General features: G+C 73.1%; 81 protein-coding genes, 1 pseudogene and 1 riboswitch. Of the genes and pseudogenes, 31 read left to right on the forward strand and 51 right to left on the reverse strand.

Going from position 1 to position 98,894, the window contains the following annotated elements:
• The first annotated feature begins 356 nt into the window (after nucleotides 1-356).
• From DEH69_RS18440 to DEH69_RS18455, 4 genes are all read left to right on the forward strand, one after another.
• Nucleotides 357-689: a hypothetical protein gene (locus tag DEH69_RS18440; RefSeq protein WP_147255681.1), complete on the forward strand. Its 333-nt coding sequence runs from the start codon at nucleotides 357-359 to the stop codon at nucleotides 687-689.
• The gene (locus DEH69_RS18445) at nucleotides 686-958 is read left to right on the forward strand and encodes a hypothetical protein (protein WP_147255683.1); all 273 of its coding nucleotides are present in this window, start codon (nucleotides 686-688) and stop codon (nucleotides 956-958) included. The genes DEH69_RS18440 and DEH69_RS18445 overlap by 4 nt, the downstream gene beginning before the upstream one ends.
• 476 nt (nucleotides 959-1,434) lie before the next feature.
• The gene (locus DEH69_RS18450; protein ID WP_113688089.1) at nucleotides 1,435-2,178 is read left to right on the forward strand and encodes a helix-turn-helix transcriptional regulator; all 744 of its coding nucleotides are present in this window, start codon (nucleotides 1,435-1,437) and stop codon (nucleotides 2,176-2,178) included.
• The gene (locus tag DEH69_RS18455) at nucleotides 2,165-2,374 is read left to right on the forward strand and encodes a DUF397 domain-containing protein (protein WP_113688090.1); all 210 of its coding nucleotides are present in this window, start codon (nucleotides 2,165-2,167) and stop codon (nucleotides 2,372-2,374) included. The genes DEH69_RS18450 and DEH69_RS18455 overlap by 14 nt, the downstream gene beginning before the upstream one ends.
• Nucleotides 2,375-2,501: 127 nt before the next feature.
• Here DEH69_RS18455 and DEH69_RS18460 read toward each other — a convergent pair whose 3' ends face one another.
• Nucleotides 2,502-3,149 carry an NAD(P)-dependent oxidoreductase gene (locus tag DEH69_RS18460; RefSeq protein WP_113688091.1) on the reverse strand — a complete coding sequence of 216 codons (648 nt, stop codon included), beginning with the start codon at nucleotides 3,147-3,149 and terminating at the stop codon, nucleotides 2,502-2,504.
• 87 nt (nucleotides 3,150-3,236) lie between these two features.
• Between DEH69_RS18460 and DEH69_RS18465 the strand changes: the two genes are divergently transcribed.
• Nucleotides 3,237-3,620 (forward strand): helix-turn-helix domain-containing protein, encoded by a 384-nt coding sequence (locus DEH69_RS18465; RefSeq protein WP_113688092.1) that lies wholly within the window; start codon nucleotides 3,237-3,239, stop codon nucleotides 3,618-3,620.
• A 133-nt stretch (nucleotides 3,621-3,753) separates the two neighbouring features.
• On the opposite strand, the gene DEH69_RS18470 is transcribed toward DEH69_RS18465, so the two are convergent.
• The gene (locus DEH69_RS18470) at nucleotides 3,754-4,098 is read right to left on the reverse strand and encodes a hypothetical protein (protein ID WP_113688093.1); all 345 of its coding nucleotides are present in this window, start codon (nucleotides 4,096-4,098) and stop codon (nucleotides 3,754-3,756) included.
• A gap of 140 nt (nucleotides 4,099-4,238) precedes the next feature.
• On the opposite strand from DEH69_RS18470, the pseudogene DEH69_RS32850 reads away from it, so the two are divergent.
• The 4 genes and pseudogenes from DEH69_RS32850 to rocD all read left to right on the forward strand — a co-directional run.
• Nucleotides 4,239-4,555: pseudogene (locus tag DEH69_RS32850) on the forward strand (ABC transporter permease subunit); the annotation flags it as partial.
• A gap of 167 nt (nucleotides 4,556-4,722) precedes the next feature.
• On the forward strand, nucleotides 4,723-5,244 hold the full coding sequence (locus tag DEH69_RS18480) for an Lrp/AsnC family transcriptional regulator (RefSeq protein WP_113688094.1): 522 nt from the start codon (nucleotides 4,723-4,725) through the stop codon (nucleotides 5,242-5,244).
• Nucleotides 5,245-5,329: 85 nt separating this feature from the next.
• Nucleotides 5,330-6,160 carry a dimethylargininase gene (ddaH, locus tag DEH69_RS18485; RefSeq protein WP_113688095.1) on the forward strand — a complete coding sequence of 277 codons (831 nt, stop codon included), beginning with the start codon at nucleotides 5,330-5,332 and terminating at the stop codon, nucleotides 6,158-6,160.
• Nucleotides 6,157-7,428: an ornithine--oxo-acid transaminase gene (gene rocD, locus DEH69_RS18490; protein ID WP_113688096.1), complete on the forward strand. Its 1,272-nt coding sequence runs from the start codon at nucleotides 6,157-6,159 to the stop codon at nucleotides 7,426-7,428. The genes ddaH and rocD overlap by 4 nt, the downstream gene beginning before the upstream one ends.
• Nucleotides 7,429-7,528: 100 nt before the next feature.
• Here the strand turns inward: rocD and DEH69_RS18495 are convergent, their stop codons facing one another.
• Nucleotides 7,529-8,458: a LysR family transcriptional regulator gene (locus tag DEH69_RS18495; protein WP_113688097.1), complete on the reverse strand. Its 930-nt coding sequence runs from the start codon at nucleotides 8,456-8,458 to the stop codon at nucleotides 7,529-7,531.
• Between the two features lie 81 nt (nucleotides 8,459-8,539).
• On the opposite strand from DEH69_RS18495, the gene DEH69_RS18500 reads away from it, so the two are divergent.
• Nucleotides 8,540-9,850: an aspartate aminotransferase family protein gene (locus DEH69_RS18500; RefSeq protein WP_113688098.1), complete on the forward strand. Its 1,311-nt coding sequence runs from the start codon at nucleotides 8,540-8,542 to the stop codon at nucleotides 9,848-9,850.
• A 58-nt stretch (nucleotides 9,851-9,908) separates the two neighbouring features.
• On the opposite strand, the gene DEH69_RS18505 is transcribed toward DEH69_RS18500, so the two are convergent.
• Both DEH69_RS18505 and DEH69_RS18510 read right to left on the reverse strand, forming a co-directional pair.
• Nucleotides 9,909-10,322 (reverse strand): MarR family winged helix-turn-helix transcriptional regulator, encoded by a 414-nt coding sequence (locus DEH69_RS18505; RefSeq protein WP_113688151.1) that lies wholly within the window; start codon nucleotides 10,320-10,322, stop codon nucleotides 9,909-9,911.
• A gap of 97 nt (nucleotides 10,323-10,419) precedes the next feature.
• Nucleotides 10,420-11,742 carry an aminotransferase class V-fold PLP-dependent enzyme gene (locus DEH69_RS18510; protein WP_113688099.1) on the reverse strand — a complete coding sequence of 441 codons (1,323 nt, stop codon included), beginning with the start codon at nucleotides 11,740-11,742 and terminating at the stop codon, nucleotides 10,420-10,422.
• Between the two features lie 16 nt (nucleotides 11,743-11,758).
• A riboswitch (SAM riboswitch) is annotated at nucleotides 11,759-11,875 on the reverse strand.
• 145 nt (nucleotides 11,876-12,020) lie between these two features.
• Between DEH69_RS18510 and DEH69_RS18515 the strand changes: the two genes are divergently transcribed.
• Nucleotides 12,021-12,410, forward strand: coding sequence for a hypothetical protein (locus DEH69_RS18515; RefSeq protein WP_113688100.1), 390 nt, complete (start codon nucleotides 12,021-12,023; stop codon nucleotides 12,408-12,410).
• 74 nt (nucleotides 12,411-12,484) lie between these two features.
• On the opposite strand, the gene DEH69_RS18520 is transcribed toward DEH69_RS18515, so the two are convergent.
• From DEH69_RS18520 to DEH69_RS18580, 13 genes are all read right to left on the reverse strand, one after another.
• On the reverse strand, nucleotides 12,485-15,259 hold the full coding sequence (locus tag DEH69_RS18520) for a BTAD domain-containing putative transcriptional regulator (RefSeq protein ID WP_113688101.1): 2,775 nt from the start codon (nucleotides 15,257-15,259) through the stop codon (nucleotides 12,485-12,487).
• 296 nt (nucleotides 15,260-15,555) lie between these two features.
• Complete coding sequence (locus tag DEH69_RS18525) at nucleotides 15,556-16,767, reverse strand: TerD family protein (protein WP_113688152.1); 1,212 nt, start codon at nucleotides 16,765-16,767, stop codon at nucleotides 15,556-15,558.
• Nucleotides 16,768-16,830: 63 nt separating this feature from the next.
• Entirely contained in the window at nucleotides 16,831-17,055 is a 225-nt protein-coding gene (locus tag DEH69_RS18530) for a hypothetical protein (protein ID WP_113688102.1), read from the reverse strand.
• Between the two features lie 64 nt (nucleotides 17,056-17,119).
• Complete coding sequence (locus tag DEH69_RS18535; protein ID WP_113688103.1) at nucleotides 17,120-19,249, reverse strand: PQQ-dependent sugar dehydrogenase; 2,130 nt, start codon at nucleotides 19,247-19,249, stop codon at nucleotides 17,120-17,122.
• A 98-nt stretch (nucleotides 19,250-19,347) separates the two neighbouring features.
• On the reverse strand, nucleotides 19,348-20,313 hold the full coding sequence (locus tag DEH69_RS18540) for a sugar phosphate isomerase/epimerase (RefSeq protein ID WP_113688104.1): 966 nt from the start codon (nucleotides 20,311-20,313) through the stop codon (nucleotides 19,348-19,350).
• 338 nt (nucleotides 20,314-20,651) lie between these two features.
• Entirely contained in the window at nucleotides 20,652-21,239 is a 588-nt protein-coding gene (locus tag DEH69_RS18545) for a TMEM165/GDT1 family protein (protein ID WP_113688105.1), read from the reverse strand.
• A 405-nt stretch (nucleotides 21,240-21,644) separates the two neighbouring features.
• Nucleotides 21,645-22,556 carry an MIP/aquaporin family protein gene (locus tag DEH69_RS18550; protein ID WP_258534760.1) on the reverse strand — a complete coding sequence of 304 codons (912 nt, stop codon included), beginning with the start codon at nucleotides 22,554-22,556 and terminating at the stop codon, nucleotides 21,645-21,647.
• 249 nt (nucleotides 22,557-22,805) lie between these two features.
• Nucleotides 22,806-24,308 (reverse strand): FAD-dependent oxidoreductase, encoded by a 1,503-nt coding sequence (locus DEH69_RS18555; protein WP_113688106.1) that lies wholly within the window; start codon nucleotides 24,306-24,308, stop codon nucleotides 22,806-22,808.
• Nucleotides 24,305-24,610 carry a (2Fe-2S)-binding protein gene (locus DEH69_RS18560; RefSeq protein WP_113688107.1) on the reverse strand — a complete coding sequence of 102 codons (306 nt, stop codon included), beginning with the start codon at nucleotides 24,608-24,610 and terminating at the stop codon, nucleotides 24,305-24,307. The genes DEH69_RS18555 and DEH69_RS18560 overlap by 4 nt, the downstream gene beginning before the upstream one ends.
• Complete coding sequence (locus DEH69_RS18565) at nucleotides 24,607-25,767, reverse strand: FAD-binding oxidoreductase (protein ID WP_113688108.1); 1,161 nt, start codon at nucleotides 25,765-25,767, stop codon at nucleotides 24,607-24,609. Before DEH69_RS18565 ends, DEH69_RS18560 begins: the two co-directional genes overlap by 4 nt.
• Nucleotides 25,764-26,474: a GntR family transcriptional regulator gene (locus DEH69_RS18570; protein WP_113688109.1), complete on the reverse strand. Its 711-nt coding sequence runs from the start codon at nucleotides 26,472-26,474 to the stop codon at nucleotides 25,764-25,766. The genes DEH69_RS18565 and DEH69_RS18570 overlap by 4 nt, the downstream gene beginning before the upstream one ends.
• 45 nt (nucleotides 26,475-26,519) lie before the next feature.
• Nucleotides 26,520-27,521 (reverse strand): proline racemase family protein, encoded by a 1,002-nt coding sequence (locus DEH69_RS18575; protein WP_113688154.1) that lies wholly within the window; start codon nucleotides 27,519-27,521, stop codon nucleotides 26,520-26,522.
• Nucleotides 27,521-28,429 carry a dihydrodipicolinate synthase family protein gene (locus DEH69_RS18580; RefSeq protein WP_113688110.1) on the reverse strand — a complete coding sequence of 303 codons (909 nt, stop codon included), beginning with the start codon at nucleotides 28,427-28,429 and terminating at the stop codon, nucleotides 27,521-27,523. Before DEH69_RS18580 ends, DEH69_RS18575 begins: the two co-directional genes overlap by 1 nt.
• A gap of 169 nt (nucleotides 28,430-28,598) precedes the next feature.
• Between DEH69_RS18580 and DEH69_RS18585 the strand changes: the two genes are divergently transcribed.
• The 6 genes from DEH69_RS18585 to DEH69_RS18610 are packed head-to-tail and all read left to right on the forward strand — an operon-like array spanning nucleotide 28,599 to nucleotide 37,274.
• Complete coding sequence (locus DEH69_RS18585; RefSeq protein WP_181727487.1) at nucleotides 28,599-29,630, forward strand: sugar ABC transporter substrate-binding protein; 1,032 nt, start codon at nucleotides 28,599-28,601, stop codon at nucleotides 29,628-29,630.
• A complete protein-coding gene (locus tag DEH69_RS18590) occupies nucleotides 29,630-31,180 on the forward strand; it encodes a sugar ABC transporter ATP-binding protein (RefSeq protein WP_147255685.1) in 1,551 nt (516 codons plus the stop codon). The genes DEH69_RS18585 and DEH69_RS18590 overlap by 1 nt, the downstream gene beginning before the upstream one ends.
• Nucleotides 31,177-32,178, forward strand: a complete 1,002-nt coding sequence (locus tag DEH69_RS18595; protein ID WP_220131291.1) for an ABC transporter permease — start codon at nucleotides 31,177-31,179, stop codon at nucleotides 32,176-32,178. Before DEH69_RS18590 ends, DEH69_RS18595 begins: the two co-directional genes overlap by 4 nt.
• 40 nt (nucleotides 32,179-32,218) lie before the next feature.
• Nucleotides 32,219-34,315: a hydantoinase/oxoprolinase family protein gene (locus DEH69_RS18600; RefSeq protein WP_113688113.1), complete on the forward strand. Its 2,097-nt coding sequence runs from the start codon at nucleotides 32,219-32,221 to the stop codon at nucleotides 34,313-34,315.
• Complete coding sequence (locus tag DEH69_RS18605) at nucleotides 34,312-36,045, forward strand: hydantoinase B/oxoprolinase family protein (RefSeq protein WP_113688114.1); 1,734 nt, start codon at nucleotides 34,312-34,314, stop codon at nucleotides 36,043-36,045. Before DEH69_RS18600 ends, DEH69_RS18605 begins: the two co-directional genes overlap by 4 nt.
• The gene (locus DEH69_RS18610) at nucleotides 36,042-37,274 is read left to right on the forward strand and encodes an amidohydrolase family protein (protein ID WP_113688115.1); all 1,233 of its coding nucleotides are present in this window, start codon (nucleotides 36,042-36,044) and stop codon (nucleotides 37,272-37,274) included. The genes DEH69_RS18605 and DEH69_RS18610 overlap by 4 nt, the downstream gene beginning before the upstream one ends.
• Nucleotides 37,275-37,395: 121 nt before the next feature.
• Here the strand turns inward: DEH69_RS18610 and DEH69_RS18615 are convergent, their stop codons facing one another.
• Nucleotides 37,396-38,610, reverse strand: coding sequence for a macrolide family glycosyltransferase (locus tag DEH69_RS18615; protein WP_113688116.1), 1,215 nt, complete (start codon nucleotides 38,608-38,610; stop codon nucleotides 37,396-37,398).
• Nucleotides 38,611-38,897: 287 nt separating this feature from the next.
• Between DEH69_RS18615 and DEH69_RS18620 the strand changes: the two genes are divergently transcribed.
• Entirely contained in the window at nucleotides 38,898-39,890 is a 993-nt protein-coding gene (locus DEH69_RS18620) for a helix-turn-helix transcriptional regulator (protein WP_258534761.1), read from the forward strand.
• A gap of 84 nt (nucleotides 39,891-39,974) precedes the next feature.
• Here DEH69_RS18620 and DEH69_RS18625 read toward each other — a convergent pair whose 3' ends face one another.
• Both DEH69_RS18625 and DEH69_RS18630 read right to left on the reverse strand, forming a co-directional pair.
• A complete protein-coding gene (locus DEH69_RS18625; RefSeq protein ID WP_113688118.1) occupies nucleotides 39,975-40,565 on the reverse strand; it encodes a hypothetical protein in 591 nt (196 codons plus the stop codon).
• A gap of 28 nt (nucleotides 40,566-40,593) precedes the next feature.
• Entirely contained in the window at nucleotides 40,594-41,868 is a 1,275-nt protein-coding gene (locus tag DEH69_RS18630; protein ID WP_113688156.1) for an amidohydrolase, read from the reverse strand.
• A gap of 172 nt (nucleotides 41,869-42,040) precedes the next feature.
• Between DEH69_RS18630 and DEH69_RS18635 the strand changes: the two genes are divergently transcribed.
• Complete coding sequence (locus DEH69_RS18635) at nucleotides 42,041-42,217, forward strand: thiazolylpeptide-type bacteriocin (protein ID WP_113688119.1); 177 nt, start codon at nucleotides 42,041-42,043, stop codon at nucleotides 42,215-42,217.
• A 125-nt stretch (nucleotides 42,218-42,342) separates the two neighbouring features.
• Here the strand turns inward: DEH69_RS18635 and DEH69_RS18640 are convergent, their stop codons facing one another.
• Complete coding sequence (locus DEH69_RS18640) at nucleotides 42,343-43,338, reverse strand: aldo/keto reductase (RefSeq protein ID WP_113688120.1); 996 nt, start codon at nucleotides 43,336-43,338, stop codon at nucleotides 42,343-42,345.
• A gap of 145 nt (nucleotides 43,339-43,483) precedes the next feature.
• Here DEH69_RS18640 and DEH69_RS18645 point away from each other — a divergent pair, with 145 nt between their 5' ends.
• Nucleotides 43,484-44,341 (forward strand): helix-turn-helix transcriptional regulator, encoded by an 858-nt coding sequence (locus DEH69_RS18645; protein ID WP_113688121.1) that lies wholly within the window; start codon nucleotides 43,484-43,486, stop codon nucleotides 44,339-44,341.
• 15 nt (nucleotides 44,342-44,356) lie between these two features.
• Here the strand turns inward: DEH69_RS18645 and DEH69_RS18650 are convergent, their stop codons facing one another.
• Entirely contained in the window at nucleotides 44,357-44,638 is a 282-nt protein-coding gene (locus DEH69_RS18650) for a hypothetical protein (RefSeq protein ID WP_113688122.1), read from the reverse strand.
• A gap of 327 nt (nucleotides 44,639-44,965) precedes the next feature.
• On the opposite strand from DEH69_RS18650, the gene DEH69_RS18655 reads away from it, so the two are divergent.
• Entirely contained in the window at nucleotides 44,966-45,559 is a 594-nt protein-coding gene (locus tag DEH69_RS18655; protein ID WP_181727489.1) for an AAA family ATPase, read from the forward strand.
• 79 nt (nucleotides 45,560-45,638) lie between these two features.
• On the opposite strand, the gene DEH69_RS18665 is transcribed toward DEH69_RS18655, so the two are convergent.
• From DEH69_RS18665 to DEH69_RS18705, 10 genes are all read right to left on the reverse strand, one after another.
• The gene (locus DEH69_RS18665) at nucleotides 45,639-47,537 is read right to left on the reverse strand and encodes a TOMM precursor leader peptide-binding protein (protein WP_113688123.1); all 1,899 of its coding nucleotides are present in this window, start codon (nucleotides 47,535-47,537) and stop codon (nucleotides 45,639-45,641) included.
• On the reverse strand, nucleotides 47,534-48,289 hold the full coding sequence (locus DEH69_RS18670) for an ABC transporter permease (protein WP_113688124.1): 756 nt from the start codon (nucleotides 48,287-48,289) through the stop codon (nucleotides 47,534-47,536). The genes DEH69_RS18665 and DEH69_RS18670 overlap by 4 nt, the downstream gene beginning before the upstream one ends.
• Complete coding sequence (locus tag DEH69_RS18675; RefSeq protein WP_113688125.1) at nucleotides 48,286-49,236, reverse strand: ABC transporter ATP-binding protein; 951 nt, start codon at nucleotides 49,234-49,236, stop codon at nucleotides 48,286-48,288. The genes DEH69_RS18670 and DEH69_RS18675 overlap by 4 nt, the downstream gene beginning before the upstream one ends.
• A gap of 83 nt (nucleotides 49,237-49,319) precedes the next feature.
• Nucleotides 49,320-50,423 (reverse strand): M50 family metallopeptidase, encoded by a 1,104-nt coding sequence (locus DEH69_RS18680; protein WP_113688126.1) that lies wholly within the window; start codon nucleotides 50,421-50,423, stop codon nucleotides 49,320-49,322.
• A 5-nt stretch (nucleotides 50,424-50,428) separates the two neighbouring features.
• Nucleotides 50,429-51,475 carry a lantibiotic dehydratase C-terminal domain-containing protein gene (locus DEH69_RS18685; RefSeq protein ID WP_113688127.1) on the reverse strand — a complete coding sequence of 349 codons (1,047 nt, stop codon included), beginning with the start codon at nucleotides 51,473-51,475 and terminating at the stop codon, nucleotides 50,429-50,431.
• On the reverse strand, nucleotides 51,472-54,228 hold the full coding sequence (locus tag DEH69_RS18690; protein ID WP_113688128.1) for a lantibiotic dehydratase: 2,757 nt from the start codon (nucleotides 54,226-54,228) through the stop codon (nucleotides 51,472-51,474). Before DEH69_RS18690 ends, DEH69_RS18685 begins: the two co-directional genes overlap by 4 nt.
• Nucleotides 54,225-55,823 (reverse strand): nitroreductase family protein, encoded by a 1,599-nt coding sequence (locus tag DEH69_RS18695; RefSeq protein WP_113688129.1) that lies wholly within the window; start codon nucleotides 55,821-55,823, stop codon nucleotides 54,225-54,227. Before DEH69_RS18695 ends, DEH69_RS18690 begins: the two co-directional genes overlap by 4 nt.
• Before the next feature lie 45 nt (nucleotides 55,824-55,868).
• Complete coding sequence (locus DEH69_RS18700; protein ID WP_113688130.1) at nucleotides 55,869-57,800, reverse strand: TOMM precursor leader peptide-binding protein; 1,932 nt, start codon at nucleotides 57,798-57,800, stop codon at nucleotides 55,869-55,871.
• Nucleotides 57,787-59,994, reverse strand: a complete 2,208-nt coding sequence (locus tag DEH69_RS31610; protein ID WP_181727490.1) for a TOMM precursor leader peptide-binding protein — start codon at nucleotides 59,992-59,994, stop codon at nucleotides 57,787-57,789. Before DEH69_RS31610 ends, DEH69_RS18700 begins: the two co-directional genes overlap by 14 nt.
• A 5-nt stretch (nucleotides 59,995-59,999) precedes the next feature.
• On the reverse strand, nucleotides 60,000-61,784 hold the full coding sequence (locus DEH69_RS18705) for a BTAD domain-containing putative transcriptional regulator (RefSeq protein ID WP_181727491.1): 1,785 nt from the start codon (nucleotides 61,782-61,784) through the stop codon (nucleotides 60,000-60,002).
• Between the two features lie 549 nt (nucleotides 61,785-62,333).
• On the opposite strand from DEH69_RS18705, the gene DEH69_RS18710 reads away from it, so the two are divergent.
• A complete protein-coding gene (locus DEH69_RS18710; RefSeq protein WP_113688131.1) occupies nucleotides 62,334-63,671 on the forward strand; it encodes a DUF2252 domain-containing protein in 1,338 nt (445 codons plus the stop codon).
• Between the two features lie 47 nt (nucleotides 63,672-63,718).
• Here DEH69_RS18710 and DEH69_RS18715 read toward each other — a convergent pair whose 3' ends face one another.
• The 4 genes from DEH69_RS18715 to DEH69_RS18730 all read right to left on the reverse strand — a co-directional run bounded on the left by DEH69_RS18715 (nucleotide 63,719) and on the right by DEH69_RS18730 (nucleotide 68,963).
• The gene (locus DEH69_RS18715) at nucleotides 63,719-64,162 is read right to left on the reverse strand and encodes a PIN domain-containing protein (RefSeq protein ID WP_113688132.1); all 444 of its coding nucleotides are present in this window, start codon (nucleotides 64,160-64,162) and stop codon (nucleotides 63,719-63,721) included.
• The gene (locus tag DEH69_RS18720; protein WP_113688157.1) at nucleotides 64,159-64,419 is read right to left on the reverse strand and encodes a CopG family transcriptional regulator; all 261 of its coding nucleotides are present in this window, start codon (nucleotides 64,417-64,419) and stop codon (nucleotides 64,159-64,161) included. The genes DEH69_RS18715 and DEH69_RS18720 overlap by 4 nt, the downstream gene beginning before the upstream one ends.
• A 163-nt stretch (nucleotides 64,420-64,582) precedes the next feature.
• The gene (locus DEH69_RS18725; protein WP_113688158.1) at nucleotides 64,583-66,484 is read right to left on the reverse strand and encodes a family 16 glycoside hydrolase; all 1,902 of its coding nucleotides are present in this window, start codon (nucleotides 66,482-66,484) and stop codon (nucleotides 64,583-64,585) included.
• A 97-nt stretch (nucleotides 66,485-66,581) separates the two neighbouring features.
• Nucleotides 66,582-68,963: a ThuA domain-containing protein gene (locus DEH69_RS18730; RefSeq protein WP_113688159.1), complete on the reverse strand. Its 2,382-nt coding sequence runs from the start codon at nucleotides 68,961-68,963 to the stop codon at nucleotides 66,582-66,584.
• Nucleotides 68,964-69,198: 235 nt separating this feature from the next.
• On the opposite strand from DEH69_RS18730, the gene DEH69_RS18735 reads away from it, so the two are divergent.
• Nucleotides 69,199-70,149, forward strand: coding sequence for a multicopper oxidase domain-containing protein (locus DEH69_RS18735; RefSeq protein WP_113688133.1), 951 nt, complete (start codon nucleotides 69,199-69,201; stop codon nucleotides 70,147-70,149).
• 116 nt (nucleotides 70,150-70,265) lie between these two features.
• Here the strand turns inward: DEH69_RS18735 and gatA are convergent, their stop codons facing one another.
• Nucleotides 70,266-71,774 (reverse strand): Asp-tRNA(Asn)/Glu-tRNA(Gln) amidotransferase subunit GatA, encoded by a 1,509-nt coding sequence (gene gatA, locus DEH69_RS18740; RefSeq protein ID WP_113688160.1) that lies wholly within the window; start codon nucleotides 71,772-71,774, stop codon nucleotides 70,266-70,268.
• A 283-nt stretch (nucleotides 71,775-72,057) separates the two neighbouring features.
• On the opposite strand from gatA, the gene DEH69_RS18745 reads away from it, so the two are divergent.
• Both DEH69_RS18745 and DEH69_RS18750 read left to right on the forward strand, forming a co-directional pair.
• Nucleotides 72,058-72,660 (forward strand): hypothetical protein, encoded by a 603-nt coding sequence (locus tag DEH69_RS18745; protein ID WP_220131292.1) that lies wholly within the window; start codon nucleotides 72,058-72,060, stop codon nucleotides 72,658-72,660.
• Nucleotides 72,657-73,388 carry a fibronectin type III domain-containing protein gene (locus tag DEH69_RS18750; protein WP_258534762.1) on the forward strand — a complete coding sequence of 244 codons (732 nt, stop codon included), beginning with the start codon at nucleotides 72,657-72,659 and terminating at the stop codon, nucleotides 73,386-73,388. Before DEH69_RS18745 ends, DEH69_RS18750 begins: the two co-directional genes overlap by 4 nt.
• 140 nt (nucleotides 73,389-73,528) lie before the next feature.
• On the opposite strand, the gene DEH69_RS18755 is transcribed toward DEH69_RS18750, so the two are convergent.
• From DEH69_RS18755 to DEH69_RS18775, 5 genes are all read right to left on the reverse strand, one after another.
• On the reverse strand, nucleotides 73,529-74,866 hold the full coding sequence (locus tag DEH69_RS18755) for an FAD-dependent oxidoreductase (RefSeq protein ID WP_113688134.1): 1,338 nt from the start codon (nucleotides 74,864-74,866) through the stop codon (nucleotides 73,529-73,531).
• A 46-nt stretch (nucleotides 74,867-74,912) separates the two neighbouring features.
• Entirely contained in the window at nucleotides 74,913-75,728 is an 816-nt protein-coding gene (locus DEH69_RS18760) for a carbohydrate ABC transporter permease (protein WP_113688135.1), read from the reverse strand.
• An 11-nt stretch (nucleotides 75,729-75,739) separates the two neighbouring features.
• On the reverse strand, nucleotides 75,740-76,690 hold the full coding sequence (locus DEH69_RS18765) for a carbohydrate ABC transporter permease (RefSeq protein ID WP_113688136.1): 951 nt from the start codon (nucleotides 76,688-76,690) through the stop codon (nucleotides 75,740-75,742).
• Nucleotides 76,687-77,838 carry an ABC transporter substrate-binding protein gene (locus DEH69_RS18770; protein ID WP_220131293.1) on the reverse strand — a complete coding sequence of 384 codons (1,152 nt, stop codon included), beginning with the start codon at nucleotides 77,836-77,838 and terminating at the stop codon, nucleotides 76,687-76,689. Before DEH69_RS18770 ends, DEH69_RS18765 begins: the two co-directional genes overlap by 4 nt.
• A 182-nt stretch (nucleotides 77,839-78,020) precedes the next feature.
• The gene (locus tag DEH69_RS18775) at nucleotides 78,021-79,613 is read right to left on the reverse strand and encodes an FAD-dependent oxidoreductase (RefSeq protein ID WP_181727493.1); all 1,593 of its coding nucleotides are present in this window, start codon (nucleotides 79,611-79,613) and stop codon (nucleotides 78,021-78,023) included.
• Nucleotides 79,614-79,648: 35 nt separating this feature from the next.
• Between DEH69_RS18775 and DEH69_RS18780 the strand changes: the two genes are divergently transcribed.
• Nucleotides 79,649-80,497: an AraC family transcriptional regulator gene (locus DEH69_RS18780; RefSeq protein WP_113688138.1), complete on the forward strand. Its 849-nt coding sequence runs from the start codon at nucleotides 79,649-79,651 to the stop codon at nucleotides 80,495-80,497.
• Nucleotides 80,498-80,715: 218 nt separating this feature from the next.
• Here DEH69_RS18780 and DEH69_RS18785 read toward each other — a convergent pair whose 3' ends face one another.
• Nucleotides 80,716-83,268 (reverse strand): polysaccharide lyase family 8 super-sandwich domain-containing protein, encoded by a 2,553-nt coding sequence (locus DEH69_RS18785; protein ID WP_113688139.1) that lies wholly within the window; start codon nucleotides 83,266-83,268, stop codon nucleotides 80,716-80,718.
• Nucleotides 83,269-83,388: 120 nt separating this feature from the next.
• On the opposite strand from DEH69_RS18785, the gene DEH69_RS18790 reads away from it, so the two are divergent.
• The 4 genes from DEH69_RS18790 (at nucleotide 83,389) to DEH69_RS18805 (ending at nucleotide 86,757) form a co-directional block, all read left to right on the forward strand.
• The gene (locus DEH69_RS18790; protein WP_113688140.1) at nucleotides 83,389-84,396 is read left to right on the forward strand and encodes a branched-chain amino acid ABC transporter permease; all 1,008 of its coding nucleotides are present in this window, start codon (nucleotides 83,389-83,391) and stop codon (nucleotides 84,394-84,396) included.
• A complete protein-coding gene (locus tag DEH69_RS18795) occupies nucleotides 84,393-85,283 on the forward strand; it encodes an alpha/beta fold hydrolase (RefSeq protein ID WP_113688141.1) in 891 nt (296 codons plus the stop codon). Before DEH69_RS18790 ends, DEH69_RS18795 begins: the two co-directional genes overlap by 4 nt.
• Before the next feature lie 127 nt (nucleotides 85,284-85,410).
• A complete protein-coding gene (locus DEH69_RS18800) occupies nucleotides 85,411-85,932 on the forward strand; it encodes a hypothetical protein (protein WP_113688142.1) in 522 nt (173 codons plus the stop codon).
• Between the two features lie 108 nt (nucleotides 85,933-86,040).
• On the forward strand, nucleotides 86,041-86,757 hold the full coding sequence (locus DEH69_RS18805; RefSeq protein ID WP_113688143.1) for an alpha/beta fold hydrolase: 717 nt from the start codon (nucleotides 86,041-86,043) through the stop codon (nucleotides 86,755-86,757).
• Between the two features lie 81 nt (nucleotides 86,758-86,838).
• On the opposite strand, the gene DEH69_RS18810 is transcribed toward DEH69_RS18805, so the two are convergent.
• From DEH69_RS18810 to DEH69_RS18820, 3 genes are read right to left on the reverse strand one after another with little or no spacing between them, the layout of a single operon-like run.
• Nucleotides 86,839-87,513, reverse strand: coding sequence for a hypothetical protein (locus DEH69_RS18810; RefSeq protein ID WP_113688144.1), 675 nt, complete (start codon nucleotides 87,511-87,513; stop codon nucleotides 86,839-86,841).
• Nucleotides 87,514-87,526: 13 nt separating this feature from the next.
• Nucleotides 87,527-88,462, reverse strand: coding sequence for a UbiA family prenyltransferase (locus tag DEH69_RS18815; RefSeq protein ID WP_113688145.1), 936 nt, complete (start codon nucleotides 88,460-88,462; stop codon nucleotides 87,527-87,529).
• 9 nt (nucleotides 88,463-88,471) lie between these two features.
• Nucleotides 88,472-89,251 carry a bifunctional 2-polyprenyl-6-hydroxyphenol methylase/3-demethylubiquinol 3-O-methyltransferase UbiG gene (locus DEH69_RS18820; RefSeq protein ID WP_113688146.1) on the reverse strand — a complete coding sequence of 260 codons (780 nt, stop codon included), beginning with the start codon at nucleotides 89,249-89,251 and terminating at the stop codon, nucleotides 88,472-88,474.
• A 389-nt stretch (nucleotides 89,252-89,640) separates the two neighbouring features.
• Between DEH69_RS18820 and fusA the strand changes: the two genes are divergently transcribed.
• Complete coding sequence (fusA, locus tag DEH69_RS18825; protein WP_113688147.1) at nucleotides 89,641-91,692, forward strand: elongation factor G; 2,052 nt, start codon at nucleotides 89,641-89,643, stop codon at nucleotides 91,690-91,692.
• A gap of 72 nt (nucleotides 91,693-91,764) precedes the next feature.
• On the opposite strand, the gene DEH69_RS18830 is transcribed toward fusA, so the two are convergent.
• The 4 genes from DEH69_RS18830 to DEH69_RS18845 all read right to left on the reverse strand — a co-directional run.
• Complete coding sequence (locus tag DEH69_RS18830) at nucleotides 91,765-94,779, reverse strand: carbohydrate binding domain-containing protein (protein ID WP_113688148.1); 3,015 nt, start codon at nucleotides 94,777-94,779, stop codon at nucleotides 91,765-91,767.
• Nucleotides 94,780-95,864: 1,085 nt separating this feature from the next.
• A complete protein-coding gene (locus DEH69_RS18835; protein ID WP_258534763.1) occupies nucleotides 95,865-97,268 on the reverse strand; it encodes an alpha-amylase family protein in 1,404 nt (467 codons plus the stop codon).
• Between the two features lie 252 nt (nucleotides 97,269-97,520).
• A complete protein-coding gene (locus DEH69_RS18840; RefSeq protein WP_258534764.1) occupies nucleotides 97,521-98,510 on the reverse strand; it encodes a LacI family DNA-binding transcriptional regulator in 990 nt (329 codons plus the stop codon).
• Nucleotides 98,511-98,545: 35 nt separating this feature from the next.
• On the reverse strand, nucleotides 98,546-98,894 hold a 349-nt coding region (locus tag DEH69_RS18845), incomplete at its 5' end, for a DUF3459 domain-containing protein (RefSeq protein ID WP_113688150.1).

Below are 98,894 nucleotides of genomic sequence, written 5' to 3' on the forward strand. Positions count from 1 at the left end.
CCATGGCGCGGGCGGATGAGATCGAACGCGACCGCCCGGCGCATCTGGCCGAGCATCCGCACCACCGCCCCTGCCCCTTGCTGTCACCCGTGATGCCGCCCCGCCGGGGAAGGTGCGCGGCCCGGGTGGCAGCGGGCCCAGGCCCGCCCGGCCCAGGACCGGGCGGACATTCCCGGAGTCGCTTCCTCCTCTGCGCGCCCCGGGGCACCCGCCCGCCCCGTCCTGGTCACGACCGGGGCGTGCGGTCAGTCCTTGTCCATCACGATGACCTTCCGGAGTCCGCCATCTTCTGGCCATTCCTCTTCTGGCCCCCGTCCCACCGGCACGACGAGCGCCCGCGGAAGCGACACGCGGCGATGCCCGCGACCGATGTGCGCCGCGTCGAGGTGACCCCGGCGTCGGTCCTCACCGGGGACGTGCTGACCATCGGCGAGTGCCACTTCAAGGTCTTGACGCGCACTCGCGTCCACGGCGGGGTCAGGCTGGGGCTCACCTCGGGTGCCCTGTTCGTCATGTCCCACCGCACCACCCTCACCGTCTGGCGCGCCGACCCGCCCGGCTTACGGCCCCGCTCCTTCTGGGAGACAGCCCTCCGCCCACCCCCACCCACCCAGGCGGAGATCGTCGCCCAGGTCGTCGTGGGATGCGCCCTCGTCATCGTCATCGCCCTGGCGGTGATGACGCGATGAACCCCACCGGAATGGTCGCGATCGAGATCACCGCCGCCACGGTCAGGGTCGGCGACCAACTGGTCGTCGGAGGACGGCCCTACACCGTGTGCGACATGAGCGCACTCGCCAGCGGTGGCAAACTCCTGCGCTTCCACGGAGGCGAGACGTTCCACATGGGCTGCTTCACCGTCCTATGGGCCAGCCGCCACATCTCCCAGCTCCCCGGCTTCCTCCCACCCCGCCCCAGACGCTACGCGGCAACACGCCACCAGCGCACCGCGCGGTAGCGGAGGCAGACGACTCCGAGCCCGTTGAACACCGGGGCGAGCGGCCCCCGAGGCTTGACGCTGGCTTGACGCAGCCACGTTGCGGCGAGCCTCCAACAGCCGGGGCCCCCACCGGGCTCAACCGCGGGCAGGCCAGCAACCCGTCCACCGCACCTGGCCGACCGCGAGCGGCCACCTCTGATCCCCCCTGCCGCCGTGTGCGTGAGGCCGCGTCCCGCTGGGGACGGGTGCGGCCTGGACGGTGGCAGGGGCTCCGCCCCGCCCGGGCGGTCCTGGGCGGTCCGCCCCCTTGCGGCGCTCGATTCCCCTCGCGGGCGCCCCAGGGGGCGTCCGGCCCGGCACCTACTGCCTGGGGTGCCGGGCCACGCCGCCCGCCCTCGGGTGCACGCCAGGAAGTGGGGGCGGGCGGCCAGACGACCATCCACGTCTGGTGTTCAACGAGACGAGTACGACATTGAATGAGGGAAGGACTTTTCATGGGGGAAGTGACGCCGGGGTCGACCGTTCCGAGGCGCCAGCTCGGGCGGCACCTGCGGGAGTCGCGTACCGACGCGCGGCTCACCCTCAAGCTGGCGGCTCGGAAGCTGGAATGGTCGGAGGCGAAGACGTGGCGGATCGAGTCGGCGCTCACCTCGATGCGCGGCCATGACGTCCAGTCCATGTGCGGGATCTACGGCGCCTCGAAGGAGACCACCGAGGCGCTGATGGGTCTGGCGAGGGAGAGCAAGGCCCGGGGCTGGTGGCACAGCTTCGGCGACGTGATCCCGGAGGGGTTCGATGTCTTCGGCAGCCTGGAGGGCGCCGCCTCCCGGATCTCCCTCTACCAAGGGCACGTGGTGCCCGGGCTGTTCCAGATGGAGGAGTATGCGCGGATCATCATCCGGGCGGCTCACCGGGACGCGGGCGAGGAGGAGATTGAGCGCCGGGTGCGGCTGAGGATGGCGCGGCAGAGCCTGGTCACCCGGGTGACTGCCCGGCCCTGGCTGCGGGTGGTGCTGGATGAGGCGCTGTTGCGGCGGCCGGTCGGCGCGGGCACCGTGATGGCGGGTCAGCTGCGCCACCTGGCCGAGGTCTCCACGCGGGACAACGTGGCCATCCGGGTGATCCCGACGGACGCCGGGGCTCACCGGGGCCCGCTCTCCGGGTCGTTCTGCATCCTGCGGTTCCCGCTCAACGGCCACGGCATCGCTGAACAGGCAGGGAACTATGAGCACAGTTGAGCTTCCGCACGACGCCACCCAGTGGTTCAAGTTGAGCTACAGCAACGGGAACATCGACTGCGTCGAGGTCGCGCACCTCGGTGGCGCGGTCGGCACGCGGGACAGCAAGCGGCGGAGCAGCCCCGTCCTCGTGAGCTCGCGCGAGGGCTGGCGGGCGTTTGTCGCGGCCGTGGCCGACGGCGAGTTCGGCGTGTAGACGAGCAACCCCCGCCCGCCGCCCTGGGGTTGCGCGGGCGGGGGTGGCTGCGGGGCGACCCGGGTGCGGCGCCGCTGGACGGGCCGGGCGAGGACGTGGGACCGTCTCGCGCCGCGCTTGCGGGGCGTCAGTGGCCGACGTTGACGTGTGCCCTGTGGTGGTCGCCCTTCTCGATCAGGTCGACGAACCCGAGGGCGTAGTCAGCGGCGGAGATCGCGCCGCCGTCCTCGGGCTGAACCGCGACGTCGTCGCCGAGCCGATACCGGCCGAGTCGTTCGCCGGGCATGTGTGCGCCGAACCTGAGCGCCGGGCTCACAAAGACCCAGTCGAGCGTCGCGGGCGTGGCCGGGAAATCATCGATGATGAGCGCCGCCCCGGCGCGGATCTCGTCGTGCAGTTCCGCGGGGATGTGGCTGAGGTCGGTGACGAAGCGATCCGCCCCTGGCGCGGGGCGCAGCGACGAGTAGCCGCCGACGACGTACAGGGGCACGCCCGCGGCATCGGCCAGACGCGCGATGGCGCGGTAGACGTCGCGGTAGGTGCTGGCCAGTGGGCCGCGCGGGGCGAGCGCGCCCACGACGACGTCCGCGCCCTCGATGGGTGCCGCGAGCGTTGCTTCGTCGGTGGCGTCGCCTGGGACATAGGTCACGTTCGGGAGGGGCGCGTCGGGGAGCGAGCGGCTGAGCGCGGTGACCTGATGGCCGCGACCAGCGGCCTCCGCGACGATGGCCGAACCGGCATAGCCGGTGCCGCCGATGACGGTGATGCGGGACACGAGGTGCCTTTCTGCGGACGGATGGCGTCGTACGACGCGCTGCGATTACCGTAAGAGCGCAGCTCTCCATCAGGAAGAAGGCACTTTGTGGTAACCACTCAGGCCGCGTCGGTGCTCCGCGGCAGCCCCTACCGCGCGGACTGCCCGACCCGCCGCATCTTGGACCGCATCGGCGACCGTTGGACGGTGCTCATCGTGGGTGCCCTCTCGGACGGCAGCGCCCGCTTCTCGGAGCTGCGCCGACGCGTCGAGGGCATCTCGCAGAAGATGCTCACCCAGACCCTCCGCGGGCTCGAACGGGACGGGATCGTGAGCCGCACCGTCCACCCCGAGGTCCCGGTCCGCGTCGAGTACGCGCTCACCGAGGCGGGCCGCACCCTGCGTGAGCCGCTGCGCGCGCTGGAGGAGTGGTCGATCGCGCACCTCGGCGACGTGTCGGCGTCGCAGAAAGCCTATGACCGCGAGGATTGAGCCCTTCCGGGCGAGGCGGGGGATACCCGCCGCGGTGGGCGCTCCGGATTCCCTTGCCTGGAAGTCCAGCCGCGCCAGGGGACGCGCGTCGCCTCGCCAGGAAAGGCTCCCCTGGCACTGCGCACGCCCGGCCTCAGCCCTCCGTGTCGGAGAACTTCCGCGCGAGGTCGCGGTGCCGGTCGGCGGCGAGCTTCCCGTCGGCGGGGCTGATCGTCGATCCCGGCATGAGGCTCAGGCGTTCCACCTGCTCGGCGAAGCGCAGGTGCTCGCGCTGCGCGTGCTCGCGGCAGGCGAGGCCTGTGACGCGGTCGGGGCGCGGCGAGGTCATCGCATATGGCACCCGCAGCCCGCACCCGGAGGTAACGACGCTCGGCAGGTCGCCGACGAGGCCGAACGTGGATGCCAGCAGGTCCCGGACAGCGGCCCCGTTGCGGAGCGCCTTCGTCTCGACGTGGATGCGCGGATCGTTCGCGCTCATGGATCCTTACCATCCTCCTCGTCCCGGCCTGCGCCCCGGCCCGTACCGCGGTGGGTGATCTCCTGGAGCAGCGACTCCGTGATGCTGCGGCTGATTTCCTCCACAGGCTGGCGCACGCTGGTGCGGGGCGGGTTCGTGTGGCGGGGCGCGTGGACGGGGCGCGCTCGCCGCGGATCTTCCGGAGCGTCGTCCTGCCGGTCGCGCGCCCGGTGATGGCGGCGCTGTTCATGATCACGTTCGTGCGGGCGTGGAACGGCTTCCTCCGGCCGTTCATCGCCCTCGACATGGAGAACCCCACGGTCCCGTCGCCCTGACGCGGCTCGGCGCGGGCCGCGTCCGCGACGCGTCCCCGATCACGGCGGGCGCCCTCCTGGGCACGCTGCCGCTGCTGGTGATGTTTGTGATCCTCGGCCGCCAGATCGTGGGCGGGATCACGCGGGGGGCCGTCAGGGGCTGAGCGCGGTGAGCGCTGCGCTGGCGGACCCGTTTCTCCGTCGGGGCTGGCGTGCCTGGTGAGCTGGGTGGTCGGCGCACCGGCGCGTCGTCGTCCCTCGCGGGCGGGCATCATCGGTGGTGGGCAGGCCCGCCGATCGGGCCAGCCGATCTCCGTGCGAAGGGCTCACCATGACCAGTCATCCCCCGGCGCTCGACGAGCTGGATCGGAAGATCATCGCCGCGTTGATCGCCAACGCGCGGACCAGCTTCGCCGAGATCGGGGCCGAGATCGGGCTCTCCGCGCCCGCCGTGAAGCGGCGCGTGGACCGGCTGAAGGAGGCGGAGGTGATCACGGGGTTCACCACGATGGTCAGCCCGGAGGCCCTCGGCTGGGGCACCGAGGCGTATGTCGAGGTCTACTGCGACAGCGCTGCCCCGCCCCGGCGCCTGGCCGATGTCGTGCGGGACTACCCCGAGATCACCGCCGCCATGACCGTCACGGGGGGTGCCGACGCGTTGCTCCACATCAGGGCGACCGGGATCCAGCACTTCGAGGAAGTTCTCGAACGGATCCGCGCCGAACCGTTCATTCGGAAGACCATCAGCGTGATCGTTCTGTCACACCTCCTCGCGGGCAGCCCCGAGGCCGCCGCCAGCCCCACCTCGCCCACCGCCCCGAGCCGCCGGGGCGGCGAAACGAATCGCCACTGAGGGCCCGAACGACGCAACATCGCTGCGCGTCCACGCAAGCGAGATTTCTTGTCGGCCGGTTGGGTGGCTTTCTACCGTTGACGGTATGCCTGCCACGCGCGCGAGGCGCCTTCGGCGCTACCTCACCTGTGAGCCTCGGTACTTCGACGTCCGGTACTCCATCAACCCCTGGATGGACGAGCACGCCCCCGTCGATCCCGAGCTGGCCCGCGACCAGTGGGCCACCCTCGTGCGGACCTACCGCGACCACGGCCACACCGTGGAGACGATCACCCCGGTGCCGGGGCTGCCCGACATGGTGTTCGCCGCCAACGCGGCCCTCGTCCTCGGCGGCCGCGTCTTCGGCTCCCGCTTCAGCGCCCCGCAGCGCCAGCCCGAGTCGGCGGCGTACGAGCTGTGGTTCAAGGACGCGGGCTTCGACGTCCACGAGCCCGAGGGCGTGTGCGAGGGGGAGGGCGACCTCGTCCCCGTCGGGCCCCACCTGCTCGCGGGCACCGGGTTCCGCACCCAGGTGGGTGCCCACCACGAGGTGCAGGAGTTCTTCGGCGTGCCGACGGTCACCCTGCACCTGACCGACCCGCTGTTCTACCACCTCGACACCGCGCTGTTCGCGCTCGACGACGGCCTCGACGGGGGCCGGGCCAACATCGCCTACTACCCCGAGGCGTTCTCGCCCGGGAGCCGCGCGGTGCTCGAACGGCTCTTCCCCGATGCGGTCATCGCGACCAGGGCCGACGCGCTGGCGTTCGGCCTCAACTCCGTGTCCGACGGCCGCCATGTCTTCATCGCCGCCCAGGCCGAAGACCTGGCGGGCCAGCTCGCCCGCCACGGCTACGTCCCCGTGCCCGTCGACCTGTCCGAGCTGCGCAAGGCGGGCGGCGGCATCAAGTGCTGCACCCAGGAGATCCGGCCATGACCTCTTCGACCACCGACGCCGAGGCCCGTTCCGCCGCGCCCGCGGGGACCCGTTCCGCCGAGACCCGTTCGTCGGCCGAGCTGATCAAGGCCGAGTCCGGCGTTCTCGCGCACAACTACCACCCGCTGCCCGTCGTCGTCGCGGGCGCGCGGGGCGTGTGGATGGAGGACGTCGAGGGCCGCCGTTACCTGGACATGCTGGCTGGCTACTCCGCGCTCAACTTCGGTCACCGCCACCCCGCGCTCATCGAGGCCGCGCACCGGCAGCTGGATGAGCTGACGCTCACCAGCCGCGCGTTTCACAACGCCCGCCTCGCGAGCTTCGCCGAGGGCCTGGCCGAGCTGACCGGGCTCGACATGACCCTGCCGATGAACACCGGCGCCGAGGCGGTCGAGAGCGGCATCAAGGTCGCGAGGAAGTGGGCCTACGACGTCAAGGGCGTGGCGCCCGACCAGGCGACCATCGTGGTCGCCGCCGACAACTTCCACGGCCGCACCACCACCGTCGTCGGCTTCTCCACCGACCCCGTGGCCCGCGACGGCTTCGGCCCCTACGCGCCGGGCTTCCGCGTCGTGCCGTTCAACGACCTGGCCGCCATCGAGGCCGCGGTGGACGAGACGACGGCGGCCGTGCTGATCGAGCCCATCCAGGGCGAGGCGGGCGTCATCATCCCCGACGACGGCTACCTCACCGGCGTCCGCGAGCTGACCACGCGGGCGAACGCCCTCTTCATCGCCGACGAGATCCAGTCGGGGCTCGGCCGCACCGGAACGACCCTGGCCGTCGACCACGAGGGCGTGCGGCCCGATGTCCTGCTGCTCGGCAAGGCGCTGGGCGGCGGCATCGTCCCCGTCTCCGCCGTGGTCGCCAGGCGCGACGTGCTCGGCGTGCTGCACCCGGGCCAGCACGGCTCGACGTTCGGCGGCAACCCCCTTGCCGCGGCGGTCGGTTCGGCCGTGATCGACCTGTTGCGCACGGGGGAGTTCCAGCGCAGGGCCGCCGAGCTCGGGGCGGTCCTGAGGGAAGGGCTCGCGGCGCTTGCGGGGCGGGGCGTGGTGGCGTTCCGCAGCCGTGGCCTGTGGGCGGGCGTCGACGTGGACCCGGCGATCGGCACGGGGCGCGAGATCAGCGAGCGGCTGATGGAGGAGGGCGTCCTGGTCAAGGACACCCATGGCTCCACCCTCCGCCTGGCCCCGCCGCTGACGATCACGCGCGAGGAGCTTGAGTGGGCGCTCTCCCGCCTCGGTGCGGTGCTGGGCGCGGGCTGAGACGGGGGCCGGGAACGGGGGCAACGGGGGGGCTGAGACGGGGGGCAACGGGGGCGCCGAGGGCGACGGGAGAACGCTCTCCCGTCGCCCTCGCGGCGCCTCACCCGCCCCGTTCGCTCCGCTGTGGCGTTCCCGACCAGCGCTCCGCGGCCGCGCGCACGAGCGCGGCGGCCGCCGTGATCAGGGCGTCGCGGTGGGGGTGCGAGCGTGCGTGCAGGACGACGCGCCTGAGGACCCCGGGGCGCGTCAGGGGCCTGGCGACGACGGTGGCGGGCAGGTCCCGCGCCGCGAGGCGCGGCAGAACGGTGATGCCGATGCCCGCGCCCACCAGGCTGAGCGCCGCGTGGTGGTCGTCGAGCCTGGCGACATGGCGCGGGGCGAACCCCGCGGCGGCGCAGGCGCCCCTGATGATCTGCCCGATGGGGCTGTCGTAGATGTCGTGGTCGATCCACGGTTGCGTGCGCAACTCCCCGAGCGCGATCTCACGCGCGTCCGCGAGGGGATGCGCCGCGGGAACGATCGCAAGCAACTCCTCGGTCAGCAGCTCATGGCGCCGATAGCCGTCGAGGCGGATCTCCGCGCCGTCCGCTGGCTCGGTGCGGATGTCGAGGTCGGGCTGCCGACGGCCCCGCCCGTCGACCGGCTCGTTGAGGCTGACCTCCACCGTGATGTTCGGCCGGATCGCGCGCACGCCGCGCACCACCTCGGGGATCAACTCCTCGGCCGCTGACGCGAAGCAAGCGATCGCAAGCCGTTCGGCCTGGCCCGCGCGCAGGTCGGCGACCGTGCGTTCGAGGCGCGCGAAGTCGGCGAGCAGCGGGCGCGCCTGCTCGGCCAGGTGGAGCGCCGCGTCGGTCGGCGCGATCCCGCGCCCGTCCCGCTCGAACAGCACCAGGCCCGTCTCCTTCGCCAGGGCCGCCATGTGCTGGCTGATCGTCGCGGGGGAGTAGGTCAGATTGCGGGCGGCGGCGTTGATCGAGCCCGCCGCGAGCACGGCCTGAAGGATCGCGAGCCTATGTGAGTTCAGCATGTTCCGCTCAGGCTACAACTATCAGGCGACACCGAACGTTCCAACGCTTTCTTCCGCTTGTCACTGACGATCGTGGGCGCGATGGTGGTGCGTGTGGACACGACGTTCTGGGAAGACGCCGACCGCCTGCTGGTCCGCTACGGCGCGCCCTTCAGCCCGCGCGTCATCGAGCGCGCCGCGGGGTCGTATGTGTACGACGAGGCGGGCGAGCCGATCCTCGACTTCACGTCGGGGCAGATGAGCGCGATCCTCGGCCATGCGCACCCGGACGTCGTCGCGGCGGTCTCGACGGCGGTCGGAACGCTCGACCACCTGTACAGCGGCATGCTCAGCCGCCCCGTCGTCGACCTGGCCGCCGCGCTCGCCGCCACCCTGCCCCCCGAGTTGGGAAAGATGCTGTTGGTGAGCACCGGCGCGGAGTCGAACGAGGCGGCGATCAAGCTCGCCAAGCTCTACACGGGGCGTTACGAGATCGTGTCGTTCGACCGCTCCTGGCACGGCATGAGCCAGGGCGCGGCCTCGGCGACGTTCTCGGCGGGGCGCCGGGGCTACGGCCCGCCCACCCCGGGGAACTTCACGCTGCCGACGCCCAACGCCTACCGCTCGCCGTTCCGCGCGCCCGACGGCTCGCACGACTGGGAGGCCGAGCTGCGATACGGCTTCGAGCTGATCGACCGGCAGTCGGCGGGGAGCCTGGCCGCGTGCCTCGTCGAGCCCATCCTGTCCTCGGGCGGCATCATCGAGCTGCCGCCGGGATATCTGGCCAGGCTGCGCGAACTGTGCGACGAACGCGGCATGTTGCTCATCCTCGACGAGGCGCAGACCGGCCTTGGCCGCACCGGGACGATGTACGCCTTCGAGCGCGACGGCGTCGTTCCCGACCTGCTGACGCTCTCCAAGACGCTCGGCGCGGGGCTGCCCGTGGCGGCGGTGCTCACCGGGGAGCGCATCGAGCGGGTGTGCCACGAGCGGGGCTTCCTGTTCTTCACGACCCATGTGTCCGACCCGCTCGCGGCGACGGTCGGGGCGACGGTGCTGCGGGTGATCAGGCGCGAAGGGCTCGTCGCCCGCGCGGCGTCGCTCGGGCGGCAGCTCAGCGCCCGCCTCCACGAGCTCCGCGACCGCCACGACATCGTCGGCGACGTGCGAGGGCGCGGCCTGCTCCAGGGGATCGAGCTGGTCACCGACCGGCGTAGCAAGGCACCGGCCGACGCGATCGGCCAGGCCGTCACCCGCGCGTGCCTCGAACGCGGCCTGCACGTCAACATCGTCCAGCTCCCCGGCATGGGCGGCGTCTTCCGCATCGCACCACCGCTCACGGTGAGCGAGACGGAGCTGCACGCGGGACTCGACATCCTGGACACGGCGATCGAATCGGTGACGACCGGCTAAGGGCGGCCAAGGTCTTGACGCCCTCCTGCCCGCCGTCCGCCGATAGCCGAAAAGCCCCTCAACCGCCGGAGGCACCCTCGTAGCGTCGCATCGTCGCCACGAACATGGCGCGTTCCGCGGGAGACAGCGTCGCGAACGCCGTGCGCCACGCCTCGGCGCCGTTGGCCAGCCAGCCCTCGATCGCGGCCCTGGTCTCCGGGTCGCCGCTGAGCGTCACGATCGTGCGGCGCCCGTCCCCCGGGTCGGGGTGCCGCTCAAGCACCCCCTGCCTGCTGAGATCGCTCACCATCAGGCTCACCGTGGTCGGCGCGACCTCAAGGCGCGCCGCGAGCTGCCCCACCTGCTGGGGGCCGTCGAAGAGGAGATAGGCCAGCAGCGACAGGTGGCGCGGCGCGAGGTTGAACGACTTCAGCCGCTCGGGCAGCGCGACCCGCTTGATCCGCGCCGCGACCCTCGGCATCAGCAGCAGCATCGCCCGCACCGCGTCGTCGCTGCTCAGCTCGTCCGGCCCACCGCCCAACGCGACCACCCTCCGCACACCCGGAACGCGCCCACGCTACCGCACGCGCTCACGCCGCCAGCTCGCGAACGGCCACGACCAGGCGTTCCGCGTGCGCCAGCGGCGTCCCCGCGCCGAAGCTCACCCGCACCGCCGCCTCGGGGCCCTCGCAGCCCGCCTCCGCCTCGGCGCCGAGCAGCTGCCGCACCAGCGGCTGCGCGCAGAACATCCCCGCCCGCACCCCGATGCCATACCCTTCCGACAACTCCCGTGCCACCTCGGCCGCTTCGCGCCCCGCCACGGTGAACGACACCACCGCGACCCGGTCGGCGCCGGGCCCGAACACCGAAAGCTCCCGCACCCCCGGCGCCGAGGCCAGACCCGCGCGCACCACGCCGAGCAGCCGCCGCTCGTGCGCCTCGATCGCGTCGAAGCCCACCGCGGTCAGCGCCCGGCACGCCGCCGCGACGGCCAGCGCGCCGATGACATTGGGGGAGCCCGCCTCGTGCCGCGCCTCGTCCCTGGCCCACTCGACCGAGAGGCGCCCGTCGGGCGCGCGCGTTACCACGCGGGTCGCGCCGCCGCCCGCCAGATACGGCTCGGCCTCGCTCAGCCAGTCGCCGCGCCCCGCCAGCACGCCCGAGCCGAACGGCGCGTACAGCTTGTGGCCCGAGAACGCCACCCAGTCCACGTCCAACTCGCCCAGATCCACCGCCCGATGGGGCGCCAGCTGCGCCGCGTCGAGCACCACGCGGGCGCCGTGCCGCCGCGCGGCGGCGGCCAGCTCGCGCACCGGCCACAGCTCGCCCGTCACGTTCGAGGCGCCCGTCACGCACAGCAGCGCGGGCGTCCCCGCGGGGCGCGCGGCCAGCGCCTCATCGGCGGCCCGCACCGCCTCATCGGCGGAGCGGGGCACGGGCAGGCATGTCAACGGGTGGCGGCGCCACGGCAGCAGCAGCGCGTGGTGCTCGCTGCCGAACGCGAAGACCCGCGTCCCCTCGGGCAGCGCGCCCGCGAGCAGGTTCAGCGAGTCGGTCGTGGAGCGCGTGAACACCACCTGGTCCCCCGGGCGGCAGCCGAGGAACGCCGCGACCTCGGCCCTGCTGCGTTCGAACAACTCCGTGGCGCGCAGGGACAGATGGCCCGCCCCCCGGTGCACGCCCGCGTAGTGGGGCGCGAACGCGGCGACCTCGTCCCACACCGCCCGCGCCGCCGGGGCGCTGGCGGCGCAGTCGAGCGCCGCGTAGTCGATCTGCCCGCCGCTCGCGAGCGGCACCAGGACATCCGCGCCGAGCACCGGCAGCGGGACGTCGGGAGACGCCGCGAGGGCGGCGGGCGCGTCGGCGGGCACGTCGACGGCGGTGGACACACTGACACAAGGGGCCTGGGCCATGGCGGGGCTACTCCCTGATCCGCGCTTGCCACGGACCCTACGCCCGCGGCCCGGTCATCACCCGGGGCACCCCACCGCGGAGGAGGGTTGCCGGACAGCGGGCCGGGGCCCTCAACTGCTGTCACTCGTGACCTTGGCAGCCATTCTGTCACACCTCGTCCGCCGCGCCACCCCCCGGGAGGAAGACGGTCACGCGATGGAAGTACGGTGCGCATTCGATCAGTTGCGGTGGGTAGTGGAGCGAGCGATCATCAACGCCTCGACCGAGAGGACAACCCATGCGCGTACGACACCTCGCGGGGGCGGCGGCCGCCGCCGCCGCCCTCGTGGCCATCGCGGGACCCGCCGCCACCGCACAGGCGGAGACCGGCATCTTCCGCTACAGCCTGCCAGGGGGCAACGAGGGGTCCATCGAGGACCCCATGACCTACCAGTGCTACGAGCTGGAGAGCCCCGACAAGCCGGTGAGCCTGGGCTTCAACAACACCGTGTTCGTCGCTGAGTTGTACGCCGACGGCGGCTGCTCGCACCCCGTCGGCACCGAGGTGCGGCCCAACTCCGGCTTCAGCAGCGATCCTTCGCTCGGCGTCCAGTTCCGCCCCGCGAACGCCCCGGTCGAGCAGGCCCCCGCCGCCACCCCCGGGGCGTCCACCACCACCCTCCCGTAGCCCCGACCCCGGGACCGCCCTTCCGCGCCCACCACCCCCGGGCGCGGAAGGGCCCCGCGGCCCCACCGCGCGGCTCACCCCGTGCCCAGCAGCGCCCGCACCCGCTCCGCCTCCCGCGCCCTTCGCTGGACCGAGAACAGCTCCAACGCCCGCCGCCTGGCCTCCCTCGCCCGCGCGGCCTGGCCCAACTCCTCGTAGGCTTCCGCGAGATCGACCAGCGTGTCGGCGGCGAGCCGCGGATGGCCGAGCGGGCCGAGGTTCAGCTCCACCGACTCCCTGTAGTGCTCCACGGCCGCCACCGGGTCGCCCGTGTGCTGGGCGACAAGGCCGAGGCTGCTCAACACCGCGGCCAGGCCCGCCACATCGCCCTCGGGCCGCAGCAGCGCCACCGCCTCGTCGCAGTGCGCCCTGGCCCGCTCTGGTCGCCCGAGCCGCGCCTCGTACCAGCCGACCGCGTTGAGCGCGTACGCGAGCCGCCGCGGCTCCGCGCCCTCCTCGCGGGCGAGTTCGAGGGCGCGCGACGCGTGGGCCAGCGCCTCGCGGTCGTCCCCGCGCAGCTCGTGCGCGTGAGCGATCGCCCGGTGCACATCGCCCCTGTGCCTCGGGTCGCCCATCCGGTCGAAGATCGCGAGCGCCCGGTGCTGGAGCCGCAGCGCCTCGTCCACCTCGCCCGCGACCAGCCGCGCCCCGCCAAGACGCCCGCACGCCTGGCCCTGCGCCACCGGGTCGCCAAGGCGTTCGCCGCCCGTGAGCCCCGCCGTCCACGCGGCGATGTGCTCGCGGGTGCTGGCCCGCCGCAGATGGTAGGTGTCAAGCACCCACGCCAGCCGCCACGCCTCCTCGTGCCAGCCCCGGCGCAGCGCCGCGCCCTGCACGGCGAGCAGCGCCTCGTGTTCCGCGTCGAACCACGCGAGCGCCGCCCCCGCGTTCTCCGGCAGCGACGGCACCGGCACGCCATCGGGCGGGTCGACGGCGAACGGCACCCGCGAGGGGAACAGCAGCTGATCCACCCGGTACGCCGCGTACAGATACGCCGCCACCAGCCGCCGCACCGCCGACTCCCGCGACGCGGAAGGGAGTTGTGCGGCGCGCTCGGCCGCGTAGCGCCTTGTCAGGTCGTGCATGCGGTAACGGCCGCCCGCCTGTGGGGAGATGAGGTGCGCGGCCTCCAGGCGCCGCAGGGCCGCCCGCGCCGCCCCCGGCTCATCGTCGGGCAGCGCCGCCGCCGCGGTCGGCCCCACATCAGGGCCTGGGGCCAGGCCGAGCAGCGCGAACGCCCGCGCCGTGCCGGGGTCGAGGGCGCGGTGGGATGTGGCCAGAACCGACCGCAGACCGGCGTTCAACTCCTCGCCGTCCAGCGCGTCGAGATCCGCCCCCGCCTCCCTCAGCTGCTCCGCGAGCGCGGACAGCGGCGCGTCCGGCTGGCCCGCGGCGCGGGCGGCGAGCAGCCCGATCGCCAACGGCAGCCCCGCGCACCGCTCCAGCAGCTCGGCCGCCGTCTCGGGCTCGGCCGCGACGCGCCCCGCGCCGAGGTGCCGACCGAGCAACTGCCGTGCCTCGGGCGGCGGCAGCACATCCAGGGTCACCAGGCGTGCGCCGTGCGCGGTGGCCAGGGCCGTCAGCCGGTGGCGGCCCGTGACCAGGGCGGCGCAGCCGGGGCTGCCTGGCAGCAGCGGCGCGACCTGCTCGCTGTCGCGCGCGTCGTCCAGCACGATCAGCATGCGCCGCCCCGCGGTGAGGCTGCGGAACAGCCCGACGCGCGCCTCCCGTTCGGGCGGCACGGCCGACGCGTCGACGCCCAGCGCGGCGAGGAACCCCCGCACCGCCGTCTCCGGGTCGACCGGCTCGCTCGTGGGGTGGAAGCCGCGCAGGTCGGCGTAGAGCTGGCCGTCGGGGAAACGCGCCTGGTTCGCGTGGGCCCACCGCAGCGCGAGCCAGGTCTTGCCGACGCCGCCCGCCCCGCCGATCGCCGCGACCCCGCCGTGCGCCAGCGCGTCGTCCAGCTGGGCGAGCTCCCGCTCGCGCCCGGTGAACAGGGCAGTCGACGCCGGGAGTTGGCGTGGCACCAGGGGGCGCAGCGGGATGCCGCGCATCCGGACGGTCGGCGTGGCGAGGCCGGGGTCGTCGGCCAGCATCCGCCGGTGCAGCCGCCGCAGCGCGTCGCCCGGGTCCGCGCCCAGCTCGTCGGCCAGGCGCCGCCGCAGCCGCTCGTAGCGCTCCAGCGCCTCCGCGCCACGCCCGACGCGGTGCAGGGCCAGCATCAGCTGCCCGGCAAGCCGCTCGTCCAGCGGGTGCCGCTCGCCGTGCGGGGCCAGCCGCGCCAGCGCCTCCTCGTCCCGGCCAAGGCCCAACAGGGCGTCACCCAGGTCGAGTTCGGCGGCGAGCCGCTCCCGTTCCAGCGTGCCGCGCAGCGCGCCGAACCACGGCGTGTCAGGTAACGCCTGCGCCTCGCCTCGCCACAGCCCCAGCGCCTCCTGAAGCGGCGCGGCCCGCTCCTCCACGCCATCGGCCGCCCGCGCCCGCCCGGTCAGCGCCCTGAAGCGGTGCAGGTCGACCGCCGTCGGCTCAGCGTCGAGCACATAGCCGCCGGGGCCCCGGCCGATCGCCACGTCGCCGCCCGGCGCCAACACCCGCCGCAGCCGCGACAGATAGCTGTACAGCGTGCCCTCGGCGCGCTGCGGCGCGCGGCCGCCCCACAGCCGCGCGACGAGCTCGTCGAGGGGAACGGGCCGCCCCACGTCCACGAGCAGCGCCGCGAGCGTCCAGCGCTGCCTGGCGTGCCCGAGGTCGACGAGCCGCCCGTCGACGGTCGCCTCGACGGCCCCAAGCAGGGCGAACTCGGTCCTCATGGTGGCCCCTCGCGAACAACGACCCGGATCCGGCACCCGGATGACGCCCCTTGATAGCCCTCCCACCCCCTCTCGGACAAGGACTGACCAGCGGATTCAAGACTCTCCCAAGGTTCGCCCACGAGTCGGGGCGCACCGTGGTGGTCAAGCGACGAAGACGCCGGGAAGTGGGGGGTTTCAGATGGTCGACCGCAGCACCGCATGGGAGTTCGCGCCACCGGCGACGCCGGGGCACTGAGAGGGGGCCGGACGGCACCGAGCCGTCCGGCGCACCCGCGCACCCGCGCCCCGAGGGCTCAGAGGATCGCCGCCGAGGGCTTGGCCATCGCCCGCACCGTCTTGCCGTCGGCGAATTCGCCGACCGCCGTCATGTGCCACTCGCCGGAGAACTGCCGGACCAGCTTGCACAGGATGACGCCCGTGCGCGGCTCGGAGTGGGTCAGGTCGTAGCGCACCAGCTCGTTCTCGCCCGAACGGCCTTCCAGCAGGCGGCAGTACGCCTTGGCCACCTCGTTGAACTTCTGGCCCGTGAACGAGTTCACCACGAAGACCAGGCCCGTCACCTCGGCGGGCAGGCGGCCGAGGTCCACGGTGATCACCTCGTCGTCGCCCGCGCCCTCGCCCGTGAGGTTGTCGCCCGAGTGCTCGATCGCGCCTCCGAAGATGCTCTTCTTCATGAACCAGCACGTCGCGAGCTTGCCCCGGCGCGCGTCGAACGCGATCACCGAGGCGTCGAGGTCGATGCCGCGGCCCCGGTACGCGGGCTCCCAGCCCAGGCCCATCCGCACCGAGGTCAACGGCGGGCGGCCCGACTTGACCAGGGACACCGACTGGTTCTTGGCGAGGGTGACGCGCCCCTTGTCCAGGTTGATCACGCCGCCGCCCGGCGGCGGCACGGGAGGAGCGGCGGGGGGCGCGGGCGGGGCCGCCACCGGCGCGGCAACCGGCGCGGCAACCGGAGGGGCCACCGGAGGGGCCAGCGGCGCGGGGGGCGCCACGGGCGGCGGCGCGGGCTCCTCGTCGACCGTCACGCCGAAGTCCGTGGCGATGCCCGCAAGGCCCTCGGCGTAGCCCTGCCCCACGGCGCGCACCTTCCACGCGCCCTGCCGCCGGTAGACCTCGACGACCACGAGCGCCGTCTCGACGCTCAGCGACGGCGGGGTGAACGTCGCGAGCACCGCGCCGCTGTCCGCGTCCCGCACCACGGCGGTCGGCTCGGTCCCGGCGAACGTGGCGCCCGGCTCGCCCAGGCTCGCGGTGACCACGACCTTGTCGATGTCCGGCGGGACGTCCGCGGTCCGCACCGTGACGCTGTCGGGCGTCGTCGGGGAGGCGGGCCCGTGGGTGACGCCGGGGCCCTGGGGCTGGTTGTAGAAGATGAAGTCGTCGTCCGAGCGCACCTTTCCCGCGGCCGTCACCAGCAGCCCCGACACATCGAGCGGCTTGGCGGCGGACACCTCGACGGCGACCCGGGCGGCGGGCAGGGGGAGGTTGGAGCCTGGCGTCATGGTCGTCATGGGCACCACCGTACGTCGGCTCCGGCGTTCCGCCACGGGCCAGGACGGACAGCCTCAGCCGGGCGGCTCCGCTGTCACCTCGGCCGTCACCTCCGCTGTCACCCCAGCTGTCACCTCGGCGGACAGGGCGCGTTCCACGCCGTTCGTCGCGGCGGTCAGGGCCCCCACCCACGCGGGCAGGCGCGCGCCGCGCCGGAACCGGACCGTCGGGATCGCCAGCGCGACGGCCGCCGCCGCGGCCCCGCCCGGGCCGCGCACCGCGCGGCCGAGCGCGCTCACCCCGGCTCCGCGCGGTGCGCGGGGCCGGGGCGGCGGGGGGTACCCGGATTCTCGCCGGGGCCGGTCAGTGCGTCGGGGTCAGGACCACCTCGGCGCTGCCGGTCAGCGGGGGCAGGCCGTCCACACCGGGGTCGGTGTAGGAGGCGTTGAACACGCCCCGCAGGTTGTCCTCGCCGGGGTCGTGCCCGCCCGGCACGGTCGTCCCAATCGTGCCCGTGCAGCCCGAGGCCGAGGTCTGCGGGTGGCCGTGGGTGTCATGGCCCACGATGTAGGTCACCGTCACCCGCGAGCAGTCCACCTCCTGGTCGTCGGTCACCGACACCTCGAACGGGATCGTGTCGCCGAACGCGAACTCGTCGCCGTCCGACGGGGTCACGAACTCCACCACGGGCACCTCATTGCCCACCACGATCTTCACCTCGGCCGAGGCCGAGCGGCCCCGGTCGCGGCCGCCCACGTCGGTCACCCGCAGGCTCGCGGTGTGGGCGCCGTTCTCCTCGTAGGTGAACGTGGGGTTGGGCTCGGTGGAGTCCACCCGGCCGTCGGAGTCGAAGTCCCAGGCGTAGCGCAGCCGGTCGCCCTCGGGGTCGGTCGTGCCCTCGCTGGAGAACGCCACCTGGAGCGGTGCCTGGCCGCCCAGGACGTCGGCCGAGGCCACGGGCACCGGGGACTTGTTGCCCCGGGGGCCCACGTAGTCGATGCGGGCGAGCATCGCGTCGGGGTTCTCCGCGAAGTACCCGGCTCCGTAGTCCAGGATGTAGAGCGCGCCGTTGGGGCCGAACTCCATGTCGATCGTCCCGGAGAGCTCCATCGAGGGCAGCACGTCCCTGATGCCCTCCAGGTTGCCGTGGCGGTCCAGCTCAACTCCCTTGATCCAGTTGCGGGTCCACTCGTAGAACAGCGGGATGCCGTCGTACTCGCGGGGCCAGGCCACCGGGCGGGGGCCGCTGGCCGCGCGCCGGTCGTAGTCGTACGCGGGCCCCGCCATCGGGCCCACGCCGCCCGTGCCCAGCTCGGGGAACTCGGCCGACGCGTCGCCCGGGTACCAGATCTGCGGCTGCTCCACCGGAGGCAGCTCGGTGAGCCCCGTGTTGTGCCGCGACTCGTTGACGGGCGCGGCGCAGTCGAACGCGTCGCCCGACTCCCCCGTGCCGAAGTCGTAGTCGCGATAAGGGAGATCCGGCGTGGCGCAGTAGGGCCAGCCGTAGTTCCCCGGCTCCTCGGCGCTCAGCCACTTGCCGTGGCCGTTGGGCCCGCGCTCGGGGTCGGGGTCACCGGCGTCGGGGGAGTAGTCGGCGACGTACAGCTGCTCGGCCTGCCGGTTGTACTCGATGCGGAACGGGTTGCGCAGCCCCATCAGATAGATCTCGGGCCGCGCGTCCGGGGTGCCGGGGCGGAAGAGGTTGCCGCGCGGGATCGAGTACGAGCCGTCGCGCTCGACGCGGATGCGCAGCACCTTGCCGCGCAGGTCGTTCGTGTTGGCCGAGGTCCGCTGCGCGTCGAAGGCCGGGTTGCTGTCGGCCCGTTCGTCGATGGGCGTGTAGCCGTCCGACTCGAACGGGTTGGTGTCGTCGCCCGTCGCCAGATACAGGTTGCCGTCCCCGTCGAACGCGATGTCGCCGCCCACGTGGCAGCAGATGCCGCGGTCGGCCTCCACATCGAGGATCCGCTGCTCGGTCGACAGGTCGATCTCGTCGCCCCGCAGCTTGAACCTGGACAGCCGCGTGACGCCCTCGAACGGCTCGAAGTCCTCGGGGTCGCCCGTGAACGGCGCGTCACCCTCGTTGACGTCGGGCGTCGCCGGGTCGTCCAACGGGGTGTCCAGGGTGGGCGCGTAGTAGAGGTAGATCCAGCTGTTGGAACGGCCGTTGAAGCCCGGGTCAACGGCGATGCTCTGGAGACCCTCCTCGTCGTGCTGGTAGACATCCAGCTCGGCGGCGAGGGAGTTGAGGCCGGTGTCGGGGTCATTGAGCCAGACCTGGCCGTCGCGGGTGGTGTGCAGCACGCGCTCGTCCGGCAGGACGACGAAGTCGATGGGCTCGCCTGGCGTGTCGTTGAGGATGACCTTCTGGAAGTCCGACTCGGCCGGGGCGTGGTGCTCCGGCCCTTCTTCGTGGGCGACCGCTGGCACGGACGCGGCCAACAGCGCCGTCGCCGCGAGCGCGACGATGGCGAAGGTGGAGGTGGTGCGCATGGCGACTCTTTCCTGGTGGTGCGATGAGGACGCGGGCAGCCGCCGCTGGCGGCCGCGCAGGGTGCGGAACGCCGGGCCCCGGAGGGCCGTCGGCCGCGTCAGTACCTCAGGCCGCGCAGATAGCCGATGCCGACCTCGGCCGACTGGATCGGCGTCACGTCAGGGGTGTCGTTCTCGACGATGTACTCGCGCACCTTGTGTGCCTTGAAGATGCGCGGGAAGTCGATCATCCCGGTGCCGCAGTCGGCCATGTCGCCGGTGACGGGGTCCCGGTCCTTGACGTGGTACTGGAGCACGTCGAGCGGGGAGGAGCGGATCACGTCGATGGTGTACTGCTCGGGGTCGTCCACACCGTCGCCCGACTCGATGCCAGCGGTGACCGCCCAGTAGATGTCGATCTCCAAGTGGACCAGGCGCGGGTCGAGTTCGGCCATGAACACATCCCAAGGAGTGACGCCGTTCCCGAGGTCGGTCGTGAACTCGTGGGCGTGGTTGTGGTAGCCGTAGCGCAGGCCGAACCGGCGCGCGGCCGCCGCCTCGCGGTTCATCTGCTCGGCCCAGATCTTCCACTGGTCCTTGTCGGGCGAGCTGAGGTACGGGACGTTGACATAGGACTGGCGCAGCGTCCTGGCGTTGCGCAGCTTGGTCTTCAGGGCAGCCTCGTCGGCGCTGATCCCGTCGTGGCTCGAGGTGCAGCTGATGTCCAGGTCGTCGTAGAAGTCCTTGAGCTCGGCGGCGCTGCGCCCGAAGTAGCCGAGCGCCTGCTCGACCCTGGGATAGCCAAGGTCGGACAGCTCACGCAGTGTGGCGTCGAACCCGATCTCGCCGTTCAAGTCGGCGCGCAGCGTGTAGAGCTGGACGCTTATGCGCCCCGGCGGCACGAGCACGCGGCCCCAGCCGCCGCGGCCGCGCGGCGTGGCCTGGGCGGAGGCCGCCCCGCCCGCGCCGAGCGCCGCGGCGCCGAACGCCCCGATGACGGCGCCGCGCAGCAGCGACCGTCTTCCCGGGCCGTGATGGGCGCGCGCCTCGGCCAGGGCCCTTTCGTTCGAGATGCCGTAACACATGGGCGGCTCCAGTCAGTTGTGCGGTCGTGAGTGGCACGCCCGCGCCGCGCCGCGCCGTCGCGCGACAGGGAGGGCTCAGGGCGTGGAAGGGGAGAGAGGAGAGGAGGGGGATCTGTGTCGACTCCGGGGACAGGCTTCCAAGACCGCGCCTGTCATGGCGCACAACGTAGAAAGGACTTTGACCGCCGTCAAGAGAAAGTGCGCCACCTTCCGGCGAAACCCCGGCCCGGACGACACAAAGGCACGTGGTGACACCGGAAGGTGACGCTCCGTTTTCGCGGGGCGACGGCTCGGCCCGTGAAGACCCCGGCCCGCGAAGACCTCAGCCCGTGAAGACCTCAGCCCGCGAACACCTCGATGAGCGACCAGACCGCCAGGCCGAGCATGCAGAGCCCGCCGATGCGCTGCACGGTCTTCAGCGGCACCCGCGAGGCGATGAAGCGGCCGACGAGCAGGGCGAGCGCCGAGACGCTCATGAGCGCGGCGGCCGAGCCGATCGCGGTGGACAGGGCGCCGTTGGTGGCCGCGAGGTTGGCCGTGGTGATCTGCGTGAGGTCGCCCCACTCGCTGATGAACACGGCCGTAAACGCCGTGGTGAACACGGGCAGAAAGCCGGTGACCGCCTTCCGCGCGCCCGCCTCGTCGTCCTCGTCGTCGCCCCCGCCGCGCAGCAGCAGGAACGCGCCGAAGCCGAAGAGCGCGGCGGAGACGAGCCGCACGCTCCAGTCGGGCAGCAGCCCGATGAGGCTGCCCGCGCCCACCGCGATCGCGACATGGACGGCAAACGCGGTGGACGTTCCGAACCACACGTAGAGCGGCCGCATCCGCGTGCCCATGGCGAGTGACGCGAACATGGTCTTGTCGGGCAGCTCGGCGAGGAAGATCAGTCCGAAGGCGGTGAGCACCGCAAGCAGGTCGATGGACATGTCCGGGTGGCTTTCTGCGAGGGCCGGACCGCGCCGCCGCTCACCCGCCATGGGTGGGGGGAGGACCACTCGGCCCGGCACGACGGTGCGCCCGCACAAGGGCGCGGGCGCGTCATACCTGGCCGAAGGTCTCGTCCACCGCGGGCCGTACGGGCCACGGCCCGGTGGCCGGGTCCCCCGCCGAGGCGGGGCACCAGCGTGTCGACCAACCGGTATCGCGGGACTACTCCCCTTCGCGCCGCCGAGCATACCCGTCATACCGGGCTCCGACGAATCCGGGCTCCGACGAATCCGGGCCCCGACGAATCCGGGTCTTGACACGCCCTGGCCCGCCGCTCGCCCCGTTGAGAGGGCGGGCGGCGGGCCAGGGGCGCGGGGACGGGGGCGGAAGGCGGGGGGAGAAGGTCAGCGGTTGGCCGTCGGCGGCTCCCCCGGGCCCTCCTCCACGGCTCCCGCGGCGCGCGCCCTGATGATCGGGCTGATCAGCAGGTCGTACACCGCGACCCCCACCAACGCGCCCGCGAGCGGCCCGACGATGGGGATCCACCAGTAGTAGTCGAACCACTCGAACTTGCCGGGGAAGGCGAGATCACCCCAGCCCGCGAGGAACGTGAACAGCCGGGGCCCGAAGTCGCGTGCGGGGTTGATCGCATAGCCCGCGTTGGTGCCGTAGGACAGCGCGATGGCCACGACGACCAGGCCGATCAGATACGGCGCGAGATTGGACAGCGGCGCGGTGTTGCGGTTGTCGAGCAGCGCGCAGATCAGCAGCAGGAGGATCGCGGTGCCGATGATCTGGTCGAACAGCGGCCCCCACTTGGAGTCGCCCATGTACTCGGCGGGGAAGGTGGCGAAGATCGAGAACGTCGGCAGCGACACCTGCTTGCCGGTGTGCTCCTTGTCGTTGAAGTCGTTGATCGCCCAGCGGTAGGACGCGTAGATGAGGGCCGCGGCGGCGAACGCCCCGATGATCTGGGCGAGCCAGTAGGCCGGGATCTTCCGCCAGGGGAACTGGCGCCTGGCCGCGAGGCCCAGGGTCACCGCGGGGTTGAGGTGCGCGCCGCTGATGCCACCGGCCACATAGACGCCGAAGACCACGCCGAGGCCCCAACCCCAGGCGATGATCAGCCAGTTCGCCGCCGTGAAGTCGCCGGGCTGCCGACCTGAGCCCGGCAGGCCGACGACGGCGACCGCCACCGACCCGATGCCGAGCAGCACCAGCACGAACGTTCCCAGGAATTCGGCGATCATCTCGCCGGTGAGCCCCATCGGATAGCCGCGTCGGCGTGACGCGGGCGGTGCACTGCGGTCGGCCATCGGCCCCTCCTTGCTCGGGTTCCTGCGCAAGGTAAGCAAGGGGCCGCCCGCCGCACGGCGCGTGGCGCCGCGTCACGCCGTTTTCCCACCCGATGGCGCAACCCGGATGCGCGACGCCGTCGGTCAGCCGGGGACGCGCCCTTCGACGGGCGGCGCCGGCGCCGTCACCCGCACCGCCTCGGGGCACGTGAGGCCGCTGCCGGTGTCGAGCACCACGGCGTTCGGGGGAACGCGCCGGATCGGCCGCCGTCAAGCGGTGCCCGCGTCCGGCCGCTTCGGCGGATTCGGGGGATCCGGGGGATCCGGTGGCTCGGGCGGCTCGGGGGGATCCGGCAGCGCGGCCAGCTCGCCCAGGGTGACCGGGGCGGCCAACGGGCGCTTCCCCAGCGCCCGCAGATCCTCCGCCGTGACCGCCCGGTCGGCGCCCGCCGCCAGCAGCGCCGCGGTCGCGAACCCGCACACCCGCCCCTGGCACCAGCCCATCCCCGGCCTGGCGAGCAGCTTCGCGGTGCGGGGATCCCCCGCGCCCAGGTCATCGCGCGCCCGCTCGACCGCGCCAACGGTGACCTCTTCGCAGCGGCACAGCACCGTCGCGTCGGTCAGCCACTGTGTCCACCGCTCCGGCACGGGGTGGGCCGTGTGCATCGCCTCCGCGAACCGCTCCGCCCGCGCGATCCCGGCCGCGAGCCGCCTGCCGCGCTTCCTGGGCGCGGGGCGGCCCGCGTCCACCGCCGCGGTGAGCCCGGCCAGCTCGCCCTCGGCCACGGCCTTGGCCGCGCCGCCCACGCCCGTCGCCTCGCCCGCCACATAGACGCCGGGCACCGTGGCCCGCCGCGCGCGGTCGACGGTCGCCACGAGCGAGCCGTCGGCGCCGCGTTCGGTCCCCGCGCCCAGCGCGATGACCAGCTCGAGCGAGGGCGTGAACCCCCAGCCGAACGCCACCAGGTCCACCGCGAGGCGCCGCGCGCGCCCTGGCACCACGCGGCCCGACGCCGCCACGCGCTCGACGGTGACGGCGGTGACCGCCTCGCCGCCGTGCACGCGCGTGACCGCGCTCCGCGTGAGGTAGGGGACGCGGTGCCGCAGCAGCGCCGCTGCATAGCCCGCGCCCTCGACCGCCTTGCCCGGGACGGCCGCGGCGCCCAGCGGGCGGCGCAGCCAGCGGGCCGGATGGGCCGCCTCGACCACGGCCGCCACCTTCGCGCCCGCGGCGGCCAGGCCCGTGGCGACCGGCAGCAGGAACGGGCCCGTCCCGGCCACCACGGCGCGGCGGCCCGCCACCGTGCCCGAGCCCTTGAGCAGCGCCTGGACGCCGCCCGCCGCCATCACCCCTGGCAACGTCCAGCCGGGCACCGGGAGTTGCCGGTCGTAGCCACCCGTGCACAGCGCGATGGCGCGGGCCCGCACCGCGGGTGTCACCTCGCCCGTCGCGCCGTCGAACGCCGGGGTGAGGCGCAGCGTGAACGGCGCCTCACCGCCCCGGTCCACGGCCCACACCTGGTGCAGCGGCAGATACCGCACCCGGGCGCCCGAGGTCAGGCGGCGCAGCCGCGAGCGCAGGCCGGTGAATGTGTCCCAGTCGTGGTGGCCCGCGCCGTCGGCGCCCTCGGCGTGCCGCCAGAACTGCCCGCCGGGCCTGGGCCCGGCGTCCATGAGCGCCACCCTGAGCCCGGCCTCGCCCGCGGCGACGGCCGCGGCGAGCCCCGCGGGCCCGGCCCCGACGACGGCCAGGTCATAAGGCCGCTCGCTCATGAGGCGTTCCCCCCGTCCGCGCCGGAGGGCCGGGGCAGCGGGGGAGGGGCGCTGGTGAGCGCCATCCCCTCGGCGGCCGGGACCAGGCAGGCCCGCTGCGCGGGACGCCCATCCACGGTGATCAGGCAGTCGTAGCAGACGCCGATGCCGCAGAAGAGGCCGCGCGGCGCGCCCTCGCCGCGCGTGGTGCGCCACGCCCTGACGCCCGCGTCGGTGAGCGCGGCCGCGACGCTCTGGCCGGGGCGCGCGGTGAGCGGACGCCCTTCGAACGTCAGGGTGAGCGTGGGGGGTTCGGCGGTCATGGTGCGGGGATCCCCTCGTCGAAGCGTTCCGGGGCGAAGGGCGCGAGGCCCAGCGCGGGGGTGGCGCCGGTGAGCGCCTGGGCGAGCAGCAGGCCCGTTCCCGCCGCGAGCCCGATGCCCGCGCCCTCGTGGCCGCACGCGTGCCACAGCCCGGGGGCGCGCGGGTCGGGCCCGATGACCGGCAGGTGGTCGGGGCAGTAGGGGCGGAACCCGTGGTAGGCGCGCATCGCCTTGACGCCCGCGAGCGCCGGGAACAGCGCGATGGCGTTCGCCGCGAGCCGCTTCAGCGCGGGCAGCGAAAGGGAGCCGTCGAAGCCGACGCGCTCCCTGCTCGACCCGATGAGGATCGTGCCCGACTCGGTGCCCTCCACCACGGGCGAGGTCTGCAACGCCGCGTGGGAGCTCGCCACGTCCCCCACGTACTCGGCGGCGTACACCTTGTGCCGCACCGTCGGCGGCAGCGGCTCGGTGACCAGCACGAAGCCGCGCCTCGGCAGCACGGGAAGGCGCACCCCGGCGAGCTCGGCGACCGAACCCGCCCAGGGGCCCGCGGCGTTGACGACGCCGCCCGCGGGGATGTCGCCCCGGTCGGTGCGCACGCCGGTGACCCGGTCGCCGTCGCGCAGCAGCCCGGTGACCTCGACGCCCGTGCGGACCTCGGCGCCGCCCTCGCGCGCGAGCCGCAGCAGGTGCGCGACCGCGAGCATGGGCTGGACCTGGGCGTCGCCCGGGTAGAACGCGCCGCCGCGCGGGCCGCGGGCCAGCTGCGGCTCGTACGCGGGCAGCTCGTCGGCGCCCACGTCCACCGCGTCGACGCCCGCGGCCCGCTGCCGCCGCGTCAGCTCGGCGAGCCCCGCGGCGCTCGCGTCGGTGGCCGCCACGACGAGGCCGCCCTTGGCGTCGAACTCCCAGAGCCCGGCGTGCTCCCCGAGGTCGTCGCGCCACACGCGCCGCGACAGCAGCGCCAGGTCGAGCTCGGGCCCCGGCTCCTTGTCGGAGAGCAGGACGTTGCCCTCGCCCCGGCCCGAGGTGCCGCCCGCGAGCGGCCCCCGGTCAAGCACGGTCACCCGCAGCCCGGCCCTGGTGGCGAACCAGGCGGAGGCCGCCCCGATGATCCCGGCGCCGATCACCACGACGTCGGGGCGGCGGCCGCTCATGGCGCCCCGGCCCCCTCGGCCCCGCCCCCGGTCAGCGCCTCCTCGTGGGCGCCCGCCCACTTGCCGCGGACATGGCCGATGTGCCGGTTCATCAGGGCGAACGCGCCCTGCTCGTCGCCCGCCCCGATCAGGTCCATCAGCACCAGGTGCTCCTCGGCCGACTCCCGCAGCTCGCCCGTCTCGGCGAGCGCGGCGAGGCCGAGCAGCCTGGTGCCGGAGCGCAGCTGCGAAATGGTCTCCACCAGGCGGGGGTTGCCGCTGTAGCCGAGCAGCTCCAGGTGGAAGAGCCGGTCGGCCTCGGTGTAGCGGACCAGGTCCTTGCGCTCGGCGAAGTCCACGATCTCGTCGGCCATGCGCCGCAGCCTCGGCAGGTCGCCGCGCGGCACCAGGGGCACCACGCGGCGGATGGTGGGCGGCTCGATCAGCAGCCGCAGCTCGGTGATGTGGTCAAGGTCCGCCTCGGAGACCTCGGTGACCCGGAAGCCCTTGTTGGGCACGGAGGTGACCATGCCCTCCCGCACCAGGTCGAGCATGGCCTCGCGGACCGGCGTCGCCGAGACGCCGAAGCGCGCGCTGAGCGCGGGCGCCGAGTACACCACGCCCGCCTCCATCTCCCCCGAGATGATGGCCGCCCGCAGCGCGTGCGCCACGGTCTCGCGCAGGCTCTCCCGCTTGGTCAGCAGCGTGAAGTTGGATGAAGAGGTCATAACGTCCTTCTCGGCGTCCCCGAAGGGCGGCGCGGCGTGCGCCGCCTACAACAGGAATCCTCCCGGGAACGGGTCGGTGGGGTCGAGGTGGTACTGGGCCGTGCCGGTGATCCACGCCCGCCCCGTGATGGTGGGCACCACCGCGGGCAGCCCGGCCACGGTCGTCTCCTCGATCAACCGCCCCGTGAAACGGCTGCCGATGAACGACTCGTTGACGAAGTCCTGGCCGAGACCGAGCTGTCCGCGCGCGTGCAGCTGCGCCATCCTGGCGCTGGTGCCGGTGCCGCACGGGGAGCGGTCGAACCAGCCGGGGTGGATCGCCATCGCGTGCCGGGAGTGGGCCGCGGTCGAGCCCGGCGCCTCCAGGTAGACATGGTGGCAGCCCGTGATGTCGGGGCGCTCGGGATGGACGGGCGGGTCATGGGCGTTGATGGCGCCCATCAGGGAGAGCCCCGCGTCCAGCAGGGCGTTCTTCGCCGCGCGGTCGAAGGGCAGGCCGAGCCGGTCCAGGCGGGTGATGGCGTAGAAGTTCCCGCCGAACGCCAGGTCGTAGGCCACCTCGCCGAACCCCGGCACCGCCACGCGCCGGTCGAGGCCGAAGGAGAACGACGGCACGTTGCGGATCGTCACCGAGCGCGCCGCGCCGTCCTCCACGGCCACATCGGCGACCACGAGCCCCGCGGGCACGTCGAGCCTGATGGTGGTCACCGGCTCGGTCACCTCGACCATGCCCGTCTCCACCAGCACCGTGGCCACGCCGATCGTGCCGTGGCCGCACATCGGCAGCAGCCCGGAGACCTCGATGAACAGCACGCCCACGTCGGCGTCGGGGCGGGTGGGCGGCTGGAGGATCGCCCCGCTCATGGCGGAGTGCCCGCGCGGCTCGTACATCAGGAACGTGCGCAGCGCGTCGTCGTTGTCGATGAACCACTGACGCCGCTCGGCCATCGTGGCGCCGGGTAGCGTGCCCACACCACCGGTCACCACACGGGTGGGCATGCCCTCCGTGTGGCTCTCGACGGTGTGGATGACGCGGCGCGAACGCATCAGCGGTGTCCGGCGGCCAGCGCGGCCTCGGTCGCGGCCCGCACCGCGGCGGCCGACTCGGGCGGCAGCGGCGAGCGCGGCGGGCGGCACACGCCGCCCTTGCGGCCCGCGAGCTCCATCGAGAGCTTGATGGCCTGGACGAACTCCGGCTTGGAGTCCCAGCGCAGCAGCGGGTGCAGGGCGCGGTAGAGGGGGACGGCCGCGGCGATGTCGGCCGGGTCGTCGGATGTGGCGAGCCGGTACAGCTCGACGGAGGTGCGCGGCAGGGCGTTGGGGTAGCCCGCGATCCAGCCGACGGCCCCGGCGAGCGCCACCTCGAGCAGCACGTCGTCGGCGCCGATCAACAGGTCGAGCCCGGGCGCGAGTTCGTGGATCCGGTAGGGCCTGCGGACGTCGCCTGTGAACTCCTTGACCGCCACGACGAGCCCTTCGCCGTGGAGCTCGGCGAGCAGCTCGGGGGTGAGGTCGACGCGGGTGTCGTAGGGGTTGTTGTAGGCGACCACGGGGATGCCGACCTTGGCGGCCTCGCGGTAGTGGGCGACCACCGTGCGGTCGTCCGCGCGATAGGAGTTGGGCGGGAGCAGCAGGACCGATGACGCTCCGGCCTCGGCCGCCTGCTCGATCCAGCGGCGGGCCTGGAGCGCGCCATAGGCGGCGACGCCCGGCATCACGCCGAAGCCGTCGGGCGCGGCGGCGACGGCGGTCTCGACCACGCGGGAGCGCTCCTCGTCGCTGAGGCTCTGGTACTCGCCGAGCGAGCCGTTGGGGCAGACGCCGTCGCACCCTTGCGCGGCCAGCCAGGAAACGTGCTCGGCGAAGCCGTCCCAGTCGACGGCGTATCCCTCGTCCGAGAAGGGGAGCGCGGTGGCCACATGGACGCCGTGCCAGGGCTGCTTAGCTGCGGTCATGAGAGAACTCCTCGTAGCTCGTGCGACCCTGTTCCTATCAGTAAAATGTCACATTGCATAGTCGGCGGCCGAGCGTTTCGGGCCGGAAAAATCCTGCCACGATTCATTGCTCCGGCATGCGACATGTGACATGTTACTGCCTCAACAGCTAACCGCCGGGAGGGCGACGATGGCTCACAAATCGATGAAAGCCCTGGTGGCGGCCGCAGCGGTCGCTCTCGTCGCCACCAGCTGCGCCGCCGATGACGAGGGCGGTGACGGCACCGCCGAGGGCGGCGCCTACAAGGTCGCGGTCCTCGCGGCCTCGGCCCAGAATGGCTACAACCAAGCGGTGTACGAGGGCGTCGTGGCGGGCGCCGAAGACCTCGGCCTCGAGGTCGACGCCAAGATCCTGGACGGCGGCTTCGACGCCACCACCCAGCTGTCCCAGCTTCAGAACGCCGCGACCAGCGGCGAGTACGACGGCGTGATCGTCGTCCCGCACGACGGGCCGAGCCTCACCGCCGCGTTCCCGATGGCGGGAGACCTCCCCGTGGTCTCCGTCCTCAACCCCATAGGCCCCGACATCGACGAGCTCGAGCCGCAGGTCGAGGGCGTCGTCTCCACCGTCGCCGTCTCGCCCACCGCCGCCGCCGAGCGGCAGGCCGAGGACGTCGTCGAGTACTGCGCCGACCTCGACCCCTGCTCGGTGATGCTCGTCGTGGGCAACCTCTCCTCACCGCTCGACGTCGCCCGCCGCGACGCCTACCAGTCGGTGCTCGAGGCCAACGACAACATCGAGATCGTCTCCACCCTCGAGGGCAACTACGACCGCGACCAGTCGCTCTCCAGCGTCGCCAACGCCCTCCAGTCCCACCGCGACGTCAACGCCATCCTCAGCAACGCCGACCAGATGACCCTCGGCGCCGAGGTCGCCCTCACCAACGCGGGCATCGACCCCTCGACCGTCTACCTCACCGGGGGCGGCGGCACCACCGAGGCGCTCCAGGCCGTGCGCGAGGGCCGCTGGGCCGCCGACTACATCAACTTCCCCGTCTCCATGGGCGCGGCGGCGATGGAGCAGCTGGCCAACGCCATCGCGGGCGACCCCGTCGAGACCGTCGTGGACGCCGACGCGGTCGGGCCCGAGGGCGTCGAGCCCTACGCCGACGCCGATTCGCTGGCGACCGTGGAGGACTTCACCGGCGAGTGGAACGGCTGATGGCGGCCCCGGCGGGGACCGGCGCCCCGAACCGCCGGGCCGTGGTCGAGCTGCGCGGCATCACCAAGTGGTTCGGCGGCACCCACGCCCTGGCCGACGTCGGCCTCGACCTGCTGCCCGGCGAGGTGCACGCGCTCGTCGGCGAGAACGGCGCGGGCAAGTCGACCCTTGGCAAGATCATCGCGGGCGTCTACCAGCGCGACGGGGGCGCGCTGGCCGTCGACGGCGCCCAGGTGGGCCGTTGGGACCCGGTCAGGGCGGGCCGCCACGGCATCGCGATGATCGCCCAGGAGCTCGCCCTGGTGCCCGAGCTGACCGTCGCGCAGAACGTGTTCCTCGGCCGCGAGCGCTCCCTCGCCGGGGTCCTGCGCCGCGGCCCCGGCAACGACGCGGCGTTCGACGCCGTGTGCGAGCTCGCGGGGTTCAGGCTCCCCCCGCACCGCAGGGTCGCCGAGCTCGGCATCGCCGACCAGCAGAAGGTCGAGATCATGCGCTCCCTCGCCAGGGACGCCAGGGTCATCGTCATGGACGAGCCCACCTCGTCCCTGACCGCCCACGAGACCGAGCAGCTGCACCGGCTCATCGCGACCCTGCGCGACCAGGGCCGCACCGTCGTCTATGTCTCCCACTTCCTCGACGCCGTCCTCGAGGTGGCCGACCGCGTCTCCGTGATGCGCGACGGCGCCCTGGTCCGCACCGCGAACGCCGCCGACGAGACCAAGACCAGCCTCATCGAGGGCATGCTCGGCCGCTCCCTCGCGGTCACCTTCCCCGAACGCCCGCCGCCCGTCGACCCGGCGGTGCCCCCGATCCTCGAGGTCGCCCACCTGGCCACGGACGACGGCGTGGTGGACGTGTCCCTGAGCGTGCGCCCCGGCGAGATCGTCGGGCTGCTCGGCCTGGTCGGCAGCGGGCGCTCGGAGATCGCCCGCGCCATCTACGGCGCCGACCGGATCACCGGTGGCACCGTCACGTTCGACGGAACGCCGCACGCCAGGCCGAGGCCGCACCGCTCCATCGCGGCGGGCCTCGCCATGGTCCCCGAGGACCGGCACGGGCAGGGCCTGATCCTGGAGCGGCCCATCCGCGAGAACATCGCCCTCGAACACGCCACCCTCTTCGCCACCGCGGGCGTCATCAGCCGCCGCCGCGAGCGCGCCGCGGTCAACGCCCTGGCCGAGCGCCTCGCGCTGCGCCCCGCCAGGACCGAGCTGACCACGAGCGGCTTCTCCGGCGGCAATCAGCAGAAGGCCCTCATCGGCAAGGCCCTGCTCGGCGACCCGGCGTTCGTCATCCTCGACGAGCCCACCCGCGGCGTCGACGTCGGGGCGAAGTACGCCATCCACGAACTCATCGTCGCGCTCGCCCGGCAGGGCGTGGGCATCCTGCTGATCTCCTCCGAGCACGAGGAGGTCATGGGCCTGGCCCACCGCGCCCACCTGGTCCGCGACGGCCGCACATTCGCCGAGGTGGTGCCCGAGCGCACCACCGTCGACCGGATCCTCACCGCCCTGTTCGGCGCGGACCAGCACGAGGGAGCAGCACCGTGACCAGCACCGCGACCAGCACCGCGACCGCGACGTCCACCGAGACCCAGGGGCGGCGCGCCGCCTTCCCCCGGCCCCTGCTGCTGGCCAAGGACTACGCCGTCCTCATCCTGCTCGTGGTCGTCACCGTCTATCTGTCGTTCGCCAGCTCGGCGTTCTTCACGAGCGACAACCTGCTCAACATCCTCAACCAGAACGCCCCGCTCGCGATCATCGCCGCGGCGGGCACGTTCGTCATCGTCTCGGGCAACTTCGACCTCTCCACCGCCAGCGTCTTCGCGGTCGCCAGCGTCTCGGCCGCCTGGCTCGCGAGCGAGACCGGCAACGTCGCCCTCGCCCTGGCCGCCGCGCCCGTCATCGGCCTGGCGCTCGGCGCGGTCAACGGCCTGGTGGTCACCGCGCTGCGCATCCACTCCTTCCTCGCCACCCTCGCCTCGTCCCTGGTCTACTCGGCGCTCGCCGTGCTCATCACCGGGGGCGCGCTCATCACCGTGACCGCCGACGGGTTCACCGAGCTGGGCCGCGGCGAGTTTCTCGGCGTCTTCATCCCCGTGTGGGTGCTCGCCGGGGTGGTCGCGCTGCTGTGGTTCCTGCTCTCCGGCACGGTCTTCGGCCGCCATGTCTTCGCGACGGGCGGCAACGCCGAGGCCGCCGAGCTGTCCGGCGTCCGCGTCAACCGCGTCAAGATCCTGGTGTTCACGCTCAGCGGTCTGGCCGCGGGCGTCGCCGCCGCGATCGCCGTCTCCCGCATCGCGTCGGGGCAGCCGCAGGCGGGTGCGGGGATGGAGCTCCAGGCCATCGCGGCGATCATCCTGGGCGGCACCTCCATCCACGGTGGCGTCGGGGCCGTCTGGCGGTCGGTCGCCGGGGTGTTCCTCATCGCGCTCATCGGGAACGGGTTCGACATCCTGGACTTCAACCCCCAGCTCAAGGACCTGGTCACCGGCGTGATCATCCTCGCCGCCGTCGCCCTCGCCGCCGTCGGCAGGACCAGGCGCTAGCAGTACTGCCCTCTGTACGACCGACATCGAAAGGCCCGCCATGCCCCAGGACATCCGCGTCGCGATCGACGTCGGAGGAACGTTCACCGACGTCGTCACGCTCGACCCGGCCTCGGGCGAGCTGCGCTTCGACAAGGTGGCCACGACCCCGCACGCGCCCACCGAGGGCGTGCTCGACGCGTTCGCCCGCATCGGCGTGGACCTGTCCGAGGTCGCCATGTTCCACCACGGCACCACGCTCGGCCTCAACTCCCTGCTGACCCGCTCGGGCGCGCGCACCGCCGTCGTCGCCACCCGCGGCTTCCGCGACGTCTACCTGCTCGGCCGCACCGACCGGCGCGCCATGTACGACATCCGCCACCGCAAGGCGCCCGCGCTGCTCGAGCGCTACGACACGTTCGAGGTCACCGAGCGCAGCTGGTTCGACGGCACCGCCGCCACCCCGCTCGACGAGGACGACGCCCGCGCCGTCGCCGACGAGATCGCCCGCCGCGGCTACCAGGCCGTCGCGGTCGCCTTCCTCCACTCCTACGCCAACCCCGCCCACGAGCGCCGGATGCGCGACATCCTGCGGGAGGCGTGCCCCGGCGCCGAGGTCACCGTCTCGCACGAGCTGTCGCGCGAGTACCGGGAGTACGAGCGCACCTCGACCGCCGTCCTCGACGCCTACATCAAGCCCGTCGTCCGCCGCTACCTCGAACTCCTGGAGACCGAGCTGGCCGAACGCGGCTTCACGGGCCGCTTCCTCATCTCCCGCTCGGGCGGCGGCGGAATGACCGCGCCTGCCGCGAGGGAGCAGCCGGTCAACCTCATCCTGTCGGGGCCCGCGGGCGGCGTCGTCGGGGCGGCCGCGTTCGCCAGGCTCACCGGGCGCCCCAACCTCATCACCATCGACATGGGCGGCACCAGCCTCGACGCCTCCCTCGTGCTGGACTCCCAGCCGGTGTTGCGCCAGGGCGCGGAGTTCGAGGGGCTGCCCATCACCACCCCGTCCCTCTACATCCACACCATCGGCTCGGGCGGCGGCTCGCTGGCGTTCCTCGACGACGCGGGCGCCCTCCAGGTCGGCCCGCGCAGCGCGGGCGCCGTGCCAGGGCCCGTCGCCTACGGCCGCGGCGGGACGCAGCCCACGTTCACCGACGCCGCCCTGGCCGTCGGCTACCTCGGCAAGGACACCCCGCTCGGCGGCACCCTCACCCTCGACGCGGACGCCTCGCTCGCCTCGCTCGCCCCCGTCGCCGAACGGCTCGGCCTCACTCCCACCGAGCTGGCCCAGGGCGTGCTGCGGATCTCCCACACCAAGATCGTCGGCGCGGTGCGCGCCATCACCGTCGAACTCGGCCACGACCCCAAGGACTTCGCGCTGCTGTCGTTCGGCGGCGCTGGCGGCCTCGTGGCCGTGGACGTGGCCCGCCAGCTGGGCATCCCCACCGTCATCATCCCGCCGGGCCAGGGCGCCTTCTCCGCGCTCGGCATGCTGATGGCCGACGTCCAGCACGACTTCTCCCGCACCTCCGTCACGGCGCTCGCCGACCTCGACCGCTCGGCCGTCGACGCCGCCTACGCCGACATGGAGGACGAGGCCGCCGCCCTGCTCGCCGAGGAGGGCTTCGGGCCCGAGCGCCGCGCGCTCACCCGCACCGTCGACGTGCGCTACGCCGGGCAGGAGCACTCCGTCAGCGTCGCCTACCCCGACGGCGCCGACGACCCGGTGGCCGCGATCGCCGCCGTCTTCGCCGAGCTGCACGAGCGCCAGTACGGCCACGTCATGGACGACCCGGTCGAGATCACCACCCTGAGGCTGCACGCCGTCGGCCGCGTCGACCAGCCCGAGCTGCCCGAGCTGCCCGCCCGCGACGACGGCGGAGCCGTCCCCGGCGGAACGCGCCACGTGCACGGGCCCGACGGCGCCGTCACCGTCTACGGGCTCCATGTCCGCGAGGACCTGCGCCGCGGCGACACCGTCGAAGGGCCAGCCGTCGTCACCGAGCACACCGCCACCACCGTGATCCACGCGGGCGACCGGCTCACCGTGGGCCCCCTCGGCGAGCTGGTCATCGCCGTGGCCCGCGAGGACACGGCCGAGGACACCCGAGCCGCCGAAGGCACCGTAGAGGAGAGGGACGAGAGGCGATGACCGACGCGATCACCATCGAGATCATCCGGCACGCCCTGCTGTCGGCCGCCGAGGAGGTGGCCCGCAACCTGTGCCGCACCGCGTACAACACCGTCGTCTACGAGATCCACGACTACGGCATCGGCATCCACGACGCGGCGGGCGACGTCGTCGCCGACGCCCCCGGGATCGCCATCTTCACCCGAGGCAACGACTACGGCATCAAGAAGTCCCTCGAATTCCTCGGCGCCGACGCCATGGAGCCTGGCGACGTCTTCATCCTCAACTACCCCTACTGGGCGTCCGCCCACACCCTCGACCCGCTGGTCTTCGCGCCCATCCACGACGAGGACGAGCTGATCGGCTTCGCGTCCTGCCGCATCCACATCCTCGACCTCAACCAGAAGGACCCCGGCTACGTCCTCGACTCCACGGACGTCTCCCAGGAGGGCCTGGTCCTGCCCGCGGTCAGGCTCTACCGGCGCGGCGAGCGCAACGACGACGTGTTCCACGTCATCCGCTTCAACTCCCGCCTGCCCGAACGCACCATCGGCGACATCCAGGCCCAGGTCTCCGCGTGCGTCACCGGCGTGCGCCGCACGCGCGAGATCGCCCGCAAGTACGGCCGCGACGCGCTGCTCGGCGCGATGCGTTCGATCAACGAGCACGGCGAGCGGCTGGCCAGGATCGGCCTGGCCAAGCTGCCCAAGGGGACCTGGACGGCCACCGACTTCGTGGACAGCGACGGCGTCGACCGCGAGACGCTGGTCAAGCTGACCGCCACCGTGACCGTCACCGACGACGAGATGATCGTCGACTGGACGGGGAGCGCCAAGGACGTCCGCGGCCCGATCAATCTCCCGCCCGGCCAGACCGAGGCCCTTTCCAGCCTGGTCTTCAAGGCGCTGACCACGCCCGAATCGCCCGTCGTCGCGGGGAACTTCGCGCCGCTGCGCGTCGTCACCGAGCCCGGATCCGTGATGCACGCCGTCCCGCCCATGCCCACGTTCACCCTGTGGACCGGGCTGCTCGCGGGCGAGGTGGTGCTCAAGGCGCTGGCCCAGGGCATGCCCGAGCTGGTCCCGGCCTGTTCGGGGGGCGACGTGTGCTCGATGATGGGCCTGGGCGTCAACCCCCGCACCGGGGAGCCCTGGCTTGAGGCCACCAACGAGGCCGTCGGTTTCGGCGCCACCCTGGACGCGGACGGCGAGGACGGCATCATGCACCTGTCCGAGCCTGGGTGCCGCAACAACCCGGTCGAGGTGCTGGAGACCAAGTCGCCGATGATCATCGAGTCCTATGGCTACCGCCCCGACACCGGGGGCGCCGGGCGGTTCCGCGGCGGCGTGGGGGTGAGCCGCGTCTACCGGTTCACCGCCCCGGCGACCGGCATCTGCCTGGTCTACAAGACCCGCACCCGCCCCTGGTCCATCGCGGGCGGCGGCGAGGGCGAGCCCAACCGCATCGTCATCAACGGCGGCACCGAGCGCGAGGTCGTCCAGGGCGGCAGCTACAACCACCTCGACGCCGGGGAGACCCTTGCCAACGAGACGGGCGGCGGCGGCGGTTACGGTGACCCGTTCACCCGGGACCCCGCCGCGGTCGCCCGCGACGTGCGCAACGGCTTCGTCTCCGCCGCCGCCGCGCGCGAGCGCTACGGCGTGGCCGTGCGCCCCGACGCCTTCACCGTCGACGAGGAGGCGACGGCCGCCCTGCGCGCCGCGGCCCGAGCCCACGAAGGAGCACGATGACCCGCACCACCCCCGGCACCGGCGACCTGACCATCGAGAACGCCCTGGTCTTCGACGGCTGGTCCGCCGAGCTGCGCGAGGCGTCCGTCCGCGTCGCCGACGGCGCCGTCGCCGAGCTCGACACCGCGGTCAGCCGCGCCGAACGCGTCATCGACGCCCGCGGCCGGGTCCTGCTGCCTGGACTGATCGACGCCCACTTCCACGCCTACGGCATATCCCTGCACGGCCTCGAATACCAGACGAGCCCGCTCAGCTACCTCGCCCTCGCCGGGGCCCGCAGGCTGCGCCGCGCGCTGGCCCGCGGCTTCACCACCGTGCGCGATGTCGCGGGCGGCGACCTCGGCCTGGCCCGCGCGATCGACGAGGGGCTGATCGCCGGGCCCCGTTACCTCTACACGGGGCCCGCGCTCAGCCAGACCGGCGGCCACGGCGACGCGCGCCCCGCCGACCGCGACATCTGCCTGCACGGCGGCCACATGGGCGAGGTGGTGGACGGCGCCGACAACCTGCGGGTCGCCGTCCGCGAGCGGTTCAGGAAGGGCGCCCACGCGATCAAGATCATGACGTCGGGCGGCGTGGTCTCGCCCACCGACCCCATCAGGCCCGCCCAGTACTCCGCCGACGAGGTCGCCGCCGTCGCCGAGGAGGCCAGCCGCCGCGGCAGCTATGTCGCCGCCCACGCCTACTCGCCCGAGGCCATCCGCCACTCCGTGGTGAACGGCGTGCGCTCCATCGAGCACGGCAACCTGCTCGACGCCCCCACCGCCGCGCTGATGACCGAGCACGGCGCGTTCCTCGTGCCCACGCTCGCCGCCTACGACGCCATGAACCGCCGCGGCCCCGAGATCGGCCTGCCCGACTTCGCCCGCGCCAAGAACCGCGAGGTCCTGGACGCGGGCGCGCGCGCCGTCGGACTCGCCCACGCCGCGGGCGTTCCCGTGGGCTTCGGCACGGACCTCATGGGCGACCTGGAGAACGACCAGCTCGTCGGCCTGCGCCTCCAGGCCGAGGCCACGGGGATGCTGGACTGCCTCCGCTCCGCCACCGCGGTCAACGCCCGCCTGCTCAAGCGGCCCGACCTCGGCCGGATCGGCGTCGGCGCCCGCGCCGACCTGCTCCTGCTGTCCGCCAGCCCCTTCGACGACCCCGCCGCCCTGTGGGACCCGGCCCGCCCCCGCACGGTGATCACCGGAGGAACGCCCGTGGCGGGCCCCGACGCCGAGGGCTGAGACCCGGGGCCTCCCAGGGCCAGGGCCAGGGGCGGGGCGGCGCTCGCGGCTTTCGTGGCGTCCGTGGCGCTCGGCGCCGGTCGGCGGGTCGCCGCTGACCTGGTCAGACCGGGCCGGCCGGTCACCGGGCCGCGTGATCCGCCGGAAGGGCGCGTGCCTCGATGAGGTCGGCCGCCCGCCGCGTGCCGCCCTCGGCCAGCGTCTCGGCGCGCAACGCGGCGCAACGCGCCGCCACTTCGGGGTCGCCGACCAGCCGCTCCACCGCCTCGCGCAGCGCCGAAGGGGTCGCCTCGTCCATCGGCAGATGGCGGGCGACCCCGAGCGCCTGGAGCGTGTCCGCGTTGCCGAACTGGTCGACCGCCTGCGGCACGCACACCATCGGCGTCGCGGTGGCCAGCCCCTCCTGCGCCCCGCCCGCGCCCGCGTGCGTGATGAACGCGTCGGCCCGCCGCAGGATCGCCAGCTGCGGCACCCACGGGTGCACCTCGGCGTTCCCCGGCAGCGGGCCCAGCTCGTCGGGCCGCACATGCCGCCCGATCCCGAGCACCACGTGCCAGCCGGGCAGGTCGCCGAACGCCTCAAGGCACGCCCGGTAGAACGCGGGCTGCTTGGTGAACGTCGAACCCAGCGACACCAGCAGCACCTTGTGCCCCTCGGCCCCCTCGGGCGGCGCCCAGTCCCCCTGGTGCGAGCGGTCGCCCTGGCAGGCGCCCACGAAGGTGTAACGCGCCGGGTCCACGCGGTCGGCGTGCGGCTGGAGCGCCCGGGGGACCAGCACAAGACCGTGGTCGGGGCGGCCCATGAAGAAGTCGGGGTCCATGTCGGGCAGGCCGTTCTCGTCGAGCCACGCCCGCCACCGCGCGTAGTACGCCCGGCCGCGCTCCGACGCCTTCAGCTCGGCCACCAGCGGCGCGGCCACCTCCTTCTCGTACCCCTCCCAGGCCACATAGGTGGGCGAGAGCTGCACGATCGGCACGCCCCACCGGTGCGCAAGCACGCGCGCCGGATACGCGGCGATGTCCTGGAGCACCAGGTCGGGCTCGTCGCCCTCGTACAACGCCGCCTGCTCGGGCAGCGAGTGCACCGCGTCGTTCAGGAACGGCTCGACGTTGTCGATGACCTCGGTGCCCCACGCCTCCGGGTCGTCGTCGGTCGGCAGCACCGAGCGGTACACCCGAGGCTCGGCGCCCACGCCGCGGACGGTCTCCACGAAGTCGCCCCGGTCAGGGATGGCATAGGTCACCCGGTGCCCCCTGGCCACCAGCTCCCTGATGATCTCCAGGCTCGGATGGACATGGCCGTGGGCGGCGATCGAGAACATGGCGATGTGACTCATACGTCCCGCTCGGATCGAGGATGCGACGCGCCGATCCTAAGGCCCGCGTCCACGCGGTCGGTTGGGGCCCGAAGGAGGCGGGCGCTGGCCCCACGCCGCCCCGGCATAGGGGCGTTCCCGAGTGCTACTGGGGTTCGCATGGCGTTCATCCGGTGACACGGCGGGGCAGTAGACCATCGGTTCTTGGCCACCGGCGGGCCACAACCAGCCCTTACCCTGTGCCTGCCGTCACCCCCACCGTAGGAAGGTCGGCTGTTGTGCAGGCGAACGAGATGGCCGTCCTTGGGATGTCCCGGTCGGAGGAGCGGATCTACCGGCACTTCCTGCGCCATCCCAACAGCGCCGCGGCCGACCTGCACCTGATCCTCGACATCGAGCAGGAGGCGGCAAGCCGCGCGCTCGACCGCCTCCTGCGGCTGCGCCTCCTCAGACCCGGGGATCCGCCGGAGTGCCTGACTCCCGCGGATCCCGAGACGGCCGTGGCCCGCCTGACCGAGCTGCGCCTGCGCCACCTCTACGAGGAGGTGCAGCGCATCACCCGCTCCCACCACATCGTGGCCGCGCTGCGCGCCGAGACCCGCGGCGATCCCCCCGCACCCGGTGAACCCGACGGCGACCCCGCGACCCCCACCGTCGAACAGCTGCGCGGCTGGAGCGAGATCAGCGGGCGCATGGAGGACCTGACGTTCTTCGCCCGCGAGGAGGTCGCCTCCGTCGAGCCGCGCCCCGACCTGGCCTCCCCGCAGGCCGCCCAACTCCGCGCCCTCGACCTGCGCGTGCTGCGCCGTGGCCTGCGCAGGCGCGTGGTCGTGCCCGAGACCGCCCTCGACCACCCGCACGCCCGCGCGCACTACTCCGAGCTGGCCTCGCGCGGCGCGCGGATCCGGGTGGCGGGGCAGCTCACGGAGCATGTCGTCCTCTACGACCGGCGCGCCGCCCTGATGCCGCAGGACCCGCGCGACGCCGGGCGGGGCGCCCTGCTCGTGCACGGCGGGGTGCTGCTGGCGAGCGTGGCCGGGCTGTTCGAGCGGATCTGGGAGCAGGGCGAGGACATCCCCGTGGAGCTGCGCCGCCCCGTCGACGCCGAAGTCCCGCTGTCCGCGGGCGAGATGAGGGTGCTCAGCCTGATGTGCACGGCGGGCAAGGACGAGGCGGGCGCCCGCGACCTCGGCGTCTCGGTGCGCACCTACCGCCGTTACATCGCCGACGTCATGCGCCGCCTCGGCGCCTCCACCCGCGCCCAGGCCGCGCTGCTGGCCCGCGAGCGCGGCTGGCTGTGAATCCCGCTGGCTGGTGAATCCCTCCATTTCACCAGGGGCCCGCCGTTTCACCAGGGGCCCGCCGTTCGACCGGGGGCCCGCCGCCTACCAGGCGGGCCCGCCGCCCGAGGGCTCCACGGGCCGCGGCACGCTCGGCAGGCCGCACCGGGCGGCCAGCTCGGCCAGAGCCCGCCGGTCCGGGTCCGAGCGGCCGATCAGGCGCGCGAAGTCCCCGTCGGGCAGGGGGACATGGAGGGCGACCACGGTGGCGGAGCCCGGCTCGTCAGGAGGATTCCACTCGACGTGGTCGAGCCACCGATGGGCATAGGGCACCGGCCACGCCCGTGACCTGGTCCGCTCCAGGACCAGGCCGTGCCTGAAGAGGTGCGCGAGCGCGCGCCCTCGCCGCCCAAGGGAGACGGCATCGAGGGCGAAGAGGGCACCGCGGCCGCACAGGAACGCGCCCAGCGCGGTCGTCAGAAGGCCAAGCGCCGACGGGGCGCCGCCCCGCGCCATCGCCCAGCCGCCGAAGGCCAGGCCGACCCCGAAGACCAACCCCACGATCGCGTTCACCAGCGGATCGAGATCGACGGCCCTGTTGACGCGCACGGTGCGCTCCCACGGGCCGAGCCCCGCCTCGTCGGCCAGCCGCGCGGCGCGGTCCGTCGGCCCCGGCGTGCCCGTGGACGCGGCCATGCTCGGTCCTCCTCCTTCGGGCGGCCCCTCATCGTAGACGGGCTGGCGGTCCGCCGCTCGACGCGCAGTGGAGCAGGGCCCGTTCAACGGCGACGGCGAGCGCGGTGATCCCCGTGGGCAGCGCCGTGCGCACCAGGGGGGCGAACGCGGGGGAGTGGTTCCCCGGCGCCGCGCCCGGGTCGGCGCCGACCGTGCCGAGCATCCAGTACGCGAGGCGTATCCCGCGCCGCCCGTGCAGCTCCTCGCCCGCGGGCCCGAACCACCCGAAGTCCTCAGCCGCGGTGGCCGGGGCCCAGCGCCCCACCCGGCCCTCGCCCAGCTCCTCGGCGTGGCCGCGCCTGACCGCCTCGGCGAGAGAGGCGTCGGGGACCAACGGCGGCGACGCGGAGACGCGCTCGAACGACGGGGGCGCGGGGCAGCGCGACGCGTCGCTCTCCGCGGTGACCACGCGCCGGGTCGCCTCCTCAAGGCGGTCGAGCGCGGCATCGCTGAACGCCCGCAGGCTGACGCCGAGTTCGGCGCGGTCGGGCACCACGTTCGCCGCCTCGCCCGCCCGCAGCCTGCCCACCGTGAGCACCGCCTGCTCGGCCGGGGACGTCTCGCGCGACACGACCGCCTGGAGCCGCAGCACGGCCGCCGCCGCGGCCACCACCGGGTCCACCGTCAGCTGGGGCGCCCCCGCGTGCCCGCCCGTGCCGCGCAGCACGACGTCGAGCGCCCTGCTGCCCGCGAGCAGCGGGCCCGCGCCATGGGCGACCGTGCCCGCGGGGAGCGGCGCGCTGTGCTGGGCGAGCACCGCGTCGGGCGTTCCGCACCGCTCGTACAGGCCGTCCGCCAGCATCGCCCTGGCGCCGGTCAGGGTCTCCTCGGCGGGCTGCCCGACCACGACGAGCGTGCCCGTTCCGCGTCCCGCGTCGCCCGTTCCGCGTCCCGCGTCGCGCGCCCCGCGTGCGAGGAGGCGCGCGGCGCCCGCGAGCGCCGCCACATGCAGATCGTGCCCACAGGCGTGCGCCACCCCCGGCACGCGGCTGGCATAGCGCAGGCCGGTCTCCTCGTGTACCGGCAGCGCGTCGAGCTCGGCGCGCACCAGCACCGTGGGGCCAGGGCCGCGCCGCAGCACCCCGGCGACGCCATGGCCCCCGAGACCGCGCGTGACGGCGTAGCCGTCCTCGGCGAGCCAGTCCGCGAGCAGCCCGGCGCTGCGCTCCTCACCCCCCGACGGCTCCGGGTGCAGGTGCAGGTCCAGATACAGCTCGAGCGCCGCCTTCAGCACCCCGGGATCCGCTCGCGTCACGCCGTCCATGCCGCCCATGCTGCCGGGTCGCGCGGTCCCCCCACTGTCAGGGGGTGACAGCGGGTTGACGGCGAACTGACAGCGGTCCGCGGCCCGTTCTGGCGGCGCGGGGCGCTGGAATGGCCGCGTGCCACCGGCACGGCCGGTCACCCGGCGTTCGACCCCTACGGAGGGAGCCCTCATGAGCGGCAAGCCCGAGCTGTCCACCCTGGCCGACGAGATCCTGGAGCTCGAGTCCGAGACCTTCGAGATCTCCGACTACTCGGACGAGGCCGAAGTCGTCCTCGCCGGGTCCACGTCCTGCTCCTCCACCTCGACGTGCTCTAGCACCACGAGCACGACCTCCTGCTCCGCCTGACCACAGGCCGCAGGCCCCGCCCCCGCCACGGCCCGTGGCGGGGGTGACCCGGGTCCGCCCAGGCACCGCCGACCGGTAGCCGGAGGACAGCGCCGCCCCGGCCATGCCCCCTCGTGGCGGCGACCTCAGTTGCCCACGCCCAGGTCGGCCATGAACGCCGACGGGTAGCGGTCGCCGCGTGCCGCGCCCCGGGGTACCGCCTTCTCGATCTCGGCGAGGTCGTCCGCGGTGAGCGCGACGTCGAGCGCGGGCAGCGCCTCGGCCAGCCGCTCGCGGGTGCGGGCGCCGACGAGCGGCACGACGTCCTCGCCCCGCGCGGCCACCCACGCGATGGCCAGCTGCGCGACCGTGCACCCCTTCGCCCCGGCGACCCGCCGCAGCGCGTCCACGAGGGCGAGGTTGTGCTCGACGTTCCCGCTCGAGAACCGCGGGCTGAAGCCGCGGCTGTCGCCAGGGCCCGCGCTGCGGCCCGGCGACCAGTGCCCGGAGATCAGGCCGCGGCCGAGGACGCCGTACGCGGTCAGGCCGACGCCGAGCTCCCGCAGCGTGGGCAGGACCTCCGCCTCCACCGCGCGGGAGATCAGCGAGTACTCGATCTGGAGATCGGCGACCGGGTGCACGGCGTGCGCGCGGCGGACCGTTGCCGCGTCGACCTCCGAGAGGCCCAGGTGCCGCACATACCCGGCGTCGATCATCTCCTTGATCGCGCCCACCGTCTCCTCGATCGGCACCGCAGGGTCGAGCCTGGCCGGGCGGTAGATGTCGATGTGGTCGGTGCCGAGCCGGGTCAGCGAGTAGGCGAGGAAGTTCTTCACGGCCTCGGGACGGGCGTCATGCCCCCCGAACGCGGGGCCGGGCCCCCGCAACATGCCGAACTTGACGCTCAGCAGGTAGCTGTCCCGGTCCCGCCCGCGCAGCGCCTCGGCGAGCAGCAGCTCGTTGTGCCCCATCGCGTAGAAGTCGCCCGTGTCGATCAGCGTGACACCGGCGTCGAGCGCGGCGTGCACGGTGGCGACGCTCTCCGCCCGGTCGGCCGCGCCGTACGCGCCCGACATGCCCATCGCGCCCAGGCCGAGCGCGGAAACGGCCGGACCCGTGCTGCCCAGGGTTCGTGTCCGCATCGTCGTTCTCCTTCGTCGTTCTTCGTCGTCCGTCGTCGTTCCGGCACCCAGCCTGCGTCGGCGCCGCGCCGCGCGGGAGCGGAGCGTTCATCGTGGGAGCGCCGCTCCCTGGAACGCCTCGCCCGCCGCGAGGGACCATGGCGCCATGGAACGTGACCAGCTCGCCGACTTCCTGCGCCGCCGACGCGCGGCGATCCGCCCGGCCGAGGTGGGCCTCGCCGACGGGCCCCGCCGCCGCACGGCCGGCCTGCGCCGTGAGGAGGTGGCGATGCTCGCGGGCATGTCCGTGGACTACGTCGTGCGCCTCGAACAGGGCCGCAGCAGCCAGCCCTCCACCCAGCTGCTCGGCGCGCTGGCCCGGGCGCTGCGGCTCTCCGACGACGAGCGCGACCACCTGTTCCACCTGGCCGGGCACCGGCCCCCGCCCGCCGAGGCGGTGGCCCGCGTGGCGCGCGCCGGTCTGATCCGCATGCTCGACCTGCTCGGGGACACCCCTGCCCTGGTGCTGTCGGACCTGGGCGAGATCCTCGCCAAGAACCGCACGGCCGTCCTGCTGACGGGCGACCACACCCGCTTCTCCGGCGACCGGCGCTACACGGCGTTCCGCTGGTTCACCGATCCGGCCGCCCGCGCCATCGGCCCGCCCGACGAGCACGAACGCCACGCGCGCCAGCTCGTGGCCGACCTGCGCGCGGCCGCCGGGCGCCGCTCGGGTGACCCCACGGTCACCGGACTCGTCGAACGCCTGCGGGCCGCGAGCGCCGACTTCCGCCGCCTCTGGGCCGAACACGAGGTGGAGGTCCGCCGCGCCGACCGCAAGACGTTCCTGCACCCACGGGTGGGCCGCGTGCTGGTGGACTGCGAGACCCTGGTCACCCCGGACCAGCGCCAGCACCTGCTGGTCCTCACCCCGGCGAACGCGGAGGCCCGCGAACGCCTTGAGCTGCTACGGGTGCTCGGCACGGAGGAGTTCCCTGCGGGGGACGCCCCCAGGGCGGGGTAGCGACGGGCGTCGCCCTCAGCCGTGTGGGCGGCCCTCGGCGCAGCCGGTGCACCACGCCGCCCGTCCCCTCTGCCTCAAGGCGCGCTCGGCGTTCTGCGTCGGCACGACGCTGAGTTCGCGGTGCCAAGGGCAGGCGATGGCCCACCGGGTCGCGGCGCCCTCGCCCTGTCGTATGACGATGTGCGGATCCCCGCTGTTGCTGTGGTCGTAGGCGATGTCCCATCCTGGGATGCGCGAGGGCCCCTCCGGGACCTTGCGCCGACGGCCATCGCTCTCGACTCGCGTCTCCACGGTCATGCCCGCACTCTAGGCCCTGTTGTGAAAGTCCCGCCTGCCCCGCGACGCCTGGCACGCACACTCGCTGCGTTGCCGAATCACCCAAGTGCGCCCAGCACGAGGGCGATCCGGCGCCTTGCGATCGCACGCACCAGACGCCACAGGGCACGTCCTTCGGGCGACGGCGCTACTTTCACAACAGGACCTAGCCCCCGTCGGCCGAGGACCTTCTGACACGAAGTGCGCCGCCTCGGAGGCGGCGAGGCGACGGGCGTCGCCCAACTCCGCTGCCGCGCGCGCCGCGTGGGATCATCGGTGTGTCGCGTCACCCCGGACACCAGGAAACGCATGGCAACGCTTCATCTCGTGACCGGCGCCCCGGGCTCGGGGAAGTCCACCGTGCTTCCGCACCTCGCGGAACACCCCTTCGCCGCCGCCGACTTCGACGAGCTGCTCGACGCCGACGGCAGTCTCATGGGCACGGTCGTCGCCCGGCCGTCGGCGAGCCCACTCTGGCCCGCCTACAACCGCCTGTGGGTGAGGATCATCGGCATGATGCTGCGGGGCGGCGGGCCCGTGCTGGTCACATGTCCCCTGACCCCGGACGAGTGGGCCGCCGCCGCGGCGGGCGCCGGGGACGCTCCACCGGTCGCCTGGGCGCGCCTCGACTGCGACGACGCGGACCGGCGTGCGCGCCTCGCCGCCCGCGGCTGGGGCCCCGATCGGGTCGTTGACGCGATCGAGGACGCCCACGCGCTCCGCCGCCTTGTCGACCGGGAGTTCACCACGAGCGGCCGCGGCGCGGCGGAGGTCGCGGCCGACCTGGCCGCGTGGGTGGCCACGGCCAAGGAGCCCCGGTCCCGGCACGTCGAGCGGGCGCGCCGATGGGGCGCCGTCGAGGACGCCGAGGCGTCGCACACACAGGAGAAGCGCCACCGCTGAGGTCGCCGTCCGACGCGTCGGGCCCGGTCCGACTGCTCAACGAGCCCACGCAGCGGTCGGCTTCCCCCATCCCCACGCCTCAGGGGAACGGGTGGGGCGCCGGGGTGAACTTTCCTCGTTCCGCCGCCAGTCGGCCGAGGCGGGGCATCCGCAGGGCGCGCTGGCGGCGCCAGCCGAAGTCCAGGGGGAGAAGCCCAGGGGACAGGGTGGCGACCGTGTGGAGGCCGAGCTCCCGCTGCTCGGGAGTCGTCTGGTCCACCACGACCGTGTCATGGCCCGCCGCCGCCAACGCCTCGACCACGCACCGCAGATCGTCCCTCAGGTCGAGCGTGGCGGGCCTGGCGCGGATCCAGTCGGCGAACGCCTCGGCGATCGGCACCGCGGGGCCCGCGTCAAGGAAGGGCGCCGCGTAACGGGCCATGCGGGGCAGCCCGTACAGCTGGGCGTGGTCGGTCAGCTGGCGGACCAGCCCGAAGTCCTCGGCCATCGCGTCGAGTTCGGCGCGCCGGGCCGCCACCTGGAACGGCAGGTGCGGGATGTAGGTGAGCACTTCGCTCAGCGCGTCGGCCACCGCGCGCGCCGGGTCGAAGCCCGCCGCGGCACCGAACGACAGCAGCCCGGGGCCGCCGTCCCGCCGCACCGCGAGCCCCGTGACCACGGGGATGGGCAGGTCGCTCCTGGTGTCGAACGCGTGCACGTCGTAGCCGAGCAGCGCGGCGCGGTCGAGCATGCCGCGCACCCCAGGGTCGGTCGTGGACGCCAGGTCGAGGCGGGTCGGCGGGCGGCGCCCGTACCAGGTGAGCAGGAACGCGTCGCGCTCGATCAGCTCAAGCAGCCCGAACAGCGCGGCCTCCACCGGACTCCCGCCCGTGGCACAGCCGTTGGAGCACTCGAAGACGAAGTTGTCCGCCGCGACGCCCGCGCTGTAGTGCACCAGCCTGGCCGGGACGAGCACGGGCCGCCCCTCGCGCAGCGAGCGCCCCCAGAACCACGGGATCTCCCGGTCCGGGTCGAACGGGTCGACCATCGGGTCGTCGCGGTAGGTCTCGGGGGCGTAGAAGCCGCACGTGGCCGGGTCGAGCACCGCGTCGCGGCCCTCGCGCGCCACCAGCGCGTGGAACGATCCGCTCACCGGGAGCAGCCCGCGCCTGGCGTGGGTGCCCGCGTAGCGCTCAAGGCCCTCGAGGAACGCCAGGGTGCGGCTGGCCGCGTACCGGTCGGCCTGCCCGCTCCAGGTCACATCGGTCAACCCGGCATAGCCCCGTACGAAGTTGCTGCCGGAGACCGGGGCGGTGGTGGTGGACGCGGGGTTGAGGTGGGTGCGGGCGCCCAGCGCGCCGCACACCGGGTTGGCCAGCGCCGCCTCGGGCAGCGGATAGGAGGCGGCGGGCCGTGAACGGTAGCGGCCCGCCGCCGACTTGGGCACCGCGGCCGTGGGCCACGAGGCGCGCTCCGCCGTGTCGGGGCGCGGGGTCACACAGTGCGGGCACAGCGGCTCGGGCAGCACGGGGAAGGTCACCAGCGCGAGCGTGCCCAGGTCCACCCGGGTCACCCTGGCCAACTCGCCCTCGCCGAGCGTCCATTGCCCGATGGCGCGGCAGGCCGCCCACACCGCGTCCACCGCGAACGCGGTCAGCACCGGCCACACCCCCGCCGCCTCGGGGGCGAACCCGCCCTCAAGCGCCTCGCGTTCGGACCTGGTGCGCAGCCGCTGCCAGCGCATGGCCAGGCATCTCCCGCACGCGGAGCGGCCGTTGGAGGGGACGCCCCAGGGGCCGATCAGGGCGGCGCGGGCGGTGAGGTGCACCGTGGCGCGCGCGTCGCCGTCAGGGGCGCCGGGCGCGCCGAGCGCGTCGGCCACGCCGAGCGCCGCCACGCGCGGCGCGGGCCCAGGGCGCCCCGCCGCGCGCCAGCGCCTCTCCAGCTCCGCACCCAGCGCGGCCGCCACCCCGCGCGCCGGTGCCGCGGCCACCGTCATACGCGATCGCTCCAGCGGAAGCAGCGCACCGCCACGACCCCGAACACCACGGCGAACGCGGCGAGTCCACCCGCCGCCACCCCCAGGTCCCCCAGGTCGCCCGAGCCGGTCAACGCGCCGGAGACGCCGTCGTTGAGGTGCCGCAGCGGCAGGATCCACGACAGCGTCCGCATCCACTCGGGCATCGCGTCCAGCGGGTAGAACGACCCCGAGAGGAACGCCATGGGCACCATCAGGCAGTTGGCGACCGCGGCCACCGCCTCGGGCGTCGAGGTGAACGAGCCGACGATCGCGCCGAGCGCCAGGAACGCCGTGACGCCGAGCACGAGCAGCGGCACCGCGAGCGGCCAACGCCCCGACAGGACAAGGCCGAACGCGGGCAGCAGCGCCACCGCCACGAACAGCGCCGCCTGCACGAGACCGATGCCGAGGGCCAGGACGAACCGGGAGCCAAGGACGGCCGACAGCGGCGTCGGCGTCATCCGGATGAGCCGCAGGATGTCGTCGCGGCGCCACTGCATGAGGGTGAACGCGACGCCGAACACCGCCGCGTTGGCCACGCCCCACGACAGCACGCCGGGCGCGATGTAGCTGATGTAGGGGCGGCCGCTCTCCTCCACGTCCTGGCCGCTGAAGATCAGCCCGAAGACCACGAGGAACAGCAGCGGGAAGGCGAAGGTGAAGAACAGCGTGGTGCGGTCGCGGGTGTAGGCGCGGTAACCCGCCCCGCGCAGCGCGGCGTAGGCGCTCATGCGGTGGTGCTCCGTTCCGTGAGCGTGAGGTAGACGTCCTCGAGCGTCGCGGTCCGCGTCTGCACGCCGTGCAGGCCCGCGGCCCTCTCGACGGCCGCGAGCAGCGGCCCGGGGTCCTCGGTCTCGAGCACCACCACGTCCCCTTCGACGCTGGCCCGCGACACGCCCGGCAGGTCCGACGCCTGGGCCAGTGTGAGGCGTTCGGCGGGGACGAGCAGCCGGGTGGCCGAAGTGGCGCCCGCGATCAGGCGGTTGGGGGAGTCAAGGGCGGAGACCCGGCCGTTGGCCATGATGGCGACGCGGTCGCACAGCGCCTCGGCCTCGTCCAGGTGGTGGGTGGTGTAGACGATGGTGCGGCCCGCGCCCTTGAGGTCGCGCAGCACCTGCCACAGGGCGCGGCGGGCCTGCGGGTCGAGGGCGGCCGTCGGCTCGTCGAGGAACAGCAGCTCGGGGCCGTGCACCAGGGCCGAGGCGATGGCCAGCCGCTGGCGCTGCCCGCCCGACAGGTCCTCGACGCGCGTCCCGGCCTGCTCGGTGAGGCCGACAAGGGCCAACGTCCGGTCCACGGCGGTGGGTTCGGCGCGGTAGAGCGCGGCCACTGTCGCCAGGTGCTCGCGCGCGGTGAGCCGGACGAAGAACGCCGACGACTGGGTCTGCACCCCGAGGCGCGGCAGCAGCGCCCGGTCGCGCGGCCACGGGCTCGCGCCCAGGACCGCGACGGTGCCCGAGTCGGCCTCGCGCAGGCCCTCCATGATCTCGATGAGCGTGGTCTTGCCCGCGCCGTTGGGCCCGAGCAGCCCGAAGAACTCCCCGCGGGCAATGGTGAACGACACCCCGTCAACCGCACGTGTGGCGCCGTAGTGCTTGCGCACCCCGGTGAGGACGACCGCGGGTGGCGCGTCGTCGCCCGGGCCTGAAGCGGGGGGCACGGTCGGTTCCTTGGCCATGGGTTCACCTGGTCTTACGGGAGGAGTGGCTTGACGGGCGGGGCGGCGTGAACGGGCGGGGCGGCGTGACAGGCGGGGCGGCTTCACGGGGTCAGCAGGGCGGTGGCGAGCAGGACGAGGGCCGTGAGCAGCAGCCCGGCGACGAGCGCCGCGCCCGCGCCGTACGCGGTGTACGCCACGCGCGCCCGCCGCGGATACGCGGCGGCTGCCGGGTCGCGGCGCAGCGCGAGCGCGAGGTAGCGGCGGCTGGACTCGGCGAGCCCGGTGGCGCCGAGCGCCTGCCCCACGATGGTGTAGCCGTCGAGCGGCGGCAGCGGGACGAGCATGGCGAGGGCCTGGAGGCTTCCGAGGAAGAGCAGCCCCGCGAGCGCCTCCCTGGTGGCCCCAGGAGGCGCGGCCAGCCACCAGGCGGTGAACGGCAGAAGGAACAGCAGGTTGGCCATCGCGCCCGCCGCCGCGACCACGATGCGGTGCCGACGGGTCGAGAGCCAGGGGTAGTTCTCCACGGTGCAGTACATGATGACCACGGGCAGCCGCCAGCGCAGCCCGATCTCCCCCACCCGGCCGCCGTGGTGCCGCGCCGCGACGCCGTGCGCCAGCTCGTGCAGCGCCGTCGAGCACCACAGCAGCGTCGCCACGCCCGCGAGCAGCACCGGGTTGCCGAAGACCCGTTCAACGCCGTCGAGCAGCTCGCCGAGCCGCGCGATCTTGGCGGCCTCGGCGGCGATCACCAGCGCGAGCAGCAGCGCGGGCCAGGGGCCGCGCAGCAGGAAGCCCGTCGCCCGGTGCAGGCGGGTCGCGGTGGCGTGCGCGTCGGCGACCAGGCGGACGCTGCCCCGCAGGAGGCCATTGTGCGGGCGCTCCGCCCGCGGCGCCGGTTCCGGGCCGGTCACCGGGCCGCCGCCCGACTCCAACAGGCCGCGGCTGCCGAGGAGGTGGAGCAGGTGCCGCCAGTGGGCCTCGCCGAGGCGCTTGCCGAACGCGCCCGCGTAGGCGTCGCCGATCTCGGCCAGCGTGCGCGCGCCGTCGAGCCGCGCCATCAGGAAGCCCTCGCGCGGCCCGACCTCGAACGACCGCCCGTTGACCGGGTCCTTGACCAGGTGCACGGTCTTGGGGCCGCGCAGCAGCGGCTCGCTGAGCAGCACGTCGGGGCGCAGCCTCGGCCGCTGGCCGGCCAGGGTCTCCATCGCGCTCACCCCCGCGCCGCCGATGGCGACCTGAGGGCGCGGCCCAGCACATGGGCGAGATACGCCTCGTCCTGGATGGTGGCGTGCAGCCGGTTGTTGGTCATGTGCATATAGGGCGAGAGCAGCCGGACCAGCGCCTCGTGCCGGTCGGTGACGCGCTCGTCGCGCTCGCCGTCCCACGAGCGGAAGGTGAGGTCGCCCCGGTCGGCCAACGCGACGGCGCGGTCCCGCAGGTTGCCGCAGTGCTCCGCCCAGCGGGCCAGGAAGGCGGGCAGCCGCGCCCCGCCGGTCCCGCCGCCCGGCGCGGCCGCGTCGCGGATCAGGGCGTGCCAGCGGGCCAGGTCGCCCGCGACCTCGTCGGCCTTGCGCTCGTACTCGGTCGAGCCGATGAACCCGGTGCCGGGGAACGCCTTGTGCCAGAACGCGTAGTAGCTGTCGAAGTAGTCGGCGAGCGCGTCGTCGTCGGGGACGAACGCGGCGGCCATCACCAGCATCAACTGCGCGCAGGTGCCGAGCAGTACGGTCCGCAGATGGAGGTTCTTGGTGGCCAGCGCGTCGATGACCAGGTCGCTGGAGTGCCGGAAGTGCCACTCGGCCAGCGCGACCCCGGCCGGGCCGCCGTACTTGCCGTACTCGGGCTCGTAACGCGTCCAGTGCCGCGAGTTGTTGGGCATGAGCCGCATGCGGCCTTCGGCGTCCAGGTGGGCGGCGCGCTCGGCCCCGGGGAACTCGATGTCGAACAGCTGGTTGTAGAAGTCGTTGAGGAAGCCCGTGTCCACCTCGTAGAGCGCGGGCCGCGCGGCCAGGAAGGCGTCGATCGCCTCGTCGGCGCGGCGCCGCACCTCGGGCTCGGCCTCGGGCGTGGCCGCCCTGAGCCGCAGCCGCACATGGGGGCCTTCGAGCCAGTAGTTGATGAAGAAGTGGTTCGCCAGCAGGCCGTCGGCGGACAGCCCGGCGATCAGCGGGCGCACGCAGTGCAGCAGCAGCGGGCGGGGGTTGGCGGCGTAGTGGATGTGGACGGCCTGCCACCCGCCCGCGGGCGTCTTTGTCACGGGGTGTCTCCTTCGCCCTGGGGTCTCGCGCTCCGAGGTCTCGCCGGGGTCGCCGTCTCCACGGCCAGCTCGGTCACATGGCCGCCGTCGTCGGCGGCCGTGCCGGGGTCGTTCTCGTCGGGCAGCGCCTCGCGCAGCACCACGCGCGCCCCCGCGTCCTTGAGCAGCCCCTCGAACGCGGCGAGCGACAGCGGGCTGTCGAAGTCCACGGGGTGCGGCTTGGCGCCGGTCGCCCCGCGCTGCCCGCTGTCCGCGACGGTGGCGAACACCCGGTCGGGGACGCCCTGTTCGCGCCGCCAGCGGTGCCAGCCGAGGAACCACTCGGCCTCGCCCGCGCCCCGCTCGCGCAGCGGAAGCGCCCCCGCGGGGGCGCTCCACGAGCGCCGGGCGAGCACGAGCCTGCCATGGGTGACCCGGGGGCGGCGGGTCACGCCGCGGTGCGGCTCGCCCTCGGGCACCCCGCCCCACACGTCGAGCGGCGCCATGGAGGTGGGGGAGAGCAGCAGCAGGGTGCGCGGCACCTCGGGCAGCGCGAGCGGCACCAGATAGCCCAGATAGACGGGGATGACCTCGACGCCGAGCCGGGGGGCGCGCAGCGCGAGCCGGTCGGCGGCCTCGTCGTGCTCGATCACCAGCTCGTCGAGGCGGATCCGCCGCTCGGGGGGAGCGCCGCTGGTCTCGCCGGGGCAGACGATCTCCCAATCGGTCAGCCGCGCGTGCAGGTTGAGGTTGCTGGTCACCGGGCCCCCGGTGACCTCGGCGAACACCGCGCCCTCGGGCCGCAGCCGGGCCGCACGCTCCCGCAACGCGCCCGGCAGGCCGGGGCCGAGGCAGTGGGTGAAGCGGCTGAAGGGGAACGACAGGCCGCCGTAGGAGCGGTTGAGGACGACCAGCGGCCCGCCCCCGCCCCCGCGCGGCTCGGCCAGCTGCACATGGTGGGAGTGCAGCGCGGGTCCCGCGTCGAGACCGGCGAGTTCGGCCGCCGTCTCCCTCAACAGACCGGCGTCCAGCGCGAGTTCGCCCGGGTCCCCGGAGGTGGGGGCGGCGAACGCGGCCCAGCGCGCCCGCATCCCCGCGACGAACGCCGAACGCGCCGCGTCCAGCGCCTTGAGCTGCGGCAGGCCCAGCCAGTTCTCCTCGGGCACATACTCGCCCGCCGCGTCGAACGTCTTCCGGCGCGCGGCGAACGACAGATACTGGTCGAAGAAGTCCTCGTGGAAGTCGTTGATGAGCCGCAGCAGGTCGTCGCAGCGCCCGCCGATGCCGTGCCGGGCCAGGAAGAACCCCTTGAACGTGAGCCGTTGGGGCAGCGTCAGGTCGAACGCCGGGAGGACGGGCTCGATCGCGCGCAGCGGCTCGGCAAGCGCCTCGGCCCAGCGCTCGCGTTCGGCGGTCACCGCGGGCGCGACCACGTCCTCGTAGAGCACGGTGCGCGGCACCCTCGGCTGTTCCTCGCCCAAGTCCCGCTGGATCGCGGCAAGTCGGTCGCGCAGCTCGGCCAGCAGCGCCCGCCGCTCGGCGGGGTCGGCGGCCGGGTAGCGCGCCAGGCACGCCAGCGGCCCGTCCAGCGCGGCGGCCGTGCGGTCCGCCCACTCCCGGCCGAGCTCCCGCAGCGAACGGCGCAGCGCGCGCAGCGGATCGGTGTCGTGGACCCCGACCGTCAGCGTCGGCACCCGCACCATCCCGACGTGCAGCAGCGCCGCGAGATAGTCCTCGACCTCCGCCTCGGGCGCCCGCAGGGACCGGGCCAGCCACGCCGCCAGCTCCCCGTAGCGCGCCTCGGGCCTGGCGTCGAAGAAGTCGAGCATCCGGTCGAGCGCGCCGCTGCGCCGCAGGAAGAACAGCCGGTCCTTGACCGCGTCGAACGTGACGGCCGTGTCGTCGTCACCCGCCGTCACCCACCGCCGCACATAGCGCACCCGGTCCTCGTCGCGGCCCCACCCCGAGGCCGGGGCGACCGGCAGGTCGGCGCGGCGCGCGGGGTCGGCCACGATCGCCTCGGCGATCCGGCCGAGCGCCAGGACGTTGAGCCGGGGATGGCTCACCCAGGGCCCCCAGGAGCACAGCTCGCCCGGCCCCTGGCCCGCGCCCGGCGCGAACGTGCCGGGCGCGACCGACGTGAACGAGCTGAACGGGCTGGTCTTGCACGCCGTCCGGTACACATACGCGAGCAGCGAGCGCTCGATCTTCCTCGCGCGCTTGCCGGGCCTTGCGCTCCCGCCCGGCGGCGCGGCCGCCAGCCAGCCGTCGAGCTGGGCGTCGAGCGCGGGCGAGGCCAGCAGCAGCCCGTCCCGCAGCCGCCGCCCCGCGGCCAGCCTGCGCAGCTCGCCCCTGGCGCGCGCCGACTGCGCGGCCAGCAGCGCCTCGCCCGCCGCCTCGCGTTCGGCCAGCCGCCCGCGCCCTTCGAGCCAGGCGTCGAGCGCCGCGCCCACCGCGGGGTCAAGGCGGTTGACGAGCGCGGAGGCGGCGGCCTGGTCGGCGGGCACGCGGTTGTTGAACGCCTCGCGGCGCAGCCGCAGCAGCGCGCGCCTGGCGCGTTCGTCGTCCAGCCCGCCGACCAGGCCGTGCAGCAGGTCGCCGACCCGCCGACCGGCCGAGGCGAGGCGCTCCCCCTCGTCGAGCACCTCGTCCGCCCAGCGTCGCGCGCCCGGCGCGCGCAACCGGCGCACGGCATCCACCGGAAGCCCGGCGATCCGCGCGACAAAGTGCGGCCCCAGCTCCCAGCCCTCGGCCTCGCCGCCGCCCCCGCTCATCGGGCGATCTCGAAACGGAAGTCGGCGGGCGCGGGGCGTTCATGTCCGATCATCATGATCAGGAGCGGGGCCTCGTCGGTCTCCAGGAGGCCCAGCTCCTCGCGATAGGCGACGTTGTCGAACCCCAGCGCCACCCCGCAGCCGAGGCCGAGCGCGGCCGACGCGGTGTAGGTGGCCTGGGCGACCGCCCCGATCAGCGCGTTGACCAGCCGGTATCCCCGGTCGCCCACCGCGTCGAGCACGGCGTGCGTGCGCACCGTGGGCACCAGGACGGCGCCCGCCTGCTCCAGGTTGTAGTTGGCGAGGAAATAGGTCCTCTGGAGGAACGGGCCAGGCGCCCCCTCGGTGACCCGCCGCAGCGCCCCGCGCTCCGGCACATAGGCGTAGGCGCCGGGGGCCACGCCCTCGACATGGTTGACCAGGGCGTAGAGCTTCACCAGCCCGTCCGCGCCCGCCCGTTCGCCGTCCCCGCCGATCCTGGACCCCGCGGCGGCCGAGGCCAGCGCGGCCGCCAGCTGCCCGCCCGTCACGGGCCGCCCCGCGGCGAACCTGCCGAAGCTGCTGCGCCTGCGCCGCAGCGCGCCCCGCACCCCCGCGTCCAGCGGCGTGGGCGGCGGCAGCGCCACGGTCGCCCCCTCGGGCGGCGGCAGCGCGGCGGCCGGGGCCAGCGCGCCGGGGCCCGGACGGCGCCCCGCGTGCGCCGACGTGGCCTCCTGCATCGCGCGCAACGCCTCGAACGACAGCACGCGCCGGGAGCGTTCGGCATCCCTGCGGCGCACCGCGGCGCGTTGGGGCGCGGGACCCGGCTCGCGCGCCCCCGTCCAGGGCAGCGGCACCACCGCGAACACGCCCTCGTCGGCGCCCTCGACGCCCAGCAGCCGCGCCAGCCGCTCCTCGTCGAACCACAGCGCGGGCTCCACCTCCACGCCCCGGGCGCGCAACCACAGGCGCCATGTGCCCAGGAGCGCCCCCAGGTCCATCGAGACCGCGTGGAAGGAGAAGCTGTTGTACTTGAACGCGTTCTGCCAGTACTTGATCCCCAGCACCAGGTACTGATCGGTCACCGGGCCAGGGGCGTCCTCGCCGAGCGCGGCCCGCACCTCGCCCGTGACATCGCCCGTCAGCAGCCGCCGCATCGCGTGGTGGCGCGGCGAGTAGTGGTGCACCCCGGGCGGCGCGGGATCGCTCGGGCCCGACACCCAGTAGATCGCGACGGGGTAGAGGCCACCGCCCGACGCGGTGCCCCTCGACCAGTTGGCGAGGGGGTAGAACGGCAGCGCGTCCAGGTCCGTGTTGGCCTGCACGCCCAGGCGGCGCCCCGTCAACCCGTAGGAGTCCCGCAGCAGTTCACCCAGCAGCGCCCGGTCGAACGCCACCCGCTCCCCAGGGCCGCCCATCGGCCCGCCCGCGAGACCCCGCGCCACCGAGGCGCCGGGCGGCCAGGGGCCGCCATCGGGCAGCGGCAGCGCGTCCGCGCCCGGGTAGTGCTTGGTCTTGCGCGGCCCGTCGGCCCAGTCGGGCACGAAGTCCACCGGCTCCATCGGCGTCCGGCCGCGGTGCAGGATCGCGGTGGCGTAGTCATGGGCGTACCCCATGGGGACCTCCCTCGGTCGCTCTCGGTCGCTCTCGGTCGGCGGCGGTCATGGGAACGGGTGGGGCGCGGCGTTGAAGTCGCCGGGCGTCAGGTCGCGGGTGGCCAGCCCCGCCTCGCGCAGCGCGGTGCGCAGCCGCGGCATGCCGAGCGCCCGCTGCCGCGCCCAGCCGAAGTCGATCGGCAGCAGCCCCGGCACGATCACGCTCACCGTGCACAGCCCCAACTCCCGCTGCCCCGGCGCCGTCTGGTCCACCACGATCACCTCGAAGCCCGCCGCGGTCACCGCCGCCACGCACGCGGCCACGTCGTCGCGCAGGTCGTCGGAGACCGGGGGCACCGAGCCGTCGCCGAACCGTTCCCGCAGCGCGTGCCGCGGCCGTTCCGGCTCACCCGGCGCGCCCAGCAGGAACGCCGCGTGCTCGCCCATCTCCGGCACGCCATAGACGAGCGGGTGGTCGTGCAGGGCCGTGACCAGGTCGAAGTCGGCCGCCATCGCCCGCAGCCGCGCCTCGTCCGCCGCGGTGCGGCCCGGCAGGTTGACCGCGTCGGTCGCGATCTCGCACAGCGCGGCGGCCAGCGCCGCCTCCGGGTCGAGACTGGCGCCCGCGCCGAAGCACATGCGGCCGAGCCCGCCGTCCTCGCGCACCGCGACCCCGGTGATCACCGGCACCGGAAAGGTGATCCTGGTGTCGAAGAACCGGGCCCGGTACCCGTACATCGCCAGCCGGTCCACCATGTGCCGGGTCGCCGCCCGCTCGCTGCTCGCCGGGTCGAGCTCGGGCAGCGCCGCCCGCCCGTACCAGGCAAGCAGGAACGCGTCGCGCTCGATCACCTCCATCAGCCCGAAGTAGACGGCCTCCTCGAGACAGCCGCCCGAAGCGCAGCCGTTGGAGCTCTCCTGCACGAAGCGGTCGGCGAGCCCGGGCGCGTGGTAGTACGTCAGCACCTCGGGCACCAGCACGGGCCGCCCCGCGCCCAGCGCGTACCCCCACACCCACGGCAGCGTCCGCCCCGGCGTGAACGGCGCGATCCCGGGGTTCGCGCGGTGGAAATCCTCCGCGTACAGGCCGCACTCGCGCGGGTCGAGCGCCGCCAGGCCCCGGGCGCGCAGCCCGTCGAGGCTGTCGCGCACCGCGGAGGCGCGCGCCCTGGGGCGCATGCCCGCGTAGCGTTCGAGCCCTTCGAGGATCCCGACTCTGACGCTGTCGCGGAACGTGTCGGTGTGCCCGCCCCAGAACGTCTCCCGCAGATAGTCGCCCGAGCGCAGCGAGAAGCAGCCGATCGCGGCCGAGGTGGACGTCGATGACACGTCGTGGACCACGGAGGGGCCGAGCGCCCCGCACACGGGGTTGGCGTAGGCGTCGGTCGGCAGGTCGTAGGCGTCCAGGTCCCGCACCCTGAAGGCGCCGGGGCTGTGCTTGGGCGCCGGGCGCAGGGTCGGCGTCGCCGCCTCGGCCGTGTCGGGCTCGGGCCGCCCGCACGCGGGGCACTCGGGGTCGGGGAGCAGCGGATAGCGGCGCACGGCCAGCGACTCCAGGTCCACCAGGCGCACCGATGGCCGCCCCGCGGGCTCGGCGAGCGCGGCCGCGGTCACGGCGGCCAGCGCGTGCGCGGCGAACGGCGTGGCATACGGCGTGCGGCCCACCGCCGCGGTGTCGCCGCCCAGTTCGAGCGCGTCGCGCAGCGCGGGGGAGCGGACCGACTGCCAGCGGCGTTCGAGGCAGCGGGCGCAGGGCGCGCCGCCCGGCGGCCCCGGCACAGGACCCACGACCGCGTGCCGCCCGTGGATCCGCACCGGCACGGCCTCGCCGACGCCGCGCGGGACGTCCGAGGTGTCCGCGAACGCGTCGGCCACGCCCAGCGGTGCGACGGACACCGCGGAGCGCCCACCGGGCGCGGGCGCGAGCGCGGCGAGCGCCGCGGCGATCAGCTCGGCCAGCTCCTGGCAGGCGTCGTCCAGCGGCTCAGTGGTCGCCATCGCCGCCCCGCGTCAGCAGCACCCGCGCGGTGTGCAGCCCACCGGCCCGCAGGTCGGCCGGGGTGTCGGCGACGTGCAGCACGTCGCGCCCCGCCGCGCGCAGCCGTTCGAGCACCGCGCCGAACGCCAGCGGCGCGCCGCACGCCGCCCCCTCGGGCGCCGCGGCCGTGACCGCGATCGCGCCGGGCGCCAAGTCGACCAGCGGCGGGTCGCCGGTGTCGGGATCCTCGCCGGTCGCGGCGGCCAGCTGGACCGCCCCGAGCAGGTCGCGCAGCGCGGCCACCGCGGCGGCCTCCCCGTCGAGGTCGGCCCCGACCGCCCAGCGCCCGGCCGCGGCTCCCTCGGTCCCGCGCGCCATCACGACGTGCGCGCCGCTGCGTTCGGCCTCGCCCAGGTCGAGCAGCTCGACCCCGACGCCCAGCGTCCCGGCCGAGCGGTGCAGAAAGACCCGCTCGGCGGGGACGTGTCCGGCACCGGCGCGCGCCGCCTCAGGGGGCGCGGGCAGCAGCGCCACGCGCCCGGCGCCCCGCACCGCGCGCAGCAGCGCCTCGTGCGCCAGCGCGGACAGCAGCGCGTGCCCCGCCGCCTCGCCAGGCGTCGCCCCCGCCCCGACGCCCGCGGCGCCGCCGAGCACGAGCCGGTCCCTGTTGTGCGGGCCGAACGGGCGCAGCGCCGCCGTGGGCACCGCGACGCGCTCCTTGGTCAGCAGCGACGCGACCGCCGTCCAGGCCGCGATGTCCTCGCCGGTGAACGCGCCACCGCCCGTGGCCAGTTGGCCGGGCGTCACGGTCGGAAGCTCGCCGGGCCCGCCCGGCAGCGTTCCCGCGGGGACCGCGTGCTCGGTCCACACCCCGGCCGCCGCCCGCAGCCCCCGCTGCCTCGCCCCGGCCAGGTGGTGCACGTCGAACGCCGCGATCAGGCGCGGCGCTCCCGCCACGGGAACGGTCTCGAGCCGCGTCACCTTGAGCGGCGTCTGCGGCAGCGCCTCGTCGTCCCAGCGCGTGAACACGCCCGTGTGCGGGCGGACAAGGGCCGCGCCGACCCGGTTGAGGTCGGCCACCAGGTCCTCGGCGTCCCTGGCCGACTCCACCGTCACCGTGCGCGCCACCGAGAGCTCGCCGACCGCCTCGCCGACCGCCCCCGGCGCGCCCGCACACAACCGGCAGCGCGGATGCGGGTGCAGCGGCTCGGCCACCACGTCGAGCGAGTCGAGGTCCTGGATCAGCACCTGCCCCGCGGTCTCGGGCGGCAGCGCCCCGGTCGCGGTGCGGAAGATCTCGAAGCCCAGCAGGTTCCCGACCATCGCCGCCACGGGCCCCGCGAGCGCCCCGCCGGGCGGGCCCGCCGCCGCGCTCGCGCCGCCCGCCACCTCGCTCCACAGCTCGGCCGCCGCCGCGGCGTCCACGTTGCCGCCGAGCCGCAGCAGCGCGCACGACCAGCAGCCGCCGCCCCCCTCGCCCTCGCCCCCCGCGCGCGGGCCCACGACCGCGCGCTCCCCGAACGTCCAGGCCGGGATGAGCAGTTGCCCCGGCGCCCGCCCCGCGGCCAGCAGCCGGTGCGTCCGCGATGCCGCGTCACGGCCCGTCACCACGACCACGTCATGGCCGGGGAACGCCTCACGCCCCGCGGGCAGCCGCGTCAGCTCGACCGGCGCGCCCTCGGCGGCGAGCGCCGCAGCTTCCTCGTCGGCCTCGGGCACGGAAGCCTCGGACGCGACCGCCCCCGCGCCGTTGCGGACCAGGCTCAGCACGCACCAGCGCGCCGTCTCGCCCTCGCCGAGCACCGCGACCCGCGTCGCCCTGAACCGCGCGAACCGCTCGTCCGCGCCGTCCACATAGTGGTCCACATAGGCGATCTGCGCCGCGAACCGCGCGGTCACCGCGTCCGGCAGCGCCGCCCCCGCGCCCGCGGGCTCGCGCACGTCGCGCGCGAAGCCCCGCTCCAGCAGGGAGTCCACGAGCGTGGCCACCATCGCCTTCTGCGCGTCGCCGACCCCGGCGCACAGCTCGTCGAGGCGCGCGCTCCCGTCGAGGCGCGGCACCAGCACGGACGCAAACCGGTACGCGGTCTTCCCGGTGAGGTGGAAACCCCCGTCCGCGTTGTGGAAGAGCACGCCCCCCGGGGTCCGCGTGAACAGCACGTCGCGGCGGATGCGGGGCCTGGTCCCGGCCAGGCGGTCGAACGCGTCGGCCATCCCTGTCACACCTTCTCTCTCGGTCGGACGTTCTCTGCCGCTCCGACGTTCTCTGCCGCTCTGACGTTGTCTCCCGCTCCGACACGGCCCCGATCGGCGTGCGCGGCATACAGCCGCAACAGCGCGTGGACGCGATAGGGCCCCGGTGGCCCGTCCTCCAACAACCCCGCGTCGGCGAGCCGTTCGAGCACGGCCGCGGCCTCGGTGCCCGGATCGGCGAATCCGGGCAGCCCCGCGCAGTCGGCGGCGCGGAACACCGGCGACGGCAGCCGCGCGGCCGTGAGGAACGCCTCGGCCAGCCCGGGGCCGAGCCGGTCGACGGCCGCGGAGAGCACCCGGCCGACCGACATGGCAGGGTCGTCGGTCAGCGCCAGCTGGGCCAGCGGGTCGTCGGCGAGCCAGCGCGCCCCGTCGGCCAGCGGCAGCCCGGGCCGCGTCATCAGGCGCGCCGCGGCGATCAGCAGCGCCAGCGGATGGTGCCCGCACCGTTCGGCCAGCTCCCGCGCGGCCACCGGCTCCCCGGCCACCCGGTCGCCGCCGAGCACCGCCACGAGCAGCGCGTGCGACTCGTCGGCCGCGAACGTCTCCAGGCGGTGCACCCGACCGCCGTGCGTCGCGATCAGCCCGGCCAGCTTTCTGCGGCTGGTGATCAGCACCGCGCACCCGGCCGCCGCGGCCAGCGCGGGCCGCGCCTGCTCCGCGTCCGCCACGTCGTCGAGCAGCAGCAGCGCCCGCCCCGCGCCGGGCGCGGGCAGCCCGGCGGTCACCTCGGCGGTCACCTCGGCCGCCGGACGTGGCGCGCCCGCCGCGTCGGTCATCCGCACCAGCAGCCGCCCTCCGGGGAAGCGGTCCCGCACCAGGTGCGCCACATGCTGCACGAGGGCGGTCTTCCCGATCCCCGGCGCCCCGCAGACCAGTTCGAGCACGGGCGCGTCGGCGGGCGCGCCGAGCCGGTCCACGAGCGCCGCGACCTCCCGCGCCCGCCCGGTGAACCACGGAACGGGCGGCAGCGCGGGCGGCGCCGACGCCGCCACCGCGTCGGCCACCGGGTCGAGCGCGTCGCCGCGCAGGATCGCCAGCTCGAGATCCTGCAACGCGGCCGAAGGCCCGATGCCCAGCTCACGCGCCAGGTGCTCCTTGAACCTCCGGCACTCCGCCAGCGCCTCCGTCTGCCGCCCCGACCGGTACAGCGCCTCGATCAGCTGCTCCCTGAAGCGGCCGTGGTCCGGGTGCGCCCTGGTGTGGCCCCACAGCTCGACCAGCGCGGCGCCGTGGCGGCCGAGCGCGAGCAGCAGGTCGCACACCCGCGTCTGCGCCGTCAGCCGCTCCTCCACCAGGCGCGGCACCTCGTCCCTGTGCAGCGCCCCCGAGCGCACATTGGGCAGGGGAGCGCCCTGCCACAGGGACAACGCGGCCCGCAGCAGGGCGAGTTCGGTCTCGGGGTCATCGGCGGAGCGGGCCCTCACGACGGTCTCGCGGAAGTCCACCAGGTCCAACGAGCCTGCGTCCGCGGTGATCCGGTAGCCGCCGGGGACCGCCTCGATCGGGGTGTCGAGCACGCCGTGCTTGGTGAACAGGCGGCGCAGCCGCAGCACACACGTCTGCAACGCCGCCCGCGCGGTGGCGGGTTGGGTGTCGCCCCAGACCATCCGCTGGAGATAGTCGGAGGAGACCACGGTGTTGGAGTGCAGCAGCAGGGCGGCGAGGAGGTTGGCGGGCTTGGACGGCTGGAGGACGACCGTTTCGGGCCCCTCGCTCAGCTCGAGCGGTCCGAGCACGTGGAACCGCATCGTGGGATGCCCCCTGTGATGTTCCGGTCTGCTGCGGCCCAGACGCTACTCGCGTAGCGGTCACCTCCGGGAGGGCCCTGGGCGTCAGCTTGCTGCACCCTCGCGCGTCAGCTTGCTGCCGAATCGGACGCGCGGGGCCCCGGGCGGGGGGCCGCGTCGACGACCGGGCCGACGCGGGCGGCCTCGCCAGGTCGTTCGACTACGCGCTCGACGACGCCCGCTCCCCGGCCGTCGTCATCCTCGACATCAGGATGCCGGGAGGCGGCGGAACGCGGGCGGCCCGCGAGACCCTGGAGCGTTCCCCCGCCACCCGCGTCGTGTCGTTCTCCGCACTACCGCGAGGAGAGCGTGCTGGCCGAGATGCGCCGCGCGGGCGTCGCCGCGCACCTGGAGAAGGGCGTCCCCAACAGCGCGTTGGTCGCCACCGTGCGCCGCGTCGCCACCGGTGGCTGACCCCGCGGACCCCGGCCGCGCGGCGCGAGTACGCTGCCGGGGTGGGGGGTCACGGGAGAGGCCCGCGCCCCGTCCACCATCGGGAGGCACCCCGCGATGTCGTCGTCCCAGCACTCCGTCACGCCCGAGGCCGAGCGGCGCGGCGAGGAGATCCTTGCCGTCCTCGACAGCGCCTTCGGCCAGCTGCTCGCCGCCGATCCGGCGGCCTTCCGCGTCAAGTTCCGCAAGATGGCCGCCTCCGCCTTCGCCTTCTACCGCGGCTCGGCCTGCCTCTTCTACCAGGACCTGGGGGCGGGGTTCGCCGAGCGCTCCTTCCTCGACGAGCGCACGTCGCGCGTGTGGATCCACGGCGACCTGCACGCCGAGAACTTCGGCACCTACCTGGCCGCCAACGGCCGACTGGTGTTCAACGTCAACGACTTCGACGAGGCGTATGTCGGCCCGTTCACGTGGGACCTCAAGCGGTTCGCCGCCTCCATGGCGCTCATCGGCTACACCAAGGCGCTCAGCGACGGGATGATCAGCGACCTGGTCACCGCCTACGCCACCGCCTACCGGGAGCGGATCAGGCTGCTGGCCGCGGGGGCCAAGGACGACGAGGTGCCGCCGTTCACGCTCGACACCGCGGCGGGGCCGCTGCTCGGGGCGCTGCACCAGGCGCGTTCACGCACCCGCTTCGGGCTGCTCGACTCGATGACCGAGGTCCGCGACTTCGAGCGCCGCTTCGCCCCGGGCGGCGGCGCGATCGCGCTCGACGACGACGTGCGCGAGGCGGTGCTCGACGCCTTCCGCTCCTATCTGGCGACCCTGCCCGAGTCCAGCCTGACCCGCCCCGACGCGCACCGCGTCAAGGACGTCGTCGGCCGCAGGGGCATCGGCATCGGCAGCGCGGGCCTGCCGTCGTTCAACCTGCTCCTCGAGGGCAACAGCGACGCGCTGGAGAACGATGTTGTCCTCTATATGAAGCAGGCGCAGGTCCCCGCCGTCTCCCGGCACATCACCGACGAGGCCGTGCGCGGGTACTTCGCGCACGAGGGCCACCGCACGGTGATCTCGCAGCGCGCGCTCCAGGCGCACGCCGACCAGTGGCTCGGCTGGACCGAGCTGGGCGGCGCGGGCCAGCTGGTCGCCGAAGTCTCCCCCTACGCCGTGGACTTCGACTGGTCCGACATCGACGACCCGGCCCAGATCGCCGACGTGGCCGCCGACCTGGGCCGGGCCACCGCGACCATGCACGCGGCGGCGGACGACGAGAGCGGCCACTCGCTCGTGCCGTTCTCCACGGAGCAGGCCATCGACGCGGCGATTGGCGACGAGGGCGACGCGTTCGCCGAGCTGCTGGTGGACTTCGCGCACGCCTATGGCGCGCGGGCCAGGGCCGACCACCAGATCTTTGTCGACCTCTTCCGCAACGGGCAGATCAGCGGCCTGTGAGGGGGCAGAGGGGCAGGAGCAGTCCGAGGGTCCGAGGGTCCGAGGAATCAGAGGGGAAGGTCGTCGGGCAGGAGGCGGAACGCCTTGTGGCGGCCCAGGGGGCGTACCGCGCGGAAGCCGCGGCGGTCCAGGGTGAGGATCGCGTCGGTGTCATAGTCCGCGGCCAGGGCGACGTTGACGGCGTCGGCCAGGTCGAGGTCGAGAGCCGCGTAGCGGCCCCGGAGTGCCTGCGCGGCGGCCAGGTGCCGCTCGGACACCTCGGGCAGGGCGACGCGGCCCCTGGCCATCCAGCGCCTGAGGTCGTCCACAGCGCTCACCGCCGCGGCCCGGCCCAGCTCACGGGTGGCGGCATGGTCCAATTCGGCGAGGAGCAGAGGCGACATCACGAGCAGTCCGGCGGCCATGATCGCCTCGTTGGCCGCCTGGTGCTCCGGGTGCCTGGAGTCGAGCGCCGCGAGCGGGCCCGATGTGTCGGCGATCACGGTGATCATGTGTCGGTCCCGGGCTTCGTCTCCCGGTGGACGGCATCGGCGACGGCCTCTCGCACATCACCCCGGTCCAGGGTCCGACCGGGCCCCTCGAAGGTCCGGGAGAAGAGGGGCTCGTCCCAGACGCGATGCGCCATGGCGGCCAGATGAATGCCCTGGCGGATGATCTCGGCCTCGCTCACGCCCCGGCGCCGGGCCGCCTCCTTGATGATCGCCAGGTCTTCGGGATCGGCGTAGACGTTGGTACGCTTCAGAGACATGTACCTACCGTAGTACACATCCGCCGAGGGTGCCGGACGTGGTGGTGGCGCGAGGTGGTGACACGAGGTGACACGACGAGGGCCCGCCGCTGGCGGCGGCGGGCCCTCGTGCGTGGGGGGTGCGTGGGTGCGCGGGATGCGTCGTCCCCCCGGTCGGCGAGCCTTACAGCTCCTTGATCCTGATGTCGCGGAATGTGATCACATCGGATGTCCCATGGGTCTGGAGCCCGATGTAGCCCGTCTCGTTCTGCCGCCCGTCGGTGCCGGGGTCGTCGGCGCGCGGCGGCGAGAACAGCTGCCCCGGCGTGTTGTCGAACTCGTTGATGAGCAGCCCGTTACGGGTGATGGTGTAGTGGCCGTCGACCACGCGGATCTCGTAGTCGTTCCACACGCCCTTGGGGGTCGGCATGGACTCGCCGCGGTTGACCAGGTCGAATCCGTAGATGGAGCCGGTCTTGTACTGGTCCCCGCCGCGGTTGTCGGAGATCTGCACCTCATGGCCGTACTTGATGGCCACCCACTCGGGCCGTGACTCCTCCGGGTGGTTGTGCACGCGGGGGAAGCCCACGAAGACGCCGCTGTTGGCGGTGCCGCCCGAGGTGTCGTCGCGCCACTTCAGCCGGAGCACGAAGTCGCCGTACTGGGCCTCGGGGAACCACAGCATCCCCATGCCATCGACCTCGGTGCTGCTGGTGATCGAGCCGTCGTCGTTGAGGGTGAACGCCCCGCCTCCGACATGACCCCAGCGGTCGAGGGACTGCGCGGTCCCGTCGAAGATCCGCTCGTAGCCCTCGCGGTTGCCAGGGGCGCCCACGCCCGAGACCTCGGCGGCCTGAAGGATCTCGGCTTTGTTCCCGCGGTCGATGACGCCCTGGAACACCAGGACATCGGTCACCTCGTCTACATGGGACAGGAAGGAGCCGTTGGACGACCAGGCGCGTTCGTCCTCGATCACCTCGTTGACCGTGCAGCCGTCGGGGTTGGCGCGGTTGGGCACCTGGGTGACCGTGTCGCCCAGGACCACCAGCGGGCGGTCGTCGGACTCGGGGCACTCGGCGGGCGGCGGGGTGCCCGGGTCGTCCTCGACGACGGTGAAGCTGGTGCTGCCCGCCTCCGATGAGTTTCCCGCGTTGTCCGTGGCCCGGTAGCTCACCGTGTGGTCACCGACGCTGTGCACCATGACGGGCTCGGTATACGGCGTGAACTCCCCGCCGTTGACCGCGTACGCGATGCCCGCCACGCCCGACTCGGCGTCGGTGGCCTCCAGGGTGACGGTCGCCATGGTGACATAGTCGCCATCGGCGTTCTGCTCGCCCTCCACGGTGGCCGTCACCTCGGGTGGCGTGGTGTCATCGCCCGAGGGCTCGACGACGTTGACCGTGGTCGACTGGTCGTCGGAGACATTGCCCGCCACATCGGTGGCCCGGTAGGAAAGGGTGTGCTCGCCCACGGTGTTGAGGACCACGGGGGCCTCGTAAGCGGCGAACTCCCCGCCGTCCAGGGCGTATTCGATGCTCTCGACGCCCGAGCCCTCGTCGGTCGCCGTCAACGAGACGGTCGCGCTGCCCACATAGTCGCCATCGGCGTTCTGCTGGCCCTCGACCGTGGCGGTCACCTCGGGCGGCGTGGTGTCCTCGCCACCGCCGCCGTCCTCGGTGACCACGAGCTCGCCCTGCATCTGGCCATGCCCAGGGATGGCGCAGAAGTAGCGGTAGGTGCCGGGCGTCAGGTCGACCGTGACCTCCCAGCGGCCACCGTTGGCGTCGTTGGGGGTAGCCATGAGGTTGACATTGACGTCGTTGTTGTAGTCGGGGTTCGAGGTGTCGAACGTCAGCGTGTGCGGCATCGACGTGGTGTTGCCGGTGGCCGCGCTGTTCTCGAACACGATCGTGGTCTCGCCCGCGACCGCCGTGGTGGGGGCGGTCTTGTAGCGGGTGATGTCGTTGTCCGCCGTCCAGGTCAACGTCTGGGCCTGGGCGACCTCCGCGTCGCCGCCGCCCTGGGGCTGCTTGGCCTGCGCGGCCGGGACCGCCGACAGGGTGAGTGCCGCGAGGCACAGGGTCATCAGCAGGATCAGCAGCCGACGGGGGCCGCCCACGAGGGCGCCGCCGTGTCTCTTCGCCGATTTCACGCTCTCTTCGACCTTTCTGCGTTACGCGCTGTTACCGCCGTGCCAGATCCGCGGGTGCCGGGGTGGCGGGGCCGCCCTGGTAGGTGACCCGCCACAGGGCGGACTCGGAGTCGGCGTTGAAGAAGCCACGGCCGTAGTCCAGGACATACAGGGAGCCGTCGGGCGCGAACTTCCAGTCCATCAGGTTGCGGATGCCGCCCTCACCGGCCGGGATGATCTCGTCCAGGCTCTCCGCGTGGACCGGGAGGCCGCCGTTGCCCGCGTTGCCCGGGTCCATCACCACGGCGTGCCGCGGCTGGTCGGCGTCGTAGAAGTCGCCGACGAGCCACTTGCCGTCCCAGTACTCGGGCCACGCCGCGTCGCTCGCGGTGCCCTCGTCGTAACGGTAGAGCGGGCCGCTCATCGTGGCCTGGCCGCCGCCGGTGAGCCAGGGCAGCAGGAGCTCCTGGTCGTCCAGCTCATAGCTGGGGACGCCCTCGGCGTCCCTCGGGTAGTCGGGGCCGCCGCCCTGCGGGGAGTACCAGATGTTGTTCCCGGTGACGGGAGGCAGCTCGACGAGGCCGTCGTTGTGGGGGGACTCGTTGCGCGGCGCGTCGCAGTCGTACCAGTCGAGCGGCTGCGTCGGGTCGGGCAGGTTGCGGTCGCGGTACGGCTGGCGGTTGCCCATGCAGTAGGGCCAACCCCGGTTCCCCGCCTCGGTGATGACGGCGAACGTGTCGTACTTCGCGGGGCCCCATGTGCTGCTCGGCTCGCCCGCGTCGGGCCCGACCCAGCCCGCGTACAGCCAGTCCGTCTCCGGATCGACCGCGATGCGCGCGGGGTTGCGCACGCCCATCACATAGATCTCGGGGCGGGTCTTGCCGCCGCCCTCCTCATCGCCGGTGAACAGGTTGCCCTCGGGGACGGTGTAGGTCCCGTCGTCCTCGGGGTGGATCCTCAGGATCTTGCCGTTGAGGTTGTTGGTGTTGCCCGCGGTGCGGCGGGCGTCGGCGAACGAGACGCCCTGGTGGTTGGGCTCGGGGTTGTTGCCCGAGTAACCGTCGCTGAACTGCGAGGAGTTGGTGTCACCCGTGGCGATATACAGGTTGCCTTCGGAGTCGAAGTCCATCCCGCCGCCCGCGTGGCAGCAGCTGTGGATCTGGACGGGCCACGCCAGCAGCACCACCTCGGATGCCAGGTCGAGCCGGCGGGAATCGGGGTCGAACGTGAAGCGGGACACCCGGCGTTCGGCCATGTGCGCCTCGCGGTCGATCTCCGAGTGCGGGGTCCAGTGCAGATAGATCCAGTTGTTGTCCTCGAAGTCCGGGTCGAGGACGATGCCGACCAGGCCCTCCTCGATCTTCACCAGCTCGCCGCCGCCGCCCTTGTTCCCGAAGACCTCGAGGGACGCGGCGAGGGTGACCTCGTCGGTGGCCGGGTCGTAGACGTGCACCGTGCCGGGGCCGAGGCCGATGTCCGGGGCGTTCCAGTCGGTGACGACGGGCGCGTTGCTCCACTGCCCGCCGCGGCCGATGTAGAACACCCGGCCGTCGTCGGCGATGTCGAGCCCGTGCGGCTCGCCGATCTGGTCAAGCGCCTCGGGCTGGTTGGGCGCGGTCAGCCGCTCGGCGGCGTAGTTGGCCGTGATGGTCGCCTGGCAGTCGGCGCGAGCCAGGCGACCGGTCCACAGCAGCGCGCCGCGGAGGTGCTTGCGGAAGTTGGCCTCGCCGAAGCTGGCCTCGGTGCCTCCCATGCCGGTGTAGAACGACCGGCCTCCGTCGTAGTCCCGGCACCAGGAGATCGGGTGGTCCCAGCCCTCGGCGCCCTCGCCGGGCTCATAGGTGCGCTCCCGCACCCTGGCCACGGTGTGGACCTCGCCCGTGGGGTTGCTCTCCCAGTCGAACCACACGTCGTTGCGGGCCCATTCGAGCGGCAGGCCCCGGGTGGCGGGGTTGACCCGGTCGCCGACCTCGACGACGGCCCGCTGCGGCTCCGCGGGGCTGCCCGCCTCGGGGCGCGAGCCGATCAGCCCGGTGAACCACTCCGACTCCGGCTGGGCGCGGGCCGCGTCGTGCACGCCGACGAAGCCGCCCCCCGAGCGCACATAGTTCTGGAGCGCCGACTCCTGGGCCGCGTCGAGCACGGCCCCTTCGGCTGACAGGAAGACAACGGCGTTGAACGAGGTCAGTTCGACGGGGGTGAAGACCGAAGGGTCGTCGGTCGACTCGACGGCGAAGCGCTCGGCCGCGGGTCCTTCCGCGCCAAGGGCCTCGATGGCCTCGACGCCCGCCCGCGTCCGGTCCTCCGGCGCGTCGGCGGCGTGGAAGACGAGAACGCGCGCGTCCTGCGCGCCGGGCAGCCGGCTGGCCTGCTCGGCGGCGGCCCGGTCGTTCTCCGCGGCGGCCGGGGCGGTGCCCAGCAAGGTGATCAACATGGTCACAGCAAGCGCCCATACCTGTGGCTTGCGGCCCATAGCTCGCGCGCCCCTCTCAGGTGACAGCAGCAACGCCCTAGGAAGCTAGACGCCTTTTGCTGAGTCGCCAATGGCTATAACCGGAAACGGGGAAACTTTGTCCTGAGGGTGGGCAAACTGTTGTCGTGGTCATACCATGAGGCGCCGTCAGAGTCGTTGACCATTCAGAGTCGTTGACCATGAGGAAGGCCAGCACATGCGACGACCAGCCTTCTCCCGACGAGCATTCGCCGGCGGCGCGGCCGCGGCGGCCCTCGCGCCCGCCGGCCTGACGGCCGCACAGGCGCGGGCGGCGACCCATGACCGGGCCGACCGACCGGCGGCCAGGGGCGAGGTCCGTCGTTTCATCCTCTACGCCGAGCAGCTGCCCGACGGGCAGATGGGCTACGGCTTCGAGCCGGGCGAGGCCACCATCCCGGGGCCCCTGCTGGAGATGTACGAGGGCGACACGCTCCAGATCGACCTCGTCAACAACCTGGACGTCGACGTCAGCCTGCATGTCCACGGCGTCGACTACGCGATCGACAGCGACGGCACACGCCTCACCAACAGCGTGGTGGCGCCAGGCGAGAGCCGCCTCTACACCTGGAACTCCCACGAGCCGGGCACCCGCGATGACGGCACCCTGATACCGGGAAGCGCGGGCTACTGGAACTACCACGACCACGTGGTGGGCACCGACCACGGCACCGGCGGGCTCCAACGCGGCCTGTACGGCGGCCTGATCGTCCGCCGCAGGGGCGACATCCTGCCGGACAAGCAGTTCACGGTCGTCTTCAACGACATGACGACCAACAACCTTCAGCGGGGACCCAACTTCGAGGCGAAGATCGGTGACCGCGCCGAGTTCATCGTGATCACGCACGGCGAGTTCTACCACACGTTCCATCTGCACGGTCACCGCTGGGCGGACAACCGCACCGGCTTCCTCGCCGACGCCAACGACCCCACCCGCGTCATCGACAACAAGATCTGCGGCCCGGGCGACTCGTTCGGCTTCCAGGTCTACGCGGGCGAGCACGTGGGCCCTGGCCACTGGATGTACCACTGCCACGTCCAGAGCCACTCCGACCACGGCATGGTCGGCATCTTCACCGTCAGCAACGAGGACGGCTCCATCCCCGGGCCGCCCCCCGACCACCACTGAGGCACCACAGGGCCGGTCGGGGACGAGGACGCCGACGTCCCGACCGGTCGGCCCCCGCCGTCGAGCGTCGCACGGCCGTCAGCGCCCGGCGCGATCACGCCGTCGCGCGGCACCCGTCAGAGCTGGGCGGCGTGGTCGAGCAGCGGGCGCCCCCACCGCTCGTTCAGCGCGCGTTCGAGCACCGCGCCCACCCGGTACAGGCGGTCGTCGGCCATCGGCGGCGCGAAGATCTGCATCCCCACCGGCAGGCCGTCCTCGGGCGCCAGCCCGCACGGCAGCGACATCACGGCGTTCCCCGCGAGGTTCGCCGGGATGGTGCACAGGTCCGCCAGATACATCGCCACCGGGTCGTCCACCCGCTCGCCCAGGGGGAACGCCGTGGTCGGCGTCGTCGGCGACACCAGCACGTCCACCCGCGCGAACGCGGCGTCGAAGTCCCGCGCGATCAGCGTCCGCACCTTCTGCGCCGAGCCGTAGTACGCGTCGTAGTACCCGGAGGACAGCGCATAGGTGCCCAGCATGATGCGGCGCTTGACCTCCGCGCCGAACCCCGCCTGCCGCGTCAGCGCCATCACCTCGTCCGCCGAGCGCACCCCGTCGTCGCCCACCCGCAGCCCGTACCGCATGGCGTCGAAGCGCGCCAGGTTCGACGACGCCTCGCTCGGCGCGATCAGGTAGTACGCCGCGAGCGCGTCGTCGAACGACGGGCATGACACCTCGACCACCTCGGCGCCCAGCGCGGTCAGCAGCTCGACGGCCTCGCCGAACCGCCGCTCCACGCCCGCCTGATACCCCTCGCCCGCCGCAAGCTCCTTGACCACCCCGACGCGCACCCCGCGGATCTCCTCGGCCCCCGCCGCCTCCACCACGGGCGGCACGGGGGCGTCGATCGACGTGGAGTCGAGCGGGTCGTGCCCCGCGATCGCCTCGTGCAGCAGCGCCGCGTCGAGCACCGTGCGGGCACAGGGACCGCCCTGGTCGAGCGACGACGAGTAGGCCACCAGGCCGTAGCGCGACACCGCGCCATACGTCGGCTTCACCCCCACCGTGCCGGTCAGCGCCGCGGGCAGCCTGATCGAGCCACCCGTGTCGGTGCCGATCGCCAGCGGCGCCTGGAACGCGGCGAGCGCGGCCGCCGATCCGCCGCCCGAGCCGCCCGGGATCCTCGACAGGTCCCAGGGGTTGCCCGTGGGGCCGTACGCGCTGTTCTCGGTGGACGAGCCCATGGCGAACTCGTCCATGTTTGTCTTGCCGAGGATCACCACCCCGGCCTCCCGCAGGCGCCGCGTCAGCGTCGCGTCATACGGCGGGACCCACCCTTGAAGCACCCGGGAGCCGCACGTCGTGGGCATGTCCCGGGTCGCGAAGACGTCCTTGAGCGCCAGCGGAACGCCCGCGAGCGGCCCGAGCCGTCCACCGGCCGCCCGGCGCGCGTCCACGGCGCGCGCCTGGGCGAGCGCGCCCTCCGCGTCCACGTGCAGGAACGCGCGCACCTTCTCGTCCACGGCCTCGATCCGCGCCAGATGGGCCCGCGCCACCTCGACGGCACCGATGTCCCCGGCCCGGACGGCGGCGGCGATCCGCGCCGCGCTCCACCGGACGATCTCGGCTGCGTTCCCGTTCATGACGCTCTCGGCCACCCCTCTGGTCGCACCGGCCCCGGCCGGTGCGACACATCCTAAGGGTGCTTGCGCATGCGGGCTCGCGCTCGCGGGCTCGCGCGGCGCGAAGACGCGGTGGCCGACGCGCTCGCCGACGGACGGCGTCGGCGTCGGATCAGGGGTGAGGGGGCGTCCGTTTCCCGGAATTCCCCCTGACCTGCGGGAGCGCCCGAACGTCCCTTGACGCCCCCCTGCCCGCGGCCTACGGTCCCCTCACTTCCACCCTCCACCACCAGGGAAGTGACGCATGCGCAGAAGTCCCCGAACGCTCGCCGTGCTCGCCACGGCGGGCGCCCTCTCCATGCTGGCGGCGGGCCCGGCGTCCGCCGAGGTCGAGCCCGGCGGGTGGATCTCCACCTCGCCGGGGTTCAACGTCCAGGAGCGCGGCTGCGGCCAGGTCGACGGGCTGACGTTCCGCCTCACGTGCTCCACCGCGAGCGGCGACCAGCGGGCCGAGCGCCGCTACGACACCTACACGGGCGGCAGCCGCCAGTTCGAGGGCTCGTTCCGCGTCGACAGCATGAGCGGCACGCGGATCAGCCTCAAGCAGACGTTCCACGAGTCGGGTTCGGGGCCGTACTTCATGCTGGCCGTCGAGCGCGGCGGCAGGCTCTACGCGGTGCACGGCGGCCAGACGCTGTCGAACGCGGGCACGGTCGGCGCCACCGTGCGCGTCAACACCGTGCACGACGTGGGCAGCGAGCACCGCACCTATATCAACGGCTCCCGTGTCCACACCTACGCGAGCCCGGGCGGCAGCTTCTACGACAAGTTCGGCGCCTACCGCACAAACAGCGGCGCGGGCCCCGCCACGGTCACCTGGAGCGGCGTCCAGTTCTGGCGGAGGTGAGCGCCGCGCCGCGCCGGGCCCTCCCGCTCGCGCTCCTGATGCTCGCGCTCGCCCTGCTGGCGGCGGCCTGCTCGGGGCCGCCACCCGCGGGGGAGCGCGGCCTCAGGCTGACGGCCACCCTCACTACGCCCACCGATGTCGACCTCAGCTGGGAGGGCGGGGCCGAAGGGGCGGGCTGGGTCCTGGAGTTCGCCACGGACGAGGGCGGCCCCTTCACGCCGCTGACGTACCTCCCGCCCGAGGTGACCACCTACCGCCACCCGGACCTGATGCCCGAGACGCCGTTCCACTACCGGCTGGTGACCGTCCGTGGACCGGCCTCCGAGCCGGTCGATGTGGCGTTGCCCGATGGCGAGTTGACCGAGGAGGACGAGAACGCCGACCACACGTGGCTCGAGCCCGTCACCCGGGAGGCCGCCACGGTCCCCGGCGCGCCCCTGGCCACCCCCGACGCCGCCCGCCCCACCGACCTGGCGGCGCGGATCAAGCACGCCAACGGCATCCACTTCACCTGGACCGACCGCGCGGCGGACGAGGAGGGCTTCCTCCTCGAGTCCCGCGTCGAGGGCGGCGACCCGTTCTACGCCCCGATCGCCCTGATCGCCCCCGACGTCAACTCCTATGGCCTGATCACCCTCCCCGAGGAGAAGACGGCCTCCTACCGCATCCGGGCGTTCACCCATGGCCCACCGTCGAACACGGCGCGGGTCACCACCGGCGGCGGCTGAGCGAGCGGCGGCCAGCGGCTGGACGCCCGCCCACTCGCCCGTGGGTGCCCTCCTGGAGTATCCCGTGGGAGCCTCGATCCCAGCGGCGGCAATCGCGTCCGATCGGATCGACCGGACGGGAACCCGTGAACCGCTCGCCTTCAGTCGACGATGGCCCCCGAACTCCTCAGCGCCGCTCTCAGGAGCTCCGGGTCGAGTTCATGCGCCGACGTTTGTTCCCGCACGGCCAGGGCGGCGGCTGTGCCCGCCGCCTGGCCGGTCGCCATGGACGGGCTCAGGACCCGCAGTGCCGCCAGCGCCTCGTGGCTGGCGCTGACGCAACGCCCGCTCGCGAGCAGGTTGTCCACCTCCCTGGCCACCAGCGAGCGGTAGGGAATGGTGTAGTAGTCCCCGTCGTCGAGGTGCTGCCATTGCGCGCTTCCGCTGTCCGGCTGATGGTTCTCGACCGAGCTGGCGTTGCAGGCGATCGCGTCGGGGAACTTCCGCCCGGTCAGCAGGTCGGTGACGCTCATCTCGTAGAGCCCGGAAATGCGCCGGGTCTCGCGGACGCCGATGTGGTTGGCGATCTGGGCAAGGAAGCAGTGCTCGTATCCGGGAACGCGCGCCCGTAGGAATGACTCCACGAACTCTTCGATCTGCTTCCTGCCCTCCAGTTCGGCCAAGGCGAGCAGTCTGTTGTCGGTGCCCTTGGCGACGTGGATCCTGGTGGCGATGAACGAACGCCATCCTGGCCGGTTGATCATGCCGTTGACCGACGGGTTGCGCCTCTGGTTCCGCGGGAACGCGCCGGACGCCTGCAACCTGTTCCACAGGTCCACCACCGCGTCGTCGGGCGGAGTCCGGCGTTCGTCGATTCCGGCCACCGAGAAGACCAGCGACATGGTCTGTGTGCGTCCGTCGCGTTGGCGGCCCATGGGCGTGGTGAGTCCGGCGAGGTGCGCCACCTGCGCGTCTCCCGTGGTGTCGACGAACATCTCCGCGCGGTATCTCAGCGCGCGCCCGTCCTTGTTGTAGAAGACAGCATCACTGATCCGCATGCCGGAACGGACCGCGGCGAGCAGTGGAGAATACGTGAGCAGGGAAACGCCCGCGGACTCCAGAAGGCGCCCCAGCACCAGCTGCAACTGTTCGGCGTCCACCGCGATCCAGTCATGACGCGCGAAGTCGCCGCTCACCGCCCCGCGGTGACGCAGCAGATCAAGGATCTCGGCGACGAGGCCGCGAACGACCACGCTGCTCGAGTTCCTGGCCCGCAGCCCGCTGATGGGCAGACCGGTGGTCGCGTTGCCGCCGACGAACGGAAGGGCTTCGGCCAGCAGCGTGCGAGCCCCCGTTCTGGCCGAGGCGACGGCCGCGCACACTCCACTCAGCCCGCCGCCGACGACGATGACCTGATACCTGCCGGCCTCTTCGACGGGAACGTCGACTGTGTGGCCGCTGTGCGGTGAGGTGGACACCTCTCCGGAATACTGTGTCATCTGCCCATGCCCAGGAACGAAGTGGTTTCCGAGAAGCGAACTCGCGTCAGCCTTTGATGGCGCCAGCGGTCATTCCGGCGATGAAGTAGCGCTGCAGGAACACATAGGCGAGCACCACGGGTGCCGAGGCGATGATCACGCCCGTGAACAGCAGTGGGTAGTCCGTGAGGTATTCGCCCTGGAAGTCCAGCAACGCGAGCGGCAGCGTCTTCTTGTCCGGATCCGTGATGAGCAGCAGGGGGTAGAGCACGTCATTCCAGTGGATGACGAACAGGAAGATGGAAGTCGCCGCCAGGGAAGGCTTTGACAGCGGCATGACGATCTGCCGATAGGTCCGCCACGGTCCCGAGCCGTCGAGGGAGGCCGCCTCGAAGATCTCGCGCGGCAGCGACCGCATGAATCCGGTCAGGATAAAGACCGCGATGGGCAGGGTGACGACGACGTGGATGAGCACGAGCCCGATGAGGCTGTCGGTCAGTCCGTGGGAGTTGAACAGCACATATTGCGGGACCATGTTCGTCTGCGCCGGCACGGCCATGCCCAGTATGAGGAACGCGTAGACCACGCCTATCAGCCACCCGGTGATCCGAGTGGCGGCATAGGCGGCCAGGCTGGCCAGGAAGAGCGTCAGGCCCACGGAGCACACGGTCACCAGCACGCTGTTGACGAACGCCGTCGTGAGATTCTGCTTGCCCAGGAGCTCCGCGTAGTTGTCGAGCCGCAGCGACGTGGGTGGCGCGTAGGGGGAGGAGAACAGCTCGGGTGTGGTCTTGAAGCTGCCGAACAGCACGACCGTGAGCGGTACGACCACGATCGCCGCGTAGGTGAACAGCAGGCTTCGGCGCATCAGTTGATAGCCCATTGCGTTTCCCTTCACGTCCCTGCCTGCAGGATCCGGACGGCGCGACGCTGCAGGAATGTCACCATCGCGATAACGATCATGAACAGGACCGACTCCGCCGCGGCGTAGCCGTATTCCGAGTTGGAGAAGGTGCTGAAGATTCGGGTGGACAGGATGTCCAGGGACGGCTTCGGCGGGTTGCCGCTGAGCCCCAGGATCAGATCGAACGCCTTGAAGGACTGGATCGTGGTGTACGCGACGACGATCGCCGTCGCCGGCGCGAGCAGGGGCCAGGTGACGAACCGGAACTGCTTCCAGCGGGACGCGCCGTCCACCTCCGCCGCCTCGTACAGCTCGCGAGGTATCACCTGGAGACCCGCGATGTAGATCACCATCATCTGGCCGGTGTGAAACCAGATCTGGGTGAGGGCGACGAAGTAGATCGCCTGCTGCGGGTCTCCCAGGTACGAGCTGCGCAGGCCCCCGAGCCCCACGGCGTCCAGGCCGCGGTTCGCGAGCCCGAAGCCGGGGTCGTAGACGAACCGCCAGACGAAGGCCACCGACACCGAGGACAGGATGGTGGGGAAGAAGAACAACGCCCGCAGGAAGACGGACGACCGTGACGTGGCCGCCAGATACACGGCGAACACCAGCGCGAACAGCGTCTGGAAGACGACCACGGTGAACATGAACGTGAGGTTATTGCCGAGGGCTCGGGAGAACATGTCGTCGTTGGTGGCCAGATCGGAGAAGTTCTCCATCCCGACGTTGCGGTAGGTGTCCTCATACCCGTTCCAGTCCGTGACCGCGTACTGGAACGCCTGAACCGTCGGGCTGGCGAAGAAGAGGACATACAGCACCAGTGCGGGAACCGGGAACAGCCACAGCGCCGGATGCGTCCGCCGTGACCCACGGGGCTTCTCGCGTCGAGCCGGTCGCGTCAGCCGGGGCAGCCGGGTCGGCCGCGGGGTGAACGGCGTCATCGCTGCTGCTCGATCAGATGCTGGGCCTGCTCGGCCGCCTGCTCGGGGTCGGCTCCGCCGAGCACCTCGGTGCTCGCGTTGTCCAGGACGCGCCGGATCTCCAGATCGCGTACCAGGACGTGCGGCGCGAGCAGGGTCTCGGCGGTGAGCCAGTGTGCCGTCGTCCGCAGATCGGGGTTGTCATAGGTGATTCCGGTGACGCAGCTGTGCTGCACCGTGCCGTCCGCGTAGGTCTTCGCCACGTCGGGCTCGGTGAGGAACTCCACCAACGCCAACGCCGTGTCGAGTTCCGCCGTGTCCGAGCGGACACCGACGACAAACGACTGGTTGTGCACCCCGACGTACCTCACCTCGTCCCTCGGGACCGTGATGGGGGCGATGAGGTCGATGGGGAACTCCGCACCGGCGTGGCGCACCGCGCCGATGTGGAACGACCCGGTGGCGAGCATCGCGGCGTCGCCCCGGGCGAACAACTGCTGGAGCGGCTCGACGGTGGCCCCCAGGGCCTGGGGCTGCACGTAGGGGCGCAGCTCCACGAACTGCTCCAGGGTGTGGACGAACCAGTCGTCGGTGGCCGCCGCCGTACCGTCCTCGATACGGGCGAACATGTCGGGCCAGGGCGCGTTGTTCATCACCATGGACTTCAACAGCTGCCCGGCGTTGGCTGGCTCGCCGCCGGGCCACGCGATCGGTACCACTCCCAGGCCGCGCAGCGCCTCGCACAGGCCGAGGAAGCCGTCCCAGTCCGCGGGCTGCTCCGAAACGCCCGCCCGCTCCAGCAGATCCATGTTGGCCAGGGGCATGTGGAAGATGTGCTGATACGGCAGGCCGAGACGGCGGCCGTCGCCGTCGGTGCTCAGGTCGAGCGCGGAGGTGTCCACGCGGGACAGGAAGGTCTGGTTGGAGAGGTCCGTGAACAGCCCGGCGCTCGTCATGTCCTGGAACTGCGCTCCCACGAACGCGGCGAACACGTCGCCGACGTTGCCGCTGCGGATCCGCTGCAACGCGGTCGTGAGGTAGGAGCCCGAGGAGAGGACGTCCTGGCGCACGGCGGCCCCCGGGTTGCGGTCCTCGAAGCGCCGGACGAGGTCGTCGAAGACCTCCTTGTCCTCGGCGCGCCAGTGCGCGAATGACAGTGAGCCGTCCACGGGGCCGGATCCCACGGGATCCGGGGCGGGGGCCTGCGAGGAGGAACTTCCGCCGGTCGTGCCGGGTGGCGCGCATCCGGCGATCGCCCCGGCGGTGAGTATGCCGGCGCTCATGAGGAAGGCGCGTCGGGTCTGCGGTGACCCGTCGGGTGCGGGCATGGCTAACTCCTGTGCTGTTCGGGTCAGTAGCCGTGGACACGTGGCCAGGAAAGTTCCACGCCCGCCGCGACGAGACGTTGCTGGAAGGCGTCGAGATGTCCGGGTTCGGCGCGGACCGCGCGCGGAGGCAACCGGCGTGCGGCGCAGTAGGAGACGAGATGTGCGGCGACCTCGCCGACGTTCCATTCCACGAGCGGCATGCGATACGCGCCATTGGTGATGTGGGTCGTTCCGATGTTCTTCGCCGCCGGCAGCAGGTTGTCGACGCGGACAGGGAGCAACGCGCCGAGCGGGATCTGGAACGGGCAGCAACCGATGTCGATGTACGGATCGCCGCCCGTGGAGGGGTGCAGGTCGATGCGGTAGGAGCCGACGCCGACGGTGTCGGGGAAGGCGACCGCGCCATGGTCGCCCCGCACGTCGAGGGCGATGTCCTGTTCGACGACGGTGCGTTCGGCCTTGATGCGTCGGGACTCGCGGACATAGGGCGCCTTGGCGAGGCCGTCCGTGGCGCCGCCCACGACATCCCCTCGCAGCCGGAGGCCGGGCCAGCCGGTTCCGCCGTCGGGGCGGGGTGCCGCCGTCTGCAACCAGTACAACAGGCTCAGGCTCAGCGCTTTGGCCCGGCGAAGGTGCTCCGCGGCCCGCTCCCGCCCCACCCCGATGATCGGTCCGCCCCAGTAGTCCATCTGCGGCCAGTTCACCAGCGTGATGTCGGAGTCGTAGGCGCCGGGTTCGAAGTTGTGCCGGTTGGCGACGCGTCGGAACAGCCACAGTTCTCGGTCGCCCTCGCGGGCGGCATCCGGTGGCGGGTTCGGGAGGAAGCCGCGTTCGACCGCCCTGCGGGTCTTCGGCTCGGGGGCAAGAAAGCTCAGCTGACCCTCCGGCCAGTCGGTCCACCGCTGGGCGAGGAAATCCTCGTACTCCTCCGGCTTGTCGATGGTGAAGTCCGCCCCGGCCATATGGTCCACGGCGAAACACACCGAGATCGGCTGCATGTTGAGGGGATCGGAACGCTCCGCGGCGTGCGGCTCCCCGGTGTCGGCACGTGCCTCCGAACCCATCACGTGCTCGACCCCGCACAGGGGAAGCAACTCGCCGGTGTCCGTGGCGTCGACGAACCAGTCCGCGGCCACGCTCACCTGCTCGCCGCCGCGTTCGTCCCTCAGTACGACCTCCGCCACGCGGTCACCGTCCGCGTGGGCGGCGGTGGGCCGGTGCTTCAACAGCACACGCAGCCGCCCCGACGAGACGAAGGGCGCCAGCATCGCCTCGATCACCGACACGCCGACGCGAGGCTCGAAGCACAGGGCGGAGACCCGTCCGTCTCCCGGGTTCAGATCCGGCCGCCGACGAGCCGAGTGGACGAGTGGGTAATGTCGCCGATAGTAGTCACGGACGTCATCCCGCAGCCGGCGATACGTCCGGGTACAGCCGAACCGCTCGATCCACGGGTGCTCGTCCGGCGGTACCGCCTGGCTGGTCAGTACGCCGCCGAGCCAGTCGGTCTGTTCGGTCACTATGACATTGATCCCAAGCTCGGCGGCGGTGAGGGCGGCGGCCACACCCCCGAGCCCTCCGCCGACGACCAGCAGGTCCGTACGCAGCGTTAGCATGGCCGCAACCGTAGCGACACCGACAAGGCGGACCAATGGCTGAGATGCGCGCTTCCATGTCTGAGTTTGATGCCGGTGCCGACGATCTATTCGGGGTCCTCGGGGCCCGTTTCGGCGAGATCACCTATCCCGCGGGCACCGCGACCACTCCGCAGGCCCTGCACGAGGTCCTGTTCGTCATCACTCACCGCGGGGCGATGCGGGCCGAGCTCGCGGATACGGCATTCCAGGCGGGGAAGGGCGAGGTCGCCCTCTTCCTCCCCGGAGATCTCAGCAAGCTGCGATTCGACGACGCCCAGCTGACGCGGCAGTCCTGGTTCGCTGGCAGGCTGCGGGGACTGACACCCGCCATGCGTGAGCGCCTGTGGAGCCTGCCACGGAGAAAGGCCGCGTCCTCCGCCGTCACCTACCTCGTCCGCGAGGCCCTGACCTGCGAGGTCACCCACCTCACCGCCGACGGCGCCCTGCTCGACGCGCTCGCCACCGCGATACTGCTGCGCTACATGGCCGAGGTGGAATCCGACCCGAAGCGATTTCCGCGGTCACTCGAACTGGCCCGCCTGCACATTCACGGGAATGTGGAGCAGCGGCTCACACTCGGCGATATCGCGCGGGCCGCCGGCGTCACGCCACCCCACCTCATTCGGCTGTTCCGCGCGCATCTTGGTACGACGCCCATGGAATATCTGTGGAGCAGGCGGATCACCCTGGGTATCGAGCTGCTGTCGTCCACCGATCTGTCGGTGGGCGCCGTCGCCGCGCACTGCGGCTTCAGCACCAGCTTTCACTTCTCCCGTCGCATCCGCGAAGCGACCGGGGTCAGTCCGACGCAGCTGCGTCAAGGGCTGACCACGACGGGCCCGATGCGAGAAGAGCCCGGGTGACGCCGCCGCGCTGACACGGCAGCCATACGGGAGGGCGGCCAGCCCGTTGCCGCCCTAAGGGCTGTCCCGCAATCCCCGTCGGGCGCACGACGCCAGCTACGGCACCTCGCTGCGTTGCCGAATTGCCCAAGTACGCCCAGTACGAGGACCATCCGGCGCCTTGCGATGCACCGCATCTGACGCCGTGCGCTGACCCGACGCGGATTACGGGACAGCCCTTAGCGCAACAGAGCGGCAAAGCTCCGCCCATACGCCCGCCCCGTCGCCGCCTCGACCCGCGTGCCACCGGGCACGTCCCGCACCGTCACCCCCGCGTCAACCTCCCCAGGCCGCAGCCGCCGTCCCCGAAGGACGACGGCCACACGGTCGCGTTCCGTCGTCGGGTCGGCCAGCGCCAGCGACACCGTGCCGTCGGCGGCCTCGCGCAGCAGGACGGACGCCGGGCCCTCGACGCTCAGGCGGCCCGCGCGGTGGGTGCCATGGGCGAACGCGTTGGCGGCGAGCAGCCGCAGGCCCGTGTGCTCGACGGCCTGGAGCCGCGTCGTGTTGGACAGGACGGCAAGCGGCCCCTCGGCGTAGGCGCTCAGCCGCCGTTCGCTCGCGCCGGGGACCAGCGCCCAGGCCATCGCGCGGGGGCGGTCGCCCGCTGGCTGCTCGAAGGTCACGGAGAAGACCCGACGGGTGACGGGGGTGTCGGGATTGGACGCGCGGAGGACACGCAGGCTGCGGGTGACCGTGTCGAGGGTGACGGCGGGCCGCCGTTCGCCGTCGAGGAAGACATAGCCGACCGCCGTCGCGCGGGTGGCATCCGCCCAGCGCAACCAGGCGAGGGGCGCGGCGCGTTCGCCGGTGCCCGGCCAGCGTTCGCCGTTCGCCAGCCGCCCGCTCAGCACGATCTCGTCGGCGGGCTCGGACACGCGGGCGTCGACCGTGGTCGTCACCGCGCGCCCGGCCGGGTCCCCCACCCCGGCGGCCATGACCACGATCTCGTCGTCGAGCATGAACCACGACTTGGTGGCCCGCGCGTTGCGGTGCACCCTCAAGTCCGAAGGCAGCAGGCCCTGTTGGGCGGCAGCGTACGCCGCGTCGTCCGACTGCACGAGCCCCGCCACGCCATAGGCGCCGAGGCGGGCGCCACCGGAGAACGGGTGGGTGCCGCGCGGGAAGTAGACATAGGTGTTCTGCGCCTCGGACGAGGATGTGAAGCCCGCCCCGGGGTTGTCGTACCAGAACCCCCCGTACAGCTCCGGCACCGTGCGCCGCTCCTCGACAGGGGCGGTCACCCCGGCCAGGCGCGTGGGGGAGACGGTCGCGTAGAACGCCGTGCCATGGCCCAACGTCTGGTCCTGGCCCGAGAGATAGAGGTGGTGCGCGCCCTCGCCCTGGAACCAGGGCCTTAGGTTCTCGCCGTTCATGTACTCGTACTTGCTGATCCTGGACGAGCTGCGGGCCAGCGCGAACGCGTAGCCGGGGCGCCGGTGGACCGTCTTGTCCATGGCGTTGAACGCCGCGTGCCGCGCGGGCGGGTTGAGGTCGGCGGCGGGGATCGACGCGTCGGCGAGGATGTCGGCGTAGCGGCCGACGCTGACGGGGGAGAGGAACGCGGCCGGGTCGAGGGGCGCGCGCGAGGTCTCCCGTAGGTGTTTCACATAGCCCTTGAGCGCGTCCGCTTCGGCGCCCGTCGCATGGGCGGAGAGGTCCACCACGGCCTCGACGACGCTCGCCACGGCCGCGTAGCCCGTCGTGGTCCGCGACACCGCCCGGCCCCTGACCAGCTCCATCATCCAGCCCTCGTGGATGAGCGGCGCGAACCCGTCGGCGAGCCAGCCGGTGACGGTGGCCACAAGTGCTTCGAGCCCGTCCTCGGGGCCATGGCCAGTGCCCTGGAGGATCTTGATCGTCTGAACGACGCGCGTCAGCAGGGACGTTCCGTAGGAGCCGGTGTAGGCGACGGACGCGTGCTGGATGAACGAGCCGTCGGCGTAGAAGCCGTCGGTGACGCCATGCCTGAGGTGGTAGGGGTCGACGGTGGCGTAGACGGTGAGGTGGTCGGCGACGGCCTTGGTGACGCGCGCCGCGTCGTCGAGGACGGCGCCCTGGAGAACGCGGTTGGTGGTGATGTCGGCGAGGTTGGCGCCGGTGTGGAAGCGCGAGTCCAGGTCGACGTCGCCGTCCTCGCCGTTGCGCAGATAGGCGTCCATGGTGGCGACCAACGCCGGTGCGAGATCGGGGCGTTGGGCGGCCAGCTCGTCGGCGAGCAGGACCAGGGCGCGGCTGAGGTGGGTGGAGATGCCGATCTCCCACGCGTGCCAGTTGCCGTAGTAGCCGGTCGACTGGTCGCCGTAGTGGGTGGCGTGGAGCCAGGCGAGGGCGTCGATGACGCGGCCCCGCACGGCCGCGTTGCCCGGCAGGTCCGAGGCCGGGCCGCCGGGGACGCGGGTGGCCAGGGCGATCTCGGCGAGGTACTGGAACGACGTGGTGAGGTGCGCCTCGTTCTCGCCCAGGGGAACGCCCCTGAACAGCTCGCCCGGGCCCGCCGCGTCGAGGGCGGCGAGCCGGTCGCGGGCGGTGGTGTCGATCGCGGCGAGCTTGGCCGCGGCCTCGGGGCGGGCGTTGGACTCGGGCGTTCCGGCGAGCAGGGCCACGGTGTTGGCGAGGATCCGCTCGTGGTCGGCGCCTCTCGGGGCGGCGTGGGCGGGGGAGTTGAGCGCCGCCGCCAAGAGGGGCGCGGCGGGGACGGCCGACAGCAGGGCACGGCGTGAGAGGCGCAACGAACGCTCCAGGGCTCGACGACCGGAAGGCGATGGCCGCATCCAACCAACCGCGCGCCACGGTGTCACCACCCATGCGGGAACGGGGCGTTGGCTCCCTCCCATGGCACCTGGCGCGCTATGACCCGGACCTGCTCCGGTGGTGGGTGGGGCCTCACCCTCCCCTACTCGGCCATCGACGTCCCGCTGCTGCTCGACGGCCCGGTCAACTCCGCGGGATCGCTCCAACTCTTCGCGCTCTGCCTGGTGTTCGCGGGCCTCGCGCTCAGCTACGACCTGCTGTTCGGGCGCACGGGACTGCTGTCGTTCGGCCATGCCCCGTGGATCGCTGGCGGCGCCCATGGCACCCAACTCGCCATGGAACGCCTCGACATGACGCTGCTGCCCGCCGCCGCGCTCACCCTGACCGCGGGCACGGCCGCCGCGTGCCTGCTCGGCGCGATCTCGCTGCTGCCGCTCGCGCTCGGCGGCATCGGCTTCGCCATGGTCACCCTCGCGTTCGCCCAGGCGGGCTCCATCTGGGTCGAGCGCAACCCCGGGGGCCTCACGGGCGGCGAGGAGGGCCTGTCGCTCGACGCGGACGCCGTCCCCTCGCTGTTCGTGGGCATCGGCAACACCGTGAACGTCTACTGGCTGGCCCTCGGCTATCTGGCCCTGGTCGCCGCGCTGGTGTGGGCGGCCACCGCGTCACCCGTCGGCAAGGTGTGGCAGGCGATCCGCGACAACGAGCAGCGCGTGTCCGTGCTCGGCCGCGACCCGTTCCTGCACAAGCTCGGCGCGTTCGTGCTGGCCTCCGCGCTCGCCCTGCTCGGCGGCGTTGTCCACCTGCTTGTCACATCGGGTGCCACGCCCGAGACCAGCACGGCCGAGTTCACGCTCTCCCTGCTGGTGATGGTCGTGCTCGGCGGCGCGGGGACGCGGTGGGGACCCGTCATCGGGGGCGCGCTGTTCATCTGGCTCGACCACAGGCTCACCGCGCTCGGCGTCTCCGACGCGGTCGCCGGGCTGCCCGAGCCGCTGGCCGCGCCGCTGTCCGAGCCGCTCGTGGTGCTCGGCGCCCTGTTCGTCATCGCCGTCTACGCCGCCCCCGGCGGCCTCGCGGCGCTCGGGCGCGGGAGGCGGCGATGAACGCCGTGGAGCGCGCCGTGCCGGTGCGGGGCGGGGACCTCGCGGTGACCCACTGGCCCGCGCGCGGCGCCGCCACCGCCGCCGCGCCCGTGATCGCCCTGCACGGCATCACGTCCAACGGCCGCTTCCTCGCCCCCCTGGCCCGCGCCCTGGCGGCCAGCGGTACCCCGGTCCACGCCCCCGACCTGCGCGGCCGGGGCGCCAGCCGCCAACTCCCCGGCCCCTACGGCCTGTCGGCCCATGTCGCCGACGTGCTCGCCCTGGTTGACGCGCTGGTTGACGCCCGGGGCCCCCGCCCGATCCTGCTGGGACACTCGATGGGCGCGTTCGTGGCGGCCCTGGCCGCCGCGACGCACCCGGGCCGCTTCGCCCGCCTGGTCCTGGTGGACGGCGGCCTCGGCTTCCCCGCCCCCGCGGGCCACGCCATCGACGCCCTGCTCGAAGCGGTCATCGGCCCGGCGATGCGGCGGCTTTCCCTGACGTTCCCCGACCGCGCGAGCTACCACGCCTACTTCCGCGAACACCCCGCGCTGGCCGACCACTTCGGTGACGACCTGCGCCACCACCTCGACCGCGACCTGATCGGCGAGCCGCCGACGATGCGCAGCGCGTGCGTGCTCGACGCCGTGCGCGCCGACGGCGCCGACGTCCTGTCCGACCCCGCCACCCTGGCCGCCATCCACCGGCTGCGCGACCCGGCCACCCTGCTCCTGGCCGAACGCGGCCTGCTGAACGAGCCCCGCGCCCTCTACGACCCGGGGCGCGTCGCCGCCGCGGGCCTCGACCCCGCCACGGTCGCCGTCCAAGGGGTGCCCGACACCAACCACGACACGATCCTGCTCGCCGACCACGCGGTGGCGGCGGTGGCCGCCGCCGTGACCAGGTAAAACGTTATACGAGGTTACGGAGTGACAACATCCGTAACAGAGGGGACACATTGCCGCCCTTGGGCTCGCACGCGCGCGGGAGAGACGGCAGGCTGCGTTCTCACCTTGCCGACAGGGGGCCTTCCATATGCGTCAACGCGCCATCGCGCCGGTCGTTTCCGTTCTGCTGCTCGTCTCGCTGACCGGCTGTGGCGGGGATGACTCCAACCCCTTCGGGGATCCCAGGTCACCCAGCTCCTCCACGGACCTGGCGGTGGGCGAGGTCTACACGTGGCAGGACGGCGTCATGGCGAGCGTCGACGGGCTCGAGGAGCGCACCGAGCGCGGCGAGCACGACTCCTACCCCGAGGGTCACACGGCGTTCACAGCCGAGGTCGTCTTCGACAACGAGAGCGAACAGGCCCTGAGCCTCTCGGACTTCGTTTTCGACGCGGTGTCGGCCGCCGATGGCGCCGAGGCGCTGGTGATCCATGTCGAGGGCGTGACAGACACCCTCCAGGGCTCGCTCGAACCGGGCGCGAGCGAGAAGGTCACCCTCAGCTGGAGCCTGGACACGGGCGAACGCGGCCGCGAGGTCACCGTTGTCGGCGTCCGCGCCTCGTCGGACGACACGACGGCGCACCCCCAGTGGACGGGAACGCTGCCCTGACGCCTTCCCGGCGTCCTCCCTGCGCGTTCCTGGCGCCTTCCTTGCGCGTTCCCCCGCGGGGGCGCCGGGGTGCGGGCCGTTGTCAGTGGGCTGTCCTAGCCTCGCCGCATGGACATCATTCTGATCCCGGGGCTCTGGCTCGACGGCTCGTCGTGGGGCGAGGTCGCGCCCGTTCTCCAGGAGGCCGGGCACCGCACCCACGCCCTCACGCTGCCCGGCATGGAGTCGAGGGACGCCGACCGCTCGGGCATCACGCTGCGCGACCACATCGACGCCGTCGTCGGGGTGATCGACTCCCTCGGCCCGGGCGGCGGCGGGGGCGGGATCGCGCTCGTGGGGCACTCGGGTGGCGGCGCGATCGCCTATGGCGCGGCCGACGCGCGCCCCGACCGGCTCGCCCGCGTGGTGTACGTCGACTGCGTGCCGCACGGCGACGGCGGCGTCATCAACGACGAGCTGCCCGCGGTGGGCGGCGAAGTGCCGCTGCCCGACTGGTCGTTGTTCGACCCCGAGGACCTGGTCGACCTGGACGGCGCGCTGCGCGCGGCGTTCCGCGAGCGCGCGATCCCCTCGCCCTGGCAGGTCGCGGCCGGTCGGCAGCGGCTGTCGGACGAGCGGCGCCTCGACGTGCCCGCCACGGTCATCGCGTGCGAGTTCACGGGCGCGGCGCTGCGGGAGTGGCTGGCGGGCGGCGTCCCCTTCGCGCGCGAGCTGGCGCGGATCCGCGATGTCGAGATCGTCGACCTGCCCACGGGGCACTGGCCGCAGTTCACCCGCCCCAAGGACCTGGCCGGGGCGATCCTGGCCGCGGTGGACCGGGCCTGACCGCCCGGGCCCGACCGCCCCGACTGCCCGCCCCGACGGCCCGACCCGGCCGCCTGACCCGGCCGCCCGACCCGGTGCGCGTCAGGGCGCCGCCGTCGCGGCGGCGGTCTCCCCGGCGCCCCGCGCCTGCCCGGACTCCCCCTCCCTGATCCGGCGGCGCAGCAGCACGGCGTAGAGCACGTCGAGGGCCAGGACGCACCCGCCCGTGGTCAGGACCAGGGCGCTGCCCACGTCGTCGAAGACCATCACGGTCACCGCGGCCGTGCCCACGGCCTTGCTGACGGCGATCGTCATCGACTGGCCCGCCGAGCTGCCCCGGCGCAGCAGCATGCCGATGAAGCACATCGACATCACCAGGTTGGAGAACAGCGCGGAGTACGCGTCCACCGGGTGGTCGGGGTCGCCCGCGAACTCCCGCGCGGTCAGGTACATCACGGCGAGCGAGCCCGCCAGCACGGCCACGCTCCACGGCACGAACCACCGCGCGTCGGCCAGCCGCGCGAACTCCTCGCGCCCATACCTGAAGTACGTCACCAGGATGACGACGTCGAAGCAGAACCACACGATGTTCACCACGACCTGGAGCGCCCACGGGCTGGGCTCGAGGAAGCCGAAGGTGAACTCCCAGGTGGCGTTCAGCGCCAGCGGCACGAACGGCATCCCATAGGTCCGGTCGGCGAACCCCCGCCTGATGATGCCGAGATAGGCGATGGTCCACGCGATCCCGCCCGCGGCGGACAGCACATCGGCCAGCACGAGAATCTCCCCTTCAGGCCAGCGCGGCGGCCGGCAGCGAGAACTGGAAGAGGAACAGCAGGCCGAGCTCGGCGAACCAGCAGAAGCGCTGCCCTTCGAGCAGCGCGGGGCGCCGCGCCACGAGCCACGCCATCACCGCGCCGCCCGCGCCGAGCAGCGCGGCGAGCGCCGAGAGCGGCGTCGCGAGGTCACCGCCGATCCACCGGGCGCCCGCGAACAGCACGGCCCAGGGCGCCAGATAGCCGGTCACGCCCAGGGCGATGATCCCGGAGCGCGGCAGCCGCATGGCGAGCGAGCTCCCGCCGTCCGCCGCGTCGCCCGAGACGTCCCTGAGGTCCTTGAGCGGGATGACCAGCAGGTGGTGCAGGAAGCAGACGAGCCCCACGAGCAGCACCACCTCCCGGCCCGCGCCCGGGGCGGCGTACAGGGCCGTGCAGCTGAGCACGGCGAGGATCCCGCACACGGTCGAGGCGACGAGGGTCAGCGGGCCCCGCAGCCAGTGCCGCCCCCAGCGGACGCCGGGCGCGGAGTAGAGGACCGAGAGCGCGAGGTGCGCGGCGAACGCGGCGAGCCCGAACGGCGTGGTGGCCAGGAGCGCGGCGCACAGCACCGCTCCTGCGAGGCAGCCGCCGACGACATACCAGCCGTGCCGGATCGGGACCCGGCCCGAGGGGAAGGGGCGCTCGGGGTGGTTGACGCGGTCGGCGGCGACGTCGGTGATGTCGTTGAGAACGCTGCAAAGACCCTGGGCGAACAGCCCGAACAGGCCGCAGCCCACGGCCTCTCGCGCCGTCATCGCGCCGCCGCCCGCCCGTCCGCCGAAGACATAGAGGGCGAGCGACTGGAGCACGATGACGACCGTGATCTCCCAGCGGCATGTGATCGTGGTGAGCGCGGTCGCCAGCGCGCGGACATCCGCGGGCGCCGTCGACCGCTCCTGGACGGCCATGCGCGCCCCTCAGGCGGTGGCCGACTTGGGCAGCACCAGCATCCCCGCCATGCCGAGGTCGTGATAGACCGCCCCCGGGTAGGCGTCGCGCGCCGCCCGCCACGCCGTGCGCGGGAACGCGTAGGCGTCGGTCGACGAGCGCAGCTTCCTGAACGCCTCCTCGTCCGACAGCTTGTACAGCGGCATGGAGCGCAGGACGCCGCGCAGCGGCGGCAGCTTCCCCAGCCTCAGATGAACGCCGCAGAGCCGGAAGAAGCTCGCGGCGACGACGCCGGGTGTGACGGTGCCGAGCGGGGCGCGCTCGCTGGTCTGCACCTCGACGGCGATGACGCGGCCGCCGGGCTCGGCGAGGTCGTGCAGCCGCCGCAGATACGCGGCCGGGTCGCCCATGTGGTCGGCGACGAAGCTGCTCACGACGGTCCCCGCGGGCCTGAGCCGGTCCGCCGCGCGCAGGAAGTCGTCCTGGACGACCGTGAGGCGCCCCTCGGGCCGGTCGGCGAGCAGCGGGGCGAGGCGCGCCCTGCACCGCTCGGCCGCGTCCGACAGCTCGACGACGGTGACGTCCCGCAGCGCGGGCCTGGCGCGCAGCACCTGCCGCATCCACAGCCCTGTCGCGCCCCCGACCTCCAGGATGCTCATGGCGTCCTTGGGCACGTAGTGCCGCATCAGGCCGCCGAGATAGCCCTCGTTGCCGCCGATCTCGTCGGCGAAGTACCCCTTCTCGTTCAGCGCGTTGTACGCGGTGGCGACGCGCTCCGCGTGCGCGTCCCTTCCATCCCGTGATCCCATGCGTGTCCCCCGTGGTGTGGTGAGGACGGACCCTAGCCGAGAAGGCTTAAGTGGCCTATGAAACAAGGGAGATGACCTCTCGGGGCGGAAATCGGGTGCCGCCGCGCGGCCGCGTTCACTACACTCGCGGCGAACCGCGCGCCCCCTTCAAGGCGGGGCGCGTTCCGACCAGTTGGGGGGAGCCAGACCATGCGTCACCGCATCGCGTCCGCCGCTCCCCGGTCACGGTACGAGGTGATCCTGGTGTCTCCGGGCGCCCGGCGCCGGCTGCGCGGCCGGTCCTGACGTCCGTGACGAACGCCTGAGCACGCCCGAAGGGGCCTTGAAGCAGGGCCGTTTCGTCCGGGAATCGCGCTGTCCACTCCCGAACACCCGAAAGGCCAAGGGCCGTGCGTACCGCCCCCACCCACCCCCTGAACGCCGTCCGCAACCTGGGCATCCTGGCCCATGTCGACGCGGGCAAGACCACCGTCACCGAGCGGATCCTGTATGCCACCGGCACCACCCACAAGCGCGGCGAGGTCCACGACGGCACGACCGTCACCGACTTCGACTCCCAGGAGCGCGACCGCGGCATCACCATCTTCGCCGCGGCCGTCAGCTGCGCGTGGGACGGCCACCGCGTCAACCTGATCGACACCCCCGGCCATGTCGACTTCTCCGACGAGGTCGAGCGCTCGCTGCGCGTGCTCGACGGCGCGATCGCGGTGTTCGACGGCGTCGCGGGCGTCGAGCCGCAGAGCGAGTCGGTGTGGCGGCGGGCCGATCGGCACGGCGTGCCGCGCATCGCGTTCGTCAACAAGCTCGACCGCGCGGGCGCCGACCTCGACGCCGCCGTGGCGTCGATCCGCGCGCGCCTGCACCCGGCCCCGCTGGTGGTCCAGGTGCCGATCGGCGCGGAGGCCGCGTTCACCGGCGTGGTCGACCTCGTCCGCATGCGGGCGCTGGTGTGGCCCGACGGCGGCGGCGCGTGCGTGGCGGGTCCGGTGCCCGAGGCGCTGAACGACGAGGTGCTGCGGCGGCGTCGGCTGCTCGACGAGGCGGTGGCGGAGCTGCACCAGGGCGCGTTCGAGGAGTTCTGCGCGAAGTCAGCGCTGTCCGCCGCGACGCTGTCCACCGCGCTGCGCGACCTGACCCGCACGGGCGATGGCGTCGTGGTGCTGTGCGGCTCGGCCTACCGCAACCGCGGCGTCGAGCCGCTGCTCGACGCCGTCGTCGCCTACCTGCCCTCGCCCCTCGACGTGCCCGCGGTGCGCGGCACCTGGGAAGGCGGCGTGTGGGAGCGGACAGCCGACCCCCAAGGGCCCTTTGCCGCACTGGCGTTCAAGGTCAACGCGACCGCCACGGGACGCCTCACATCGGTGCGTGTCTACTCAGGAACGATCAGGAAGGGTGACACCGTGCTCGACGCGGGCACGGGGCGCACCGAGCGCGTCGGCCGGATCCTGCGGGTGCGGGCCGACCGGCACGCGGAGGTGGAGGCTGCGGTGGCGGGTGACATCGTCGCGCTGGTCGGGCCCAAGGCGGCCCGCGCGGGGGCGACCCTGTGCGGCCCCGGGGACCCGCTGCTCCTCGAACCGCCCGCCGCCGCCGATCCCATGGTGTCCGTGGCGGTCGAGGAGCGCGGCGGCACCGAGGCGGGGCGGCTGGCGACCGCGCTGGCGCGACTGGTGGAGGAGGACCCCTCGCTGCTGGTCAGGACCGATTCCGAGACCGGGCAGACCGTGCTCTCGGGGATGGGAGAGCTGCATCTTGAGGTGGCGGTGGAGAAGATCCGCAGGGCCCAGGGGCTCGATGTCAACGTCGGGCGGCCGAGGGTGACATATCGCGAGACGGTCGCCCGCGGCGTGTCGGGGCTTGTCTACCGGCACGTCAAACAGGACGGCGGGGCAGGGCAGTTCGCCCATGTCGTCCTGGACGTCGAGCCGTTGGAGCCCGGGGCCGACGGCGGCGACGAGGGCTTCGCGTTCCGTTCCACGGTCGTGGGCGGGCGCGTGCCGCGCGAGTATGTGAAGGCCGTGGAGGCCGGATGCAGGGACGCGCTGGCCGAGGGCCCCCTCGGCGGCCACCCGGTGACCGGGCTGCGGGTCACACTGACCGACGGGGCGACGCATCCGCAGGACTCCTCGGAGATGGCGTTCCGCACGGCCGGGAGGTTCGCGCTGCGCGAGGCCCTGCGCGCCAGCGCCATGGTGCTGCTCGAACCGGTGGTCGAGGTCACGGTCACCGTGCCCGAGGACGCCGTGGGCGGCGTGCTCGGCGACCTCGTGGCCCGGCGAGGACGGGTCTCGGGCTCCGCCGCGCGGGCGGGCACGGCCCAGGTCACCGCGACCGTGCCGTTGGCCGAACTCTTCGGCTACGCCACCCGGTTGCGCAGCCGGACCCAGGGACGGGGAACGTTCACCACCCGCCCCACCGGCTACGCCCCGGCGCCCGCCTAGCTGGTGGGCGGGCGGGCCGCCCGGCCCCTTCTGGGGAACGGGCGGCCCGCCCGCGGCGGTCAGCGGAGACAGTCAGCGGAGATAGGGGCCCGCGGCGCCGATCACGCCGGGGGCCGGGGTGAGCGCGGTGTCGAGGACATAGGCGCGGAGGTTGCCCTGGCCCGGCGCGTCGACGGCGAGGGTGCCATCCGTCACCCGGACGGTGTCACCGGTGACGGCGTCGGTCCACGTGCCGTTGGGGACGCCGGTGAACGTCGCCGCGTGCGTCACCGTGACCAGGGCCATGCTGTCCACGCCCGCGGCGGTGTCGGTGTAGCGGCGCTTGAACGCCATGTGCCCCTCGACGCCCTCGGTCGAGTACTGGCCCTTCTGGAGGGCGGGGATGGCCTCGCGGATCTGGTTGAGGCGCTGCACGTGCCGCACCAGCGGCTGCTCGAGCGTCTCGGCCACCGGGCCGCTCGCGCTCTCCACCTCGCCGAAGTCGCCCGCGCTGACCTCGCCTTCGAGATGGTCGCCGTAGTAGGCGCGGCCCGTGGTGGCCAGGGGGCACGTCGGCCCGCAGTCGATCCGCTGCCCGGCCTGGAACTCGATCTCCGATCCGTAGTAGAGGGTGGGAATGCCGCGGAAGGTCCACATGAGCGCCATGTTCTCGGCCCATGCGTCGGTGCCGCCCGCGTAGCGCGTGCTGCTCTTGTTCGGCCCGTAGTCGTGGCTGTCCACATAGACGACGTTGTAGGTCGCGTCGTTGACCGAGTCGTCGGAGTCCTTGCCGTTGTGGAAGGCGTTCGCCGCGTCGCCGAAGTTCATGTGCATGCGCATGTCGATGATGTTCATGCCCGAGAACCGGCTGCGGTCGGGGGAGTGGTAGGCGTTGCCGTCGAGGAACGCGTTGTCCGAGGTCGGCTGGCCGCCGGTGCCCAGGCCGTTCTCGTGCTCGTACTCCTCGAGGACGGCCTCGGCGTCGTCCGCGCTGTACTCCTGGCGCGGCTGCCAGGTGAAGAACTGCGCGGAGTGGTTGACCGAGCCCCGGTTCCACTTGTCGTTCACAAAGGCCGCGACCTCGCCGAAGACGAAGAAGTTCTCGGCCTTCTCGGCGCCGAAGCGCTCCTCGACGCGCTCGTGGATGGCGGGCAGGAAGTGCCGCGTCCAGATGACCCGGGGAATGTGAACCGCCGTGTCAACCCGGAAGCCGTCCACGCCCATGTCGATGAAGCGGTTGTAGGCGTTGATCAGATGGTCCTGCACCTCGGCGTTCTCGGTGTTGAGGTCGGCCAGGTCGTCGTGCAGCCAGCAGCTCCGCGAGTCCTCGCCCTCCCAATTGCCGATCCAGCACTGGTGGTAGTACTCCTCGGGGAACATGCCCGAGGTGGGGCTCGGCCACTGGCAGTGGTAGACGCGATAGCCCTCGGGGCTCGTCGAGCCGGTCGGCTGCCCCCAGTTGACACAGGAGTTGCCGGGCGGCTCCTCGGTCGACCACAGGTCGCCGTTGTAGGGGCGGCCTTCCGCGTCCTCCTCCAGCGGGTCGTACTCCCGGCCCGCCTCGGGGGTGTCGTAGTACCAGTCCCACTGCTCGTCCTGGACGCCATAGACCGTCGGGGTATACAGGCCGTTGGCACCCCAGCGTGAACTGTGGTTGTAGACCACGTCCTGGTAGATCTTCATGCCCTTGGCGTGGGCGGCGTTGATCAGGTCCTGGTAGGTGGCGCCCGTGGACTCCAGGCGGGGGTCGACCCGGTAGAAGTCCCAGCCGTGGTACCCGTGGTAGTCGTAGTCGGACCGGCCCAGGACCACCGGGGTGATCCAGACGGCCGAGAAGCCCAGCGCCTTGATGTAGTCGAGCTTTTCGACCAGCCCTCTGAAGTCCCCCCGGAACATGGGGTCGTCATAGCTCGCGTTCCCCGAACGCTCGTGCTGGGAGCCGCCCCTGTTGTTGGAGCTGTCGCCGTCGAAGAAGCGCGCCGTGAGCACGAAGTAGATCGGGTTCTCGCGCGGATCGGTCCCGATCGGCTCGCCCGCGGCGGGGGCCGGGGGCGCGTCGCCCGTGGTGACCTCCACCGGGGTGGTCGGCGCCGAGAGGTTTCCCGCCGCGTCCCTGGCCCGCACGCTGAACGTGTAGTCGGTGCGCGGCTCGAGGTCCGCCCTGGACCACACGGTCGACGTGGTGTCCGCGACGGCCGTGCCACCGGGGCCGCCCGCGAGGGTGACCTGATAGCCCGTCACGCCCACGTTGTCCGTCGAAGGGTCCCACTTCACCACCACACCCACGCCGTTGACCTCGGCGGTGAGGCCGCTCGGGGTCGTCGGGGCCTCGGTGTCGGGCTCGTGGCCCGCGCACGGGTCGGTCGCTTCGGGCACCACGCGACGGTCCGCGACCGTGGTCAGGCCCGTGCCGATGCGGTAGTCGGCGCCGTTGTTGTTGTCCCATGTGCCCGACCCGTTGTTGAACGCCGCCGTCAACGCCGTCGCCGTGCCCAGGTCGACGGTGCGCGCCACCCACCCCGGGCATACCTCGGTCATGCCGACCCCCGGCACCGCGGTCCATGAGCCGCCGTCGGGGCGGTAGTGCAGGTTGACGGTGCGCCAGCCCAGGGTGGCGGTGGAGAAGTAGATCCGCGCCTGGTTCTGGTCCGGGTCGGGGCTGGGGTCGGGGTCGGGTTCCGGGTCGGCGCCGCAGGGGTCGGACACGGAGACCTGCCCGTCCCGCACCGCGATGGGCCCGGCGCCCAGCTGGTAGTTGGCGCCGTCGTTGTTGTCCCATGTGCCCGAGCCATCGGTGAACGTCGCCTGGAATTCCGTCGCGTCACCCAGGTCGACGGTGCGCTTGACCCAGCCGTCGCAGGCCGCGTCCATCGCGACGCCGGGCACGGTCGTCCACGCGCCCCCGGTCGGCGCGTAGTGCAGGTAGAAGGCGGACCAGTCCCTGGTCCCCGTGTGGTAGAAGACGGTGGCGTTGTTGGCCACCTCGGCCATTGGCTCCCGCGCCGGAGCCCCGGACGCCGGGGCGCTGGACGCGAGCAGGGCGGCGATCAGGCCCAGGGCGGGCCCGAACCGCCCCAGGAGGGGATGGTGTCTCAGCCAGGATCTCATCGGTGGTACGGCTCTCCTCAGGTGTCACCGCGAGGGGCGGTGGGGGGATGGCTAGCCGTGCTGCGCGCCTCAACTCCGGCGAAGGGGCTGCAAGTTCTTGTGGAAGAAGTTGCGGCAAGGGGAGGGTATCGCCGTTCCCTGGCGCCGTGAAGCCCTTGCGCCGCGCGGGCTGTGCGCCTGTGCCGCCCGTCTCGCGTGCGGGGGTGGTGCGCGGCCGTGGTGGGGTGCTTCGCGTGCGGGCCAGGGGGAACGTCACTGGCCTGGGCGGCGCGTCTGCCGCGCGGGGGCGCGCGATGGCGCGCGGGACCTCCCCGGTCGGCCGGGCGCGTAGGTCGGGGTTCGACCCTCGGTCGACCGGGGAGCGGGCTCCAAGCTAGCAGCTCGCAAGTTCTTGCGACAGGGTTTGCGAGGGCTTTGGCGGTGGGGCTCTTGGCGGTGGGTCTCTTGGGGGGCGGCTCTTGGCTGGACGTCCTCCCGTTCCCCGTCCGCCGACCTCCGCTTTCGTGGTGGGTGCGGGTCAGAGATCGGCACCCACGGGAGGGGGCGCCGGGTGACCGGCCGTCCCGGTAACCGGTCGGTCTCGTCGTCGGCCGGGACCGTGCACCAAACGGGCGCAGGCGGATACCGGTGTGAGGGTGGTCGATCTCTGCGCGGTCGGCTGGGGTGGCGCGCACCCTTCGGGCCCGCCCTGGCCGCACATGGCGTTCTCATTCCTGGCGTCCGTTGAGCTGCTGCAGCGGGCCGGTGCTTATCTGCGGCTTGTGCCGGGGCGGATGCTCTCTGGAAACGGCGCACACTGTGTGGTGAACAGAACGTGCCGCGTGTCAGAAGAGGCCCCGACCCGTGTGAGGCGGGCATAAGCAGCAGCGGGCGCGCTGAACGACGCGCGCCCTCGCCCTGGACCGGCCCGCTGCATCAGCTCAACGTGCGTGCGGTGAACGACGAGAGCGGCGGCCAGGGCAGGCCCGGACCCGCCACGAAAGCAGAGGTCGGCCGACGGCGGGCGGGAGGGTGTCCGCCCTCAGCCGCCCGCCGCCGACCACCGATCGTCGACTGTCTACCACCAACCGTCGACCGCCCGTCAACTACCCCACGTGGAACGCGACAGCGGACTTCGCGGGCAGCTCGATCGACACCCGGCCGCCCGTGACGGTCACCTCGGTGCCGCAGTCATCGAGAACGTTGCAGTACGTCCCGTCGGGCACGGCCGTGGTGAACTCCGCGCTCACCGCCTCAGTGCCGTTGTTGATCGCGACGAAGCCGTTCGCCCCACGGCCGAAGCCGAGGACGTTGCCCTGGGGCGACTGCGCGTCGGTCACCTCGGCGTCGCCGACCGCGTTGTGCCAGGCGACCATGCCGGTGATGCGGGGGTCGCGGTTGAGGCAGTACCAGCCGCTCGCGCAGTCGGTGTCGGTGACAAAGCCGTCCGCGTCGGCGGGCGGTGAGTCGTCGCGGCCTTCGAACTCGAACCCGGCGTAGACGGTGGGGGTGGAGTGGTTCCAGCCGAGCTGGAAGACGTTGGCGAGGACCGCGGTGTCGCCATCGCGGTAGGTGAGGTGGCGGCCGTCGCGTTCGGTGTCGTGGTTGGTGACGAACGAGACGGAGTTCTCCGCGGGCAGCAGCCCGGGCCCGAAGTCGGCCAGGCTGGCGATGTCGCCCTGGAACGCGGCCTTGAGCTGGTCCGCGTAGGTGAAGTCAAGGACGCGCCCGCTGCCGTAGTACTCGTCGGGCTGGGGGGTCGCGCCGGGGAAGACCTCGTGGAAGACGAACGGGGCCGAGCCGTCGGCCGTGGCGTCGAGTTGGCCCACGATCGCCTCGAGGTCGCCCGCGGGGATGTGCTTGGCCGCGTCCACCCGGAAGCCCGAGACGCCAAGCGCTATCTGGGAGTTGAGATATCCGGCGATGGACGCCCGCACATCGGCGTCGCCCGTCTTGAGGTCGGGCAGGCCGAGCAACTCGCAGTTCTGGACCTCCCAGGTGTCGTTCCAGTTGCTGATGGTCCGGCTGCAGACGTCGACGTTGTAGTCCGCCCGCTCGTACATCGGCGGGGCGTACTTGTCCGTGAGCTGGGTCCCGCCGTAGCTGGTGCCGGGCTGGGCCGCGGTGTGGTTGATCACGGCGTCGGTGTAGACCTTCACCCCCGCGGCGTTGCAGGCGTCGGCCATGGCGGCGAAGTCGTCCTGGCTGCCGAAGCGCCCGTTCAACTCATAGCTGTAGGGCTGGTAGATGTCCCACCAGGCGCCTTCCGGGTGGGCGAAGGACTCGGCCGGTGGGGCGACCCAGACCGCGCCATAGCCCGCGGGGCCGAGGACATCGGTGCACTCGGCGGCCACTGAACGCCAGTTCCACGCCCAGAGGTTGGCGATGACGTCTCCCTCAGCCGCCGCCGACGTGGAGGGCTCGGCGGATGCGGGGACGACCACCATGGTCGTGCTCAGGGCGGCCGCGACGGCCGTGGCGATTCCGAGTCGTTTGCTGATGTGGGGCACGGAGCTTGCTCCTCTTCCGAGTTCTGGCGTGGGGGGATCACGTGGCCAGGGGGCCGCACGGCAGACAGCCCGGCTCGGCGGTCTCCTGGATCACGCTGGGGGAGGTCCGACGCGCCACGGCTCTCCAGGAGGTCCCGCAAGGTGATTGCAAGTTCTTGCGGCTCGTCCTGAAAGTTACAGAGGACTTGCAGTGTGGGCCAGGGGTGAAACAGTGCCGTTCCCGTGAAGAGGATGTGAATGATGGGGATGGCGTCAGGGCAGCCGGGTGTCCCGCGGGGTGGCGGTGGAGCCCCTGACGACCAGCTCGGGCTGGAAGACGAACTCCGTGTGCTGCACGAGGTTGCCGTTGATCTCCTCGAGCAGTGAGTTCACGGCCGCGCTCGTCATCGCGCGCACGGGCTGCCGAAGGGTGGTGAGCGGCGGATCGGTGAACGCGAACAGGTGCGAGTCGTCGTACCCGACCACGGAGATGTCGTCCGGCACCTCAAGTCCCCGCTGCCGAACGGCCCTTACCGCCCCGAGGGCCATCATGTCGCTGCCGCAGACGATGCCCGTGCAGCCCGCGTCCAGCAGGGCGGCGGCGGCCGCCTGGCCGCCCTCGACGCTGAACAGCGTGTGCCGCACGGCCCCTTGGCCGCCCGTCTCATCGAGGAACCCCGCGACCTTGCGCTGCGTCGGCACGAACCGGTGCGGCCCGACGGCGAGTCCGATGTCCCGGTGGCCCAACGCCCTCAGGTGCTGCACCGCCCTGCGCGTCGCGGCGGCGTCGTCGGGGGAGACGAACGGCGCCTTGATCGCGGGGTTGAAGCCGTTGATGAGGACGAACGGCACGCCGCGCCCGGTGAGTCGGGCATAGCGCTCGGGGTCGGCCGTGGTGTCGGCGTGCAGCCCCGAGAGAAAGATGATGCCCGTGACGCCGCGGTCGACCAGCTGCTCCACCAGCTCGTCCTCGGTCGCGCCGCCGGGGCTCTGCGTGCACAGCACGGGCGTGTAGCCGCTGCGCACGAGGACCTGCTCGATGACCTGGGCGAACGCGGGGAATATGGGGTTGGTCAGCTCGGGGATCACCAGCCCGACGAGGCCGGAGCTGCGCTGCCGCAGCCGCGTTGGGCGCTCGTAGCCGAGCACGTCGAGGGCGGCGAGCACCTTCTGCCGGGTGGCCGCGGCCACCCCGCTCTTGCCGTTGAGTACGCGGCTCACCGTCGCCTCGCTGACCCCGGCGTGCTGCGCGATGTCGGCCATCCGGGCGGGCGGCGGCAGCACCCCACCAGCGTCTCTCACGCCTGCCACCATACCGTGGTGTCGGGCGGCACCTCGGTGCCGTCGGCGCCGGGACCGCTGGCCAGGAGCCTGGAGGCGGTCTCGGGCAGCAGATCGCCGACGTCCACGGCGGCGGCGCCGGTGTTGGCGACACAGATCACCGCCTCGCCGCTGGGGGCGTCGCGGCGGAAGGCCAGGACGCCATCGGGCGCCTGAAGCCAGCGCACCGCGTCGCCCGCGCCCAGCGCGGGGTTGATCGAACGGGCGGCGAGCGCCGAGCGGTACAACTCCAGGGTGGAGGCGGGGTCTCCGGTCTGGCGGGCGACCGAGAGCGCCGCCCAGGCGGGGGGTTGGGGCAGCCAGCTG

Source organism: Streptomyces sp. PT12 (assembly GCF_003311645.1).
GTDB lineage: Bacteria > Actinomycetota > Actinomycetes > Streptomycetales > Streptomycetaceae > Streptomyces.

Excerpts from the sequence above, each read along its gene's own strand:
- DEH69_RS18745 (WP_220131292.1), top strand. The coding sequence starts at position 72,058 with ATGCGCAGAAGTCCCCGAACGCTCGCCGTGCTCGCCACGGCGGGCGCC.
- DEH69_RS18775 (WP_181727493.1), bottom strand. The coding sequence starts at position 79,613 with ATGCTAACGCTGCGTACGGACCTGCTGGTCGTCGGCGGAGGGCTCGGG.
- DEH69_RS18615 (WP_113688116.1), bottom strand. The coding sequence starts at position 38,610 with ATGAGTCACATCGCCATGTTCTCGATCGCCGCCCACGGCCATGTCCAT.
- DEH69_RS18450 (WP_113688089.1), top strand. The coding sequence starts at position 1,435 with ATGGGGGAAGTGACGCCGGGGTCGACCGTTCCGAGGCGCCAGCTCGGG.
- DEH69_RS18765 (WP_113688136.1), bottom strand. The coding sequence starts at position 76,690 with ATGACGCCGTTCACCCCGCGGCCGACCCGGCTGCCCCGGCTGACGCGA.
- DEH69_RS18580 (WP_113688110.1), bottom strand. The coding sequence starts at position 28,429 with ATGACCGCAGCTAAGCAGCCCTGGCACGGCGTCCATGTGGCCACCGCG.
- DEH69_RS18705 (WP_181727491.1), bottom strand. The coding sequence starts at position 61,784 with ATGCGGTTCCACGTGCTCGGACCGCTCGAGCTGAGCGAGGGGCCCGAA.
- DEH69_RS18650 (WP_113688122.1), bottom strand. The coding sequence starts at position 44,638 with ATGACCGTGGAGACGCGAGTCGAGAGCGATGGCCGTCGGCGCAAGGTC.
- DEH69_RS18805 (WP_113688143.1), top strand. The coding sequence starts at position 86,041 with ATGGACATCATTCTGATCCCGGGGCTCTGGCTCGACGGCTCGTCGTGG.
- DEH69_RS18735 (WP_113688133.1), top strand. The coding sequence starts at position 69,199 with ATGCGACGACCAGCCTTCTCCCGACGAGCATTCGCCGGCGGCGCGGCC.
- DEH69_RS18590 (WP_147255685.1), top strand. The coding sequence starts at position 29,630 with ATGGCGGCCCCGGCGGGGACCGGCGCCCCGAACCGCCGGGCCGTGGTC.
- DEH69_RS18545 (WP_113688105.1), bottom strand. The coding sequence starts at position 21,239 with ATGTCCATCGACCTGCTTGCGGTGCTCACCGCCTTCGGACTGATCTTC.
- DEH69_RS18610 (WP_113688115.1), top strand. The coding sequence starts at position 36,042 with ATGACCCGCACCACCCCCGGCACCGGCGACCTGACCATCGAGAACGCC.
- DEH69_RS31610 (WP_181727490.1), bottom strand. The coding sequence starts at position 59,994 with ATGGCCGACGCGTTCGACCGCCTGGCCGGGACCAGGCCCCGCATCCGC.
- DEH69_RS18670 (WP_113688124.1), bottom strand. The coding sequence starts at position 48,289 with ATGAGCGCCTACGCCGCGCTGCGCGGGGCGGGTTACCGCGCCTACACC.
- DEH69_RS18760 (WP_113688135.1), bottom strand. The coding sequence starts at position 75,728 with ATGGGCTATCAACTGATGCGCCGAAGCCTGCTGTTCACCTACGCGGCG.
- DEH69_RS18820 (WP_113688146.1), bottom strand. The coding sequence starts at position 89,251 with ATGGGATCACGGGATGGAAGGGACGCGCACGCGGAGCGCGTCGCCACC.
- DEH69_RS18695 (WP_113688129.1), bottom strand. The coding sequence starts at position 55,823 with ATGGGGTACGCCCATGACTACGCCACCGCGATCCTGCACCGCGGCCGG.
- DEH69_RS18605 (WP_113688114.1), top strand. The coding sequence starts at position 34,312 with ATGACCGACGCGATCACCATCGAGATCATCCGGCACGCCCTGCTGTCG.
- DEH69_RS18555 (WP_113688106.1), bottom strand. The coding sequence starts at position 24,308 with ATGAGCGAGCGGCCTTATGACCTGGCCGTCGTCGGGGCCGGGCCCGCG.
- DEH69_RS18510 (WP_113688099.1), bottom strand. The coding sequence starts at position 11,742 with ATGGCCCAGGCCCCTTGTGTCAGTGTGTCCACCGCCGTCGACGTGCCC.
- DEH69_RS18655 (WP_181727489.1), top strand. The coding sequence starts at position 44,966 with ATGGCAACGCTTCATCTCGTGACCGGCGCCCCGGGCTCGGGGAAGTCC.
- DEH69_RS18575 (WP_113688154.1), bottom strand. The coding sequence starts at position 27,521 with ATGCGTTCGCGCCGCGTCATCCACACCGTCGAGAGCCACACGGAGGGC.
- DEH69_RS18720 (WP_113688157.1), bottom strand. The coding sequence starts at position 64,419 with ATGTCTCTGAAGCGTACCAACGTCTACGCCGATCCCGAAGACCTGGCG.
- DEH69_RS18520 (WP_113688101.1), bottom strand. The coding sequence starts at position 15,259 with ATGAGGACCGAGTTCGCCCTGCTTGGGGCCGTCGAGGCGACCGTCGAC.
- DEH69_RS18505 (WP_113688151.1), bottom strand. The coding sequence starts at position 10,322 with ATGCTGCTGCTGATGCCGAGGGTCGCGGCGCGGATCAAGCGGGTCGCG.
- ddaH (WP_113688095.1), top strand. The coding sequence starts at position 5,330 with ATGCCTGCCACGCGCGCGAGGCGCCTTCGGCGCTACCTCACCTGTGAG.
- DEH69_RS18690 (WP_113688128.1), bottom strand. The coding sequence starts at position 54,228 with ATGAGCGGGGGCGGCGGCGAGGCCGAGGGCTGGGAGCTGGGGCCGCAC.
- DEH69_RS18600 (WP_113688113.1), top strand. The coding sequence starts at position 32,219 with ATGCCCCAGGACATCCGCGTCGCGATCGACGTCGGAGGAACGTTCACC.
- DEH69_RS18755 (WP_113688134.1), bottom strand. The coding sequence starts at position 74,866 with ATGACACAGTATTCCGGAGAGGTGTCCACCTCACCGCACAGCGGCCAC.
- DEH69_RS18630 (WP_113688156.1), bottom strand. The coding sequence starts at position 41,868 with ATGGACGGCGTGACGCGAGCGGATCCCGGGGTGCTGAAGGCGGCGCTC.
- rocD (WP_113688096.1), top strand. The coding sequence starts at position 6,157 with ATGACCTCTTCGACCACCGACGCCGAGGCCCGTTCCGCCGCGCCCGCG.
- DEH69_RS18535 (WP_113688103.1), bottom strand. The coding sequence starts at position 19,249 with ATGCGCACCACCTCCACCTTCGCCATCGTCGCGCTCGCGGCGACGGCG.
- DEH69_RS18550 (WP_258534760.1), bottom strand. The coding sequence starts at position 22,556 with ATGGCCGACCGCAGTGCACCGCCCGCGTCACGCCGACGCGGCTATCCG.
- DEH69_RS18710 (WP_113688131.1), top strand. The coding sequence starts at position 62,334 with ATGTCGTCGTCCCAGCACTCCGTCACGCCCGAGGCCGAGCGGCGCGGC.
- DEH69_RS18795 (WP_113688141.1), top strand. The coding sequence starts at position 84,393 with ATGAACGCCGTGGAGCGCGCCGTGCCGGTGCGGGGCGGGGACCTCGCG.
- DEH69_RS18470 (WP_113688093.1), bottom strand. The coding sequence starts at position 4,098 with ATGAGCGCGAACGATCCGCGCATCCACGTCGAGACGAAGGCGCTCCGC.
- DEH69_RS18725 (WP_113688158.1), bottom strand. The coding sequence starts at position 66,484 with ATGACCCTGTGCCTCGCGGCACTCACCCTGTCGGCGGTCCCGGCCGCG.
- DEH69_RS18665 (WP_113688123.1), bottom strand. The coding sequence starts at position 47,537 with ATGACGGTGGCCGCGGCACCGGCGCGCGGGGTGGCGGCCGCGCTGGGT.
- DEH69_RS18640 (WP_113688120.1), bottom strand. The coding sequence starts at position 43,338 with ATGCGGACACGAACCCTGGGCAGCACGGGTCCGGCCGTTTCCGCGCTC.
- DEH69_RS18700 (WP_113688130.1), bottom strand. The coding sequence starts at position 57,800 with ATGGCGACCACTGAGCCGCTGGACGACGCCTGCCAGGAGCTGGCCGAG.
- gatA (WP_113688160.1), bottom strand. The coding sequence starts at position 71,774 with ATGAACGGGAACGCAGCCGAGATCGTCCGGTGGAGCGCGGCGCGGATC.
- DEH69_RS18715 (WP_113688132.1), bottom strand. The coding sequence starts at position 64,162 with ATGATCACCGTGATCGCCGACACATCGGGCCCGCTCGCGGCGCTCGAC.
- DEH69_RS18440 (WP_147255681.1), top strand. The coding sequence starts at position 357 with ATGCCCGCGACCGATGTGCGCCGCGTCGAGGTGACCCCGGCGTCGGTC.
- DEH69_RS18565 (WP_113688108.1), bottom strand. The coding sequence starts at position 25,767 with ATGAGCGGCCGCCGCCCCGACGTCGTGGTGATCGGCGCCGGGATCATC.
- DEH69_RS18525 (WP_113688152.1), bottom strand. The coding sequence starts at position 16,767 with ATGACGCCAGGCTCCAACCTCCCCCTGCCCGCCGCCCGGGTCGCCGTC.
- DEH69_RS18680 (WP_113688126.1), bottom strand. The coding sequence starts at position 50,423 with ATGGAGACCCTGGCCGGCCAGCGGCCGAGGCTGCGCCCCGACGTGCTG.
- DEH69_RS18830 (WP_113688148.1), bottom strand. The coding sequence starts at position 94,779 with ATGAGATCCTGGCTGAGACACCATCCCCTCCTGGGGCGGTTCGGGCCC.
- DEH69_RS18675 (WP_113688125.1), bottom strand. The coding sequence starts at position 49,236 with ATGGCCAAGGAACCGACCGTGCCCCCCGCTTCAGGCCCGGGCGACGAC.
- DEH69_RS18560 (WP_113688107.1), bottom strand. The coding sequence starts at position 24,610 with ATGACCGCCGAACCCCCCACGCTCACCCTGACGTTCGAAGGGCGTCCG.
- DEH69_RS18515 (WP_113688100.1), top strand. The coding sequence starts at position 12,021 with ATGCGCGTACGACACCTCGCGGGGGCGGCGGCCGCCGCCGCCGCCCTC.
- DEH69_RS18620 (WP_258534761.1), top strand. The coding sequence starts at position 38,898 with ATGTCCCGGTCGGAGGAGCGGATCTACCGGCACTTCCTGCGCCATCCC.
- DEH69_RS18540 (WP_113688104.1), bottom strand. The coding sequence starts at position 20,313 with ATGTGTTACGGCATCTCGAACGAAAGGGCCCTGGCCGAGGCGCGCGCC.
- DEH69_RS18645 (WP_113688121.1), top strand. The coding sequence starts at position 43,484 with ATGGAACGTGACCAGCTCGCCGACTTCCTGCGCCGCCGACGCGCGGCG.
- DEH69_RS18840 (WP_258534764.1), bottom strand. The coding sequence starts at position 98,510 with ATGGCCGACATCGCGCAGCACGCCGGGGTCAGCGAGGCGACGGTGAGC.
- DEH69_RS18815 (WP_113688145.1), bottom strand. The coding sequence starts at position 88,462 with ATGGCCGTCCAGGAGCGGTCGACGGCGCCCGCGGATGTCCGCGCGCTG.
- DEH69_RS18500 (WP_113688098.1), top strand. The coding sequence starts at position 8,540 with ATGGTGGTGCGTGTGGACACGACGTTCTGGGAAGACGCCGACCGCCTG.
- DEH69_RS18495 (WP_113688097.1), bottom strand. The coding sequence starts at position 8,458 with ATGCTGAACTCACATAGGCTCGCGATCCTTCAGGCCGTGCTCGCGGCG.
- DEH69_RS18445 (WP_147255683.1), top strand. The coding sequence starts at position 686 with ATGAACCCCACCGGAATGGTCGCGATCGAGATCACCGCCGCCACGGTC.
- DEH69_RS18635 (WP_113688119.1), top strand. The coding sequence starts at position 42,041 with ATGAGCGGCAAGCCCGAGCTGTCCACCCTGGCCGACGAGATCCTGGAG.
- DEH69_RS18780 (WP_113688138.1), top strand. The coding sequence starts at position 79,649 with ATGGCTGAGATGCGCGCTTCCATGTCTGAGTTTGATGCCGGTGCCGAC.
- DEH69_RS18455 (WP_113688090.1), top strand. The coding sequence starts at position 2,165 with ATGAGCACAGTTGAGCTTCCGCACGACGCCACCCAGTGGTTCAAGTTG.
- DEH69_RS18570 (WP_113688109.1), bottom strand. The coding sequence starts at position 26,474 with ATGACCTCTTCATCCAACTTCACGCTGCTGACCAAGCGGGAGAGCCTG.
- DEH69_RS18480 (WP_113688094.1), top strand. The coding sequence starts at position 4,723 with ATGACCAGTCATCCCCCGGCGCTCGACGAGCTGGATCGGAAGATCATC.
- DEH69_RS18790 (WP_113688140.1), top strand. The coding sequence starts at position 83,389 with ATGACCCGGACCTGCTCCGGTGGTGGGTGGGGCCTCACCCTCCCCTAC.
- DEH69_RS18585 (WP_181727487.1), top strand. The coding sequence starts at position 28,599 with ATGGCTCACAAATCGATGAAAGCCCTGGTGGCGGCCGCAGCGGTCGCT.
- DEH69_RS18730 (WP_113688159.1), bottom strand. The coding sequence starts at position 68,963 with ATGTTGATCACCTTGCTGGGCACCGCCCCGGCCGCCGCGGAGAACGAC.
- DEH69_RS18625 (WP_113688118.1), bottom strand. The coding sequence starts at position 40,565 with ATGGCCGCGTCCACGGGCACGCCGGGGCCGACGGACCGCGCCGCGCGG.
- DEH69_RS18800 (WP_113688142.1), top strand. The coding sequence starts at position 85,411 with ATGCGTCAACGCGCCATCGCGCCGGTCGTTTCCGTTCTGCTGCTCGTC.